Genomic DNA, 112,685 nt, shown 5'->3' with positions numbered 1-112,685 from the left:
GCAAGCCTTGCGTGGCGTGGGTTTGCGGCGGATTTTGCGGGGTGGGGTTTGTAACAAAGGTGAGGGATTGTTGGATTTGCTACATATCGATTGAGGGGATTGAAGAGGGCGACCAGCCGGTCGCCCCTACGTGGAAATGCTTGTAGGGGCGACCGGCTGGTCGCCCATCTTCTCTCCATCCCCTATTCCCATCCACTGGCACGCCTATTGCACCGCAATAAACACAGCAACCGTGGAAACCGTTATGCACAAGCCAAGCACCTCGTTCGCCGAACACTACGCCGACCTCTCCCGCATTGCCGGATTCGAGCATGTGACCCCCGGCTTATCGCTGCAAGCCATCCTCGAAACCGTGGAGCAAGCCCCGGTTGCGATTTCCATTACCGACACCCGCGCCAATATCCTCTACGTGAACAGCGCGTTTGAGGAATTAACCGGCTATTCCCGCGACGAGATTTGCGGGCAAAACGAATCGGTACTGTCCTGTAAAACCACCCCGCTGGAACTTTACCGCACCCTGTGGCGCACCATCCAAAGCGGCAAAGAATGGCGCGGTACGCTGATTAACCGCAACAAAGCGGGCGAACGCTACCTCGCCGAAGTCACCATTGCGCCCGTGCTGGATGCGCAGCGCAATATCACCAATTTCCTCGGAATGCACCGCGACATATCGGTGATCCACAACCTCGAACAACAACTCAAACACCAAAAAATCCTTTCCGACACCATTTTCGACCTTGCCCCCGCCATCGTGGTATTGCTCGACAGCAACCGCAATATTTTGATGGATAACAAAGCCTACAAACGCCTCAAAGTCGAATTCGGGGCAATCGAACCCATCCACCTATTCCTCGACGCGCTTAAAGATCGCCTGCCCTCCCTCGACGGTGAAACCTTCGACAATTTCCACGATGTGCAAGTCCGTTTCGACGCACCCAATGGCAACGAATGCTGGTTCACCCTCTCCGGCATCCACGTCGAAGAACTCGACGATGCTGCCAAAAACTATTTCGCCCTAACCAACAGCGGCGGGCATTACCTGCTGTTGGTTGCCACCGACATCACTACCCGCAAAGCCGAGCTGGAACGCGCCCGCATCCAACACCTCAAAGTGCAAATGGCAGAACAAGAACTCACCAGCAGCATCCGCGAAACCCTTGCAGGCGCGATTTTCCAACTGGAAACTCCGCTCAATGTGATCCAAGCCGCCCTGGTCATGCCGCCCTCTTCCACCGAAGCCTTGTACCCGGTGCTGCAACAAGTACTGGAATCGTCCTACCGCGCCATCAATGCCATGCGCATGGCAATCCCCAGAGCCGAACACGGCACGTATTCCTTGGTAAACATCAATCAGGTACTCAAAGACTTACTGATTATTGCGACTGACCGGATGCTTTCCGAAGGCGTGGTTGTCGATTGGCGACCTGAACCTGTCCTGCCTGCGCTCATGGGCAATGAAGCCTCAGTGCGGCGTATGTTCAATTACCTGCTCGACAATGCCCTGCTCGCACTGCACGAAGCCGGGCGGGTACACCGCGAATTGCGCATTCACACCCGTTTGCACGACGACAGCATTAGCGTAGAAATCACCGACAACGGCATTGGCATTCCCCCCGCGCTACGCCTGAAAGTGTTTGAACCCTTCCACAGCGGCTGGAAACGCGGCAATGGCAATGTCGGCATGGGCTTGTGCATGGCGCAAGAAATCGTCAACAACCACGACGGCAGCATCAGCATCGACCCCGATTACCCCAACGGTTGCCGTATCCGTGTCAACTTGCCCCTAAAAGCCAGCAACGGGGGGATGGAATGAGCCACGACAACGCGCAATTGCAACAAACCCTCAACTTGCTGGAAGACGAACTTGCCTGTATTTACGCCGTCAGCAAAGTGTTAAGCCGCTCCCTCAACCTCAAAGAAACCTTGCGCGAAGTGTTGCGCGTACTGCACGAAGAAGGCCAGCTCGAACACGGCATGGTCAGCCTACTCGACGGCGATAGCGGCGATTTATTGCTGCTGGAATTGCACCGTGCCGACAAACTTACCGTGGAAAACGTGCGCTACCGTGCGGGCGAAGGCATCATGGGGCTGGCGATTGAAATGGATAAGCCACTCATTATCCGTAAGTTAGCCGACGAACCGCGTTTTCTCGACAAACTCGGTGTATACAACCCGGTATTGCCGCTGATTGCTGTGCCGATCCGCGCCCGTGGTGATGAAATCGTCGGCGTATTAGCCGCACAACCGCCAGCCGAACTGCACTTGCTGGGCGAACGTCGCCGTTTCCTCGAAATGATTGGCAACCTGATCGGGCAAAACGTCGTCCTTGCCAACGAAGTCGCCAGCGACAAGCAGGAACTGCAAAAAGAACGCGATTCGCTACGCCGCAAGGTTAAGGGCGAATCCGGTTTCGCCAACCTGATCGGACGTACCCGCGTGATGCAAGTCGTATTCGACCAAGCACGGCAAGTCGCCAAGTGGAACACGACCGTACTCATTCGCGGCGAATCCGGTACGGGTAAAGAGCTGATCGCCAACGCCATCCATTACCATTCACCCCGCGCCAACAACGCTTTCATCAAACTCAACTGCGCCGCCTTGCCGGACAATTTGCTGGAATCGGAACTGTTCGGGCACGAAAAAGGGGCATTTACCGGCGCAGTCAGTCAGCGCAAAGGGCGTTTCGAGCAAGCGGATGGCGGCACGTTGTTTCTGGATGAAATCGGCGAAATCACCCCTGCATTCCAGGCCAAATTGCTGCGGGTATTGCAGGAAGGCGAATTCGAGCGCGTCGGCGGCAGCAAAACCCTGAACGTGGATGTGCGCGTCATCGCCGCCACCAACCGCAATCTGGAACAGGAAGTGCGGGCGGGCGAGTTCCGCGAAGACCTGTATTACCGCCTCAACGTGATGCCGATCATTATGCCGCCGTTACGCGAACGGCTGGAAGACATCCCCGACCTTGCCCGCTTTCTGGTCAATAAAATCAGCAACAAGCAAGCGCGACCGCTGGATATTGGCGACAGTGCCATCCGTGCGCTCATGCACCACGGCTGGCCGGGCAATGTGCGCGAGTTGGAAAACTGCATGGAACGTGCCGCGATTCTCAGCACCGACGGGCATATTGACCAGCAAGTGATCCGCCTGACGGGGCTGGAAAACCAGTTTCCAGCAGATGATAGCGGTGGTGGTAGAGACGCAAAATTTTGCGTCTCTACGGGAAGCGCAGGTAACGGCAAACCGAAGGCGGACTTGAATGACCCGGATCTGGACGAACGTGAGCGCGTGATTGCGGCTCTGGAAGAAGCGGGTTGGGTGCAAGCCAAGGCAGCGCGGTTGCTGAATATGACCCCACGCCAAATCGCCTACCGGATTCAGATACTGAATATTCAGGTGCGGCAAATCTGATACGTAAACCTTAATCCATTGATAACTATCACGAGGAATCACCATGTCAGAAATGACGCTTCAAACCCTGCTCGCCGGGGTCGCCAACAACACCATCGTCCCCTACCTCGGCGCAGGTGCGCTCGCGGGTTCGGTCGATAAACTGAGCGGCGTTGCCATCCCTGCCGACAGCGATAGCCTGATTTTGGCGATGAACGGCGGCAAGCCAATGTCAGCCCGTTTGATGTGGGAATTCCCGCGTGCGGCGATGGATGTGGAGCTGAAACGCGGGCGCAAAGCCGTCCATAATTTCCTCGAAGACACCTACGGCAAGCGCAAGTGGACACGCGCCCCGTTGCACGATTGGCTTGCCAGCATCGAACCGCATTACGTGATCGACAGCAACCGCGATACTCAGTTGCAGGATACTTACGCCGACCAGCCGCACACCCTGATTCGGGGAACGGCGCGGATTTCTGGCACGAATTACCGTTTCGTGCTGAACGAATACGTGGGCAGCGGCGGCTACCGCGAGATTACGCAGGAAGAGGTGAATCTCGCACTGCCAATCCTCTTCAAACCAATGGGTAGCCCGCGACCGGATGCGAATTACATTGCCTCCGACGCAGACTATGTGGACTACATCACCGAGTTGATGGGCGGGTTTGCGATTCCCGATTTCCTCAAGGAATACCGCAAGGGCAAGCAATATTTGTTCATCGGGATGCGCTTACAACGCGATACCGACCGTATGGTGATGTCGGACATTACCTACGCCTCGACTGAACCCAAAGGTTGGGCATTGATTCCGCAACCGACTGACAAGGAAGTGCGTTTCTGTGCGCGGATGGGGATTGAGATTATTGCGGCGGATGTGGCGGACTTGCTGGCAGCGGCGGGTGTCACTGGCTATCATGCCCAGCATGAAAACGCTATGTAACGAACCGCCCCTCCCCATTGATGCCGTCCTCAACGACCTCAAACAAGCCCTGCGTGAACACCATGAAGTCGTGCTGGAAGCCCCGCCGGGCGCGGGCAAAACCACCCGCGTTCCCTTGGCCTTGCTGGATGAGCCGTGGCTTTTGGGCAAAAAAATCCTCATGCTCGAACCGCGCCGCATTGCCGCCAAAAATGCCGCGCACCGCATGGCAAGTTTGCTGAACGAAAGCGCAGGGCAAACCGTCGGCTACCGGATGCGCCTTGACCATAAAATCAGCCGCCAGACCCGCATCGAAGTCATTACCGAAGGCATCCTCACCCGCATGTTGCAGCAAGACCCGTCGCTGGATGGCGTTGGCTTGGTCATTTTCGACGAATTCCACGAACGCAATCTCGATTCCGACCTCGCCCTCAGCTTGTGTTTGAAAGGGCGCGAACTGTTCCGCGACGACAGCAATCCGCTGAAACTGCTTGTCATGTCCGCCACCTTGGATAGCGTTGCGATTGCCAGCCTGCTGGATGATGCGCCCGTGGTACGCAGTGAAGGCCGCACTTACCCAGTAAACATACGCTATGGGCAAGCCGCCAAACCTGGCGAACGCATCGTCGAGCGTATGGTTGCCACCTTGCGCCAAGCCTTGAGCGACAACCCCGACAGCAGCATCCTCGCTTTCCTACCCGGTCAAGGCGAAATTCACCGTACCACTGAAGCACTCGGCGAATGGCTGGTGGAACGCCGCATCCGTGGCGTGCATTTGCGCCCCATGTACGGCAACCTAACGCTGGACGAACAGCAACAAGCCATTGCCCCGTTAACCGCTGCCCACGCAGGCGAACGCAAAGTCGTATTGGCAACCAATATTGCCGAAACCAGCCTGACCATTGAAGGCGTGGATGTAGTGGTCGATTCCGGTCTGGTGCGTGAAGCCCGTTTTGACCCCGGCACGGGCATGACTGGCTTGCATACCACGCGCATTTCCCGTGCTTCCAGCACCCAACGCGCCGGACGTGCAGGCCGACTTGCCCCCGGTCAGTGCTACCGCCTGTGGACAGAAAGCCAGCAAGAACAACTTGCCGCCCACAATACCCCCGAAATCCTGCGTGCTGATCTCGCCCCACTCGCCCTGCAATTACTGCAATGGGGTGTGGATGATCCGACGGAATTGCGTTGGCTGGATGTGCCGCCCTACGGCTTATGGCAACAAGCGTTGGACTTGTTGGAAACGCTCGGCGCGATTCAACGCAAGGGCAAAGCCACGGTGCTGACTGCACACGGGCAAGTGATGTGTCTGCTGCCCGTGCATCCGCGTCTCGCCCACCTGCTGATTTGCGGCGCACAAGCCGGACACCTGAACGCCGCCGCCAACCTTGCCAGCCTGCTGTCTGAGCGTAACCCGTTCAGCCAGGACAATCCCGACATTAGCCAGCCGCTGGAAATACTGGCAGGCACAAGCCGTTGCCCGTCCCCGCAACAGGGCTGGTTACAGCGTACCCGCCAACTGGCAAACCAGTTTGTGGAGCAAATCCGCAGCCAGAAATTGCTGGAAAGTGGCGTGAGTTTTTTGCTGCCCGCGACACAGATTCACGGTTATTTACTGGCTTGTGCCTACCCGGATCGGATTGCCCGAAGGCGGCATTCCGGCGGCTACCAGCTTGCCAACGGACGCAGTGCCGACCTGCCCGACAAACACGCGCTCGGCAATCAGGCATGGCTGGCGATTGCAGAAGTCAGCAGCATGGTGGGCAAAAGCAGCGACACCATCCGCTCCGCTGCCGCGCTGGATGACAAGCTGTTTACGAGTGCATTGGCGGATCAAGTACGCCCGCAAACCGTGGTGGAATGGGACAATAAAGCGGGGCGTTTCATCGCCGAACAACAGCAAAAAATCGGCGCATTGGTGTTACAGCGCAAAGCCCTGCAAGCCGTGCCGGGTGAAGCCAAAAGCACCGCACTGATCGGTTTCATCCGCAAGCAAGGGCTGGATGTATTGCCGTGGCAGGCGGAACAGGAACAATGGTGCGCAAGAATCAATCTTTTGCGTGGTGTCGAACCGGAACGAGCATGGCCTGATGTCAGCCGCGCTAACTTGCTTGCAACACTGGAAGATTGGCTTGCCCCGTATCTGAATGCAGTTAATGTGCTGGGTGATTTCAAAAAGCTAGATTTGACTACCATCCTCAGCAGTCTATTGCCGTGGGACATGCAACAACGCCTCGAACAACTTGCCCCCAAACGTTTGGATGTGCCTTCCGGTCATGACATCGCCATCGACTACAGCCAATCGCCGCCGGTACTCGCGGTGAAATTGCAGGAAATGTTTGGTTGCCAACAAACCCCGACCATTGCCAATGGCAGGGTGGCGTTGCTGGTGCATCTGCTGTCTCCGGCGGGTAGGCCGTTGCAGATTACGCAGGACTTGGCGGGGTTTTGGCGTACTTCCTACCATGAGGTGAAAAAGGATATGAAGGGGCGGTATCCCAAGCATCCGTGGCCGGATGATCCGTTGCAGGCAGTGGCGACGCGCAAGGTTAAGCGGCTGCTGAAGGATTCATGCTAGAATCAGGCAATCACGTTGGTTGAATGGCAGTGGCATCATGATTCATTTTCCCTATGGAAACAGCAATTTCTACGCAATACGCACAGAAGGCAAACTGTACCTTGATCGTACCCAGCATATCCCCCTGCTGGAACAGGCGGGCGAGCAGCTTGTGTTCCTGCGCCCGCGCCGTTTCGGTAAATCCTTGTTGCTGTCTACGCTGGCGAACTATTACGACATCAACCGGGCGGGTGAATTTGAAGCCTTGTTCGGCGATTTGGCGGTTGGGCAAAATCCGACGGGGGAACAGAACCAATACACCGTATTGCGTTGGGATTTTTCCAAAGTGTCGGCGCAAGGTGATACCGCCGCGATTACCCGTCATTTGTTCGACCATATCAACCAAGCCATCAAGTATTTTGTGAATCAGTACCAGCCTTATTTGCAGGTTAGTATTGACATTATTACTGACAACGCCATTGCCTCGTTTGAATCCCTAGTAAATGCGGTAGGCAGCAGCGGGCAGCAACTGTACCTATTGATCGACGAATACGACAATTTCGCCAATGAAGTGCTGATGCAAACCCGCCCCAATCAGCAACGTTATGAAGATTTGGTGCAAAGCGAAGGGATTTTAAAAACCTTATTCAAAGCCATTAAAGCCAATGCTTCAGAAGGTAAGATAGGGCGGGTATTCATCACGGGCGTATCGCCCTTGGTGATGAGCGACATGACCAGTGGCTACAACGTCGCTACCCATATATACCTTGAGCCTAAATTCAATGCGTTGTGTGGTGTGACAACCCCCGAACTGACGCAGTTGGTAACAACTATCAGTGCGGAATGCCAGCACCCCAGTGATAGTGTGCAAACCACGTTGGAAACCATGCGGGTTTTTTACAATGGCTACCGTTTTTGCGGCGATATGCAGCAAGCCTGTGTTTACAATCCGACGTTGACGTTTTATTTCCTGCGCCACTATCAAGAATATTGCAGTGCCCCGCCGCAGATATTGGATGGCAACTTGTCAATGGATGCCAACAAAATCCGTTACATCGCCAACCTGCCCGCTGGCAAGGCGGTGATTGCCAATATTCTGGATGAGCAACAGGCGGTCACGCTGGCACGTCTGGAAAACCAGTTTGGCATTGAAAAGCTGCACGATATTCAAACTGACCCGGATTACATGGTGTCTTTGCTGTATTTCTTTGGGGTATTGACCTTGACGGGGCGCGGCATGATTGGGGAATTGGTGTTGGGTATCCCCAATCTGGTGATCCGGGGTTTGTATGTCGATGAAATCAAGCGCAATGCCTTGCCGGATGCGGGTGATCGGCACAGTTTGCACCGCTTGACCGATAAGTTTTACCAAACTGCCGATTTGCAACCCTTGGTAGAATTCATGGAAAGCAAATATTTCGCGGTATTCAATAACCGTGATTACCGCTGGAGCAATGAGCTGACCGTCAAAACCGCGTTCCTGACCCTGCTGTTCAATGACACCTATTACATTATGGATTCGGAAGCGGCATTGCAGCGGCGTTATTCCGACTTGACCCTGATTGTGCGTCCGAATATGCGCCAATACGCACTGTTGGATATGGTGCTGGAATTCAAATACTTGCCGCTGGCAGCGTTGGGTTTGAGCGGGGAACAGGTTCGCGCCCAGCAGCGCGAGGAATCGGCGGCATTGCCTGCGGTGCAAACTGCCATGCAGGAAGCGCGGCAGCAATTGCAGCATTACCGCGAGGTCTTGGAGGCGAAGTACCGTGAGCCGCAGCGGTTGCGGTGTCTGGCGGTGGTGGCATTGGGGTTTGAACGGTTGGTGTGGGAGGTTTGTTAGGCGCTATACATTGATGGTCAGCTCCTCCGCCCAACACCCCAGCGACAACCCCAACGTCCCGCTCTCATCTTCAAACTGCACCAGATAAAGCGCCACATCCGGGTATTCCTCATAATGCCCAGTATTGATCAGCACGCCGCGAGTACCCGCTTTGACGACCAGCGCACCTTCGGCATAGCCCGGAATTTCGCCGTCACTGAACAAGTCGGCAGCAGCAAACACCATGTCACCGGATTGAATTTGAGCAATATCCATGAAAACCTCCGAATCTGCGGGGGAGAGAAAGAGGGCGACCAGCCGGTCGCCCCTACAATCCGTAACATTTCTATATAGTTAGTTGTTTTAACCATCGTAGGGGCGACCGGCTGGTCGCCCTCTTCGGTTGCCAATCAATAACGTTCAGGCATACGCCGGAGCAAACGCCTTTTCCGGTTCTTCCACTGGCACATTATTGGCAGCATCCCAATACGGCGAAAGCTTGCGCAGTTGCGCAATAATCGGCGGAACAGCAGCGATGACTTTCTCGATTTCGGGCATATTGTTGTAGCGCGACAGTGAGAAGCGGATCGTGCCATGCGCAGCCGTATAAGGAATGCCCATTGCCCGCATCACGTGCGACGGTTCGAGTGAGCCAGACGTACACGCCGAACCGCTGGAAGCCGCGATGCCTTGCTTGTTGAGCATCAGCAAAATCGCTTCACCTTCGATGTATTCAAACGCGATATTGAGCGTATTCGGCAAGCAATTATCCGGGTCGCCGGTCACGAAACAGTTGGGAATAGCAGCCAGCAAGCCTTCCTTGAGGCGGTCACGCATGGCACGCACACAAATGTTTTCATGCTCCATGTGTTCCAGCGCCATTTCCGCTGCTTTGCCGAGAGCGACGATGGAAGCGGCATTTTCCGTACCCGCACGTCGCCCACGTTCCTGATGCCCACCGCGCAGCAACGGACGGAAGCGTGTACCCCGGCGCAAATACAGCACACCAATCCCTTTCGGCGCGTGCAATTTATGCCCCGAAACCGACAGCATGTCGATCTTGGTGTCTTTCAAACTCATCGGAATTTTGCCGACCGCCTGCACCGCATCGGTGTGGAACATGATGCCCGCCGCGTTCGCCATTGCCGCCATTTCCACCACCGGGAAATACGTGCCGCTTTCGTTGTTCGCCCACATCGCCGACACAATCGCCACATTGTCGGTGAGCAGCTTGGCGTAGGCAGCCAGATCCAGCCGACCTTTGCCGTCAACCTTGAGGTAATGCACGGTGTAGCCGTCTTTTTCCAAATTTTCGCACAGGGTCAGGATGGCAGGATGCTCGACCACGGTGGTGATGATTTCCTTGCGTTCCGGCTGCGCTTTGAGGGCAGAGAGGATAGCGGTGGAATCGGATTCGGTGCCGCACGAGGTGAAAATGATCTCAGAATCGTGTTCCGCACCCAGCAGCTTTTGCACTTGCTTACGGGCAGCTTTAATCGCCAGCCCGACCTTGTTGCCGAACTGGTGGATGGAAGACGGGTTGCCGAACTGCTCGGTGAAATACGGCAGCATGGCTTGCACGACTTCCGGCGACACCATCGTAGTCGCATTGTTATCGACTGATGTTACGCAGCCCTAAGCACCTGTAGCTCATCAAAAGCGCCCCGAATTGCCTTGGCGTAGAGTTTTGCCCGTAAAGCAAAGTGGTTAAGATGCTTGCTGATGGTCAAACACTCCATTTTGAAGACAGCGACGATGGAGGCGAATAAGTGATTCGCTTGTGTTTTAGCGGTGTGTGCAGGGGATTTCGCAAATGCCGCATTGGATTTGAGCGATTTATGGAAGACCTCGACTTTCCACCGTTTTTGGTAGGTTGTCGTGATTTCGTCCCACTCTACCGCCAACTGGCTACAAACCAGATACAAAATGCCAGTGCTGCCGTCTTTGTTCGTAAAGATTTGCCGAGCGAGCTTGACGGGGAAGGTTAGCCCCTTCAAGTAGCCCGTGATGGCTTTTTGTTCTGTCCATGCCAATTGGTCGAGCCGTGTGTAACGGTTTTCCTTCCGATCTTTTTCGCTTAATGCGACTAATCGGTTACTTTTCAATGCCATAATGAAGTCCTTTTGCCGTTTCTCCTTGATGTGTTCCATATTCTCGGCGGAGGCGAACCAAATGTCGTTCAACACCCATGAAAATTTCAGTTGGTTTTGAATGCAGGTGTCAATCATGGAGCGCATTTGCTCATTTTTGGTGACATCGCTGCACCGTTTTTCTTGGCGGGTCTTGATGTCGCAGAAACGGAATGGCTTCCGTATCAGTTCAAATGCAACCGGAATGGATGCGCCGTTGCTGTGATACAGGCAGTTTAACAAGTTGATTCCCTTGATATTGCGTCCTTTACAGTGGTCGTAATGCCAACAAATCAGGTCGTTTTCGTCCATGTAGGGCTTTTCTTGCACCGTATCGTCGATGATCAGGATGCCATCGGCTGATTCGACCTCCCTGACGGTCTTTTTTACCTGTTTCCACAGGTCTTTCGAGGTGTATTCATCCCCCGAAAGAAAACGACTGATCGCATCGTGGCTAATTTCGCCGTCCAATAGTTGGGATAAACCCGTTGCTGTGGCGTAGCCAAAAGTCACGGTTAGGTAGTCGGTGTAGAGATCAAGACGTGTTTGGTTCATACCTGAAATATAGTGGATGGAAGCTGCGTCTGCGTAACATCAGTTATCGAGATAAATACCTTCACTCATAACACCACTCCTTAAAACTTGCCCATTTCAGTGGCAGGCAGCACACGGATGAATTCACCCAAATCTTCCATGACGCGCTGTTGCACGCCACCCAAGGTAGCCGCTGCCATCTGGCAACCAGAACACGCCCCGCTGAGGTTAACGAAGGCGATTTTCTTGTCGAAATCGACTTCCACCAGTTCGATGTCGCCCCGGTCGGCTTGCAGTTGCGGGCGGATCGCTTCCAGCGTGTGCTCGATGCGGCGCATCCGTTGCAGGTTGGTGAGAGGTTTTTTAGCCGATTCAGTGGGGGGTGTTGGGGGTAGAGACGCAAGATTTTGCGTCTCTACGGCGGCGGCAAATTCGGGTTCGGCTAAAACCTTGTTGAGGATTTCTTCGATGCCTTCAAAACACGCGGAACAACCGCCACCGGCTTTGGTGTAGAACGTGACTTCTTCCACCGTGCTGAGGTTGTTTGCACGAATGGTTTCTTCGATCAACACCGCATCCACCGCGAAGCATTTGCAGATTAACGCGCCTTCTTCGTGGTCGTCTTTCCACTCTACGCCACGGTAATTAGCAACGGCGGCTTGCAAGGCTTCGCGCCCCATCACCGAGCAGTGCATCTTTTCTGGTGGCAAGCCATCGAGGTAATCGGCGATGTCTTGGTTGGAAATTTTCAGCGCATCATCCACCGTCATGCCCTTGACCATTTCGGTCAGGGCGGAACTGGAAGCGACCGCCGAACCACAGCCAAACGTCTGAAAACCCGCCTCTTCGATAATGTCGGTTTCAGGGTTGACCTTGAGGGTCAGGCGTAGCGCGTCGCCGCAACTGAGTGAACCCACATCGCCAGTGGCATTGGCTTGTGCGACGGCACCAGCGTTACGCGGGTTGAAAAAATGGTCTTGTACCTTTTCTGAATAATCCCACATGGCTTGGGTCTCCTGTTGGCGTGGCATCGTGAATCAGGCAGCGAATGATTTGCCGCAACCGCAGCTATTGGTGGCATTGGGGTTTTCAAACTTGAAGCCGCTGCCGTCGATACCGTCGATGAAATCCACGGTTAAGCCTGCCAGTTTCGGGGCATTTTCGGGGTCAACGAAGACGGTCAGGGCGGGGAATGACACTTCCAGATCGCCGTCGGTTTTGGCTTCCACCAGACTCATGGAATATTGCAAGCCGGAACAGCCACCGCCGGAAACGCCAATGCGCAAGCCAGCGATGGATTTGTCTGCGCCTTCAATGAAACGTCCGAGGGCTTTCTGGGCGTTGTCGGTCAGTATGATCATGCGTTATCTCCCGTTGTAAAGTGCTTTACGGGGATACTGCAAAGCTTGTGCCAAGTGGTTTTATTGTTGATTTTTAATGATTTATTCCTAATGATTGGTTGTAATGTAGGATTCTGTACAGAGGAGGGAGATGGGCATTGTCGTTAAGTGAACATTATCGTTGTGATCGGTGAAGAGGGCGACCAGCCGGTCGCCCCTACGACGGTCACAGGTAGGGGCGACCGGCTGGTCGCCCTCTTTCTCTTTCACCGATGAGCTGACCAGAATGTGGCGGAAACATGGTGGCGATGTAATTGCTGACGGAATCTTCACGCTGTTTCCACACGCTGCTGGGTTTGGTGCTGGCGAAATCGGCAAGGGTGAGTTCGCCGAGAAAGTCGCGGATACGGCGGCTGAGTTCGACCCAACCATGCGCCGCTTCCAGCCCGCGTGTATCCACGGTTGCGAGGGTGCTTTCCAGCGTCTCCTCATCTGTCAGGGCGTGGGTGGCGTGGAGGATGTCGGCAATGCTGATTTGCGTGGCAGGGCGTGCCAGTCGATAGCCGCCGCCTACGCCGCGCAAGCCTTCTACCAGCCCGTGTTTGCGCAGACCGCTGAAAATGTGTTCCAGATACGAAGTAGAAATGCCCAGCGACTCCGACAGTTCGGTGAGGCTGATGGGAGCGGCGTAGCGGTCAGTGGCAGCCAGTGACAGCATCGCGGTAATGGAGTGTTCGTCTTTGCGGGAAAGTCTCATGGGGTGTGTCCTTGTTGTGCCAGTTGGTAAAGGGCGCGGGCTTGTTGGGTGCATTGGGCGCGGATGTTGGGGTCGAGCCGTTCCAGCCAGCGGGTGGGGATATTGTCTACGCCGTACAGTGCGCCTGCCACCATACCGAGGATTGCGCCCGTGGTGTCGGCATCGCCACCCCGGTTGACCACATCGACCAGCGCGGCTTCAAAGTTGTCGGTGGAAAACAGTGACTGAAACACGGCTTGCAGGGTATCGACGATGTAGCCGCTGGGGTTGTCGCGGCGGCGTTGGCGGTATTCAAATACGGGGTAACGTTGCACCAGTTCGTGTAAGGTACTCCCCATTGTCCAGACCAAAATCTCAAGAAATTAAAATAAAAGCTGGTTGATAAAAATCTGTCTTCCCTTGCCCATCCTGCCGCCCTGCAAAATACACAGCAGCCGGTGTGCTGTAATCGAGGGACTGATGCAAGCGTCGGTGGTTGTAGAACTGGAAGTAGTCCCGCAAGCCTGTCCTTGCCTCTTGCACCGTCTGTATATCCTGCAAATAAATATGTTCATATTTGACTGTCCGCCACAGCCGTTCAATAAAAATATTGTCCAGTGCGCGTCCCCGCCCATCCATGCTGACACGGATGCCTTTGTTTAGCAGCGGTGTCGTGAATCGTGGTGTCGTGAACTGTGCGCCTTGATCGGTGTTGAAGATTTCACACGACCCGCTATCCAATAACTCGCCGACCACTTCAATGCAAAAATCAGCTTCCAACGTGGTACTGATCGCCCAACCCAACACATAACGGCTGTACCAGTCGATCACTGCCATCAGGTACACAAAGCCATGCGCCAATCGGATATACGTGATGTCGGTACTCCACACTTGATCGCAGCGGTCAATCACCAAACCCCGCAGCAGGTAAGGGAAAATCTCATGTTCAGGGTTCGGTTTACTGGTGTCAGGTTTTTGGTAAACCGCCTCCAGACCCATGGTGCGCAATAGCCGCCTCACCCGCTTTTCGTTCACTACATGCCCCAAGGTACGCAAATGTGCTTTCATCTTAAGCACCCCGTAGTAGGGCGTTTGGGTGTATTGTTCATCCAATAAGCGCATCAACAACAGGTTTTCCTCACTTTCACCCTGCGGCTGGTAGTACAGGCTGGAGCGGTTGATCCCCAACAATCCACACTGCTGACGCAAGCTAAACGCCGCATTGTCTGGCTCAAGCAAGGCTTTCCTTAGGGTTAATGGATACCCGCCGACTTTTTTTTCAGCCAATCACGTTCGGCAACCACTTGCCCTAGTTGGCGGTATAACTCGTCAATCTCCGCTTGCTGGTTGTGTTGATCGCGGTCTTTTTTACTGGAAAAAGCCAAGGGGATGGCAGCTAGAGCCTGTTTTTTCCACGTGCTGATCTGAGCCGCTTGGATGGCGTAGGCGGTGATCAGTTCGTTGGTGGTTTTCTGTTGCCTGATCGCCTCCAATGCCACTTTCGCCTTGAACTCCGCTGTATGATGTTTGCGCACATTTGCCATATCTTGCCTCCTTTCGCTGCTATCCTCTTATCTTAGTCAGTGGTCTAGAATATGGGGAGTATCATAGTGTGCTAGCAATTCGAGTTCTGTTAGCGGTTCGCCGAGGATGGCGGCTTGTAGCATGTGGATAATGCATTCTGTGCCTGCATCCGATACCGGGTTGTGGTGGGTAGTGTGGGCTTGCAGGCGGGAGGCGGTTTGCACGTCTGTCCATGAAGAATGCAGGGTGACGAGGGCGATGGGCAGGCAGCGCATACACGCGCCATTGCCTGCGTCGTGTTCGCTTTCCGGCATGGTGGTTTGTCCGGTGCGGCGGTATTGCACAATGCCACGGCGCACGGTGTTGCCGATGTCTTTGGGTTTGCTGCGCATCCAGTTGCTGAAGGCTTCGGCGACACTAGCGGGTTCGACTTTGCCCGCAGCAAGGATGGCGTTGCCCAAGGCAAGGCTCATTTCGGTGTCGTCGGTGATCTCGCCGGGTTTGAGTTTCAGCCAGCCACCGCCGATCATTTGCTTGTGCGTACCGTATTCGTGGCGGATTTCTGCGGGGGTCATGAATTCCACGGTTGCGCCCAAGGCATCGCCGATCGCAAGACCAAGGTAGGCAGCAACCGACCGTTGCAGGCTGTGCAACTCGGTTTCGAGGTCGGTGACTAGGCTTCCGGTGCGAAACATGCGGCGTAATCCACACAGACTTCACAGGAAGGGGCGCGGCACACGTAGATGCCTGCGCTGCTGCACAATTGCTTGTAGAGGAATTTTTTCCACTTCATGTCTTGGGTGTTCCGTTCTGCTAATGGACGGAAATTATCGTGCATCAGTGCGGATAAGTCTTTGCGCGACCACAATCCGAGGTCTTGCCAGAGGTGATCATTGCCGGTGCATCCAGCGCAAACAATTTCGGTCATCCAGCCTGCCATCGGTGACGGTTGGCTGAGGTTTTGTTGGAGAAGGGTGCGCAGGTCATCAAGTTCTGGCAGACGTGCAAAATCCAGCGATGCGACGTGAGCAGGTAGCGGTAATTGTGGAAGGGTTGGGAAATGGTACGCCATCATGCTGCGGAAGATGTCTAGTGGCAGACCGAGGTGCAACGGCATTGCCCCTTGTCCGCACAGGGCTGAAGCGTACATGGTTGCCAACAGGTGGTCGTTGGTTTCACCACGGCGGTGCTGCATGAGATAGGCGTAGTGGGTTTGCAAGAGGTTGGGCGGTTTGGGCATGGTGGTCATGGTTGCATCCTATCAATACGGTTTCACTCTAAATATGCAATAAATAAGCCAGCCATCATTTTTTTGTAAACATTTGTAATTATTGTCTATTTCCTTAACCACCCAGTGAACAATGTCGTGAATCCCACAACGTAGGGGCGACCGGTTGGTCGCCCTCTTCTCTGCAATATGGTGATTCAAACCCAAAGAGGGCGACCAGCCGGTCGCCCCTACGTTGGTTTTTTGGAGGGCGAAGAATCATGGTGATTTAAACCCAAAGAGGGCGACCAGCCGGTCGCCCCTACGTTGGTTTTTTGGAGGGCGAAGAATCATGGTGATTTAAACCCAAAGAGGGCGACCAGCCGGTCGCCCCTACGTTGGTTTTTTCGGGAGGTTCGGTAGAATGGGCGAATCTACCATTTATAAAAACAAGCCAATGTTACGTTACGACCCGACTATCCATCATCGACGTTCGATCCGTCTGAAAGGTTATGATTATTCACAACAGGGAGCTTATTTTCTCACGCTCTGCATCCAGCACAGGGAATGCTTATTGGGTGAAATTAGTGATGGAGTCATGCACTTAAACGAGTTTGGAGAAATTGTTCAGACGGAATGGCAAGCGTCTGCTCACATTCGTACAGAAATAGAATTGGGCGAATTTGTGGTAATGCCCAATCACTTCCACGCTATCGTCTTCATCAACGTAGGGGCAACCGGCTGGTCGCCCATCCCCAACACTAATATCCCTGTAAAAGGTCCCAAGTCCGCATCAATTGGCGCATTAATGTCTGGTTTTAAGTCCAGTGTCACCAAGCAGATCAATGTGCTTCGCGCTACTCCTAGAGTACCCGTGTGGCAACGTAATTATTGGGAACACATTATTCGTGACGAACGTTCCATGCAGGAACTCAGCGCGTATATTGAGAATAACCCGGTTCGGTGGGAAGAGGATTCGTTGTTTGTGGTGCGATAGCGGAAATTGAGAGAGGATTGGAAGGGATAGGGCAACGAAGAGGAGGGCGACCAGCCGGTCGCCCCTACGGGGGATAATCGTACAGACCAATGTAGGGGCGACCGGCTGGTCGCCCTCCCCCATCCCAACGTCGGTAATCAATACTCGACCAAAACATCCTCATCACGCGGAATGAACTGGCAAGCCAGCCGCCATTTGCTCGGCAAATCATTAACGATCATGTCTTCCATCTCGCTCTTGGTGATTTTGCCCAGTTCCAGCAAGACAGTCTTTTCCTTCTCTTCCAGGTGATAGCCCATCGGCGCTTTGTCGCCCAGTTGCGTGACCTTAACCACGCAAGTGCCGCATTCGCCATCACCACAGGAAAACTGGATGGGTATCTTGTTGGTTTTGGCAATTTTCAGCACGGTTTCGGTGAAACTGCCTGCCACCGCGTACACGGTTTTGTCCTTGTATTCGGGGCTAGAAAAAGTAATTAATGCCATGTTGTTCTCCTTGAATCAGGCGGGTTTAACTTTGCAATCGCCGAGGATTTGCGCTTGGCAAGCCAGACGGTTGTGACGACCAGCCATGTTTTCGCGCAGGACTTTTTCTTCCAGCACGGAAGGTTCGGTCAGGTTATTCCAGCCTTCGGTGACTTCCATCATGCAAGTGCCGCAATCGCCTTCGCGGCAACCGTAGATAACGCCCGCACCGATCTTTTCAGAGATTTCGATAATGCGGGTTCCGGCGGGGACATTGACCGTTTGGTGAATGTCTTCAAAGGTGATTTTTGCCTTTGCCATGTTAATTTCCTTGAATCGTTAGTTAAAAAATTGTCTGGCGGCGCAGTTGTCAGGTGAGGTCACTGAATTCAATGACCCCGCGCTGCACTTCCTTGCCCACCAGAATGTTGGCTATTTCTCTACCCAACCCTGTGCATTCATCCAATTCTTCTTGTGTTGGAATCAATTTGACGCGCAACCCTTCACGCGGGACGCGCATTTTCAAGCCACGCATCCGGTCTTCGACCATGCGCACGGCTTCGCCGCTCCAGCCGTAAGAGCCGAACGCTGCGCCGATTTTGCCTTTGAGATTCACCACCGCCAGTGAAGAAAGCAGATCCCACACTGGCTTGACGGCATCGCCGTTGATGGTGGGGGAGCCGAACAGCAGTGCATCGGCATCTTCAATCAAGTCAACGAAAGGCGCGACTTCACCGCCTTCGAGGTCGTACAGCGATACGCGCACGCCTTCGACCGTATCCGCACCGCTGTAAATCGCTTCTGCCATGCGTGCCGTATTACCGTAGGAACTCATGTAAAAAATGATCAGTGACTTGTTGGTGTCGCCGATTTCGCGGCTAAGGGTGGAGGTGGAAAGCTCGCGGTAATGCGCCACGTAACGGCGTGGGCGTTCGCGCAAAATGGGGCCATGTGTCGGCGCGACTATTTTCATTTTCAGCGGTTCGATCAGCGCCAGTGCTTCCATGACCCACTGCTTGAACGGGCGCATGATGTGCGCGTAGTAGTAATCGAACGAAAAGCGGAAATCGCCCACCCGGTCGTTAAACAGGCGTACATCGCAGTAATGGCAGCCGAAAATGTCGCCGGAAAACAGCACCTGCTCCTCTTCCAGATAAGTGCATTGCGTATCCGGCCAGTGCAGGAATGGTGTGTGCAGGAAGCGCAAATGCCGGTCGCCGAGGCTTACCCGGTCGTTGGTGGTGACAGTGGTGTATTCAAACGGCTCTTCGCGGTTGGGGCGCAATAACGCCTTGAGCATGGTCGTTGCGCGGGTGGAAATGTACAAGCGGGCTTGCGGGGCGCGGCGCATCAGTTCCGGCAACGCACCGCTGTGGTCGGGTTCGAGGTGGTTGAGCACGATCACTTTGATTTCGTCGTAACGCGCTACTGATTCGAGGCGGTGGAAAAATTCGTCTTCAAAGCCTTCCTTTACCGTGTCGATAATGGCGACACCTTCGCTGCCGCGCACCAGATAGGAGTTGTACGTCGTACCGTTGGCGGTTTTGAGGATGATGTCGAAGGTGCGCAAGGTTGGGTCGAGTGCGCCGATCCAGTGGACACCGGGGGCGAATTCGACCGCTTCCTTCCATGTCGAAACGTTGAGCGGGAGGGTGTCAGCCATGACGGTTGCCTGCAAGACTCATGCTCAACAGCGCGGAATGGCGTTTGAGCAGGCAGTTAGGCAGGTTCGGGTAGGCGCGTTTGAGTGCCGGGTCGATCTGTCCGTGACGGCGGAAGGTCTGCAAGAATTTTAGTAAACGTGATGGCATGGCTGTGTCCTCGTGTTGGGTTTCGACAGAAGAGGGCGACCAGCCGGTCGCCCCTACAGGGGACGTTACGTGTTGGGTTTTGGCAGAAGAGGGCGACCAGCCGGTCGCCCCTACAGGGGACGTTACGTAGGGGCGACCGGCTGGTCGCCCTCTTCGCACCACGCCCCAATCCTGTTACCGCGCCTGTATCTCCGCCCGCACCTGTTCCCACCGTTCCGGCGGAATCCCGGTCAGTGAACCCGGTGGGTTCAGGGCTTCACCCTGACTGTCCACGATGGCTTCCTCAATCGGGCAGATGCTGGCGCATTGCTTGTCGGCGTAGTCGCCGTCGCATTCGGTGCATTTCTTGGCGTCGATCAGGAAATGCGGGATCGCGGCGTAAATGGCTTGGCTGGGGCAGAGCGGTTCGCACGCCCAGCAGTTCACGCAGCCGTCAACGATTTGTAATGCCATGATGCAGCTCCTTACGCGGTGGCGCGTTGCTTGGTTTCCGGTTTCTTGTCGAGCAAGCCTTTTTCGCCCATTTCCTTGTAGACGGCGGCAACCGCGTCTTCGATGGCTTCCATGGCGTGTTCGCCATTGGGGATGATTCCGGCTTCTTCCAGCATTCCCCACGGCTCGTAGCCGATCTTGGAACACAGCACCACTTCGCAGCCTTTCAGCGCGTTGATGGTTTTTTGCAGGACACTTTCGCCGTCGCCGCAGGTTTCATCGCCGCTGCAATACAGGTCGGTTTTGCGGTGGCTGATGAAGCGCACGTCGTGGGCATTGGCTTCGTAAATCAGGAATTCACGCGCATGACCGAAGTGCTGGTTGATGATGCCGCCGCCAGAGGTGGCAATCGCCATCAGGACTGGGCGGGATTCCTTTTTCGGCAGCGTCAGGGAAGACAGCGAAACGAACGCAGTCTGTAGAGACGCAAGATTTTGCGTCTCTACCTTGGCCTTTGCTTTGGCGGCGAGGGTGGCTTCGATGGCGGCGTGGACTTCGGCGCGTTTGACCATCGCAGCGGCGTAGTCGACATCCACGGCTTCGATTTTGTCCATCGTGAATTCATCACCACGGTCTTCGCCCAGCATCCCGACCGCATCGGCGCGGCATTGGCGGCAGTGGCGCATCATGTTCATGTCGCCGGAACAGGCATCTTGCAGTTCCTGCAATTCGTCGTGGGTCGGGCCGCGTTGCCCCATCACGCCGTAGAACGTGCCGTGTTCGGCTTCGGCAATCAGCGGCATGACGTTGTGCAGGAATGCGCCTTTGGCTTTGACCGCTTTGCTGACTTCTTCCAGATGCTTGTCGTTGACACCGGGGATCATGACCGAGTTGACCTTGACCAAAATGCCGCGATCGACCAGCATTTGCAGCCCTTTTTGCTGCTGCTTGATGAGGATTTCCGCACCTTTACGCCCGTAGACGCGGCGGTTTTTCCAGAAAATCCACGGGTAAATTTGTGCGCCGATGTCGGGGTCAACGCAGTTGATGGTCATGGTTACGTGGTCGATATTGTGTTTGCACAGTTCGTCGACCAGTTCCGGCAGTGCCAGACCGTTGGTGGACACGCACAGCTTGATGTCCGGCGCTTTCTCGGTCAGTTGGCGGAAGGTGTCGAAGGTGCGTTCCGGGTTGGCGAGCGGGTCGCCGGGGCCTGCGATGCCCAGCACGGTCATTTGCGGAATGTTCGCCGCGACGGTCATGACTTTTTTCACCGCCTGATCGGGGGTGAGCAGTTCGGAAACTACGCCGGGGCGCGATTCGTTGGAACAGTCGTATTTGCGGTTGCAATAGTGGCACTGGATGTTGCAGGCCGGGGCTACCGCAACGTGCATCCGGGCGTAATGGTGGTGTGCCTCTTCGGAGTAGCACGGGTGGTTATGCACCTTGGCGCGGATGTGTTCCGGCAGGTGGTTCAGTTGGTCGTCGTTGCTCCCGCAACCGCTGGAGGCGCAGCCCCCGGCAGCGGGGGCGGTGGTTTGGCTTTGCCCTAAAACAGTCAGTTCCATGCGTATTCTCCGTGACGAAATGGGTTTCGTGAGGGTGTTTGCATGGGTAGTTCAATTTGCGTGCCAAGTAGCGCTATCAGATAATTTTTCTTTTATTTACAGTTAGTTGGGGTTTCGTTGTTGGGTGTGCGACAAAGGGGTTTGCGGGGGAATGTCGGGAATGTGATGTAGGGAAGATGACAGAACCTTCAAACTCTACTTATGTCCATCTATCAATAAATAATAATGACTACATTTTACAGATTATCTTTTTCATTGAATTAAAAACAGATGAATCCTTAAGACACATCACCTATATCTTGCTCCAATTCTTTGATTATATGACTTATTCGCATGTTGAAAAAATGTTCTATCCTTTCATCTGAGGCAGATGAAAGGCTTTTATATCCAAGATAACGTTCAAGAATATCTCTTTTTTCACTTATAGAAAGTTTATCGAAGTTAACTATATATTTGTGTGATGATGCTTTTAATCTTTTTGTTTCATGATAGGTTTTCACTAGACTTTTTATTTTTAGTTCTCTTTTGCAAAATATTGATGCCATTTTTTTTATAGCAAGATCTATCTTGTATAATGAATATATGTCCTCGATCTGAGAAAAATAAAACATCCATCCTCTTTTTTGATTTTTAAATATACATCCTGTAATTTTTAAGTTCAGCCTCCATTCTAATACATTGGTTGTGTTAATTCGTTCACTCTCATTTTTTGCATTATCAAATCTATATTTATAGGCTGTAAATATGGATGCTATTGAATCTTCAAATTTTTCGCGATTCCTTTCTATTATGGATGATGTTCTATCCTTATATTTGTATCCCAAAAAATGAATTTCATCATTTATATCTCCTAATTGACATTTTGACCCGTCCTCGTTTAATTCGTGAATTTCAAGACATTCCTTGTTAATGCTTTTTTTTAGATCTTCAAATATAGATTTGACATCATTCTCATTGCAAAAAACTAAAATATCATCTACGTATCTAGTATAAAATAAATCATCTCTTTTTTGATATTTCTTGTCGATGTCCGAGATATATATTTCAGCTAATATATTTGATATAGATAGTCCTTGAGGTACTCCAGTATGATTGGGATGTTGAGTTTCCTTCTTTGATTTCGTTACGTTATTATTTGTGATTGCTTTTTTTATTAAATTAATGATTTCTTTTTTTCTTATCTTTCTTTGTAGTTTTTTTATCAAAACTTCATGATTAATAGATGGATAGAAATTTTTAACGTCAATCTTGATATATGCCGTATACCTTTTTTCTTTTATTGCTTTGTTTACATAATCAATTTTTGCTTGAGCAATCTCTATTGAGAGATCATTCCGATAAGTATCCGATAATAAGTTACATAGAGATCTAAGTGTCAATCTGTCTCTGATAGTAGGTATCGATATGATTCGAGGAAATTTATTTTCACCTTTTGAAATTAGTTTCTTTTTATATGGGGTAAAATTATAGCCATCATTACTAACTTTTTTATTTATTAGACATTATTCCAAAATCTCGCACTTGTCCCTAGTCAACAAATCATGTGAAAAATCAACGGGAATGCGCTACAACCTATGATCATCATTTTCACCAAGGGAACGGAACACTCATGACAGAGTACAGCTACCATGCGCTCAAAGGCAAGAGCAAAACCTTCCGCGCCATGACAGGCATAGATCTGGGTGAATTCACCAAACTGTTGCCCCATTTTCAACGGGCATACACGGCGCAGTTGATTGTGGATGGTCATGAGAGTGAAACGAAGCGAGGTCGCCCCGGCAACCTGACAACGATCGAAGATAAGTTGTTCTTTATTCTGTATTATTTGAAGACTTACCCACTGCAAGAAGTGTTGGGCTACTCCTTCAATATGTCCCAAGGGTTAGCCAATCGGTGGATACATCGCCTGTGTCCCGTTTTGCAGTCGAGCTTAAAAAGCATGGGACATTCCCCGGCCAGACTCCCCGAAGAGGTATTGGAACGCCTTTCGCATGAAATGCCACAAGCGCTTGGCTTGGATGCGACAGAACGCCGTATTCAACGTCCGACTGACATTGGGGTTCAGGAGGAATACTACAGCGGCAAAAAAAATTCCATTCGGTGAAGAACAACATAATAGCAGGCTTAGAAGATCGTGAAATCAAATACTTGGGAGAAACACGACGCGGCAAAGACCATGACAAACGTATCGCGGATGAGGAAGGCGTGAAAGTGCCAGAAGGGTATGAGATTTACCGGGATTTGGGCTATCTGGGGCATAATTCGGGTGACGGGGCAGTTGTCCACCAACCCAAGAAAAAGCCACGAGGTAAACCCTTGAGTGATAAGGATAAAGCGCATAATCGTGCCATTTCTAGCATTCGGGTGGTCATTGAACATGTGAACAGCGGTATCAAACGGTGTCGGTGCGTCAAAGATATTTTCCGCAACTACGTGGAAGATTTTGATGATTTAGTGATGGAAATCGCTTGTGGTTTGCACAATTTGCGCACTGCCATGCGAATCAAAAACTACTGAATTCATTTAACCATCAATAAGTTGAGATTTTGGAATAATGTCTATTATATCAATATTTTTTAAATGATCACGTAAAAATACATCTTTATTGATTTTATCAATTCCAATTGCAGAGCTATCTTTAATATGTTCCTCATACGTTTTTATTAACTGAGGCTTTGAAAACCATTTTTTGAAGTATACATATGCACTCATGATATTTGGATATTGTTTTTTATTAACAAGTATATCGCCATAGCAAATGGAAATATGTAAATAAATACTATAGTCGCATAACGTATTACTTTATATGAGTACGCAATTAATATCTCCATCTTGTTCGGTTTTCTAGTGGTTAAATTTTGTCGGTTTAGTACTCGAAAAACAATATCATCAATTGAATGATGGTTTTCTTCTAGTTCTAAAATATTATTGTACTCTTCTCTAATTATCGCAAGCTTATCAAGATCATTATTAGCTTCTGCATCAATTGCTCTTAAATATAATCTCTGCAATGAAATATAGTGATTTTTAAGTGATAAACCACGTCCTTTAAAGTTTTTCCCTCCAATCACAAGAGATATTATTGTTATAATCAAAGACATGACCACTCCAATCATATCTGAATAAGCCCCTATGGCTTGTGTATTTTTGAGTAAAACTATTGATAAAATCAGGCTAATCAAAGAGTAAACTATCAGCATTATTTGTGAGTGATTGTCATTGCTTAGCAGTCGTTCTGATGTTTGAATTCTTGCTTTTCGAGTAAACCAAATATTATCTGAAAGGTTTGACATGATGCGATGCTATAAATAATGTGGGAGTAGGTTGTTTCGAGATTATTTGATACTTCACGAATGAAGTCTAAGGATTTCATTCCTTAAATCATGTTTTCACATGATTAGCTTATTAGATTCACTTCTTTATAAAGGAGCTTATCAAAAAGATACCACTCCCACATCCGAACTCTAGTTATAAAACACTTGAATGTCAATATTTACGCTTGATTTTTCCAGATAAACCAAGGATAACTTATGCCCACATCAAAGATTTAGCATTGCATGGTAAACAGCGTTACATCGCCCTTAATGTAGTTGAGTGGTTTCGGAAGCAGGTGGAAGGCGGTGGCAATTACCAAAGCCTGATCAACGAAGCATTGAAGGCACACATCAAGCAGCAGGGCGAATCACTGGAAACCATCTTGCGCCGTGTCATCCGTGAAGAGATGAAGGCTGAACAGCAGCAGGTGGCTGCCTGATCACTCACGCCACCGCCAGCCCACTATATTTCCGTTCGTTGGGATGCCGGAATCCCAGCACGATATGCGCTTTCGGCACACCCGCTTCCAGCAATTCGGTAGCAACGCCGTCATACTGAATCCAGATTTTGCCGTCGATCAAACGGATATGGGCAAGGAACTTACGCCGCCCGTTTGCCCGTTTTTTCCATCGCTTCCCGCAATACCTGATTCAACCGGGTTTGGTAGCCATTGCCACTCGACTTCAGCCAAGCCAGTACATCCGCATCAATCCGCACGGTAATCTGTTTCTTGATAGGACGAAAAAACTCACCGGGTACAGCATTCTTCCAAGCATCATCACCAGCTTCCGGGATGTCGCTCAGGTCAATGTCTTCATCCGGCTTGTCTGCCAATGCCTTGAGCATCGCAATCTGTTTATCGGAAAGCTGCCTGTTCATAATATTTTCTCTTCAAATCCGCCGACTAATCCAATCGTCTGCCAGCGTTCTTCCCCGTCTACTATCCTGTCCTGTTCACTCAAAAAGTTAGGATCATCAAACACATAACTAGCGGTATCGAAATCAACTCCATGTTTTTGTTGGTTGGTGCGGTTTTTGTTCTCATCCCATTCAAACTTTCTGTACATGCAGGAAACCATTGCTAATTTGTAGTTACATCATACGATATACGGGTGAAAGAGACAATTTGCAGGTGGCTGCCTGATCACTCACGCCACAGCCAGCCCACTATATTTCCGTTCGCTGGGATGCCGAAATCTCAACACGATATGCTCTTTCGGCACACCCGCTTCCAGCAATTCGGTAGCAATGCCTTCTTCCGTGCCGTCATACTGAATCCAGATTTTGCCGTCGATCAAACGGATATGGACAATCGCGCCATGCAGGTAATCATCCCCATCCCAGCCTGATTGCAACAAGGCGTAGTTGGCATGTTCGTCATCAAAGCTGACGGTGGTTTCGATGTCGCCATACACCGGCTTGTATTTCGTGTACTCCAGCAGAATGCGCTTGATCAGCGCGGGGTAGTCTGTGGGTGAGCGGTGCTTGGCACGCAATTTCTCCCGAATCTGGCGTTTCAGCGAATCAGTCAGTACGGGCGCAAGGCTGCCATTTCCAAACAAATCTTGCCCTAAACGGTAGGGCGTGCGGTTATCCACTGCCGTTTCCAGCATGTGCTGATCTTCTGGCGGAGGTTGTACAGGAATCGTCATGGTCGTTACACCGTCATTCACGAGATAACAAAAGCGTAGCAGTAAAATGCTACCGTGAGAATCTGGTTTGTGGAGAGTGGTAGCAACGCCTTCTTCCGTGCCGTCATACTGAATCCAGATTTTGCCGTCAATCAAACGGATAGGGATAACCGCGCCATGAAATAACCTTTGAAGAGGGCGACCGCCGATCGCCCCTACAGGGGACGTTCTTCGTAGGGGCGTATGGCATACTCCCTCTTTATCTGGAATGGCTGCAAATCCCGGTGGCGGAGGTCGCGCAAATCCGCCAACATTCACGCTGATAAGGAAGGTAGCGGATGTATACCATCGGTCAACTGGCGAAACGTTTCGGTCTGTCACGCAGCACCCTGCTGGCTTCCGACACGGACGCACCCGCTGCCGTGTTGGAACGCCACCTTCAGGAACTCAACAGCGACATCAGCCGTCTGCGCCAGCAGCAACAGGTGATCTTCCCTGTCTACTACCCAGCAGGTTGTTGCTGAAACCGCTATAATGAAGCACCTTGTTTCATCCTCCAGCAAAGGAACTCCCCATGACCTCAACAACCTGCTTTGATGTGTTTGAACAGTGCGTACTCGCAGTGCAGGCAGGTGAACTCATTGAATCCGTCAGCGCCAAGGACAAGGAATTCCACTTCCAAAACTGGTTTGAGAAACGTCTCCAGATACTTACGCTGCATTACGAGGGCGCGGGGCGCAACACTTACCCCGACTTTTCTTTGGTTGAGTACGCCGAGGGTTATGAGGTCAAGGGGCTAGCATGGCCGGGGCGCGAGCGTGATTACGATTCCAACAGCCAAGTACCGACTGGCTACCACAACGGACGGCAGATTTTCTACGTGTTCGGGCGTTACCCAGCAGACCTGTCAGGCTATTCAGAGCTGAGTGGGCGGCGGCAATACCCGGTGGTCGATCTGGTGGTTTGCCACGGCGATTTCCTCAACGCCGATCACCACTACGAACACAAGAACAAAAACGTCAAAGGTTTCGGCACTTTCGGCGACATCATGATCCGTGATCGCAAAATGTACGTCGCACCCACACCGTTTGCCCTCACCGAAGGAACGACCGGGTTGATGACCCTGATTGTTCCCGAAGGCTTTAAGGCGGATGCACGCTTTCAGGAAGTCGGTCGCCTGATCCGTGTTGAGGCTGATACATTGGTCGTCGGTTACAGCTTCGATTTGCGCACTAACACCCTCACTGCTGAACGTATTCCCAATCCGAGCGCGGGAACAGAACGCAAATTCATCGCCTACCGCTTGGTAACTCAGGCATCAAAATCTGTCGTAATGGCGGGTACGGACGCATGAACACCACCGCCCACACCATCCCGTTCCTGCCTACCAGCGAAACCACCGCGATTGAAGGCGATTTCCCGATTGTTGAAATCAGCCAGATTGCCGAACAGGAAAGCTGGCGCAAGGAAATCAACCGCCCGATTTACCACATCCATAAATGGTGGGCGACACGTTTGGGTTCAGTGTTCCGGGGCATTACCTTGGCAGCCTTGAGCGAGCCGGGAACGGATGTTTGGCAAAGCTTTTACAAACACCACCAACTCAGCGGCAAAGTGGTGCTTGACCCTTTCATGGGCAGTGGCACGACCTTGGGCGAAGCCACCAAACTGGGGGCAAAAGCCATTGGCTGCGACATCAACCCGGTCAGCACGTTTCAGGTACGGCAGGCATTTACCCGTGTTCCAGAACCGGAATTACGTGCCGCGTTTGCCCGCCTTGAAGCACAAGTTGCCCCTGAAATACGCCGTTATTACCAGACCCGCGACCCCGTGTCCGGTGAACTTATCCCGGTGCTGTATTGCTTTTGGGTCAAGACAGTCACAACCCCGGAAAACGAAACCATTCCGCTGTTTTCCCGCTATGTGTTTTCCCAAAATGCTTATCCGAAGAAAAAGCCGAAAGCCCAACTGGTTTGCCCTGCTTGTTGGGAGGTGATGGAAAACCGTTACGATGCTGTGGATGTCGTTTGTCCGCATTGCGCCCAGTCTTTCAATCCCCAGCAGGGGAAAGCAGCGGGGCAATACGTCACTGCCCAAAACGGCAAACGCTACCGGATTAAAGACCTGTTGCCTGCTGATAAACCACTGGCGCAGCGCATGTATGCGATGATGGCTCTCCGACCCAATGGTGAGAAAATCTATCTCCCCGTTCGCGATGAAGACCGGGCTTTATATACCGATGCTGAAACCCGATTAGTGCAGGAAGATTTACCGCTCCCGACTTTGGCTGTCCGCTCAGGCCATAATACCGATCAGGCGCTGGGATATAACTACCGCCATTGGCGCGATTTCTTTAATGCCCGCCAATTGTTGTGCTTGGGGTTGCTATTGCGCAGCATCCTTGAAATTGAAGATGTAGCGGTTCAGGAGCAAATGCTGTGTTTGTTTTCCGGTACGCTGGAATTCAACAATATGTTTTGCAGCTTCAAGGGCGAAGGCACGGGCGCAGTCCGCCACATGTTTTCACACCACATCCTGAAACCGGAACGTGCGCCGCTCGAAAACTCGGTGTGGGGGACGGATAAAAGTAGCGGCACATTTAGCACGCTGTTTGAATCCCGCTTGCTGCGGGCAAAACGCTATCTGGATGAACCGTTTGAAGTGGATTTTCAGCGGACATTATTCGGTGAACGTTTAGGGGCAATTAAAACAGTAGCCAGTTCAGCGATTGATGTGCAACGGGTGGATTCATGGGCGCAATTCAAAGCAATACCGAATGCCATGATGGTGTTGAATGGTGACAGTGCTACTTTGCCAATTCCCGCTAAATCGGTTGATGCGGTGGTGACTGATCCGCCTTATTTCGATTTCGTCCATTACAGTGAATTGAGTGACTTTTTCTTTGCGTGGTTGTCGCCCGTGCTGAAAGGGCGTTACGCATGGTTTGAACGGGCGGATTCTTCTGCTCCTGGCGAAGTTCAGCATAAAGATTCGCGGGTATTTGCTCGACAGCTTGCAGCGGTGTTTACGGAGTGCCAGCGGGTGTTGAAGGATGATGGGGTACTGGCGTTCAGTTTCCACCATTCGCGGGTCGAAGGTTGGGCAGCTATTTACGAAGCGATTACGTCGGCTGGCTTGGTAGTGGTTGCCGCGCATCCCGTCCATGCAGAATTACGTGCCGCAAGCCCCAAAACAGCGACGAAAGACCCCATTAGTTTGGATGCCATCCTGGTCTGCAAGAAGCGATCTGTAGCTACTGTTTATCTGGATGAGAAGGCTGCCATTGTCAACGCCAAGACATTGGCAAAGCGGCTGGAAAACGCGGGAATGTCGATCTCTAGCGGAGACCGCTTCGTGATTATTGCCTCCCAAATGCTGGTCGTTTTATCATCACAGGCATTGGGATTTGATGCAGTATGCAGTGCCTTGCATCGGGCAGCTCAACAAATTGCAATCGTACCCATACAACAACAGGTGATTGCCTGGTCGGTAGCAACGCCTTCTTCCGTGCCGTCATACTGAATCCAGATTTTGCCGTCGATCAAACGGATATGGACAATCGCGCCATGCAGGTAGTCATCCCCATCCCAGCCTGATTGCAACAAGGCGTAGTTGGCATGTTCGTCATCAAAGCTGACGGTGGTTTCGATGTCGCCATACACCGGCTTGTATTGGGTGTACGGGCGCAAGACTGCCATTTCCAAACAAATCTTGCCCCAAACGCTAGGGCGTGCGGTTATCCACTGCGGTCTGTCTCCAGCTTGGGTAAAATCAACGCACCGCCGCCCGCATCAGCTCATTTTTTCGCGAGCAATCGCCCGATGTCCAATATCCGTGCGGTAATACACCTTATCCCAATCAATCGCTTGCACCAACCGGTAAGCTGCCGCTTGCGCTTCGGTGACATTATTGCCCAAACCCACCGCACACAACACCCGCCCACCGCTGGTCACAACCTTGCCATCTTGAAACGCCGTACCCGCATGAAACACCTTGCCATCGAGGATTGCCGCCACTTCCAAGCCCGCAATCACATCACCTTTGCGATACGCATCCGGGTAGCCACCCGCAGCCAACACCACGCCCAATGACGCACGACTATCCCACTCGGCGGTCACTTTATCCAAACGCGCATCCAAGGCTGCTTCCAGCAAGCCGACGAAATCAGACTGCAAGCGCACCATAATCGGCTGGGTTTCGGGATCACCAAAGCGGCAATTGAACTCCAGCACTTTCGGCACACCTTGCGCATTGATCATCACACCTGCGTACAAAAAGCCGGTATACGGAATGCCATCCGCCGCCATGCCGCGCACGGTGGGGTAAATCACTTCCTGCATAATGCGTTCGTGCATCGCCGGGGTAACCACGGGTGCAGGAGAATACGCCCCCATACCGCCAGTATTCGGGCCTTTATCGCCGTTATCGCGGGCTTTGTGGTCTTGCGAACTTGCCATTGCCAGCACGTGTTCGCCATCCACCATCACGATGAAACTGGCTTCTTCACCCAGCAAAAACTCTTCAATCACCACGCGACTACCCGCCGCACCAAAGGCATTGCCTGCCAGCATATCCTGCACTGCTGCAATCGCCTCGTCCTCGGTTTGCGCCAAAATCACGCCCTTGCCCGCCGCCAACCCGTCGGCTTTCACCACAATCGGTGCACCCATTTTGCGGATGTAGGCAATCGCCGGTTCAACCTCGGTAAAATTCGCGTATTCGGCGGTGGCAATGTGATGCCGCGCCAGAAAATCCTTGGCGAAAGCTTTCGACGATTCCAATTGTGCCGCTTGTTGGGTGGGGCCAAAACAACGCAAACCTGCCGCACGGAATTTATCCACAATGCCTTTGGAAAGCGGCGCTTCGGGGCCAACCACGGTCAACTCAATCGCGTGTTGCTGCGCGTATGCCAGCAACGCATCCACGTCTTCTGCCGCAATCGGCACATTGCGCATATTGGGTTCTAACGCCGTACCCGCGTTACCGGGAGCAACCAGCACCTCGCTTACTCGCCCGGATTGTGCAATCTTCCATGCCAGCGCGTGTTCACGCCCACCGCCGCCTACTACCAGCACTTTCATCGTGTTACTCCCATTGCATCCTGAAAAACGCACCATTAAAGCGGGATTAGGTAGCCGTTTCAAGCGTTCCTGCGTTTAATTGTCAGTAAGTTGAGGCCGGAAACACCGCGCATAAAGGAATAGCCGGGATATGAATCAGTATTGTTATTATGGATGCTTGCTCATCGCCGCCGCATTAATGGGATGCGGGCAAAAAACACACCCTTCAGCGGTCACGTTACCCGCCAGCCGCGTGATCGCTACCCTGTACGCCGTACACACCGACACGGATGCCGTCCCCTGTTATCGCTTACCCGATGCAACCTCGCCCGCTGTCCTCCACCTGCGTGATCACCAACAAGTTGAATTGGTATCGCCACAAGACAGCATGGTGCAACAAGGTGAAAATTACTGGTTGCACGTTTACCCCCGTATCGAGCCGCGCCCCGCTTGTTACCTGAATGTACGCCACCTGATGCCACTGGCTTGAACACTCTGGTATCCTCACGGTTTTCTCCAGCCACAAGCGATCACCATGAGTCATACCGTTCAAGCCAATAGCCGCATTCGCTGGCGTTACCAGTTATTCCTCGCCGAGGGGCATAAGGTGGAAGCCAGCGAAGACCCGGCTGGCGACATTTTGCAACTGGGGAAAGGTGACATTCACCCCAATCTGGAAAGCGCTCTGATTGGCTTGCCCCAAGGCGAACCCATCCGCCTGATTATTATGGCGGATCAAGCCTTCGGCTATCCTGACCCGGACGCCATTCAAACCTTGGCACGCGATGAATTTCCCGCCGATTGGCAGCTAAACGTCGGGCAAATCATCAGCTTTGCGCTACCGTCAGGGCAAGAAATCCCCGGCAAAGTGCGCGACATCCGTGCTGACAGCGTGGTCGTCGATTTCAATCATCCACTGGCTGGGCATAACATCACCTTTGAACTGGAAATCCTCGACATTTTGGAAGCCTAAGCCATGAAACATTCCAACGCTACCTACATCGCCCAAACCCGTTGCTGGTTGGAAAACGTTGTCCTCAAACACAACCTGTGCCCGTTTGCGCACAAGCCATTCAACGGCGGGCAAATCCGCTTTGTCGTCACCGATTCCGCCCGCCCCGAATTTTTGCTGGAAGATTTGCAGCACGAACTCGAACAACTCCGCGCCACCCCCGCGAGCGAAGTCGAAACCACCCTGCTGATTCACCCCGGCACGCTGGAAGATTTCATGGAATACAACGACTTTCTCGATACGGTCGATGCGCTCTTGGAAGACGGCGGCTTTGAAGGCGAATTCCAAGTGGCGAGTTTCCACCCCGACTATCAATTCGAGGGTACACGCCCGAATGACGCGGAAAACTTCACCAACCGTTCGCCCTGGCCAATGCTGCATCTCATCCGCGAAGACAGCTTGGCGCAAGCCGTTGACAGTTATCCTGATGTCGATGCGATTCCTGAGCGCAATATTGAAACCATGAACGCGCTCGGCACCGCACACCACCGTCAAGTACTAGAAACCTGTTTGCAAACGAAAAAAGAGCCTGAATGAAAAGCCACATCCACCGTATCCGCGAAGAATTACCGTTGGTTCTCCTGTTTCTCGCCACCATTTGGGGCGTATTTCTGTTGGATCGCATCCTGCCGCTAGAACGCTTGGGACTGATTCCGCGAGACTTCGGTGGCTTGATTGGCATTGTGACCATGCCATTTCTGCATTCCAACTTTACGCATTTGCTGAATAACACTGTGCCGCTGGCGGTATTGCTGACGTTACTGGCGGGTTCGCGCACCGACTCACGCGCGGCAGTGATACTGGTGGCAGTCGTGGGCGGGGTATTGTTGTGGCTGTTTGGGCGTGGGCATTCGCTGCACATTGGCGCAAGCGGGCTGGTGTTTGGGCTGGCGGTGTTCCTGATTGTATCCGGCGCATTGGAGCGGCGCATTGTGCCACTACTCGTCAGTGCGTTTGTGGCCTTCACTTACGGTACAACCTTGCTCACGGGGATTTCGCCTTGGCAAGCGGGTGTATCGTGGGATGGGCATCTGCTCGGTGGGGTCGCGGGCGGCTTGGTCGCTTGGCTTTTGGTGCGCAAAACCCCAGCCGCCTGATTGCTTATGCTTACACCGGAAAGCCGGAATCACCAATGGTGCGCAAGGCTTTCAGCACATCCAAGCGCGTAACCACCCCGACGACGCGGTTGTCATCCAACACGGGGTAACGGCGGTAATGGTCATCCATGAACATTTTTGCCACATCGAGAATGCTGTCTTCGGCATCCACAGTGCGCACATCCCTCGACATCTTATCCCCCACCGTGCCGCGCCAGCCGGAATGGTAGCCAGAGCGCAACGCCGCATCAATGCAGTCAGTGACCGACAAAATACCGACCAGATTACCCACATTGTCCAACACCGCGCCGCCAAACAGATTGCGCTCCGTAAACACTTTCACCGCTTCGCGAATATCCTGACGCTCGTACAGGGTCGCGAGACGGTTTGACATGTAATGACGCACCGACAATGAAACATCCGCCATAATCCACTCCTCCAGCTTATTCAAGATTTTAAAATATCATGCCGTTTCAGTACGGCTTCGCGTTGTTCTTGTGCCATTTTTTGTTTGCGTTTCTCGCAAGGATTAGAACAAGAACAGTCACTTTTTTCTATACCCGGAATCGCCGCCAAGCCGCCACAACTGCCTTTTAAGCTACGTTGATTCAAAATCCAGCCCAAAGCTAAACCAATAATTGCTAACCCAAAAATAAGAAACGTTAATAGAAAAATTTTCATCAGGATTTACCGTTAATCTTAGTAATTCAGAATATTATCATGCTGCACTGCAAAAACATTTCACGTTTAGGAATTTTACGCTACTATTGCCTTGGGTTAGGCAACTAACCCATTTCCTCCTAGCGGTTCGGGGTGGATGTCCACCCCGCTCTTTACATACCAATCAACAACTTAACCCACATCAATGCTATTCAGCAAATAACATTAACCGCCAAAATCATCCAACAAAATGTTTTCGCGCTCCACGCCAATATCCAATAGCATTCTAACGACAGCCGCATTCATCATCGGTGGCCCACACAAATAATATTCGCACTCTTCTGGTGCAGCATGATCTTTCAAATAATTTTTATAAAGTACATCGTGAATAAATCCGACGTATCCCGTCCAATTATCTTCAGGCTGCGGTTCTGATAAACCCATGTGCCAGGTAAAGTTCGGGTTTTCTGCTGCTAACGTGTCAAATTCATCCACGTAAAACGCTTCCCGCAAACTCCGCGCCCCGTACCAGAATGACATTTTGCGCTTACTTTTCAAGCGGCGTAACTGGTCGTAAATGTGCGAACGCATCGGAGCCATGCCCGCGCCACCGCCGATAAACACCATTTCATTATCCGTCTTACGCGCAAAGAATTCACCGTAAGGCCCTGAAACCGTGACTTTATCACCCGGTTTGAGGTTGAAAATGAACGACGACATTTTGCCCGGTGGCAGATCATTCTTACCCGGTGGCGGGGTCGCAATGCGCACATTGAGCATCACAATATCGTCTTCTTCGGGGTAACTTGCCATGGAATAAGCACGCAATACCGGCTCTTCAACGTGCGATTCAATATCCCACAGCTTGTATTTGTCCCAATCATCGCGGAACTTGGGTGGAATATCAAAGCTGGAATACTTCAAATCGTGCGGCGGGCATTCGATCTGAATATAACCCCCGGCACGGAAGTCGATTTTTTCACCCTTCGGCAACTCCACCACCAATTCTTTGATAAACGTAGCTTTATTCTCGTTGGAACGCACTGTGCATTCCCACTTTTTCACACCGAAAACTTCATCGGGCACTTCGATTTTCATGTCTTGCTTGACGGCAACTTGGCAGGCTAAACGTTCACCTTCGGCTGCTTGACGGCGGTTAATGTGACCTTCCTCAGTCGCCAGTAACGTACCGCCGCCTTCCAGCACTTTTACGCGGCATTGCGCACACGTACCGCCACCGCCACAGGCAGACGACACGAACAAGCCTTTTTCCGCCAATGCGCCCAGCAATTTCGTGCCGGGTTTCACGATCAGTTCTTTTTCGCCATTCACCAGAATGCGAATATCGCCCGTTGCCACCAGTTTGGAACGCGCAAACAAAATGCCGTATACCAAGCCAATAATCATCAGGGTAAACAGGGCTACGCCCAATATAACGGTTGTCATTGCGTGTTACCCCTTATAACTGGATGCCAGAGAAGGACATGAAGCCCAACGACATCAGCCCGACCGTAATAAAAATTATCCCCAGCCCTTGTAAACCGGCGGGGACATCGCTGTATTTCAGGCGTTCGCGTACACCCGCCAGCACCACAATGGCCAGCATCCAGCTAAAACCGCTGCCGAAACCGTAGACCACGCTTTCCGCGAACGTGTAATCGCGTTCTACCATGAATAACGCACCGCCCAGAATCGCGCAGTTGACCGTAATCAGTGGCAGGAATACCCCTAAGGCTTGGTACAGCGCTGGCACGAATTTATCCAGTACCATTTCCAGCACCTGCACAATCGCCGCAATCACCGCAATGTAGCTAATCAAGCCCAAAAAGCGCAGGTCGACCCCCTGCAACAAGGCGCTTTCTTTCAAAAAGACATTGAGGATCAGATTGTTGGCAGGTACGGTAATCGCTTGCACAATCACCACCGCAATCCCCAACCCCACCGCCGTTTCAATCTTTTTGGAAATGGCGATGAAGGTACACATCCCCAAAAAGAAGGTGAGTGCCATGTTCTCAATGAACACGGCTTTGATAAACAGACTTAACATGGCTTCCATATCAGCGATTCCCCAGTCCGTGTTTCTCATGAATCTTGAAGTCGTGAACTTCACACTGTTCTGGGTATCGGGTGCGGATAACCCAAATCAACATACCGATGATAAAGAACGCACTCGGCGGCAACAGCATCAAGCCGTTGGGTTCGTACCACCCACCATTTTTGACCAGCGTGAAAATTTCATACCCCAGCAGTGACCCTGAACCAGACAATTCGCGGATGACTGCCACAATAATCAGTATCAGGCTGTAACCCAAACCATTGCCAATCCCGTCAAGGAAACTCATCCCCGGCGGGTTTTGCATGGCATAGGCTTCTGCCCGCCCCATGACGATGCAGTTGGTAATGATCAAACCGACGAATACCGACAATTGCTTGGCAGTGCTAAACGCATACGCCTTCATCAACTGATCCACCACGATAACCAGTGACGCAATGATGGTCATCTGCACAATAATGCGGATACTGCTGGGAATGTGGTTGCGGATAGCACTGATAGAAGCATTGGAAAACGCCGTTACCGTGGTCAACGCGACCGCCATTAACAACGCCGTTTTCAGTGAGCTAGTGACAGCCAAGGCGGAACAGATGCCGAGGATTTGTAGGGTAATCGGGTTATTGGCGACCAAAGGGGTCGTAATAACCTTGCTGGTTTCAGATTTCATGCGCCACCTCCCTTACGGAATTTTTGCAGGTAGGGGCCAAAACCGTCAGCACCCATCCAGAATTTAACGAGGTTATTGACACCGTTGCTGGTCAACGTTGCACCAGAGAGGGCATCAATTTCGTGCGTGGCTTTTTCGCCTTCCGTCGCTGCCATCTTGGTGACGCGGATAGCCACGTTACCGTTGGCATCAAATACCTGCTTGCCCGGCCACTTGTCCTTCCACTGCGGGTTATCGACTTCGCCACCCAAGCCCGGCGTTTCGGCGTGTTCATAGAAACCCAAACCGACTACGGTATTGGCATCGCCTTGCAACGCAACGAAACCGTACAGGGTTGACCACAAACCGTAGCCGTAGATCGGCAGGATAATTTTCTGCACCTGACCCTGCGTATCTTTCACCAAATAAACGGTGGCATATTTGGCTCGGCGTTTGATGGATGCAATGTCTTGCTCCTTCGTCAGCACTAGGTTTTGTTTGGGGTCGACGGAGGCCGCACGCGCATCAAAGGTGTTGGCATCAATCCCCTCCACGTATGCGCCGGTTTGCAGGTCGACCACTTTGGCTTCCACCTGTTTGAAGGCTTCCTCCACCGACTGCCCCGGTTTGGCTAAACCAGCGATTTGCAGAATGTTCTTTTTCTTGTCCAGCAATTTGTTTTCGTCCTGCACCGGCTTTAAGGCCACGGCAGCAGCAGAAACGGCGACCGAACACACCAGACACAACAGCAACGCTACCCCGTAGGTTTTCACTTTGCTGTCATTGGGTAAGTCTAAAAATTGACGCACGAGTTTCATGATTTCGCTCCCGCATTGGCTGCTTGACGCTTCAGGCGGCGTTTGATATTGGCTTTCATCACCCCGTAATCCATCAGTGGCGCGAACATATTCGCAAACAAAATCGCCAGCATCATGCCTTCGGGGAACGCCGGATTCACCACGCGAATCAGGATGACCATTACCCCAATCAGCACGCCATACCACCAACGTCCGGTGTCGGTATGCGCCGCTGTCACCGGATCAGTCGCCATAAAGATCATCCCGAACGCAAAGCCACCCGTGACCAAATGCCACCACCAAGGCATGGCAAACATTGGGTTGGTATCGCTACCAATGGTATTCAGCAAAATCGTCATCATGACCATGCCGAACATCACGCCCGACACAATGCGCCAACTCGCAATCTTGGTGAACAACAAAAACGCCCCGCCAATCAGGATTGCCAGCGTTGAGGTTTCGCCCAAGGAACCGGGTTCCAGCCCGATAAAGGCATCCCACCAGCTCACTGTTACTGCCTGCATTCCGCCAGCCGCTGCCGCAGACAGCGTGGTTGCACCGGAATAACCGTCAACCGCTACCCACACCGCATCGCCGGACATAAACGCGGGGTACGCAAAGAACAGGAACGCCCGCCCCGCCAGTGCCGGGTTGATAAAGTTTTTACCCGTACCGCCGAACACTTCCTTGCCAATAATGACTCCGAACAAAATGCCCAAGCCCACCATCCACAACGGAATATCCGGTGGCATTACCAGTGAATACAGGATAGAAGTGACAAAGAAACCTTCGTTGACTTCATGCCCACGCACCAGCGCGAACACCACTTCCGCAATCCCGCCCACGATAAACGTGGTCATGTAAACGGGCAGGAAATACAGTAGGCCGTGGAAAAAGTTATCGAAAAAGCTTTTCGGGTCGTAGCCAATCATGTCCATGAGCGTGCCGCGCCAGCCTTCCGCGTGTTCCAGCCCCATGGACTGCATCGCCAGATTCGCCTGATAGCCGGTGTTGAAACACGCCATGAACATCACGGGGAAGGTTGCCAGCCACACATAGCCCATTACCCGTTTCAGATCGAGCGCGTCGCGCACATGCGGTGCGCCGATGGTGCGGTTCGGCGGGCTGTACAGCAGGGTATCGACCATTTCAAACAGGCCGTAATACTTGTGATATTTACCGCCTTTAGTGAATTTCGGCTCAACCTTGTCGAGCAGGCGGCGTAATTTATCCGTCATCGCTTATTCCCCCTTTTCCAGCATTCGCAGGCAGTCGCGTAACGCGGGGCCGTATTCGTATTTGCTGTGACACACGAAAGTACACAGGGCGAGGTCATCTTCATCGAGTTCCAACGCGCCGAGCTGTTGCGCCATTACCGTGTCGCGTACCAGCAAGGAACGCAGCAATTGCGTCGGCAAAATATCCAACGGCATGATTTCCTCGTAATTGCCAATCGGCACCATCGCACGGTGACTGCCGTGTTGCGTGGTCGTCATCGCAAAACTGGCGTGCCGCACATCGGGGCGCAAAAACACATTGAGGATGGAAAACTGCTTGAGCAAGGGGTTCAACCAATGCAGGAACAAGCGCGGCTGCCCTTCGGCAATCACCGCCACTTGCACGGTGTAACGCCCCAGATACGCGCTCCAACCCGCTGCACGGAACCCCGCCAACAATGAACCGGCAATCACGCGGCATTGCTGGCAATCGAGTTGCCCTTCCACAATGTCATCGGTGCTTGCGCCCAAACGGGTACGCAGCAAGCGCGGCTTTAATACCGTTGGGCCTGCCAGTGAAATAATGCGTTCCACGTACAGCGTGCCGGTGGTGAAAAGCTTGCCAATCGCAATCACATCCTGATAGCCGATGTGCCACACGGTTTTGTGTTCGCTGACGGGATCAAGGAAATGGATGTGCGTACCGGGTAAACCCGCCGGGTGCGGCCCCGACCAACCGTTGTAACGGATGTGGTTGGCTTCAACACGCGGTATTGTTGCCCCTTCCGCATGATTAACAAACACTTGCGGCGCGAGTTTGGCAATCACTTGCAAGCCACTGCGAAACGCTTCTGCCTGTTCGTTAATCACGATCAAGGGGTCGGCTGCCATCGCGTAGGTATCAATCGCGGTCACGAAAATAGAGGTGGGAATGCTGTCCGCTTTAGGAACTTTACTGTAAGGCCGGGTACGAAACGCAATCCACTGCCCGGAATCCAGCAATTGCTGGCGGATGGTATCGGCATCCAGTGTCGACAATTGCTCAGGGGAATAGGCGGGGAAACTGACCGCCTCTTCCTGCGCATCCAACTGAATGACGACCGAGTTCAACACCCGTTTTGCGCCACGGTTGATCGCTTTGATGACACCGCCGCCCGGTGAAGTGAAATTAACGCCCGGACTCTTGCGGTCAGTGAACAGAACTTGTCCACGTTTTACCCGATCCCCTTCCTGAACTTGCAAAGCAGGGCGCAAGTCGTGGAAGTCACGCCCCAACACGGCAACCGTCTGGGGGGCAGGGTGTGCATAAACCGCTTGTTCCGGCTTACCCGTAATGGGCAAATCCAGACCTTTTGTGATTTTCATGTGCTGCAACAACGCTCTTGAGGGGAAATGCGCCCGCACCCTAAGCAGACGCTAGAAGTGGTGGATTATCAATAAATGTCGACAATGTTGCAAGCGCACATGGGAAATAATGCGGTTTTTTGGGGTTTTTCGTAAATAGTGTCAGCACTTTAATGGTGCGGGGTTGCACCAGTACGGGTAGGTGTGCGCTGAATAGTGGCGTGAGCACGAATATTATTCCCACTCGTCAAAATACATATTTTATGTATAATACAAATAATAAGTAGTTGAGGTAACACAATGGCAAACCTGCTCACCCCCCGGATTTCCGCCACTGAACTGGCGCGGAATCTCGCTTCCGCCATTGATCAGGTGCGCGTATCCCGCTCCCGCCTGATCATTACACGCGGCAATCAAGACGTTGCCCAGCTTGTCCCCGTGATCAGCAATGGCGCAACTTTGGCAGACTTGGACAGGTTGTTGAAACGCCATAGTCTCAGTCAGGAAGAAAAACGCGCATTCAGCCAAGACCTGCGCACCATCCGTGAGGCGGCAACGTTGCCGACATCAGCATGGGATTGATCATTGATACCAATGTTTTCATTGACGCGGAAAACGGACGGCTGGAACTGGGAGCAATCCCGGTGTTGCAAACCGAGCCAGTGTTCATTGCTGCGATCACGGTATCAGAACTGCTTGCTGGGGTTAAGCTTGCCAAAACCCCGGAGGAATACATGCACCGGCATACTTATGCCGAGAGCATCCTCAATAGCATTCCGGTACTGGATTTTGATACCGAAGTAGCACGCACCTACGCTGAGTTGTATGCGCAAGCCTTGGGGCAACAGCGGCGTAGTAATTTGAATGTGCATGACCTGCAAATTGCGGCGACGGCGTTGGTGCAGGGTTATAGCATCCTGACTACCAATGTTGATGATTTCAAAGGTATTCCCGGCGTGAGGTTGATCAGCCCGTATGCGTTGCAGGGGAATACGATTCACGAAGATCAAGCCAGCTACAGCCCAAGTTCTTAACATGCTTGAAAAGATGTAAATATTCATCAATAATCCTAAAAATCCCTATTTTGATGAGTATAACCATCATGTTAGCAGCCATCGGTGAAACCATCCGCTCCGCCCGCAAAGCACGCGGCTGGAGCCAGCAACAACTTGCCGACCTGTGCCATCTCGACCGCACCACCATCGGCGCACTCGAACGCAACGATTTCAACGACCTTGGCATCCGCAAAGTCGAGCGCGTATTGATGGTACTGGGCAAAACCCTCACCACCAAAGATGTAGGCTTACCCACGCTCGACGATTTAAAGGCACAACAACATGGCTGAAGTCGACGTTTACACCGGACACGGTTCGCAACCGGCACTCACCGGACGCTTGAGTGCCAACCAGCAACACCACGTTTTCAGCTACCGCCACGATGCTCGCGAAGCCTTATCGCTGACCATGCCACTACGTCACGAAAGCTACAGCTACACACAACTGCACCCCATTTTTCAGATGAACCTGCCCGAAGGCACATTGCGCGAAGCCTTGGAGCGCATGACCGCCAAGCAATACGGCAGCGACGACCTGACCCTGCTCACCATTCTCGGCACACACCAAATCGGGCGCATGGCTTACGCACTCGCCGACCAGCCCTTGCACCATCCCACTGACCAGCCCTTAACTCTGCAAGCCTTGCTGAACAACCCCGATGCCAACCTATTCAGTGAATTATTGCAACGTTACGCCCAACAATCCGGTGTTGCTGGGGTACAACCCAAAGTCTTACTCGACCTGCAAGGGCATCTGACTTTGCCGCTGGAACACTACATCGTCAAAAGCTGGGGGGAGGATTACCCGCATCTGGGCTGCAACGAATACCTGTGCATGAGCATTGCCAAAGACGCGGGGTTGACCGTGCCGGTGTGTTACCTCAGCGACAACGCCAAGCTGCTGATCAGTCAGCGTTTCGACATTGACAGCAACGGCGAAGCCTTGGGCTTTGAAGATTTTTGCGTGCTTCAAGCCAAAGGCACAAAGCAAAAATATGACAGTTCACTGGAAAGTTGTGCCAATACCATCCGCCAATTCGTGTCGGCGGAACATCATCGACAGGCATTACATGACCTGTACAAACTCACCTATCTCAATGTCAGGATCAGAAATGGCGATGCGCATCTGAAAAACCTTGGAGTACTTTATTCACGGCTGCAAGACTTTCGTGTGGGTGAAATACCCGCGATGACGCGCACACTCGCGCCGGTATTTGATCTGGTTAGCACCGTTCCGTATTTGCCGCACGACACGATGGCATTGACCCTGACCGGCTCGAAACGCTGGCCTAAACGCAAGGTGTTGCACACGTTTGCCCGCCACCATTGCCTGCTTGATACGCAACAAATTGAGGCGAGTGATGCAGCCGTGGAACAAGCTATTCAGCAAAACCTGCCGCTGTTGGAACGCTTGCAGCAGCAATATGCGGGGTTTGCACCGATTGCAGAACGCTTGTATGCGTTGCTGATTACGCCCCCCACAACACACTAATCGGCACTGCCCACATCCCCGCCCCAAACGGCACAACATGTTCCCCCGTATACACCACCACCCCAACAAACCGCTTACTTTTCGCCATATGGTCACGAAACCAATACAAGTGTTTGAAACTGTCCTTGCTGACGGCTGACCCCGCCTTAACCTCAATACCCAACAAATCGCCGTCTTCGTTTTCGACAATGAAATCGACCTCGCGCTGTTCGCGGTCGCGGTAATGGTAAAGCTGATAGTCTTCTTCTTGCGCATCCCGTTGTGCTGCCAGTTGGGTGAAAACAAACGTTTCAAGCAGCTTGCCGTTTTTCTCACCATCCAACCGCACCTTATCGAAACGCCAGCGTAATACCGCCGCCATCAAGCCCGTATCAGTCATGAACAGTTTGTCTTGTTTGCTAACCCGCTCGTAATCCGTTTTTGTCCACGGGCGCACCCGTTCCACCAAATACAGGGCTTCCAGCGCATTGATGTACGTTTGGATAGTGGCGCGAGCCAGTGCTAACCCCGTGCCAATGCCCGCAATATCCATGAATTTGCTCGACCATGCTGCCAAGACTTCTACCAGCAATACCATACTGTCACGCCGCCGGATATTGATAATGTCCTGCAAATCACGGTCTAGCAAAGCATCAAGGTAATCGTTCAGCCAGCGCCGCGCTTCGCGCTCCTCCGATTGGCGCACCACCTCCGGGTAGCCACCACGCAATGCCAGCAGGATATAGCGATCTTTCAGCGAATATTCCCCAGTTGCCTGCAAGCTGCTATTGGGCAGAAAGGTTTCTGCAAAAGCGTTAGGCAGAAAATGCGCTGGCACACCTTTGATTTCACCCTGCGCCAGCGGACGTAAGCGGATTTTGCGTATCCGCCCCGCCAGTGATTCAGAAACACCGGGTAATGCTTGGATATTGGCAGAGCCAGTCAGCAGGAAGCGCCCCGGCAATTGCTGAACATCCACATCCTGCTTAATGGCTGGCAATAGCACGGGGGCTTTTTGCACCTCGTCAATAATCATCAGATTATCGCCGTGCCGGACAAAACCGTGCGGGTCGCTTAGCGCGGCTGCCAGCAATGTGGTGTCGTCCAGAGTGCGGTAAACCGTTGCATCGGTAGCAATCGCGCGGGCAAGCGTGGTTTTCCCACATTGGCGCGAGCCAGCTAATACCAGCACACGGCGGGATTGCAGCGCTTTACTGATGATGTGTTGTTGCCAGCGGGAATATTGAAACTGGGGCATAGTGAGTATCCTGAGTCTTTTAGCCTTTATACCATAGATCACCCGCGATTTTGACAATAAAAGTTCCGCGATTTGCAAAGTAGTTAATCCGCGATTTTAACATTAGCGCAATCGGCAAATTAAGGATAATTGAAATTCCCATCCCGCTACATCACACTTTGCGTCCATCGCTTTATCAGGAAAAACCTCACCATGCACATTGCTGAAAACGCTTTCATGCCACAGGAAATCCCCGCCATGACCCAACTCCACGAAGAAGAGCGGGTCATGCTCAACAATCTTTACACCTTGCTGGCACAGGCAACGCCGGATATTGCCAGCATCGACGCACACCTCGACGCACTGCTCCAGCACACCACCACGCATTTCGAGCAAGAAAACCGCAATATGTTGATCATCGAATTCCGCCCTTACCCGGTACACAAAGATGAACACGACCTCGCCCTCAGCGCCATGACCAGCGCGTTCGACCACTGGAAAGCCACCCGCGACCTGCCCGCCTTGCGCCATTATCTCGAAACCGAATTACCCGCTTGGTTACAACAACACATTGCGACGATGGACATGATCACCGCGCGTTTCCTGAAAATGCATCAGGACAAAGGCGGCGAGCTTGCATTCGCCTGAGTTGCCCACCGTGCTAAGCCTGCATTGCCATCCCAGCACCCCCTGCCCTGCCGTCGATGCGTTGCAGGTGCAAATAACACCCACCAAAGGCGGCTTGCACCTGCGTTACACCCTCAGCGGCACACTCGCCGCACTCAACATTCCCCGCCCGCAAGCCCCGACCGCCACCGATGGCCTGTGGGAACACACCTGCTTTGAAACATTCATTCGCGTGTTGGGTGAAAACCGTTATCATGAGTTCAACTTTTCGCCTTCGAGCCAATGGGCAGCGTATGCATTCAGGGCTTACCGAGAACGGCTGGCATGGCAAGCGCAACAGCCGCCCGTGATCAGTACCGCAGTACGCGGCAATGAATTCGTGTTGGAAGCCTTGCTTGCCAGCGCTGATTTACCCGACAATTGCACCCAACAGCCTTGGCAATTGGGGATAACAGCGGTGCTGGAAACCACCAGCGGCGAAAAGTCCTACTGGGCATTGCAGCATCCCGCCACACGCCCGGACTTCCACCATAATGACGGATTTGTACATGCAATTTGGTCTTGACCGCTTTCTAAACGATGCCAGCCTTCGCGCCCCCTTGCACGGCAAACGGGTTGCCCTGCTCGCGCACCCGGCCTCCGTCACCGCCGACTTGACCCATTCGCTGGATGCACTCGCCGCGTTGCCGGACATTCACCTCACTGCCGCATTCGGCCCGCAACACGGCATTAAAGGCGACAAACAAGACAATATGATGGAATCGCCAGATGTGATCGACCCGCAACACGGCATTCCGATTTTCAGCCTGTACGGGGAAGTGCGCCGCCCTACTCCCGCGATGCTCGACACCTTCGACGTCTTGCTGGTGGATTTGCAGGACTTGGGTTGCCGCATTTACACCTTCATCACCACCCTGCGCTATGTGTTGGAAGCTGCCGAACAACACGGCAAAAGCGTGTGGGTACTCGATCGCCCCAATCCTGCCGGTCGCCCCGTGGAAGGCTTAACCTTGCGCACGGGCTGGGAAAGCTTCGTCGGCGCGGGCGCAATGCCGATGCGTCACGGCTTAACGATGGGCGAGTTGGGTTTATGGTTTATCCGCGAACTCAAGCTCACGCTCGAATACCGCGTAATCGGCATGGAAGGCTGGCAACCCAAGCAAGCACCCGGCTACGGCTGGCCACTGGGTGAACGAGAATGGATCAACCCCAGCCCCAACGCCCCCAACCTATTCATGGCACGTTGCTACGCCGGAACGGTGATGCTGGAAGGCACCACCCTCTCGGAAGGGCGCGGCACGACCCGCCCGCTGGAATTGTTCGGCGCACCCGACCTTGACGCTCGCGCCATTATTCACACCATGCAAACCCTTGCCCCGCACTGGCTGCACGGCTGTCGCTTGCGTGAATGCTGGTTTGAACCCACCTTCCACAAACACGCGGGCAAACTGTGTGCGGGGGTGCAAATCCACGTCGAAGCGCCGCATTACGACCACGCCGCGTTCCGCCCTTGGCGCGTGCAAGCGTTGGCGTTCAAAGCGATTCGCCAGTTGTACCCTGATTATCCGCTGTGGCGGGATTTCCCCTACGAATACGAATTCGGCAAACTCGCGATTGACGTAATCAACGGCTCCACCTTGCTACGCGAATGGGTGGATGACCCGCAAGCCACCCCGGCAGATTTGGATGCACTCACCCTGCCCGACGAACAAGCATGGGAAGCCGCCCGTGAGCCATTTTTGCTGTACACGGCTTAAACGACTTAATGCGCATCTTTGAGCAGTTGCGCGATATTCCACAAACTCGGCACGTATTCCACGGCCGCTTTCAAGGATCTATCGCTCGGCTGCTTGAGGTGTTGCGCATAAAGCTCATGGTAAAAATTGGCAAAATTCAACGCTATTCCGCGACTTTCCATGTCCGCAATCAGACGTTTGACATTGCCCGAACCCCAGTTATACGCGGTAAACGTCAATAACCACGCATCGCTTTCCGCAAAGCCTGCCACATCCGCAAAATAGAAATGGTAACGGTGCAAATGCACTTGCGCCGCCTGCGTACTCAAGCTGGCATTTGAGCGTAATTTATTGATGCCCGTGGTTTTAATGGCATCACTGACATAATCCAGCGTCTGAATTTCTTTCAACACTTCCGGGGTTAATTGCCAATAGCCGTAATCGGCGGATTTTTTACCTTTTTTGCCATGCCACTGCGACTCCAGATACGCAATCAACAAAATGCTATCCGGCATCCCCTGCAAATCGGCTTTTTTCACAAACGGGTACGAGCGAATAAACGCCTGCAAATAATCATTCTTGCCGTTAGCGTCGCGCCACTGAATTTTATTGCGCACCTGTTCGCTCACTTGCAAGAAGGTGGTTTTGCCCTCGCCATGCAGCGCATTGCTCAGAAAAAACGCAAACAAATCGTAATGTTTATGCGCCAATTGTGCGATGGACGATTCCGCTGGCACTTGGTAAGCCACTTTGTGCCATGCGGGGGTTTCAGCGCGTGCCACCGTGGTGAAACCAGCCATCAAGCATAAGCACACACCCGCAAAAGTTGGTTTTAGCCACAACATAAAATTCCTGTCAGTAACGCGATTGGGGTATTTTAGCCAGCTCCATGCACCGTGCATGGATTATTTTTGGCTTTGGAGTGGATGATGCAAAAAAATACCACGCAATTCGGTTTAACGCTGGCAATTGGCGGCACGGCCTTGTTTGCGCTCAAGTCGATTTTCATCAAATTGGCTTACGCATACGGGGTGGATACCACCACTTTGCTAACCTTGCGCATGTTGATTGCGTTGCCGTTTTACGCCGGAATGCTGCTATGGCTGTTGCGCCAAGCGGATGTGGTCAAACCCGTACCAAGGGAATTGCTCATGCTGACCGGCTTGGGTTTCATGGGCTATTACCTCGCTTCTTGGCTGGACATGGAGGGCTTGCAATACATTTCCGCACAACTCGAACGCTTGACGTTGTATACCTACCCGATCATGACCACCTTGCTAGGCTGGTTGTTTTTGCGGGAAAAAATCACTTGGCAAATTGTGAGTGCATTGGTGTTAACTTACGGTGGCATTTTATTGCTGTACGCGCACGAAGCGGCATGGAACACGAATAATGCCGCACTAGGTGTAACACTGGTGACATTGGCGGCGTTGACGTTTGCGTTTTACGTGGTATTCAGCAAGCACTTGATTGGTAAATTAGGCAGTTTATTGTTCACCAGCATCGCTATGTTGGTGTCCACAGGGTTTATTTTTGTGCAATTTCTGCTGACACATGCGTTAGCCGATTTGGGAAAACTGCCCTTGCCGGTATGGGGTTATGCGGTATTGCTGGCGATATTCAGCACCTTATTGCCGAGTTTCATGGTAAGCGAAGCGATTCACCGGATTGGCGCGGCGAAAACCAGCATTGTGGGCACGGTTGGTCCCGTATTGACGATTTTACTGGCGGTGTGGTTATTGGGTGAACCGTTTGGCTGGTTTCATTTGGCGGGGATGGCGTTGGTGATGGGTGGCGTGAGTTTGCTGCGGAAATAACTTAACCGAAACGAAAAGGGCGACCAGCCGGTCGCCCCTACGAATATTATCCCCGGTAGGGGCGACCGGCTGGTCGCCCTCTTCCCGACATTATTTCATCGTAACCATTTCTTCGGCGCTGACGGGGTGAATCGCAATGGTGTCGTCAAAGTCCTGCTTAGTCGCACCCATGCGGATAGCAACCGCAAAACCTTGCATCATTTCATCCACACCCACGCCAATCGCGTGGCAACCAACGATCTTTTCTTCCGCACCGACCACCACCAGCTTCATTGCGGTCTTAGCTTTGTGCTTGACGAAGGAATAATACATTGGGGTGAATTCGGTGCTGTACACCTTCACCGCATCGCCGTATTTTTCCCGCGCCGCTTCTTCCGACAAACCAATCGTGCCAATCGGCGGATGCGTGAACATCACGGTTGGAATCAGGCTGTAATCGACCTTGCGGTCTTTCATGCCACCGAATAAACGATCACCGAGGCGACGACCGGCGGCAATCGCTACCGGGGTCAGTTGCACACCGCGCTTATTGATAATGTCACCAATCGCGTAAACACCGGGAACGCTGGTTTCCTGATAGTCGTTTACGTCGATGAACCCACCGGGCGCGAGTGGCAAACCAATGTTTTCCAAACCAATATCGTCGGTATTAGTCTTGCGACCAATCGCCCACAACAACTGATCCAGATCACTTAACGTGCTGCCATCGGCATAGTTCACGGTAAGTTTGCCGTCAGCCTGCTTTTCCACGCTGGCAATTTTCGCCGTGTCATTGAACACAATGCCGTCATGTTCCATTTGCGTGCGCAGTGTTTTCTGCATCAAGCTATCGAAACCGATCAACACGGGGAAACCTTGGTGCAGCATGTGCGTTTCTGAACCGAGGGCATTCAACACGCCCGCTAATTCCAACGCAATGTAACCGCCGCCAACCACCGCGACTTTTTCAGGCTGCTCGTCCAGCTCAAAAAAGCCGTCGGAGCTGATGCCGTGTTCTGCACCGGGAATATCCGTTGGCACAATCGGGCGACCACCCGTGGAAATCACGATATGGTCAGCGGTATAGGTTTCGCCGTTCACTTCCAGCGTTTTTGCATCAACAAAACGCGCTTGCCCTTGGATCAGGTCAATGCCCGCTTCGGACAAAAAGCTATCCATGTACCAGTCGGTAATGCCACCGATCATATTGTCGCGCTTGTTCACCAGCTTGCCCCAATCGAGCTTGCCGGGAACGGTAGCGAAACCGTAATCCTGCGCATCGTGCTGGGCATGAACCAAGTTCGCGGCAAACCACATCACTTTTTTGGGGACACAACCCCGATTGACGCACGTACCGCCGAGGTCGTCATTGACTTCCACGACCGCGCACTTCGCGCCGTGTTTCGCAGCCTTTTCGACCACTGACAAACCACCGCTGCCCGCGCCGATGGCGATTAAATCGTAATGTTGGCTCATGCTGTTCTCCGTAATTCTTGCTGTACTTTATACAACCAGCCGTAGAGACGCAAAATTTTGCGTCTCTACCTATCGAGGGGTCTTATCGTGCGCTCAACCACGCTTCGAGTTTGTCCGAACCGCCAATCAACGCGCCGTTGATAAAGACTTGTGGCACCATGTCAACGCCTGTAACTGCACGCAAACTGCGGTTAGTGTAGTCTTGGTTCAATACCAGTTCGTCGAAATCAACGCCAGCGTCATGCAACAGACCCTTAGCTTTGGCGCAGAACGGGCATCCTGGGCGTGTGAATACTACAACGTCAGCCGGGGCAGTCGCTTGTGGTGCAACATAAGCCAGCATGGTATCAGCGTCAGACACTTCAAACGGGTCGCCCGGTTTGTTGGGTTCGATAAACATTTTAGCAACCACGCCGTCTTTTACCAGCATGGAATAACGCCATGAACGCTTGCCGAAACCGATGTCTTGCTTATCAACCAGCAGCCCCATGCCGTCGGTGAATTCGCCGTTGCCGTCTGGGATGAAGGTAATTTTGTCGGCTTTCTGGTCAACTTTCCACTCGTTCATGACAAACGTGTCGTTGACCGACATGCAGATAATTTCATCCACGCCATTTTGCTTGAAGGTATCCGCCAATTGGTTATAACGCGGAACGTGGGTAGAAGAACACGTCGGGGTAAATGCACCCGGCAGTGAGAAAACGATGACAGTCTTGCCCGCAAACAGCGCGTCGCTGGATACATCGACCCACGCATTGTTTTGGCGAGTACGGAATGTGACGCTAGGAATGCGTTGACCTTCTTTATTTTCAAACATGGGAAGCTCCTTTTGAGAAAAAACAATTTAACAATTACTTAACAATCTATAAAACTGATTGGAATGGGCGCAGTATAAGCAGGTGCTGATGGATTTCATAGTGGATTATTTCTAACGTTGCATTCGATTTATTCGATGCAACGCCAGAATCAAAATACGCCTAACCTTCCCGCAACAAAATACCCAAATCCATCAATGCCGCATTCGCCCGTGAAATTTGCGATGCCATCACCAAGGAATGGTTAGCCACAAAACTGTAACCACTGCCATTGAGGATAACCGGACTCCATATCATGGCTTGTGTATCTTCCAGCTTATTAATGATTTGGCGCAAACTCACCAAAGCATTTTTCTGACGCAGAATATCCTCAAAATCAGCTTCAATCGCTTTCAATAAATGTAACAGCGCCCAAGTTTGCCCCCGTGCTTGATAAAACACATCGTCAACCTTTAAACGCGGGGTTTTCACGATCACTTCATTAGGGTCATCGGTTGCCGGTAACACTTCGGGTTGCAACTCAATGCCGGGTACGGGTGTCGCACTGCCGTCACGTTGCATCGCCGCGCCCTCTTCTTTCACTTGGCGAATACCAACGCTGGCACTCAAGGCAATGGATAGCGAACCCATTTGGCGTTGCACCTTATTCAACCAGTTATTCAGGTTATCCGAACGTGCATAAAACTGTGCCTGACCTTGCTGCAAGCGCTGCAAATACGCCTCCAATGCTTCCGCGCCATCATTGAATTGGCTTTCTGTCGGGGGAAATAACCACAGCTTGCCATCAGTATTCAACCGCAATTGCGCCCTCACCAAGTCCGGGTCGGCGGCTGACTGTGATTGCGAACGGCTCAAATCATCCCGCATTGCCAGCGACATATCCCGCAGTTGGGTCAATACACCCAATTCCCAGTTCGGAATATTGTCCATAACAATGCCTGGCGGGGTCACATCATTACTCAAATAACCACCGGGCTTATCCAATAACGTATTGGCAATGTGCACCAAGGTAGCGGTGGTAATAACACCGGGGCGCAACGGCTCATTCGCACTAACACCCACCATCTGCCGCGCATTGGCACGCACGTCAAAGGTATCCGGGTCACGGCTCCACAAAAACATCAAGAGCGCCTGCGTGACCAAGAAAATAATCAGGAAAAATTGCAGCGTCCAACGCAAACCTTTTTCCCGCCAGAAACGCGGGTCAAAATGCCGTAACAGGTAAATCAAAACGGCACGCCCCCAACCTTCCACATTACGTTGCATTGCCTTTTCAAACTCCACGACCACAAAAACCAATGAACCAACGCCGACTATCCAGAACCACGCATACAAATCAATTGCATCCGTGCCAAATACGCCCTGAAAAGCAGGCATATACGTAAACAACCCCTGTAATACCAATACGGAGACAATCGCGGCTAATAACCACGGATTTTCACGCAAGCTTGCCCATTGCCACCCCGGTTCACTCGCATGGCGCACACTCAACAAGTAGAAAATCTGCCCGATTACCAAGGTATTCAGCGCTGCCGTGCGAGCCGCCTCCAAGGTTTCACCGCGCTGCAATTCCCAGTGGAAAATGGCTAATACACTCACCAAGAGCAGCCCCGATACCAACAACAGCCGCCACACCAAGAAGCCACTGATTAACGATCCCACCGGCTGTTCGATGGGTTGCCCGCGAGCAACCGGTAACGCCGCTTTTTCAAACGCCAAGGTGAGTGCCAAAATACCCGCCGTCACCAAATTGACCCACAACACTTGCACCGGCATCAGCGGCAATGCCAAGCCAAACCATGACGCCAAAATAATGGCAGCGGCTTGTGCGCCATTGGTCGGCAACATGAATTGCACCATTTTGTAAAAATTCTGAAAGACCTGACGGCCTTCCTGCACTGCCGTCATCAGCATGGGCAACTGATCACGCATCAACACGATTTCCGCTGACTGCCTAGCGGCTTCCGTGCCATGAATACCGGGAGCCACCCCAACATCCGCCTGTTCCAGTGCGGGCGTATCGTTCACCCCACCGCCAAGCATTACCACGCGCTCACCGTGTGCTTGCAAGGCTTTGACTAAACGTAATTTTTGTTCCGGGCGTAACCGCGCAAACACATCAACGTGCATCACCGTTTCTCGCAAGGCATTCTCATCCAATGCGTCCAAATCAGCGCCGGTTAACACCGTTTCACCGTCACCAATGCCCACTTGTTTGGCTAAGGCGCAAGCAGTCAGCGCGTGATCCCCCGTCAGCATTTTGACGGACAATCCCGCTTCTTGGCAGGCTTGTACCGCTGCCAATGCTGACGCTTGCGGCGGGTCGCCGATGCCCACCACACCCAATAACACCATCCCGTAGCCCACATCCTGATGCGTTAGGGTTTGCAACAGTGCGTCGGGTTGGCGGCTGGCAATCACCAACGGCTTCATGCCCTCTTCCGCAAGCTTTTTCAGTTTGTCTTCCCAGACATCTTGTTGCAATGGCTCAAGACCCGTATCGGTTTGCACATGACTGCAACGCGGCAAAATGGCTTCGGGTGCGCCTTTCAACGCCACATACTGCGCCCCCGTTGCATCTTGACTTAGCGTCGCCGCATAGCGGTAAGTTCGATCAAATGGAATACTTGCCAGGCGGGTAAATTGCTGCCGCAATGCGTCAGGCTCCACCCCACATTTATGCGCCATTACCAGCAATGCCCCATCCAAGGGGTCGCCCAGCACTCGCCAGTGTTTATCCAACTGCTGCAACTGTGCGTCACTGGCTAATACAGCGGCTTGGGCTAAACGTTGCAAATCAGCGCGGTCATCGTGTTCGGGCAGCTCAAAACTTTCGCGCAAAATAGCGCCTTGTGGGGCATACCCCGCTCCCTGCAAGCGCACGCCACCACGCGGGGTAATCACCTTTTGCACGGTTAATTCATGACGGGTCAGGGTATGGCTTTTATCCGTACACACCACGCTCACCGTTCCCAAGGTTTCCACGGCAGCAAGCTGGCGCACCATCACATCCTGTCGCGCCAAACGCCTGACACTGATCGCCAACATAATCGCAAACAACGCCGGTAAACCTTCCGGCACAATCGCGACTGCAAAACTCGCCATCGCTTGCAACAACCCCTGCGGGCTATGTCCGCTCACCCCCGGCGTCAACCAGCCAATCAACAAAATCAAAGCCGCTGCTGCTGCCAATACCAAGGCCACCGCATTCATCAGGCGCTTTAATTCATCACCCAGTGGGGTAGCATACGGCTCGTTACTATCCAGCAAGGCATTCAGCATCCCCAATTCGGTACGTGACCCAGTGGCAACCACCACACCCCGCCCTTGCCCTGCCAATACCAACGTTCCCGCATACGCCATATTGCTGCGGTCTGGCAGGGCAGTATCAGCATCCAAAGGACTAATGCCTTTCAAAACAGGGGCGGAATACCCCATTAAGACCGATTCATCCAACTGCAAACCGTCGCTGTGCAGCAAACGCACATCCGCTGGCACTTGATTCCCGGCTTCCAATAACACCACATCACCCGGCACAAGCTGCTCAGCGGGCAACGCTTGTACTTGCCCATCACGCAATACCGGCGCGGTGGGTGACAATAAGCGCTGCACCGCTTCCAACGTTTTCGCCGTGCGCCGCTCTTGCAGCAAACCCAACACAATATTGAGTACGACCACTCCCAGAATTACCAAAGTATCCAGCCACAACTGCAACATCAGCGTCAGTGTCGCGGCTAAGAGCAAAATGTAAATAAAATGATGGTGAAATTGGTGCAGCAAGCGGTTGAAGAAACCAGCGCGTTGCGGTGTGGCAAATCGATTAAAGCCGTGTTGCCGCAAGCGTAATTTAGCAGATGCGATACTCAAACCTTGTTCTTGGGTATCAAGCTGTTGCAAAGCAACCTGCGGTGCAAGGCTATGCCAAGGGATAGAATCGGTTGTGCTTGGGGTGTCGTTGAACATCAGCGTACTCCTTACAAAATAACCCTACACAAGTCCACCAAATTCCTACCTTTTTACTAGGAATTAAATTTACTATAAAATAAGGCAAAAAGTACTTTCAACAAACCCTTTGTTTGTGGTGTTTGCAACGCAGACTTACCCAAGCAAATCCATCAGCGTTTGCAATAACGCGCTAGGTTCAAACGGTTTCGCCACATGCGCATTCATCCCCACCGCTAAACAACGCTCTTTTTCTTCACGCATTGCATTTGCCGTCAGTGCGACAATGGGCATGGCTGCGTAACGGGTATCAGCGCGAATCAAGCGGGCTGCTTCGTAACCATCCATCACCGGCATTTGAATATCCATTAACACTGCGTCATACGCGGGCGGCAGGGTGGCAAAGATTTTTCTCACACCATCCCGACCGTTATCCGCACATTCCACAATCGCGCCGTATTGCGTGAGGATTTCGGAGGCAATCAATTGGTTAATCGGGTTATCTTCCACCACCAAGATGCGTTGATGGTGCAACGGTGTGCCAAGCATAGGGGATGCGGTACTCACCACATGCGATGGATTAACCGCAGACGAACGCGCATGTGCCAAGGTAAGCGTCATGCTGAACCGCGAACCCTGACCGGGTTCACTGCTCACCGTAATCTCACCGCCCATTAAATCCAACAAGCGTTTCACAATGCTCAAACCCAAACCCGTGCCACCGTAACGGCGCGTCGTGGAATCATCCGCTTGCGAAAACTCCTGAAACAAACCATTCACCGCCACGCTATCCATACCGATGCCGGTATCTTCGATGCAAAAGCACAAGCGACTGCTGTTTGCCCCGCGTTCCAATTCATCAATGTACAACGCCACATGGCCTTGGCTGGTAAATTTCACGCCATTGGTGAGTAAATTGGTGAGTATTTGTTCCAAACGCAAGGCATCGCCTAAGAAAAAGCCCTGCTCCCCTTCCAACTGCGGGCTGCGTAGCTCAAACAATAGCGCCACGCCTTTTTCCAGTGCTTGTTGACGCTGCAAACTTAGCGCATTACTCACCACGTCTTCCAAACGGAAAGGGGTCATTTCCAGCGTTAATTTGCCCGCTTCGATTTTGGAAAAGTCGAGGATGTCGTTGATGATGCGTAACAATGATTGAGCCGCGTGCTGTATTTCAACCACGTAATCGTGCTGCCGCTGGTTCAAATCACTGCCCAATGCCAAATGGCTCATGCCAATAATCGCATTCATGGGGGTGCGGATTTCGTGACTCATATTGGCCAGAAACAAGCTTTTGGCTTTGCTGGCTTCTTCCGCTTTCGCCGCCATCGCGAGGGAATGTTCAATGGCTTGCGCTAACTTGAGGTTGGTTTCCCGCAACGCCACTTCCGAGCGATGCCGTATCACCGCCGCGCCGACCGATGCCGCCATCGAGGTAAGAATGGCCTGATCTTCTACTCCCCACTGGTAATCACTGTAGCAGTTATCAAAACCGATAAAGCCCCAAAAGCGCCCTTCCACGTTCACGGGGACAACCATCAATGACACAATATCTTGCGCTTCTAAAATAGCGCGTTCTGTTTCAGGAAAACTAGCCACTGACCCAGACACCGCTCGCCCTTGAGACAGCGTATCAAACCAACGTGGAAACAAGCCATCAAACGACAAATTTTGCAAATCAGGGTTGTCGATTTGAAGACTCACACCATCACGCACCCATTCGTAACGTTGACTCATGAAACGTTCAGCCGTGAGCGGGTCAACGTGGTATTCAAATAAATACACCCGATCTTGGTTGGTGGCACTCCCCACGGCTGCCAATGCCTGTTGCATGGCTTCATTGATGCAGGGTTCAAATAACAATGCCTGCATTGCAATCGCTACCGCTTCAAATAACGCATCTTTGCGCAACAACAAATCTTCAGCTTGTTTACGCTCAGTAATATCGCGACCGGTTTCAAGAATGTATTCGGGTCGCCCTTGCGAATCCCGAATCAGCCGGTGACTGCTATTACACCAATAATGCGAACCATCTTTGCGAATGACATCAAGATTCACATCAAAGGCAATATCACACTGCGGGTCGGCTAATTTCTCTGGGGTTAAATTGTCTGCCACCAATTGCTTGAGTCGCACCAACGATTCCGGTGTCATCAAGTGCTCAAACGGTAGACAACGAAATTCCGCCGCGCTATACCCGGTGCGCTGATACAGTGAGGGCGTGGCGTACAACACACTCATATCGAGATTGAGCACGCCGATGTAGTCGTGCATGTTCTCGGTAATCAAATTAAACAGGCGGGTTTGTTCACGGGCTTCCGCTTCAGCCTGTTTACGCTTGGTAATGTCGCGCACGTCGACCACCAATTTACAGCCATCTTCATGGCGGTTAAGCGAGGCCATGAACCAGCGTGTTTCCCCTTGAATCACTAACGGGTATTCGTAACGACGGTTCTCGCCAGTACGCCGCACGTATTCAGCGCATTCCAAATAAGGCTCACTGGTATCCGGCGGCAGCACCGCTGTAATGGGTTTGCCGAGAAAGGCTTCGGGCGGTGCGAATAAGAGTTGGGGGGAACGGCACTGAACGTCCAACAAGCAGTCGTCAGCATCTATCAGGAAAATTAAATCACTCATGGACGACATCAAGGTCTGGTAACGTTCCTCGCTGCGCTGGAGTGCTTGGCGCGTTTGTGCCAATAAGACGCGCAATGTGTGCGGATCATCAGGCAAATCGCCCACCGTTAATAACTCGGCGGGGTGAGTATCGGGGTAGCAATTCATGGGGTTCCCTAACGGTGCTTATCATTTTAATGGGTAACAGCACGTAGCATATCGCCCTAAACGCTAGGTTTCCACACCATCCAGAACAAACGCATTAAAGATTTCATCAATCAGATAAATAATGCCTATGCTTACTGCGCGATTGCCGCACCCAATGCCACCCACGGTAGCCAGCGTGCGCCAACAACACCGGCACATCCCCCGCTGGAATACGCGGCAATAACGCCAAAGCAACCATCCCCAAGCCCAGCAAAATCGGCACGACATCCCACCACTTAAACGCCGGTAGCGCAAACAGAAACGGCCACCACAACACCCATTCCACTAAAATAGCCCACCCCAACCATTGTGTCAGACCGGGGGAAGTGCTGGTGTGATGGCTGGATACAGCCTCATGCTGGCGGCGATAACGCCACAAACTCCACACAAAGCGCCCCATCAGCAAAGTGGTTGCCAAGCTGCTCAGCCATAAACCCAGCGCCAAGTGCTGCCAATCGGCTGGCAATGCCGCTTTCACACTGCCTTTTGCCAACGCGCCACTGGTCAATGGCACGCCGATCAACACCAACGCCAAGACCACCAGCACACCCAATAACCACCAAGACAAGGTTTGCTTAAATAAGCCCACCCCAAGGAATAATGCCCCTTTCACCCAAGCATGGTGTGCCACATACAATAACAACGCCATTGCCAACATCGCATCCGCAGGGGCTTGCAATACCAATCCCGTCAATAAAGTCAACACCCCCAACTGACTCATGGTCGAATACGCCAGAATCACTTTCGGCGCGGTTTGCCGCAAGCCAAACACCACCCCGTAAAACGCGCCCACCAATCCCAGCCACACCAACCACTCTGCCACCCACACCGTGCTGGCTGCACCCGCTGGCAGAAACCGCACCAAACCCAGTATCCCCGCTTTCACCATCACGCCGCTCAACAATGCCGACACCGCCGGAGGGGCTGCACCGTGCGCAATCGGCAACCACACATGCAAACCCGGCAATGCCACCTTAATTCCCAAGCCCAGCGTCACCAATATCACCGCAGCGAGGGGTAAATCCTTGCCCACCACCTCACTGAAATACACACTCCCCACCGCCCCCGCCGTGAACACTGCACCGGCAAACAACAACACCTCACCCAACACCGTCCAAATCAGGTAAATGCGCCCAGCACGGCGCGTCGTCACCGACGCCTGTTGCGCAATTAACCCATACGCCGCCAGCCCCATTAAGGCAAAACCCAGAAAAAAGCTCCCCATGTCCTGCGCAATAACCAACAACACATTGCCGCTCAAGGTCAACAGGAAAAACACCCGAAAACGCCACCAACTTGACCCCGCAGGCGTACCACTCACACTGTACAAACCTGCTAACAACCACAATAGTGCTGTCACCAGTAAAAATACCTGCCCTGTAGCATCAAGCCCCCATTGCGCTCCCAATAATACCCAAGGCAACGCCACCGACGTTCCCACTGGCAACACAAACGCTGCGACTAACGCAGGCAATGCAGCCACCGGCAAGAGCCATTGCCCAATACGGTCATTCCCCACCAAGGCAAAGCACAGCGGTAACAAGGGCGCTAACAGCAATAAAAACGGTAACTCCAGCAGCACGGGTTGCAACATTATTTGTACTCCCTAGCGGTGATCAATTGCGCCCACTCCAACGGACTAAACGGCAAAGACGCGAACAAGCCTGCCAATAACGCCAAACTCGCGGTAATCACGGGCGGCCACAACAACATGCCATGCGTTTCCCAACGCTGCGCCTTAATGTGTTCGTCTGGCCAAGGGTCAGCAGGCAAAAACCACGCACGGTACAAAATGGGCAGAAAATACGCCGCGTTCAGCAAGCTACTGGCAATCAACACCGGCATTACCCACAGCAATACCCCTGCTTCCAACGCCCCCAACCCCAAATACCATTTGGAAATAAACCCCGCCATTGGTGGAATCCCAATCATCCCCAACGCCCCCAAGGTAAATGCCAACGTGGTTAGCGGCATTCGTTTGCCCACCCCGTTCATTTGACTGACGCGGTGAATCCCCAAGGTTTCCGCGTAATTACCGGCGGCAAAGAACAAGGTAATTTTCATCAAGCCTTGGTGAACCAAATGCACAATACCGCCCACGGTCGCCAACGGGCCTAGGATTGCCGTCCCCAAAATGATGTAAGACACCTGACTCACCGTCGAATACGCCAAACGTTTTTTCAACTCATCCTGAAACAATGCCAAGGTCGATCCGTACACAATCGTGAACGCCGCCACTATTCCTAATGGCACTAATACGCCCAAGACAGCGGCAAACTCCACCCCATACACATCGTAAACCACGCGCACAATCCCAAATGCCCCTGCTTTCACCACCGCCACCGCGTGCAATAACGCACTGACCGGCGCGGGCGCAACCATTGCTTTGGGCAACCAACCGTGCAACGGCACCAAAGCGGCTTTGACCCCCAGACCCACGATCATCAGCAAGAAAATCCAACGCAAGGCGCTGTGCGTTTCCGCAGGCAAGGTATCCAGAATCCCCCCTTGCACAAACGTCAACGGCCCGGCAATCGACTTCAACCACACCACTGCCACCAGCAACAGCAATCCACCCGTGAAGGTATAAGCCAAATACAAACGCGCAGCTTTGCGGGCTTCATGCGAGCCTTTGTGCGCCACCAAGGGGTAAGTCGCCAAGGTCAAAAACTCGTAAAACATCACAAACGTCACCAGATTGCCCGCCAACGCCAAACCCACGGTTGCCGATACGCACAAGCTGAAAAACCCAAAGAAGCGGCTGCGGTGCGGGGAATGCTCCAGATACCCAATCGCATAAACCGTTGTCACCAACCACAGCAAGGCAGATAAGGTCACAAACAACATCGACAATGCATCGGCGTGCAATAGCAATTCCAGATTGGGCGCAATCACCCAGCGCACTTCGTACACCTGCCCGTGATACACCCCCCACAGCAAGACCCCAACCAATGCCAACTTCACCACTGCCGCCAGCAAATTCAAGGTGGTGCGTAAGCGATGGCTGCCTTCCTGCACAAAGAAAATCACCAAACCGACGCTAAACGAACTCAGCACAATCCACAGCGGTAAATTTTTTCCCAGCGCTTCGGTGAGAACATTCAATAACTCGTTCATAGCCCTGCCCCTGTGCCAGTGTGCGCCAACCATGACCACAGACTCATTGCCCCTAAGCCCAGCCCAAAGGTTGCCAGCAATGCCAATGCCAAGGCAGGCATTTCCTGCGTAGCCGCCACAATCGGGCGCTTAACCGCTGGCAAATGCCCGAAAGCGTGCCCCAACAAACGGAACACATAAGCGGTTGCCAATAACGACCCCGCCACCAAGACCAGCACCCACCACCATTGCCCCGTCTTAAACGCCGCATCCAACAAATACCACTTACCCAGAAACGCCCCACTCGGTGGCAAGCCCACCAAGGCAATGCCCGCCAACGCAATCACAAACGTGGTCAATGGCAAGGCTTGCGTCGTACCACTCAATTCGCGGATACGGTCATGCCCGGCGTATTGCATCAAAATCCCCGCTGCCAAAAACAATGCCGATTTCGCAAACGCATGAGACAGCGCAAACAACACCATTGCCCCAAACAACCAGTGCCGTGCTTCGCCCTCCAACACCATCAACAGCGGGAAAAACATCACCAAATAGCCCAATTGCGCCACACTGGAATACGCCGCCAATAATTTCAAGCGTTCTGCCCGCAACGCTGACCAAGACCCCCACAACACTGCCATTGCACCCAATGCGCCCAAAACATTCGCCAGCAGTGGCGTTGTCAACGGTGCAAACACCTCAAACCACAGCCGTACCACCAAATAAAATGCCGCTTTCACCACCAACGCCGATAATGCCGCACTCACCGGCGCGGGCGCATTAGAATGCGCTGGAGGCAACCAGAAATGCAGCGGGAATAACGCCATTTTCAACGCCAACCCTGCCAACATCAGCAACAGCGCTGCCCAGCCCAAGGGGTTAACTTGCAATGCCTCGGCAATTTGCACAGCGTTCAGTGTGCCGTAAGCGGCATACAGCAAGGTGATAGCCATTAGATACAGCATCGACCCCAATAGCCCCACCACCAGATAGCGCAAGGCTGCCCGCAATGCCGCCCGTTTCGCCCCTAACGCGGTAAGTGCCGACGCTGAAATTCCCAACAATTCCAAAGTGACATACACATTGAACAAATCACCCGCCAAAAACAACGCATTCAACGCCGTGGCTAACAACAACCACAACGGCCAAAACAATTCATGCTGACGCTGCGCCCGAAAATACTGCCGCGCATACACACTGCACCCCAACACCACCAGACTGCTCATCAGCACCATGACAGCCGCCAAACCATCCGCGTACAAGCTGATGCCCAGACCGATTTCCCAGCCACCCAGCGCCAGTTGTTGCACTCCAGCGTGTTGCACCACCCACAACAGCCAGACCGCGCATCCCGCCGTTAATGCGCTGCTGATCCAACCAATCGTCGCCGCGCGTTGCCGCCACACCGTTGCCAGCAATGCGCCCAGCAACGGCAGGCTAATTACCCAAACGACACTCGCAGCTTCATTCATCGGTTGCATCCTCCAAACGGCGGATAATCACCAATGCCAACGCTGTTGCACTGACAGCCACCACAATGCCGGTCAACACCAAGGCATGAGGCACAGGGTCGGGGGGCAGATTTTCACCGCGATACGCCACCGCGATCAGCGTCAGAAACACCCCCGCACCCATCACATTCAAGCTAATAATTTTGCGCACATAATGGGCATGTAACCAAGTTCCCCACAAACCAATGGCGAACAGGAAAATGCCAGCGCACACATACAAAAACTGCGGATTGATTGCACTTAACCCCGCCATCACGCTGCCTCCTTCTGCGGTATCCCGCCCATGAAAGCCAACGTCAGCGTCATCCCAATCGACACCGTAGCCAGCATTTCAATCAATAATATCCACCATTTTGCATAAGCGACCGGGTAATGCAGGAAACCCTGCCCCCACCCCAACAGCCCCAAACCCACCAGCAAAAACACACCCGTTCCTGCCACCAAGCCCAAACGTACCAACCAACGTGTCGTCGGCAACCCCGCATGGGAATACCCCGCCAAGCGCAGCAAAATGCCCGCCCCCGCCAGCAATGCCCCCGCCTGAAATGCTCCACCCGGTGAATGCGCTCCCGCCCACAGCACATAACCCGCCATTAGAATCAATAAGGGCACCAACCACACCGCCAATTGGCTGAATGCGGCTTCCGTCACATACGCCGAACGCACATACCCCAAGGCACGAATCCCCAAAATGGCCGCCAACAACACCGCCAATTCCAACAAGGTATCCCATGCTCGGAAATTCAATAACACCGCTGTTACCGGGTGGCTAACCCCGCTGAATGCCAAGTGCGCATCGACCGCCGCGCCTTTGCGCCAGGTTTGTTCCACCGTGGGCAATACCGAGAACAAGCCCCACGCAATCATCGTTCCCAGTACCATTACCAACACGCCCGCGCCCCATAACACCACAGGGTGTTGTGGAAACTGATCGGTCTGCTGATGCGTATCGCGCCGCAAGGTTGCCATTAACAACGCCCCGCCCAACCCCGCCCCAATCGCGGCTTCCGCCAGTGCAATATCCGGGGCGTGTAACCGCGCCCACACCAACGCCAATACCAAACCAAACACGATAAACAGCATCATGCTACGCCGCCGATCACTGCTCAGTACCGCCGCCATTGCCAATAACAACAACACCGCCACCAGCAACAGATCCAAAATGCCCCATAAGCCATCAAGCAGATTCATCGTGTCCCTCCTGTTGCCGGTGCAGGAATACCGCAATCAAATGCGCATTCACCGCACTCGCCACCAATGCCAGCAACCACACCAAGACGAATTTAATCGCCCACAACACATCGGGTACTTGGAATAGCAAGCCGGTCATCACCAACCCCAAGCCCAAATTATCCGCCTTAGTCAGGGCATGAAGCCGCGCAAACGTATCGGGAAACCGCCACAACCCCAACAAACCGGACACAAAGAAAAACAAACCCAGCACCAGCAATAGCACGGAAAGCGCATCAAGGATCATGATTTGCCTCCCCGCTGCCGGTGGGTAAAGACTGCCGTGACCACAACCGCCAGCATCACCAGAACCAAGGCGGTATCCAAAAACGCCCGTTGCTGCATCACCACTGCCAGCACCAGCAACATCGCGACACCCAACGTTCCCAACAATTGCACCGCCAACAAGCGGTCAGTTAACCGCGTCCGCGCTAACATAATCAGTAAACTGATGAGTAACACCAGGGCTAATACCACCACTAGCGCCAATAGCACCGTATTCATAGCGCCCCCTTGTAACAAGGCAATGCAAACAAATCACAAACCCGCTGTTCCAAACGGGCTAAATCTTCCGCTACCGCGCCACGATCATCGAGCACATGCAAGCGTAACTTGCCATTTTCTGACACGCACACACTCAACGTACCCGGCAATAAACTGATGCAATACATAAAAAACGAGCGGATTGGCCCTTGAGGAAAAATAAGACGGTATTCATAAAAGGCCACCGACAATGACACGCGCGGTTGCCACACCCGCAACGCAATATCCAAGCCACCACGCAAAGATTCGCGCAGGAAAAATACCGCAAAGCGCAATGCACCAAGGAATGAAAACGTTAAGGGATAAGGGGCATGGCGCTGCAACCGATAACTCCACAGCGCCAGCATAATGAACGGCAACCCGACCAGCAAAGAACCGAGATCACCGCTGGTCAATAATAACCAGAGTGCCAGCAACAATATAAATACGATGATAATCAATGGCATAACATGTTACCCTCTGCTGGATTATTTCCTAAAAAAACAATCAAGAATGGGATTAATATAGTAAACGTATTGAATAGCCGCCAATTTACGTAAGATTGCTTAACTGTCTTGACAAACCGCATTGGCTTAGTTAAGGCAACACGATTGCCTTATGCGGATAACACTAATAAGGCAAGTGCAGGTAAATCTCTTCCTCGTCTTCCATCATCTGAATCGCCGCATCCAAGCCCAATTGCTGCGGGTTATCCGCGCTACACGCCTGCAAACGCGCAAACAGCGCCTCTTGTTCCAGCACATAGCGCTCACCGTTTTTCAATTGCACATACGCCGCCCAAGGAATGAATTTGGTTAACACAAACGCCTGTTCCGGCGACGGTGAAATATCCACATGCAAGCCTGCAACGTAGAGCAAATTACGCCCCCGATAAGCGCTATCTTGTGAGATGCTGCGGTAAGCACGGTCGAATTCGGCTTGCGTATTGGCTTGCGCTGCCGTCAGCATTGGCTCAGCGGACGTCACAATCCAGGGCATTGCGCCGATTAGGTTTTGCTCCAATTGGCGTGACCCGTCGGTGTCTTCCCGCAAACTGGTGTGGTAGGTGAAATATTCCGGCAACAAGGCATCACCAAGCGGTTGCCTGCCAGTGCCTTCGTTGAAAAACCAGCGCATGTGCTGAAAAAAAGCGTCGGTCGCCATGAACGTGCGCGACGTGCTTTGCATGGCAATCGGTAACATTTCACCGTCGTGCTGGTGTTCCACCATTTTTTCCAGATGCAATACCAAACTGCGTTCCCGGCTACGCGACAAATATTGGTTGTCCAAGGTCAAGCGGCAATGATCCGCCCGCATATCCACGAAAATGTTTTGGCAAGCAAATTCGTATTCGCGCAAATACCATTCCAACGTGGCGTGGATTTTGCCGCAGTTACTGGAACAGCGATGATTCGCCGTCTGGATGCGCCGATAGGAACCAAAGGTCATGGCTTCGGGGTCATAACCGACGTGGCTGGAATGCACAATCACCAAATCTTTACCGTGATGCGCGTGCGGGCCATGCCGGTCACACGCCATAATTCCGCCCACTTGCCCGTGATTGAATGGAAATATCCCAAAATGTTTTGCCAGCAAAATTACCGGGTAGCCTTGACTCTCATCCGAACAAAACGCCCGTGAGGGCATGATTTTCCCCGGTTCAAACCCCAGTTCGATGCACCAGTTATACAAGCGCGGCACGAAATTACTGTAACGAAACCAGTAATTTTCCATGCGAAAATGCCCCAAACTGGCCTGCACATTGTCACGGACGTTGTACATGTTAGTCGCCCTCACCCAACTCCGCATCCCACCCCTTCGCTTTCGCCTCACGAATCGCACGACTATGCCTGTCGCTGTGCCGCTGCTGCAATTCCGGTGGCAAACGGCTGGGCAAATGCCCGTATTTCATCCACTCCGCGTGGACTTTTTCATACAGGTTTTGCAGCATTCCAGCACTCCAGCCCGCGCATTGTTCGGTGTCGGGCAGTAAGCCAAACACCCATGCATCGCGAATCAGTCGCCCGACCGAACTCATGCCAAATTGTTTATCGTTATCCAAACCTTCGTATTTTCCGCTCATGGTATTCCTCTGTATTCATTCGTGTTACGCCGTCGCCCGTGCATTAATGCTGGCAATGGCGCGTTCTGCTGCTTGCATGGCTTGGGCGGTTTCCGCTTCACTGCCCATCATAATCAGCCGCCCGAATGCGCCGTAAGCTTTCACATCCACCAAGGTGACGTGCGCGGCTTTTTCGGCTTCGTTGGCAGCGTACACAATGTAACCGGCGGGTTCGGTTTCAAAAATAAACATGCTTTTGCCCGGTAACAACATCGAACCGTGCCGCAATTGGCGGTTGATTAGGGTCGCGTGGTCGGGGGTAATGGCACGGATGATTTCTTTCCATGCCACCCGACATGCCATGCGGTTTTCGACATCAGCATGAATCTCACGCAATACCGCTTCGCCCGCCGAAGTCACTTCACTTTGGTTGCGGAAGTGGACTTCCATCGAACCAAACGCGCGTTCCACCACCTGCTGACCGAGGCGCACATTCGTGGCTTTGAGCGCAATGTCACTGAGGCGGTGGACTGCCATGCCCGGTGCCACTTCAATCCACAAACAGGCATCACCGGGAATCGGCAAAAAGCCTTGCGAAGAGGTCGCTAAGTACGAAGCAAGCTGGGGTTGCAACGAATCAATGAAGGAATACACGCGCAAAGTGACATTATTCATCGGCATCAGGCTCAAGTTTTGGGTTCAAAAGCGAGGTTGGCAGGTGCAAGCGCTTAACGTTGATGTCTTCCCACATCCGCGCCCCGTCTTGCAACAGAAAATCGAGAAAGCGTTTGGAAGTATTGGAAAGCTTTTTCCCCTTCAAATGCACCGCGTGCCAACGGCGCATGAGCGGAAAATGTTGCACATCCAAGACGGCGAGCAAACCCGCTTCCAATTCGAGGCGCAAATTGTGAAACGACAATACCGAAATGCCCAAGCCTGCCATGACCGCTTGCTTGATGGCTTCGCTACTGCCAAGTTCCATGTAAATATTGGCTTCCAACCCGTGTTCGGCAAACAGTTTGATGCGGGCAGCGCGAGTGCCGGAACCTTCTTCGCGTGACAAAAAGCGTTCTTGGGCAATGCGTTCCAAGGTAATGTTGCGTTCCCCAACCAAGGGGTGATTAGGCGGGGCAATCACCACAATGGGGTTATCAAGGAAATATTCAGCGGCGAGTTCCAGATTACCGCTGGTGGGAACCGTCCCCATGATCACCAAGTCATCCAGATTATCCTCCAAACGGCGGATCACTTTCGCTTGGTTGGTAATGGTGAGACGTGGCTCCACCCGTGGGTAATCCTTGAGGAAGGTGCCGAGTAAATGCGGCATGAAATACTTCGCGGTGGTAATCGCTGAAATATTCAAAGGGCCTTTCACCCCTTCTTCCATGCCGATCATGTCGTCGTTGAGCACCCGCAAGCGGTCGAGAACATCGCGACACGCCTCAAACAGTTCACGCCCCGCTTCGGTTAGGAATAAACGTTTGCCGATTTGTTCCGTCAACGGGATACCGACACTCTCCTCCAAGCGTTTAATCTGGATAGACACCGCCGGTTGCGTCAGGTGCAATTCTTCCGCCGCACGAGTAAAGGACAAGTGCTTGCCTACGCTGTAAAACAGGCGCAACTGGTGCAGGGTAATGTGGCGCAGGTTCATCATTAAGTCCGCTTTATCAAGAGCATTTACATTTACTTAGGTTAATCTAAGTAATATTAATGATTAACTTTAGTTGATTGTCAAGCTAATTTATAGTGCGCCTCAATTCGAGGAATTTACTATGTCGCAACCACAGCACGATGATCAACACGAGGCAAAACCGATGGAACATACATCCCCACCCAAGCAGTCGATCTTAAGCTGTGACCCCGCTGTATTGGCGATTTTGTTGGTATTTGTATTGTTCTTTTCTGCGCTGTTACCCAGTGCATGGCCATTGATTGTTGGGGCGACCGTGGTGGGTTTAGCCATCCGCTGGGGAGTTCTTTGGTATGATCGACACCGGGAAAAACGCTAACGCCAACACGAGGAAATCGCCTTGCACCATTTTGTAAGCAATAACATTGCAGCGGCCTGCCAAGCAGTGCAACAGGGTAAAGTGATTGCTTACCCAACCGAAGCGGTGTTTGGCTTAGGCTGTGACCCGGCTAATCTTGAGGCGGTGCAGCGCATTCTTACGCTTAAACAACGCCCTGCACACAAAGGGCTGATTCTGATTGCTGCCGACTTGCAACAGCTTGCCCCTTGGTTGTTACCGCTCGAAGCGGCGTTACTGCAACAAATCTTACCCACTTGGCCGGGGGCGGTGACGTGGTTGTTACCCGTGCGCCCTGAGGTTTCCCCGCTCATTCGAGGCGAACACGACACACTGGCGGTGCGGGTCACAGCGCATCCTGTTTGCCGGGAATTGTGCCAATGTCTGGGGCATCCGCTCATTTCCACCAGTGCCAATTTAAATGGGCAAGAACCTGCCCGCAACGTGACAGAAATCCTCCAGCAATTTGACCAGCAATTGGGATTTGTCTTGGATGCGCCCTTGGGCGGGCAATTACAGCCTACCCAAATTCGCGATGGGCGTACCGGGCAGGTGATCCGCCCTGGTTAAGGCCGTAATACCCGCATCATCATGTCATCGACATAATGGTGCGGGTAATCCTTCTGAAACAGAATGTGATGGTCGGAAAAAACCTTGTCCTCAGCCCCATTCATCTCATGTTTACTCGTCGTCGAGAGAATAAAAGAATTCAGTGTAATGTGCTGCTCGACCGTGTGTTGATACTTGGCTTCATACGTCTTAATCGTTTTGGCAAACTGAATTTTCGGATGCTCAAAACCTTGCGTATTGTGATGCAAGCCCTTGGGATCAACGAAGGTAATCCATTGCTGATTATCTTTTTTCACCCACAAAATAAAGTCGGGGTAGAAATTCCCCGCTTCAAAAAATCCCACACCGCTTTTCGATTGGTTACGCAACAAATACAGCTCATACCCTTGCAGCAAAGCGGGCTTGCTGTCTACCCATTGCGTCAGGTCACGCACAAATTGCGCCTCGCCCTGATTCAGATGCACGGGCTTTACCTTGACGGTATGCCCCTTACCGGAAAGCTCAACCAAGGGAAAATACAGGTGAAAATCCGCGCCGATGAAGTGAAAATCACCGTGACCGGTTAAATCACGCACGGCATCCGCGCGTTTAGCATTTTTCAGACGCTTTTCAGCAGCTTTCAAAACAGTAATCAGGTCTATTTCCGTCACTGGTACATCCACCTGATATTCCCTAACGAAATTCGGGTCGGTGGTTGCGACGCTTTGGTATTCCAGATACGGGGCTTCGTACTCCTGTTTTTTCAAGGCGTAGTAGCGTTCGCAATAACGTTTCAGCAAGACGGTGGCGATTTCCTGCCACAGTTGTACCCGTGCGAAATGCCCCGCACCAAACGACCAAAATTCTTCGGGGATGGTGAGTTTGTACCATGACGAATCCGCTAATACCGTGCGTAAGGCTTCGCGGGTGATTTGCAGGTTATGCCAACCCTTTTCGTTTTTGAAACGCAGCAACTCAAACAGCAATTGCTCATCGTCCAGAAACGCGAGTTGATCCCGCCCAAACCGCGCTTCGTACAAGTTAATACTGTGTTGTTTGCCTTGCAGTTGCAGGTTTGCGCCTTGTTTGCTACCCGCTTTGCTTTGTACTCGCGGATACCAGTCAAGCACCACCTTGACATGGTGGGGGCTGTCGATAGGCAGCAACGCCAATACCGGACGCGCCGCTTGCTTGAAACTTGGCATGGATTTACTAGGACGCAATAATTTTAACTGGATACGTTGCAATTCTGTCTGGTCAGGGGTAGGGAATACTTTCAGGGTAATGGTTTCCGGTTTCTCAGGCTCAGTTAAACCCTGATCTTCCAGCAATTGACGAAACTCATCCATGTAACTGGCGCGTACCCCGAAAATATTCAGCGTTTCCAGATACGCCAAATACTCAGGGTGTGCTTGCTCATCGTCACGACGCACGAAACCGGAGCGTTGCAAGCCAAAATCATAGCCCTTCAGCCGCACCCCGCGCCCAAACAATTGGATGATTTCCGAGCCTTTGTTTTTGCCGATATTCAGCAAGCCCATCGTGCTGACACGCCATGAACTCCAGCCCTCGGTGAATTTCTTCGCACCAATCAGCAGCGTAATGCGCGAACGGCTGGTGTTAATGTCGCGGAATAACGAACCCGCAAACACTTTTTCACTCACGGTATACAACGGGCGTTCTTGGTTGCTGCGCTCTGCCTCCAGCAATTTGCACAGCTTACCCGTGTCGCCGATATTGATGACCGCGAAATAATCGCTGGCATCACCCACGCGCAAACCGATTTCGCCATCCGTGCCTTTGAGTTCTTCAATGTGCAGCAAGCCACCGAGTTCAGTATTGAACACCGTGCGGCGCAAATCGTGGTACAGCATTGCCGCGCCTCGCTGGTGGTATTGCGCGACGATGTAGCTAAAACGCTCATGAAACACGCGCTGATCTTGCTTATCAATCAAGCTATCACGCCCGTGCAGGAGTTGTTCCAGATAATGCTCAAACGTGCCGCGCTGTTGTTCACTCAGGAATTGCGCGAGGAAATGCACAATCAGGGAAATGTCGCTTTGCTGCTCATCCAAATCCCTGCCCGTCACCGTGCCGCCGACAAACAGACACAGCGGATTATCCAGCAAATACGGCTTGATCTGGGTAGCTTGATCCTTATAGAGCAAACGTTGCTGGAAAAACGCCAGTAAACACCCCGTCAGATACAGCGCTTGCGAACCTTCCAAGGCTTTGCTTTCCAGATTGAGGATATGAAAATCCTTCCCAAAACCATCGTTGTAGAAATAGCGGTAGGAATAATCCAGCAAAATGCACTTGGCGTAGAGCTGGGTCAGGCGTTGCTGCTGACTCACGCCGTCTTTTTTGGTGGTCGCGGCAGTGGCAATCGCTTGTTCAAACGTGGCGGAATATTCGTAGGAAAAGCCAGCCGCGCAAAGCTGTTCGCGCTTATCCAGCCATTCCTCACCGCTTGCGCCGCGATGCCCCTCATCCACCAACACCAAATTTTTACCCTCGAAATTACCAACCGCTACCGTGGTGTCGCCGTCTTTGTCCTTGAGTTGGTGGATGTGCAGGATTTGCACCCCAAAACCCAACACGCCTTGGGCAGACTGGCGGTTTTTGGTGTAGAAATCGGCATTAATACCCGAATCGCGCAGTTCGCGCTGGTGTTGTTCGGAAAGCCGCGCATTCGGGGTCAGCAATAGCACTTGCTCAATCTCGCGCTGTTTGCGGTGTTGTTGCAGGTAGTGCTGGGTTTGCAGGATATTGACGTGCATCAGCAAAGTTTTACCCGCGCCCGTTGCCATCCAGAATGCCAGTTTATTGAGTTCCTGCGGCTGATAGGGGTCGAGTTTGAGCTTTTTATCCAGCTTTAAGTTGAAGCGGTGTAAGTGAGTATTGAGTTCACCCGCAAAAGCGTCGCGGTCTGCCCAATAGCGGTCTTGGTAAATTTCATTGAACAGCAATGCCATGTACTGGAAATACAACGGGTACAGGATTTGCCCCGCGTGGTTGCGCGTTTCGCTGATGCGTTTCCAGTGACGCACGATATTGAGGTCGTAATCGCGCAATTGCTCATCACGCAGCGGGCGGCTACGTTGCGGAAAAGTTTCCACCAGCCGCACGTAAAAACGGCTATTACCCTCTTCGGTGAACCCGCTGAGTTCCTTATGGTGTAAGGCGGCGGAAAGGTCAGCAAATTGCGTGACACCGAATTGCGTTAGCAGCCAGTCGTTTAAGATCAGTTGGCGGGGGAAATCGCTCATGGGGTTTCTCCTGCAACGGTATCAGACAGGTTTTCCAACGTCTGTAACCAGCAATGAAAACGCGGGCAGGCTTCCCGAATTTGGGGCAAACCAATCCGCTGGCAGATGTCTGGCCCATGCAATTTTTTGTTATAAGCCGAAAAAACTGCCACAATCCGCCGACTAGGGCAGGTATCAAAACCGTCATTAATCCTTTCAGCACCACCACAGGCTTGGGTAAGCCGCTGAAAATGCACCGCGTGATCAGCCACACCCAAGTGTTCAGCCAACAAGCTTGGCGCACTGAATAGCAAAGCCTCGAATTCATACTGCTGCACATAAGGGATGAAACAGCTTTGTTTGCTTGCCGGAACAAGCGCGTGAATGGCTTGTTCCAATTCCTCAATAGAACGATTCTCACGGCGTTTGAATCCATAAAAATCATACAGCGTAGTCACATAATCAAAGCCATACAGTAATCCCGGCAATTCCGCCTTGATTTTATCGAGACTCACATTGCCACGAATATCAACCGCCTGAAGGTATTTTCCCGCCATCATGAAATGCGGGACTAACACTTGCTGGACAAATTCACGTTCGGTTGCTCCTTCCACACTGATTGCAATTCTCAACATACAGGCGTACCCCCGATCAGGTTTTTTTGCCAGATGTCGCCGATAGCGTAGTTTTCCAGCCACGGTTTTAATTGCTGCTCATCCAAACGCACCAAGCGCGAGGCATTATTTTCATATTGCACCACGACAATATCTTGCCAACTCAACTCATTTGCCAATGTGACCGACTGCGTTGAAGCAATAATTTGAGTGCGTTTGGAAACACTTTTCATCATGGCTGCCAGAAGCTGAATCGCATAAGGATGCAAACCTAGTTCCGGTTCATCCAATAAAATTACGTCGGGTAAACGTTCATCCGGTAGATTAAACAGCGTAATTAGGCAGAATAGGCGTAATGAACCATCCGATGTTAAATGCGCACCCATGATTTTTTCGCTGTCTTTGTGTCGCCAGCGCAACATGACTTTGCCATATTCTGGTTCTAATAAAAAACCATCAAAAGCGGGCAATACCCGTTTGATTTGATGTTCTATCAACTGAAAATACGGGAACTCGTTTTCCTTGAGACTCAATAATAAGGCTGCCAAATTACCGCCATCAGCATTCAAATAAACGCTATCAGTGACATCATGGTGTTTCTTGAGATTGGCATAGCGGGATGTATCGTGAAAATGATAAACATGGCAACGTCGTAATAAGTGTAGCAATACTTTCGCCGTCATTTTATCTCGAACAGGCAGTTTATCGTTTTGCGCCGCAAATAATAGTTGTGAATAATCAGCGTGGGCGTGCAAATCGACCCAATCATTGACTGAATTCTGTTTATCCGCTCGTATGTAACGGCAATGCTCAGAAGCGAATGCCATCTGATCTGCTCCCGTTGCCAGCGCAACAGCCTCATATTGATAGCGGTTAAGGCTATCATTAGCCTGCATACTCACTTGCCAACGTAATTTTTCCGTCACGGTACGCCCCATGAAAAGCTGATCATCTGCACCCGCTTCCCGTGCTACCCATTCGCGCAAGCTGCGCCCGTCCATCAGCCAGCGCATTAGCTCAAAAAACTTGATGAAGTTGGACTTGCCCGAGCCGTTTGCACCAATCAGCACCGTCAAGGGTGACAGATCAACCGATACGTCTTTGAGGCTGCGGAAACCGCGAATCTCAACATGATCCAGATAGCCTTTCATAGTTTGTGCACTCATTTGCTGCTCACTTGGTATGCCACGGCAAACCCCGTATAAATATTCATCAATTTTCCAGGCAGTGTTTGGAATATTCGCATCTCACACCGCCCCCGCGAACATCAGCCGCTGGAACTCTTCCTCAATCAAACGCACTTTCCAGTGTTCTGCTTCAGTGCGGATATTGGGTAGGGTATTGTCGCCATTGACGTAAATGACATCGAGTTCGCCTTCACGCGGGTTGATGCGTTGGCGTTCGAGCAGGAAGTGGTCGAGGGCGATATTGTGGCAGGTTTTGCTGATGGGCTGGTTGAAATCGTTGAGGATGCGCCAGATGATGAGCGCGGTTTTGCCGTCGGGGAGTGTGCCGTGGATGCTCAAGAAGGTGTAAGTGGCGGTGATGGCTTGGGCGGAATCGGGGTGTTTTTGGCGTTGCCAGATGCCGTGTTCGTTGGGTGCGCAGGTGAGTTGCAGGGTTTCGGTGCGCTGAGTGTGGACGCTTAAGCCTAGCAGGTAGTTGAAGGTTTCGACCAGATCGACGGTTTGCGGGCGGGTTGCTCCGGCGGAATCGCCTGCGATGTGGAGTTGGTAGTCGAAGGGGTGGGTGAATGCGTCAATGTTGAGCAATGAGCCTTGGGCTTCGATGTCGAGCATGTAGTGCAGCAGGTAGTCTTCTTTGACGGCTGGGTTGGCGGCGAGTAGGGAGTGTTGTTGCCCGCTGCGTTTGAGTTCAAGGTTGTTGAGGGTGTCTTCGTAGCTTTCTAGGCGCATGGTTTTGAAGCAATGGGAAATGCCACCTAAGTTCCCCGCTTCTTTCGCAACCGGCTTGCCGTCTTTCCAGTTTTCCGCGTACACCACTTTCTGAATACGCGGCTTTAGCACCGTATCGAAATACGCGCCTTGCTCCACCAGAATATACTTACGGTTGCCGCCATCCTCGCGGTTCAAATTAATCACCGCATGACCCGTCGTCCCCGACCCCGCAAAATAATCCAACACCAAATCATGATCTAACGTACTAATTTTTAAAATCTTACCTATTAATTTTGTTGGTTTTGGAAATCCAAATTCGGTAAAACCTAAAGCACCTAATTCAACTGTTCCTTGTTCGCTAATAACATCAGTTTCATCCCAAATAGATTTTACTTTTGTTGTGCCTTTTCTAGCTTTTTCGTAAATATTCCATCCACCATCTCTTTTCTGTTTTGCGATTAAAATATTTCCTTTTCCTATAGAGTTTAAAAATTTCTCTTTTCCCCATCTCCAGCAAGAGTCTTCATTATTACTATTTCTAGGGAACGTCTCGTAGATAAAATTTGATGTTTTAATCAATGAAACTTGAGCATAACCATCAATATCTAATACCTTAGTGTTCACATATACTGGATAGAATAAATTTGGTCTATTGAATCTTCCAAACTTCGGATTTCTATTTCTAAGCTCCCAAAGTTCATACGTACCATCAGCATCTTTTAATGCAGAATCAGATATTTCTTTTGGTAGCTCCATAATTTCAGAATTATCGCCAGACACATAAACAAAAATATATTCATGTGTTTTTGCAATGGCTTGATATGTTTGACCGCGTTTATTGGATTGAACTACTATTTGAGATTCAAATTTATCTTTTCCAAAAAAATCATCTAAACTGATTTTCATATTTGCTGATTCATTATCACTAATGCTTGCATAAAACAACGAATCATTTGAAAGTAGACTTTTTAAAATTTGCAAACGACTATTAAAAAGTCCTAACCATGACGAATGTTGGTAGTTGTCGCGGTAAATAAATCCATCATTTCCGGTGTTGTAGGGGGGGTCGATGTAGATGCATTTGACTTGTTCGCGGTAGCGGTCTTGCAGGAGGTTGAGGGCTTGGAAGTTGTCGGCATTGATCAGTAAGCCGTCACATTGCGCGTCAATATCGTCGATGGATGCCAGCAACGCCGCCTTAAAATCCGCCGGATAAAACCGCGTATCCACCATCAAAAACGGCTGCGAACGCAACAACCTCTCATCCACCACCGTATCCACCGCAATAAAATGCCACTTGCACCACTCCGCCGCCTGTGCCGCATTCCCCGCAATCGCCCCATACAACGACTCCGGCACACGATCCAATGTCAGGCAATAATCACACGCCACCACAAATTTTTTCTTCAACCACAGCTTCTTCTGGAAATCCTCCAACTGCGCCAAAAACGCAATCACCTTCCCCGCCACCTTACGAATCGCGGTAATCTTCTGCAAAGTCTGCTGCAAATTCGTTAACGCTTTTTCCGCCTCCCCATCCCGCGCCGGATTATCAATATCATCCAAATACACCACTTCATTCTTAATATAAAAATCCAATTCCTGCCGCAAAAACCTACCCAAATCTTTATGGATGAAATAATCAAAACTGTTTTTCGCGGTATAATCCGTCAGGTGCTTTTCCAACAGCGTGCGTTTCACATTCGCCTTCGTCGGCTGCAACGCATTCAACGCCCCCAACCATTCCGGCGCGACTTTACCCACATCGTGCGCTATCGCCAGCAACGTCAGATTATTAAAAACGCTCTGACTCGGTGTTTTCACCTTGCCATCGGTATCCGTAATTTTTTTCTCAGCCGTGGTGGTGTAATGGAAATGCACCCGCAATTCACCCGCGTGAACCGCCAGCGAATTTTCACCCGCCAACACAAAAAACCGCTTATCGCCCTTGGTATTATCGCGGCTAGTGTCTGCATCCAGCAGTTTAAAATGCACCCCGCGCCCATCCGCCAAGGTAAAGCGATAATCGCGGAAATTCTCGCTGGATTTAATGTAATACTGATCGGCATTCGCCCAATGCAGCTTCACTTCCTCGCCATTGTACGGAATCGCATACTTCGCGGTGCGCGACACACGCCGCAACGAAATAAAATCGCCTTCCTCATAATAGCGGCTGAAAAAGCGGTACAAATGCTCATACACCTCATCTTCCAACCGCTGTGGATTGCCCAACGCCAGCAATTGTTCACGCAAGGCTTGCACCTTCGGTGACTGCTCAGGGTTCATTCCCAAATCCTGCATGGCTTGCTCGGCTTTGCGCAATTCCGCCTGCAACTCCACCTGCTGGCTACCTTGCGCTGAATTCAGCAAACCGCTCACTGTCGCTTTCAACTGGTTGCGCAGGAAATCATCAACCTCATCCTGCCGCTGGCTAATAATGCGGTAAATGCCAAAATCCAGATCGGCTTTATCCAGCTCGAACAACTCGCGCAGTTTATCGACGAGTTTGCCGTAGGTGGAATTGTCGGGGGTCGCCATGCGAGGGAATCCTTGTGCTTAAAATAACGGGAAATCAGAGAGTGCGCGTGCCAGCAATTCGCAACGCGCCCACATCGAAGCTGTAAACGCCATCCAGCATTTCACGCCACTGTTTCGCGGTCTGTTTGGCTTTGTGGATGATCAATGCATCGGCAAAATCCGGCAATTTCCACTTACGCCCATCCGCATCATACGCGGGGTATTCGGCTTGAAAGTCGTTCAACGCTGCCCAAATCGCCTGTGGGTTCTCAAACACAATCGCGGGTTCGCGCACTAAATCTGTTACCAGTGTCACGATGTCTTCACGACTGGCTTGATACTTTTTACCGCTCAGTGTCCAGATGCACTCCACCAATACCACATCTGTTACCAAGACACGCTCGTGCTGCTCAATCAACTCACTGGCTTTGGGGGATTGCACCGCATCATCTTGCAACAAATGGCGTAACAGCACATTCGTATCAACGGCGATCATCGAGCGCATCCTGACGTGAGGCGGCATCGCTAATCGGGTGCAACGGCTTGAGGTGTTTAAGGCTACCGCGACTCGCGCCACGGCATTTCTTGATGACCGCTAATTGACCGTTGTATTCAAAAATCTCCACATAATCACCCGGTAAAATCCCCGTGCGATCACACAATTCTTTCGGTAGAGTCACTTGCCGCTTGGCACTGACTTTGTGCATGGCGTTCTCCGGTTTGGGTTTTACTATAGGGTGAATAGTAAAGATTTTAGACCACTGATTAACGCACTGCAATGTAAATACCGAAGCTGCGCCCCCCTCTGCGAACCATTAACTCCCCTTAATCCTCACCATTAACATTAACCAGAGTTTATGAAAACAATTTTTACAATTAACTTTAGTTGATCATTCGCCTTGCTTATAGTTGCTCCATCTGATGCACCGAGGTCAGAGCAAGATTCCCTAGAGCAACTTCTGCAAGGAGAAGATGATGGCAAAGAAATACGAAGCCGGGGTGAAGGAATACCGGCAAACCTATTGGCAGCCTGACTATATCCCGTTGGATACGGATATTCTGGCGTGCTTCAAGATCACCCCGCAACCGGGTATTGACCGTGAAGAGGCGGCGGCGGCAGTCGCAGCAGAATCTTCCACGGGTACTTGGACGACCGTGTGGACAGACTTGCTGACCGACATGGATTACTACCGTGGTCGTGCGTACATGATCGAAGATGTACCGGGCGACGATGCCTGCTTCTATGCCTTTATCGCTTACCCGATTGACCTGTTTGAAGAAGGTTCTGTCGTTAACGTCTTCACCTCATTGGTGGGTAACGTATTCGGCTTTAAAGCGATCCGCGCGTTGCGTCTTGAAGACGTGCGCTTCCCGATTGCTTACGTCAAAACCTGTAATGGCCCACCACACGGCATTCAGGTTGAACGTGACAAGATGAACAAATACGGTCGCCCCATGCTGGGTTGCACCATCAAGCCTAAGCTGGGTTTGTCGGCGAAGAACTACGGTCGTGCGGTATACGAATGCTTGCGCGGTGGTCTGGACTTCACCAAAGACGACGAAAACATCAACTCACAGCCATTCATGCGCTGGCGTGACCGCTTCCTGTTCGTGCAGGACGCGATTGAAACCGCAGAAGCGCAAACCGGCGAACGCAAAGGTCACTACCTGAACGTGACTGCACCTTCCCCTGAAGAAATGTATGAGCGTGCTGAATTTGCCAAAGAAATCGGCTCACCGATTGTCATGCACGACTTCCTGACTGGCGGTATGACGGCTAACACCGGTCTGGCTCGCTGGTGCCGTAAAAACGGCATGTTGCTGCACATCCACCGGGCGATGCACGCGGTACTCGACCGTAACCCGCACCACGGTATCCACTTCCGCGTCTTGACCAAAGCACTGCGCCTGTCCGGTGGCGACCACCTGCATACCGGTACGGTAGTAGGCAAGCTGGAAGGCGACCGCGCTTCCACACTGGGCTGGATCGACCTGTTACGTGAATCTTACGTTCCAGAAGACCGTTCACGCGGTATTTTCTTCGACCAAGACTGGGGTTCAATGCCTGGCGCATTCGCGGTCGCATCCGGTGGTATCCACGTCTGGCACATGCCTGCACTGGTGAACATTTTCGGTGATGAGTCGGTTCTGCAATTCGGCGGCGGTACATTAGGGCATCCGTGGGGCAATGCAGCAGGTGCGGCGGCTAACCGTGTAGCACTGGAAGCGTGCGTCGAAGCGCGTAACCGTGGTGTTGAACTGGAGCGTAACGGTAAGGAAATCCTCACCAAAGCGGCACAGTCTAGCCCTGAACTCAAGATCGCCATGGAAACATGGAAAGAAATCAAGTTCGAGTTCGACACCGTTGACAAACTTGATGTTCAGAACCGCTAATCACAGGAGTTGCAAACCATGGCTGATTCTCAGGATTACAAACAAACCGTCAAGTACGAAACCTTTTCTTACTTGCCTGCGCTGACGGCAGACCAAACCCGCCAGCAAATTCAATACATCGTGTCACAGGGCTGGAACCCGGCTATCGAACACGTGGAGCCTGCCAGATCCCACAAGTACTACTGGTTCATGTGGAAGCTGCCCATGTTCGGTGAGCAAAGCGTTGACCGCATCCTGTCAGAGATCGAAGCGTGCCATCGGGAATACCCCAACCACCACGTGCGTCTGATCGGTTACGACAACTACACCCAAAGCCAAGGCACATCCTTTGTTGTGTACCGCGCTTAATGACTGACAGGGAGGAGACACCATGCCTGCACAACCTGCAAACAGCGCGGATAAAGCCCGCGAAGCAGCCGCCGCGCGTCGGCGGGCTGCTGCCCAGCGCAGTGCCGGTCAGTCACGCCCGGTAGCTGCTGTTAAGGCAGTATCTGCGGCATCCACCCGACTTGAACCTGTACAAGCTGCCCCAGTGGTGGCTTATGCAGCCCCGTCCACGTCTGTTGTCGTTGCCATCAATGCCAGTGCAAACAAAGCGCGGGAAGCGGCAGAACGCCGCCGTAGCGCCGCCCAACGCAGTGGTTCACAAGCCCGGCAGCGTTCACAACCGGTAGTAGCGCCCGCACCAGCGGTTGCCGCTTACCCCACCAGCACTGCTTTGGAAAACAATCTGGGCAGTCTGTTTGGCAATGAGCCGGTAACAGAAGAAGCGCTGGATGCGCTGTGCGAATTGGTTGATGCTGACCCTAATGCCTTAGGTGTGAGTGGCAACAGTGTCCGCGCGATTTGCCGTAACCGTCGCCAACAACTGGCAGCGCAAGGCAAAGCCGCCGCACCCCGTCGCCCCGGTAGCCGCCCGAACGGGCGCAACCCACGCTTAGGTATCGTTCCGCAAGGACGTGATGCTGCTCGCCAGCACCGTGTACAAGCGGCACGTGGGCAACGTCCCGATGCACCCGCCGCACCACGCCCCACCGGGCGGATGCGCCCACAGCGTGTTCCCCCCAAGGTCGAGGTTGACGAGACCCTGCTGGGAAACGCCGTGACCGGCACTCAGGTTAGCCGTATTACTGCTAATACCGTGACGGGGGGCGAAGCCGGTACTTGCCGTGCGGTAACAGGAACGGAATACCTGGGTACTGACCATTTCGACACCATTTGCGGGACACGTCCCGAACCGAATCCGCCAAAAGTCGGGTTAACGGTAACAGGTGGCGGTCTGGCCGTTTCTGGGACGGAAGTCGGTCGTTCCGGCAAAGTGACCGGTGATGAAGTGGGCAGTTGCCGCGCTGTCACTGGCACGGAGTACCTAGGGCTGGAGCAGTTCTCAGCGTTTTGTGAAAACAAAGGGTTGACGACTCGCGCTCCCAAGGTAGTGGCTGGTACAACGGCACGCAAGCAGTTAACGGTAACAGGTGTGGATGAAGCCCGCCTGCAACCTGTCACCGGCAATGAGCCGGGGGCGGGACGCAGCATTACCGGTTCGCAATATTCGGATGCCGGTGCTTCACGCCTGACCATTAATGGGCCGCAGAAGGTTGCCTTAACGCACACCGTCGCGGGTCGTGAAGTGACAGGGACAGAAGTCGGGCGTTCGACCAAGGTAACAGGTGATGAATACGGCAGTTGCCGCCCGGTAACGGGGACGGAATACGTGTCCAGCGAGCAATTCCAATCCATTTGCAAGACGCAAGCACCCGCACGTTCTGCCAAAGTGGGTGAGGATAACAGCCAGAAAGGACAGCGTATTACCGGCAATCTCGTCAATCGTACTGAAAAAGTCACAGGAAACGAGGCAACAGCAGTGGGTAAAGTAACCGGTTCACAGTATGGCGACAGCCAAGTGGCAAATCGTGCGCCACCGAAAGCGTATCCGATGCAAACCCTTGCGGGGCGCAGTCTGACAGGCAATCGGGTGGATCACAGCCCAAAGCTCACCGGTGATGATCGTGGCGGCTGCTTGCCCGTCACCGGTACGGAATACTACGGCAAGGAACATTTTGCCGGGTATTGTGCAAGCGAACCGCCACCTGTCCCTGCCAAAGTGCACGTAGGCATGACCCAGCAAGGGCAACACGTTTCCGGCATTTCGCTGATGACGTCCAAGCATGTCACGGGAAATGAATACGGCGCACAACAACACGTCAGTGGTACACCGTACCTGAGCGTCGTTGAGCAGGCACCACACCACCATGACCACGGTGACGGTGAACACGGCTTTTGCTGCGATGAGTGCGCAGCCGATCATTTACTGAAAGTGAAAGTGGCGCAGGCACGGCGCATGTTGCCACCGCCGCCGGTGATGTGTCATGGCTGTGCTGACAGTGCCGTAGCAGAAGCGAAACAAGCAGCCCAACAAGCGGCAGCGAGTTTCAGCATTCAATCACCGGCACAAGCCGCACTGGGGCGCGTAACAGGCAATGCCTACGAAGGCGCAGGGCGCATTACCGGCCCTGGCAATCGTGGCAACCAAGTGGTTTCCGGCACACCGGAGTTTCGTTACCAGCAGCCAGCAGCAGCCACTGTTGCCAGCGAACCGGTAGCGACCAGTGCCGAACCAGCCGCCTCGCGTGTGACCGGCGACGGGCGTGACAACCTGCGCATCACGGGTGACGACTGGGGTCGTAGCCAACGCATGACCGGTACGGAAGGGCGGTGGGCGCAAAACCGCAACCCGACCTTACGCGGGATGCAACCAGCGATGGCAATGGTGAATGCACACGCCAACAAGTCACTGGAACGCCCCGAAGCGCCGCCTATCGCTAACGTGACCGGCAGCAGCGGCAACAGTGGCAAAGGTGCGCTGATCACCGTTTCCGGCGGGGCTAGAGGTTAGGAGGGTCATTAAGTGAATAGCCGTCAAGCGCAACAAGCACTGCGTGTGACCCGCCAAACCCAAGGCAAGGGACTCACGCCGCGCAAAGTGACACACCCCGTAACGCCAGTGGCGTTAAGGGTAGAAACGGGGACGCGCTTAACACCCGTCAACACGGCGGCGGTGGGTTCTCGCCGCCACCCGTTGGCTAACCAGCACGCCAATGCACGGCTGGCGCATTGTGAAGAAAGTGTTAAAGGGCGTTTTGAAGCCATCGCCCCCGCCCTGCAAGCCATTGCCGGTTTGCATCTGGGGGCAGGTTTCAGCGCACAAGCACAAGCGATTGCGGAAGCCCAACTCGGCTACCGCTTGCCGGAACGCATCCTCAACGATGCGTGGGTCAGTGGAGTGGACATGAAAGCCCTGTATGCGTATTGCGCGTTTCAGGCTTTGAAGCTGGCAACCGAACAGTTTGCCAACGATTTACGCCAACAGGTGGAAGCGGTGCAGGATACCCGCAACTTCTTCCTCGACTGTGGCTTTCACGCGGTGGACATCAGCCCCTGTGCCGATGGTCGCCTCAAAGGTTTGATGCGCTACATTTTGCGTCTGCCTTTGACTTCGTTTACCCGGCGCAAGGCGTATGCCGGGGCATTATTCGACGTGGAAACGGACGTGCGCCACTGGATGGCAACCGAATTACGCCGTTTCCGCGAAGGTGTGCCAACCACCGTCGATGCAGGGACTCGTTACCTGAAAATCGCGGTGTATCACACCAGTAGCAGTTCCCCCTGCCATGAGGGATGTGCTGCCCACGGGAGTAACGACCATCAAGCGGTGGCAGCGGCACTGGATCGCCTAAACCAGTTCCGCCAGGCTATTGAGAATTCGTTCTGTTGTGGTGCCAGCACAGATATTTTGTTGATTGGGGTCGATACCGACACCGATGCCATCCGGGTGCATATCCCCGATGGCAACGGTGAGCTTTCCCCGCAACGCTTTGTGGATAACAAGGTGCTGTTCCACACCACGCTGGGTTTGTCGGCAGATCAAGCAGGCTTGGCAGTACACGAGGCGGTAGAAGCCGCGATTAACCAGCACGGCTGGGGAACCGGCAAAGGTGCGCCGCACGACGGGATGCGACGGCTGGTGACTAACTTGCTGATTAACAACCTGTCACAGATGGATTACGTGATGGATTTGCACAACGGGCAATACACCGACATCGGACACGCCGAACGCTACATCAGCGTCGGGGATGGCTTCGAGGAAGTGCAAATCCGCAATGTGGCGTATTACGCCCATCTGCACACGCTGGAAGAAGGCGTGGCAGACATGGATGTCGGCATCAAGATTTTCAAAGGCTTGAACGTGAAACACGGTCTGCCGGTGCCGGTCGCGATTCACTACCGTTACGATGCCGGTGTACCGGGGTCACGCGAACGCACAGTGGCGAAAGCCCAGCGGGTTGCCGCTGCTATCCGTAACCGTTACGCGGCATTGGTGGAACAGGGTTTGTTGCTGTGCCATTTGTCAGTGCAGGATACGCCGACAGGTAGCCCGGTCGAAGTCGTGGAGGATGTGGCATGAAGATCATGCGCGTAGAAAAAACGCTGGTATCCACCAACCGCCTTGCCGAACTGGGGCATAAGGGCTTGTTAGTGGTACAGGAAAAAGTCGGCGGAGCGCGGCAAGTGGCAGTGGATGCCATCGGTTGCGTCCCCGGTGACTGGGTGATTTGTGTGGGTTCCTCTGCCGCTCGCGAAGCCGCAGGCAGTAAGGAATACCCTTCCGACCTCACCATCGTCGGCATTATCGACCGCTGGAACGGGGAATAAGGAGCAGCACATGGAAATCATGCGGGTACAGTCTGATTTGGTCGCCACCCAGCGCGTACCTGGCTTGAAAAATATGTCCTTGCGGGTTTTGGTGGACAGCAAGGGTGCTCAGAATGTGGCTTGCGATCCGGTGGGCGCACCGCCCGGAGCGTGGGTTTTCACCATCAGCGGATCAGCGGCGCGTTACGCGCTCAAAGATCCCAAGGTGCTAACGGATTTGACCATCGCCGGAATCATCGACCATTGGGAAGAATGACCGCCGCTGGGTTAATTAATGACTGATTTTTTACGAGAGGATATTCAAATGGCTGAAGTAACTGGTATTGCCTTAGGCATGATTGAAACACGCGGTCTGGTACCGGCTATCGAAGCCGCTGATGCCATGACTAAAGCGGCAGAAGTACGTCTGATTGGTCGCCAATTCGTAGGCGGCGGTTACGTGACCGTGCTGGTACGCGGCGAAACCGGTGCTGTCAATGCGGCGGTGCGGGCAGGTGCTGATGCGTGTGAGCGCGTGGGTGACGGTCTGGTGGCGGCGCACATTATTGCCCGCGTCCACTCTGAAGTCGAAAGCATTCTGCCGAAAGCCGGTCAGCCGGTTGACAATGCAGTAATTGGTTAATGGTTAAGCGTTTATAAGGAGAATACACATGGCACAAGTAACAGGTGTTGCATTAGGCATGATTGAAACACGGGGTCTCGTTCCGGCTATCGAAGCCGCCGATGCCATGACCAAAGCGGCGGAAGTCAAGCTGATCGGGCGTCAATTCGTTGGCGGTGGTTATGTCACCGTCTTGGTTCGCGGCGAAACGGGTGCGGTCAACGCAGCAGTGCGTGCCGGTGCTGACGCTTGTGAGCGCGTGGGTGACGGTTTGGTCGCGGCGCACATTATTGCCCGCGTCCACTCCGAAGTCGAAAGCATTTTGCCGAAGTCGGAGTAATGTATTTTACCCCTCACCCCCTCTCCCTCAAGGGTAGAGGGGCTAAGAAAACAACCTCTCTTGCTCCCCCTCGCCCCTTGAGGGAGAGGGGGCTGGGGGGTGAGGGGTATCTTCAACCAAGGAGCACTATCATGACCGCAACCCAACCCAGCAGCGCATGGAACATCCAGCAACGCCCAGCGGCAATGACCCGCCGTTATGAATTTGCCTCCTACGCTGAAACACGCACGTTTTTGGATCAACTTGCCGCGCTTTCCGAACGCACGGGTTTGCATCCGAACCTAAATTTCGCCCGCAATCACGTGAGCGTGAGTATCAATGCGGAAGGTGACGCATTAACGGATGCGGAGTATGCCTACGCTGCCGAAGCTGATGCTTTCGCCCAACAATAATTTGGTTTAACCACGAGGTTTGGCAGATGTCTACAGCAAAATCCAGCAAACCCAAAGCGGTGAAACCAGCCGCAGCCGCACCAGTGGTGCTTGAAGCACCCGAAGCAGCGGTAGTGCAAGAAGATACCGTTCCAGCCGTTGCTGATGTACCGCAAGCACCCACAGTGCCACCAGCCGCGCCAGCCGCAGCCGACGACCTGAACCAACCAGGTTTCCCGCTGCACCCTGAGCGTGTTTGGCCTGATTAACCTGCGAGAAGACACCATGACTTCCAGAGTAACCACTTCCGCTTCCATGCAGTCACGCGCTCCGCGTGGTGCTGTCACCGGGGCTTATGTTGGCAATACCACCCCGCCACCCGTGGATGTGGATGCCCTGTTCAAACGTTGGGATGCTGCCTTGCATACCCGCAGTGTCGATGCTGTGGTTGCCTGTTACAGCCATGATGCGGTATTGCTGCCTACGGTTGCTGATGAGCCGCACGTTGGGCACAAGTCGATTGCTGACTATTTCAAGCATTTCCTCGCTGGTTCACCACGCGGCACTGTCACCGAACGCCATGTGCAAGTCGGCTGGGATATGGCAGTGGATATGGGTACGTATTCCTTCGTGTTTGCTGACGGACGCAAAGTGACCGCACGTTATACCTTTGTGTATCGTCCGCGTGCCGGAGAGTGGCTCATTACCCATCACCATTCGTCCGTTCTGCCAGAACAATTCTGCAAGGTGTAAGGTAATAAGGAGTACTTTGATGGCGTTACAACTCAGCGATTATCAGGACATCCTCGACGATTTAGGGGACACCGCCAACGAAGTGCTGGAAGCCAACTGGCAAGAAGCCGCACGGGTGTTTTCCCCGCGTGGACTGGATACCTATTTGCGCGGTGCGGCGGGGCTGAAATCGCTGGGGCGCGGCACGGATTTGGTCGAATCCTTCTTGGAAGCTGCCCCGCTGGTTGCCAGAGAAGTGGGGGAACAAGCCGTTTCCGAACTGTTATCCGCAGCCATTCAGATGTTCTCCAAAACCAGTGCCAGTGTCTTGGTGCTGCTGTTTTCCACCGCACCCACAGCGGCGGCGCGGCTGGGCGAATTGGAACTGTTCAAAGGCTACCTGAGCCTGTTAAACCATTTGCTGGCGCAAGCCCCGCGTGCTTTGCGCCCGATGCTGGAAAAGCTCGATGTGTTATTGGCGCACCTGACGCTGGGCGGGTTGCGCCGCTGGGCAATGTGGGGCATTTCCGCTTACCGCAACGATTTTAACGGACAGGCTGAGTATTTCGGGCTGCAAAACGATGCGGCCATGAACGTGCTGAAGAAAGAGCAGCGCGGGGTATTGTTCGTCGATGTGCAACGCCGCCTGATCATGTATTTACGCGCCTTGTGGGGACGTGACTTTTTCCTGCGCCCAACCTCCGGCGACTTTGAAACCCGCGAAGGCTACCGCCCGTATATCGAAGCCAGCTTTATCCACCTGCCGGATGCGTTTGACGATTTCACCCTGCCCAATGGCGAAAAAGCCAAGGGCATGGATGTGTACCGGGCGGCGGCGGCTCATACTGCCGCGCATATCGTGTATTCCCGTTATTATGACGATGCCCAAGGTTTGACCCCGTTGCAACAAGCAATGGTCGGCGTGGTGGAAGACGCACGGGTGGAAACACTGGCGGTGCAGGATTTCCCCGGCTTGCTGACCTTGTGGAAAAACCTGTTACCGGCTGACCCGCAAGACAACAGTGCCGCCAGTGTGTTGGGGCGCATGGCACGTGGCTTGCTGGACAAAGATTACCGCGATGATCACCCCCTGGTGGAGGCCGCCGCTGCTTTGTTTGCGCAACACACCGAGCGTTTAAACGACCAAACCTTGGCGTTGGACATTGGTTTGCAACTGGCGGAACAAGCAAAAGCTTTGGATTTCAAATACAACCCGCGCCAGGATCAGCCCACCAACCCCTACCGCGACGATAACCGCTACCTGTGGCAATCCCCCGACGATGCCGAAAACACCGTGTTATTGCCGGGACAAACCCAGCAAGTGCGCAAATACGTCAGCATGATGGAAATGGTCATGGGGCTGGACGTGGAATACGCAGGCGATGACGCGCAAGAAATTTGGGTGCTGGAAACCGAATTCTTCCATGACGACGGCACGACCCTTAATGAAAAAGAGGGCAAAGAGCCGGTGGCATCGCCCGTGCATTACCCCGAATGGGATTACCAAACCCAACTGGAACGCCCCAACTGGGTAACAGTGTTGGAAAAACGCCCCAAACGCGGTGATACCGACCTCATTGAGCAAGCGGTAGAAAAGCACAAACCGATTATCCAACGCCTGAAACGCTTGATCGAAGCCGCGCAACCGCAAGGCGTGATCCGCCAGCGCAATGTCGAAGACGGCGACACCATTGACCTGAACGCCGCTGTGCAGGCGATGGTGGATATTCGCATGGGCAAGCAACCCAACCCACGTATTAATATCCGCACCCGTTTGCAAATCCGTGATTTATCGGTGCTATTGCTGATTGATTTGTCGGAATCTACCAATGATCAAGCACGGGGTGCTGCCGAAGGCGTGAAAGTGATTGACCTTGCCCGCGAAGCCACCGCTTTACTCGCGGAAGCGTTACACAAAATTGGCGACCCGTTTGCGATTCACGGCTTCGACTCCAACGGGCGGCATGACGTGGAATATTTCCGCTTCAAGGATTTTGATGCGCCCTACAACGACACCGTAAAAGGGCGACTAGCCGCAATGGGTGGCAAGCTTTCCACGCGCATGGGGGCGGCATTGCGCCATGCCGGACAGTTACTATCCCAACGTGCCAGCCAGAAAAAGCTGATCCTGCTGCTCACCGATGGCGAACCGGCGGATAACGACGTGCGTGACCCGCAATATTTACGTCACGACACCCGGCGGGCAGTGGAAGAATTGACACGGCGCGGTATCCGCACCTTCTGCATGACGCTTGACCCACAAGCCGATCAGTACGTGGAACGCATCTTTGGGGCAAAGCACTATCTGGTGCTGGACAATATCACGCGCTTGCCGGAGAAATTGCCTGCGTTGTACCTAGGGATGACAAAATGACACCGTATTCCCAAAACTGGCTATTCTCCTTGATACAGAGCTGGGGAAGCTTTTTTACGCCTTACCGAACTTGGTTGGGTGAGCTGAAAAACCCAGCCACTATTAAAGCGGATCTCGTGGCTGGGTTGACCGTAGCAACGATTGCCATTCCTCAGGCAATGGCGTATGCGCAATTGGCCGGATTGCCTGCCTACATTGGTTTATATGCTTCTTTCTTACCAGTCATGGTGGCGGCACTGTTCGGTTCTTCACGCCAATTAAGTACCGGGCCGGTGGCGTTGGCTTCGCTGATGTCAGCAACCGCAATCCAACCCTATGCAAGCTTGGGCGTTGAAGTGATGATGACTTATGCAGCATTACTGGCACTCATGATCGGTATCTTCCGCTTGTCACTGGGTTTACTGCGTTTGGGGGTTGTGGTTGATTTTCTCTCCAATCCGGTGGTGATCGGTTTTACCAATGCGGCTGCCTTGATTATTGCCACCTCGCAAATCCCGAAATTGTTGGGGCTGGATATTAAAGCGGATCAGTTTACCTATTATTACGAATACTTGTGGAGCGTTACCATAAGTACAGGGGACGCCAACCAAGCTACTTTGATCATGAGTGCTGCTGCACTTTATTGTTTGTTTATCCTGAAACGTTATGCTCCTGTGTTACCGGGCATTTTAATTACTGTCGTATTGACGACACTGATTGCTTGGTTGGTTCAGTATGACGCTATCGGCGGTGCGGTATTGGGGGAAATTCCTAAAGGCTTGCCATCCCTCAGTTTTCCTAGCATTGAATTTAATTTTTCACACCTAAGCTCACTGATGGTGGCGGCAATGGTCATCGGGTTGATGGGGCTGGTTGAAGCCATTTCCATCTCGAAAACCATTGCATCGCAGACGCGCCAGCCTTGGTCAGTGAATCAGGAGCTGGTGGGACAAGGCATGGCAAATATCACCGCAGGGTTATTCCAAGGGTATGTGGTTTCCGGCTCGTTTTCGCGCTCGGCGGTAAACTTTTCATCGGGTGCAGTCACGGGATTTGCCTCCATTGTGACAGGCTGTTTGGTGGCTGTTACGCTCTTGTTCCTGACCGATTTGTTGTACTACCTGCCACAGGCAACTTTGGGAGCCGTGATTATCATGGCAGTGCTGAACCTGCTTGCCATCAATCCGATCAAACGCGCTTGGACGGTAGAACGTCATGATGGGGTTGCCGCAATTGTCACGTTTGTCGCCACGCTGGTGTTTGCTCCACATTTGGAAATCGGCATTCTCACCGGCATTATATTGTCGATTGGTTTGTTCCTATACCGCACCATGCGCCCTAATTTTGTGGAACTGGCACGTGACCCAGAAGATGGCATTTTGCGTGATGCCGAACTGCACGGTTTACCGACCAGCGACACCGTTGCCATTTACGGTTTCGACGGCGATTTGTATTTTGCCAATGCGGGTTATTTGGAAGGCAAATTGCTTAACAGCATGGCTGACAAGGCGAATCTGAAAATAGTGATACTTGATATGGAGGGCGTCGGGCAAATTGATGCAACGGGTGAAAATATGCTGGAGAAAGTGGCTGATCGTTTGTCAACCAAAAACATTTATTTGTACTTTGCGCGTACCAAAGCACAGGTCTACAACGCTTTGGAACGTTCAGGCTTGGTGGCAAGCATAGGCAAACAACATTTCTTTAAAGAGCGTAAGGATGCGTTGCAATACGCACAACAGATGTTTGGCGATGCCATTGACATCACGCCGTTAGTTTTAAAACGTCAAACGTAGCGGTGCTCTCGACACGGCAAGCGCAGCACCACCCGCGTTCCCTGCCCCGGTTGGCTGGCAATCGCGATGCAGCCGCCGTGTTCTTGTATGATTTCCTGCACAATATACAAACCCAACCCCATACCATGACCGGGTTCACGGGTGGTGAAAAACGGCTCGAAAATACGCGGCAGAGTATCAGGCGGGATACCGGGGCCATTATCTTCGATAATGATTTCGATCATTGGTTGGCGCTTGTTGAGATGGCAACCCAACTCGCCAACCACCGTTGCTGTGGATGGTAAGGCTGTGCCGGAAAAACTGCACCCTTTGGCACGGACATGTAAATCAAGGTTTTCGCTACTTTCTGCCGCGTTGCGTAATAGGTTGATGAATACTTGCTGCAAACGCTGTGGATCAGCAAGCAACATCAGATCCAGCGGAATGTGAGTATGCACTGTCGCACCAGTTTTACGCACCTGACCACGGATCAACAGCAAGGTACGTTCCAGCAAATCGGCAAGATTGACCTGTTCCAAGTGCGGTTCCTGCCTGCGCCCAAAATCCAGCAGCGCATCGACAATACGACGGGCACGTTCGGTTTCATTATCAATGGTTTGCGCCCAGTCTTGTAGCGAGGCATGATCAGCGGTATCCAGTTCCTCCAACAACAACTGGCAGGAGGAGGAAATGTTTGATAACGGATTATTGAGTTCGTGAGCAACGCCAGAAACGAGGATACCAATAGCAGCCAACTTTTCAGACTGGATAAGACGACGGCGGCGGGCTTCGAGTTCGTCCAACATCCGGTTGAAGGCTTCACGCAGGGAAATCATTTCGGTATTACTGGAATCAGTTTCCAGCCGGTCAAAACGCCCTTCCGCAATCGGGTTAAGGTCTTGCATGAGCTGTTTCACTGGTTTGATCACCGAACGATCAAGCCGCCAACCCACTAATAACAACAAGATGGCGAAAATTGCGATTCCGATGACTTGTGCTGACTTGGCATTTTCAATAGAAAGCCGCAACAACTCACGTTCGTGCAGAGCAAGGTTTTCAGCCAGTTGGGAAAGATTATGACCTTGGTTGCGGATTTGATTTTCCAGCATAACATCAACGGGCAACTGCTTAAGATAGAGTTTTAACAGTTTCTGGTATTCTTGTAAGCCACTACGCAATTGCCCTAATTGCAGAATACTACCAACTTTTGCCAGTGCTTTAGGGGAAGTATTCAATTCCTTTAAAGCCAATTCTGCAAACTTACCTGCTGCATCACCGGCATTGGCATCTTGATAAAGAAACAGATTTTTTTCCTCTCGGCGCATGTCCTGCACCGTAGTTTCGAGACGGGAGATTGCCATACCGTCTTCGACACGCTGCTGAAGAAACAGTAAGTCGAGGGAAGTAAACGTAGCAACGCCAACTGCCAAAACAGCTAAGGTGGAAAACGCTAAAGTGATTTTTCGGTGAATGCTGATCATAGAAGTATTTCAGTCTGCAACAGGATGTTTCATTATGTAACACACAACTATCCGAATCACAACCCATTATAAAACATAAGGTTATGCAAAATAAGCACATATCACCGTTATTACCCAAACCGAAAGCTTTTAAATAACCGTGAATATATTTGCACTTTATTTATGACACTTTTTCGGCAAACACACTAAACTCAGTGGAAGACTCAAATTGAGCATGTGTAGTCATGAATCATTTTCTTGCGCGGGAAGACTTCCCCCACCTGCTACGTGCATTAACACAAGCGGGGTACGATTGTGTCGGCCCGCAAATCCGCCAAGGCGCAATCGTGTTCGACCACTTACACAGCGTCACGCAACTGCCCCAAGGCTGGCAAGATGAGCAACAACCGGCGCATTACCGCTTAGAGCAAACCGATTCGCCTTATTGGTTCGATTGGAGCAATGGTGCATCCGCCATTAAACCGTATACCTTTGCCCCGCAAGAAAATTTGTGGACAGTGCAACGCGATCAGAGCGGGCGCTTGCGTTTTCAAGCCACCCTGCCCAAGCCGCAAAAAACCGCCATTATCGGGGTGCGTGCCTGTGACCTTGCCGCACTCGCGCTGCAAGATCAGCACTTTTTACACGGCAAGCATGTCGACCCGTATTACCAAGCACGGCGGGAGAGCTTGCTGCTAATCGGGGTAAATTGTACCCACGCCGCTGCCACCTGTTTTTGCGTATCAACCGGCGATGGCCCTGAAATTCGCCAACCTTACGACCTGTTATTAAGCGAAATTGCGGCAGGTTTTCTGCTGAGCAGCGGCTCCACAGCAGGCGCGACCCTTGCCGCCCAATTGCCGCTTACCCCCGCCAGTAATGCGCAACAACACACCGCCCAGCAGCGGATGCACGCCGCAACCCAGCAGCAACGCCATTTGCCCGCTAAACCGCCCTTGTTTGCACACCTCGATCACCCACATTGGCAAACCGTCGGCGCACGCTGTCTGGCTTGCGGCAACTGCACCAGTGTTTGCCCCACCTGTTTCTGCCATCAAGCGGTGGAAATCCCGGATCTGGACGGTGACACCAGCCGTCATGAACGGCGCTGGGATTCGTGTTTTCAACCCGGTCACAGCTACATCCACGGCTGGCAAATTCGCAGCAATGCCACCGACTATTACCGCCAATGGCTGACGCACAAACTCGCAGGCTGGCATGAGCAATTCGGGCGCAGTGGCTGCACGGGTTGCGGGCGCTGCATTAGCTGGTGTCCGGCGGGGATTGATTTGACCGCTGAGGTGGAACAACTGGGATGAAATCCAATGATTACTTACCACACGAAGTGCAAATCGTCGCACGGGTGCAAGAAGCCCCGGATATTTTCACCCTACGGCTGCGCTTCACCGATCTTGCCCACCATGCGCGTTACCATTTTGATGCGGGGCAATTCAATATGCTGTACCTGCATGGGGTCGGCGAAGTCGCGATTTCGATTGCCTCTGACCCGAAAGACACGCATTTGATTGATCACACCGTGCGGGTTGTGGGGCGTGTCACCAAAGCGTTGGCGCAATTGCAAACCGGTGATTACTTAGGGTTGCGCGGCCCTTTCGGGCGGGGTTGGCCGATGGCAGCGGCGCAAGGGCGTGATGTCTTGCTGATTACCGGCGGCTTGGGTTGTGCGCCGGTGGTGTCGGTGGTGCATTACGTATTGCGGCGTCGCGCCCATTACGCCCGTTTAATCATTATGCAAGGGGTGAAACACACCCACGATTTGATTTGGCGCAGGCAATACGACACCTGGGCGGCAGCTCCCAATACCCAAGTATTGCTCACGGCTGACCAAACCGGGCAAGGCTGGCCGTTCAACACTGGGCTAGTCACGCAATTGATTGGGCAAGCGCAATTCGACCCCGCCAATGCGGTTGCCATGTTGTGTGGCCCGGAAGGGATGATGCGAGCCACCGCCCATGCGTTGCAGGAACGCGGTTTGCCCGACCATGACATCTGGTTGAGCATGGAACGCAATATGCACTGCGCCGTCGGGCATTGCGGGCATTGCCAATTCGGTGGCAGCTTTATCTGCAAAGACGGCCCGGTTTACCCGTTACCAGAAATCAGCCACCTGTTAGGGGTGAAGGGGTTTTGAAAAGTACCGGGTTTGGTTGCACCGAAGCACCACGCGGAATGTTGTGGCATCGCTACGCTTTTCATGCCGATGGCACGGTGAAAACCGCACGGATTGTGCCGCCCACCAGCCAGAATCAGGCGCGGATTTGCTGAAATACTTGGCTGATTATGACTACGTGATCCTGATTGATCAGGTTGCGCGGCAAACCTCGTCCTTCAGGGCGGGGAGGATAGCGCGGGAGGCGAAGCCTCCCTGTGTTCGGAGTGATGTTGGGGTGTTTGCTGCTGCTGGATGACGGATAATTTTTCTTGCGTATCATCCGGCTAAAAACGCCTTTAAGACGGTTCACCCAGATAATTGCCCACCCCCCAAGCTATACTACGGGTATGCAACGACTCCAAGCCTTTAAATACGAACTCAAGCCCGACGGCGGACAACGGCACAATCTTCGCCGTTACGCGGGGTCGTGTCGGTTTGTTTACAACAGGGCGTTAGCGTTGCAGCAAGCCAATCATGAGGCGGGTGAAAAATTCATCGGTTACGTGGCAATGGCAAAACACCTGACCGCATGGCGGAATGGCACAGAAACCTCTTGGCTGAAAGATTCCCCCGTCCATCCGCTGCAACACGCTTTAAAGGACTTGGAAAAAGCCTACAAAAATTTCTTTGCCAAGCGTGCCGACCCTTCGGCTGCCCTCAGGGCAGGTTTTCCCCGTTTCAAGCGCAAGGGTAGCGGCGACAGCTTTCGCTACCCAGACCCCAAACAAATCAAGCTCGATCAGCGTAACAACCGTATTTTCCTGCCTAAACTGGGCTGGTTACGCTACCGCAACAGCCGCGAAGTGTTGGGGGAATTGCGCAATGTCACCGTGTCCGGTAAAAACGGCAAGTGGTACATTAGCATTCAAACCCAGCGGGAAATAGAACAGCCCGTATCCACCGCTACCACGGCTATCGGCATTGACTTGGGCATAGCCCGTTTCGCCACCTTCTCAGATGGCAGCTACATTGCCCCGCTCAATAGCTTCAAAACCCAACAAGCCAAGCTCGCCAAATACCAACGGCGCATGGCGCATAAACAGAAATTCAGTAACAACTGGAAAAAAGCGAAAGCCAAGGTTCAAAAAATCCACACAAAAATCGCCGATACCCGCCGCGATTTCCTGCACAAAGCGACGACCACGATCAGCCAAAACCACGCGCTCGTGTTCATCGAAGATTTGCAGGTAGGCAATATGTCCAGATCAGCGGCAGGCACGGCAGAAAACCCCGGCAAAAACGTGGCTGCAAAATCGGGCTTAAACAAAGCCATTGTCGACCAAGGCTGGGGTGAGTTTCGGCGGCAACTCGACTACAAACTGGCATGGAACGGCGGCATGTTGTTTGCTGTTCCCGCCCATTATACCAGCCAAGAATGCCCCGAATGCCATCACGTCTCGGCGGATAACCGCCAAACGCAAGCGAAGTTTGTGTGCGTGAAGTGTCACTATGAAAATCACGCCGATCATGTCGGCGCGATCAATGTTAAAGAGCGGGGACACCGCTTGTTAGCCTGTGGAGATGGAGCATTACGCGCCTCGATGAAGCAGGAACTCGCCGAAGTAAGTCAGCTATCTAGCTGAATGCAGTAGGAATCCCCTTCCTTCAGGGAGGGGAGGATGTCAAGCGGTCATTTCGCCCAAGCATTCACCCGGCCTGATCCTCAAACTCAAACCGGATGAGTTGGCACGACTCGAATCCCCCACCTCGACCCACGGTTTTGGGGTCGCCGAAGCCTTGGCAATGGGTGCTGCCTTGGGCGCATTGCCGAAACGTTTGGAGGTGTGGAGCGTGGTAGTGGTTCAGCCCAGCAACTGCGTGTAACACGCCACCGCCGTAAACTCGGCGGTATCTTTCGGTGGCTGTTGCGAATCCGGTTGGTGGATTGCCAGCAAATACTTCACCCCGTGCGCGTGTGCGGCGCGTAATACGTGCAAATTGTCATCAATGAATAAGGAATGTGCAGGATCAAACACTTCCACCGTACTCAATTTCTGCCAGAAATCGGGATGCTCTTTCGGTAAACCCAAGGAATGCGACGTAATAATTTCATCAAAATAATGCCCTAACGCCACATAGCCAAATTTCATTGCCACGCTTTTCTGGTGCGCATTGGTAAGCAACACCACCCGCTTGCCACGTTCGCGCAGGGATTCGAGAAAGCGTTCGACGTGCGCCCGAATCGCAATTCGATCCGCGATTTCGTGTTTGAGCGCCACCAAGTCTGTGCCCAGATGATTCTGCCAGAAATCAAGGCAATACCAATCTAACGTGCCTTCCATTTCGGTATAACGCTCGTGCAAATAGGCGCGAATTTCATCCGGCGTAGCACCGCGCTGTTCGGCTAAACGCACCGGCAAATGTTCCAGCCAGAAATGGTTGTCGAAATGCAAATCCAACAGCGTGCCATCCATGTCCAAAAACACCGTGTTAATCTCATGCCAGTCTAAATTGATTGCGCTATAATTCATTTTATGGGCTTCCACCTACCACTAAAATGACATCATACCGGAGGGCATTATGAAAAATCTGCATTCATTGGGATTAAGCATTTCCATCGCCTTGTTACTCAGCGCCTGTGGCGGGGGCAGTTCCAGCAATACTGCCGTCAACCCCGGCAATACAACGCCCCCAGCCACCAGCGCCAATAAACCGGCGTTGAAACAAGCGGCTAACAACACCGAACTCGAAACGTTGATCAAACAGCAAATGCTCGAAATCTACGGCACGGTGCGCCCTGAAATATACCCGTGCAAAGGTGACGTGTGCATTATGCCCGTCATGACAACGACAAACGCACCAACTGCCGTTGCCGACACCGCCAAAAGCGTTTCCAGCACCAATACCCAAGAAACCCATGTCGACGAAGCCGACCGCATCAAAACCGACGGCACGTATCTCTACACCACCGCAACCGACCAGCCGAATGTGCGCATTTTCAAAACGAAGGACGCCAGTAACACGCTGGTGAAAGACTTGCCATTGGGCAATGACGGCAATACCCGCTTGAGTGGTCTGTACCTTGATGGCACAAAACTGGCTGCTCTCGCGGAAGAACAGCAAATGTACAATATTTGGGATCGCTGGTTTATTCCCAGCTACTGGCAAAACCAACAAACCCAGCTTTACCTGTTAGACGTTACCACCCCTGAAAGCCCCAGCCAAACCGCCAAACTCACGGTGGATGGGCAAGTCATTAGCAGCCGCCGCATGGGTTCGACGCTGTACGTCGCCACCCGCCACAGCCCCACGCTTCCCAATTTGGTGCAATACCCGACCACCGAAGCGGATGCGGCGGCTAATCGCGCCCTGATCAACAACGCCACGCTTGCTGATTTCCTGCCCGATTACCAATACAACGGCGGCAGCAAAAACGAAATTTTCAACGGCGCAGATTGCTTCATGACGCAATACACCGACAAGAAAAGCTACCAGACCAGTATCGTCAGCTTGCTGGCAATTGACATGAACAGCGCCACACCAACACCACAGGGCAAGTGTTTCGCAGGCGACACTGAAACCTTATACGCCTCCACCGAAGCCATTTATCTGGCAACCACCAGTTACAGTTACCCCGACAACGCACCTGTCACCACGGGAAACGGTAACGATGCAGCGGTTAGTACCAGCATTGCCTATTACCCGCCAACCATTACCACCGACCTGCATAAATTTTCACTGGAGGATGGCATTAACTACCGTGGTTCTGGGCGTGTGGATGGGCATCTCGGCTGGCAACAAGATTTAAAACCGTTCCGCCTGAGCGAACACAACGGCGTGCTGCGCCTGCTGACCTATACCGGCGATGAGTTATCTAGCAGTGCTTCCCCTGCTCGGCTCTACACCATGCAGGAAAATGCCGCGACGCAATCGCTGGATATTCTTGCCAAACTGCCCAACGCCACCCGCCCCGCGCCTTTAGGCAAACCTGGCGAACAAATCTACGCCACCCGTTTTCTGGGCGACACAGCGTATTTGGTCACATTCCGCCGCACAGATCCGCTGTATGTCTTGGATTTAAGCAAACCGGCTGATCCTTATATCATCAGTGAACTGGAAATTGACGGCTTTTCGGATTACCTGCACCCTATCGGTGACAATTACCTGCTCGGCATTGGCAAAGATGGCGGGGTAAAACTGTCGTTGATTGACCTCACCGATCCCAGTCATCCTTACGAAAAGCAGAAAATCATTATCGGCAAAACCGGAACGGATACAGCGGTTTCGCAAACGCACCATGCTTTCACCAGCTTGCAACAAGGCAACAATTTGCAAGTCGCCCTGCCCGTCAGTTTGTATGAGCGCGAAGATTACCGCTGGACACAGGATGAGTTGTACCGCCTCAACATCAACACCCAAACCGGCACAATGCAAGCACTTGCGCCCATCGTTAGCGAAACCGCCTCAATCGCCGACCCGTACAGCTACTCCAGCTACCAATGGCCAAATGACCGTTCGGTGATGATTGGCGAATTCATCCATTACCTGCACGGCGACAAGGTGATAAGTCAGGCGTGGTAGGTTAGAATTGCGGGATGCAAAAACCACCCACGATACACGCCATACACCCCGTCACCAGCAGCCGCTTGTTCCATGTGGAAGAGATCCACTTGGAATTCAGCAACGGGGAACGCCGCACCTACGAACGCCTTGCCAACCTTGGCAATGGCGCGGTGCTCATCGTACCGCTGCTGGATGACGACACCTTGCTGTTGATTCGCGAATACTCTGCCGGAACAGGACGCTACGAACTCGGCTTCCCCAAAGGCAAAGTGGAACGCGGCGAAGATGTCCTCGACGCTGCCAACCGCGAAATCATGGAAGAAGTCGGCTACGGCGCACGCGACTTGCATGTATTGCGGCGCGTCAGCCTCTCCCCCGGTTACATGCAACACAGCACCCACCTGATTCTTGCCCGCGACCTTTATCCGCAGCGCACGGAAGGCGACGAACCTGAGCCGCTGGAAGTCGTGCCGTGGAAATTGTCCGATGCTGCCGACTTGCTGTTACAGGATGATTTCACCGAAGGGCGCAGCTTGCTGGCGCTGTATTTGGCACAGGATTGGCTAGGAAAACACCACTCTTAGTGCAATAATCGGGCGCATACAATCATCACGCGGAAAGGGCTATGACCGTTATTGTTGCAGAATACTTGGGTGTCAGAACCGACACGGGTTCACCCATTACCCCCGTTAACGTTAGCTCCCGTGCAAAAATACCTTGCCCGTTCAGGAATGCCCACTGCGACAAAGCAGCACGCGGTAATAAACCCGTTTGCTCGGTTTGGGATGCCGATACTCGTGAACTCTGGATTGTTTGCTCGCATCGCCTGTGCGCGACTTCCCCCAAAGATCAGCCCTTAAACGAACATCAAAAGACCATCCTGCATTCAGTCGCTCAAACTATTTTCACACCAGACATCACCAGACCAGATGTATTGGTTAAACGCGAAACGGCTATCCCTGTCACCGAAGACAGCAGCTACTCAGCGGATTACGTCATGTGGCGACGCAATCCTAACACCACCACACTTACCGCGCCGGATCGTCCAGTCATTTTGGAAATGCAGGGTGGTGGGGAAACGACCGCAACCGGCGAATTAACACGTCACATTGACCAGTGGGAAAAACTGCCCTCACCGACTATTGAAATACTGACTCAACCCGTCAAAAAAACCGCCCCACTCGTGACCAACGCATGGCGTAGACAGCAAGAGCAGTTCTTAGTCAAAGGCAATGTAGCCATGATGACGGGCGGTAAAATGGTATTCTGCATTGGCTCAATGATTGAGCGTTACCTGATGCCACGCCTACGCGAAACCATACAATTCAGGGATTTGCGCCAAAGCAATTGGACACTCGCATTACTGACCTTCATCGAAGACCCCAGCGAAACCCAACGCCCCGACTGCGCCCCACATTCTTTAGCTTTAAAAATTGACGTGGAACGCTCGCTATTCACCAACTACAGCTCGTTTGTGCAAGCCATCACCAACCAAGGCTCACCCTGTAACAGCCTGTTTGCTGAACCCTACATCACCTTGGAGTGAGGCTTGCCATTCGGCATCCACCGCCAGCAAGCGCCGCCCAATCCATTCCACCACATGCACACACACCGCGTTGCCTACGGCACGGTATCTATTGCTGTCCACCCCGCTGGAAATCCCTGAAGTATCTCGCACTCCGAAGGCATCAAGCGCCTGACAGACAGCATCGGCACTTCCCCGGCTATCGAGGGTGTAGGATTCGCCATCGTTGCGGTAGCCTTTGGCTTGGGGGCCTGCACTGGGTTTTCTGCCAATACCCGCGTGCTGGATAGCGTAGCAATCTGTTTCCTGATCGCCATCTCCAAATTCTCCGGCAATGGCTTCTTTCTGACCGATGCCCGCACGAGGAGCGATTGCAAGTGGCCCTCGTTCAAAAAGTACTTCAGCGGAGCGGAGGTTGCCAAGACTTGCGACAAGGTAGACACGGCGACGGCGTTGGGGTGTTCCAAAATATTTTGCATCGAATACTCGCCACGAAACGCCGTACCCGAGTTCATCCAGCTTTTCGAGGAGAACCCGGAAATCTTTGCCTTCATGGCTGTTAAGCAAACCGGGGACATTTTCGATAATGACCCAACGGGGTTTTCGAGCGGCAATGAGTGCTGCATATTGGAAGAACAATCCACTGCGTTCACCTTCTAATCCTTTACGTTTACCTTGGTTGGCCAGCGATAAATCTTGGCAGGGAAAACCGCCACACCATACGTCGGTATCCGCTGGAATATCATCAGCCGTCATCTGGTTAATATCGCCAAATAGTGGCACATCCGGCCAATGCTTTTTTAACACTTGCTGGCAGAAGGTACTAATTTCACACTGAACAACTACCTGCATTCCCGCACGTTCCATGCCCAGATCAAAACCACCAATGCCAGCGAAAAATGACGCAACTTTTAACATGACAACTTTTGCTTAAGACTATCTGAGCATGATAGCCTCCCAACGCGAAATACATCAACAGAGAAACCACATGGACCTGCCAAACCTCCTCCACGCCACCGTGCGCATTGCCCAAGACGCAGGCGACAAAATCATGGTGGTCTATAATTCGCCAGACTTTGCGGTGGAACACAAAGCCGACGATTCCCCGCTCACAGCGGCGGATATGGCATCACACCACCATATTGTGGATGCGCTTACCGCACTCACCCCGCAATACCCGGTACTTTCCGAAGAATCCGCCAGCCTGCCCTTCAGCGAGCGCAGCCAATGGCAAACCTACTGGCTGGTTGACCCGCTGGATGGAACCCGCGAATTCGTCAAACGCAATGGCGAATTCAGCACCCTGATTGCACTGATACACAACCACGCCCCCATTCTCGGCGTAGTCCACGCTCCCGCGTTAAATGAAACCTGGTTTGCACATCAAGGTGGCGGCGCATTCAAGCAAATGCACGGGGAAACCTTCCCAATCAGCACCCGTGCCACCGGCAAGCCGCTCAAAGTCATGGGCAGCAAATCGCACCGTGACCCGATCATGCCGCAATTTTTAGAACGCATTGGCGCACACGAATACGCAGTGATGGGCAGCATTCTCAAAGCCTGCCGCGTTGCTGAAGGTTCTGCGGATATTTACCCACGCCTCGGCTTAACCTCGGAATGGGACACCGCCGCTGCGCAAATTATTGTGGAAGAAGCCGGTGGGCACTTCACTCGTGCTGATATGCAACCGTTGCGTTACAACACCAAAGAATCCATGCTGAACCCGCATTTCTTCGTGTTCGGCAAGGATTACCACGACTGGTCGCAATATTTAGTGTAGGTTTTGCAGCATTCCTACTTCCAGATCAATCCCCATCTCATGATCGGGGTTGATCGAAATGCTGTAACCGACGCCAACTTTCTCAATAATCCACTTAAATTCTGCCAGCAAACCGCCACCGTAGCCGGGGAAATCGCGTACAAATACCTTGGCACGATCCGGGCTAGTGAACAAAATCAGGACTTTATTGCCCGCGTCATCATCCAGTGTCAGCGGCACGGCCTGATCGCTGGTCGTCGGCTGCAAACCGCCAATTTGGTGCTTTTCGTAAATCGGCATAAAGAGCGTGACTTCCATCAATTGCTGAATGAAAGTATCACCCTCCAATTCGCCCGCTAAGGCTTTTACTAGCAGCTCTTCGGCTTCGTTCATGGTTTGTGGAGTCATCGTGGTATCCTAATAGGGGTAATTCTCTAAAGGGTAATCAATCCCTCCGCTCCGCACAATGACCCGCAAGAAGTATAATGGCAAACGCCAAAATCGTTTATTTATGCATGGAAAATCGCCATTGTGTTGATTTTACACTACAATACGGCGTTATTTATTCGCCTGCTTGAGTCACTGTTATGCCAATCTTGTTTAACACCCTCCGCCGTACCAGCTTTTACTGGCTAACCAGCTTATTTTTGCTGCTCTCACTGCCTGCTTTGGCAGATGAAATCGCCCCCCAAGACACGCTAGAAAATTCCATCGTTAAAATTTACGTCACCAGCAAATCACAAAACAGCTACTCGCCTTGGAATGCCGACAGTTTCGCCTCCAGCGGCTCCGGCTTTATCATTGCGGATAACCGTATTCTCACCAATGCGCACGTAGTGGCTGATCACATTTTCGTTGAAATCCAACGCGACGGCACGCCCAAGCGCTACCAAGCCAAGGTCGAATTCGTCTCGCATGAAATGGACATTGCCGTGCTCAAAGTCAAAGACGAAACCTTCTTTGCCAAGAGCAAACCCCTCGCCCTGGGGGAATTGCCCGACATTCATCAGGAAATCATGGTACACGGCTTCCCGATTGGCGGCGACACACTCAGCACCACACGCGGCATTGTGTCACGCATCGAATACATGCCCTATGTACACAGCGGCTTGTCTTACCAAAGCATCCAAATTGATGCCGCCATCAACCCCGGCAACAGCGGCGGCCCGGCGATTATTAACGGCAAAGTCGCGGGCATGGTCATGCAAAAATCGGGGGAAAGCGCTGAAAACATCGGTTATATCATCCCCACCGTGATGATTAACCGCTTTCTCGCCGACATCGCTGACGGCAAATACGACAGTTTTCCCGCATTTTCCATGGAAACACAAAACCTGCTCAGCCCCAGCCTAAAGCAAAAATACCAATTGAAAGAAGACCAAAGTGGCGTGTTAATCAGCAAAGTGTGTGCCAACACTGCCGCTGAAAAAGTCTTGAAAGAAAACGATGTTATCACCCACATTGACGGCAAAAAGATCGACGATGACGGCACCACCGCACTGACGGCACGCAAAACCATCAACTTCCGGCATTACCTCGATCTGCATCAAGTTGGCGACACACTCAACCTCGACATTGTGCGCGATGGCAAACCGCAACAGATCAAATTACCGTTGGATAAAGCGGTGGAAAACACTTACACCTATGACAAAGAACCGCGCTACGTCATTTACGGCGGGTTTGTATTCGTTGCCACCGAAGCTTACGACGGCTGCCAAACCCGTGAAGACTACGATGAGCGCAAAGACAAAGAGAAAAAAGATGATGTCAGCGTCACCCAAGTATTGGCGGCTTCCGGCAATTTAGGGTTTCATGACCTGCCTTCACTCAGTGTCGAAAAGATCAACGGTGAACGCTTCAACACCTTCGAGGAATTCTACCAACGCTTACGCGCCACCACCGACCCGTTTGTGATTTTGGAAGATTATGCCGGTTACGAAGTGGCGATTGACCGCCAACTCGCAGACAGTGAACACACCGAAATTTTAGAGCAATACAGCATTCACAAAGACCGCTCCAAAGAAGTCAGCGGCTGGGATCAAACGCTGGCGCAACGCAGCCAATAGACGGAGTTCGCAAATGAAAGGTAACAATTTCTGGTTAGGCAACGGTTTACTGGCACTGGCTTTATTGAGCTTGATTTTTATGGGAACACTGTCAGAAATGTTGGGCATCGGTGCGGTCATTTTATGGATGGGGTTGGCTGCTGCTGGCATGTATTTCATTATGAAAGACTGAGTTGGAAGTCTCCTGACATGATGCTGTCAGGAGGGGGCATCTATACTACAAAAACCAATCAACAATGCCTCACCAAAGGAGTAATACCATGAAAGCAAACCCAGTCGGCTGGTTTGAAATTTACGTGCAAGACATGCCACGTGCCACCGCCTTCTACGAGGCCGTGTTTGAGGGCGCATTAGAACCCATGCGCAAACCGGAGACGCCCGATATAGACATGATGCTGTTTCCCATGACCGAGGAATACGGTGCAACTGGCGCACTGGTGAAAATGCCCGACTGCCCATCGGGTGGTATGGGTACGCTGGTGTATTTCAGTTGTGAAGATTGCGCAGTAGAAGCCGCCCGCGCCGCCGCCAACGGTGGCAGCATTTTCAAGGAAAAAATGTCGATCGGCGAACACGGTTTCATTGCACTGGTATTCGATACCGAAGGCAATATGATCGGCCTGCATTCGATGGCGTAAGGCTGACCCCATGCGCCGTGCTGACCGTTTGTTCCAGCTTGTGCAAATCCTGCGTAACAAGCGCTTGGTCACGGCGCGTGAACTTGCCGAGCGATTGGAAGTTTCCGAACGCACCATTTACCGCGATATTCAGGATTTAAGCCTGTCGGGTGTGCCGGTGGAAGGCGAAGCGGGTGTCGGCTACCACTTGCGTTATTCGCTGGATATTCCGCCGCTGATGTTTACCGCCGCTGAAATCGAAGCCCTTGTGGTCGGGGCGCGAATGCTGAAAGCGTGGGGCGGCAGCGAATTGGGCAGCAGTGCGCAATCCGTTCTCGACAAGATTCATGCGGTGATTCCCACCGAATTGCATCGTCATCTGGAAGAAAGCCGCCTGTACGCGATGCGTTTCGGGGTGCGCGAAGATCTCGAAACCACCCTCGACACTTGTCGCCATGCGATTGCACAACGTCGTTACCTGCGACTGGATTACCAACGGGCTGACCACGAATCCAGCCAGCGCGACGTCAAACCGCTGGGGCTGTTTTTCTGGGGAAATGTGTGGACGCTGACTGCGTGGTGTGAATTGCGTAACGATTTCCGCACCTTCCGCCTCGACCGTATCGGCGGGCTGGATACGCTGGAACGTAGTTTTGAGGAATTGCCGGGGCAAACGTTGGGCGATTTCATCAGGCTGATGCGGCAGTCAGAGTGCTATTAACCCAAGTTGCCACCCTCAGCAGAGCAAGCTAATGCTGGACGCCAGCACAAAGAGTGCTACTTTGAGTTCAAATCCCCGAAACGTAACGGCATGGATATGTTTTGGTAACAAGCGTTCAATCAGGCTTCCCGCTGTTTCCACTACTTTGCGCTGGGCTTCCAGCCAATAAGTTTGCCGAGGTGAGTAAGGACGTTTGGAATTGACTTTACGCAGTGGCAACAAGGTAGTGTCCGCCTCTTTCAGCAAATATTCATACCCATAGTCGTTAAACGCCTTGTTCTCGATAACTTTGACTTCTTCAGCCAAGTCCAGGTGGTAAATTTTCAGCGCAGTGGTATCGTTCGCCGAACCTAGTGTCAGAAAAAACTCCACGAGTTTCCCTTTCCCTGTCACAAGGAAATGAAGCCTAACACCATAAAAATACCGTTTCTTGCTGGCTTGCCTATGTGTTTGGAAGGCGAAAAGATGTCGTTTTAAACAGAGCGAATTCGTATCATAAGTGCATAGCCCGTTAATCGAGACGGGATGCGGCTTTCCTCATAAGTTCAGAGGCAAAATGTGGTAAAAAGTATCCCGAAAAACCACTGACGGGAGAGCTTCATGGCTTACACACACCTTACCTCTGAGGAGAGGCATTATATCGAAACACGGCACAAGATGAAGGAATCGACGGCAACAATCGCGTTAACCTTGGTGCGTAGCCAATCGACGATCAGTCGTGAACTGACCCGCAACCGAGGGCAACGCGGCTATCGGCACAAGCAAGCGCACGCCAAAGCGCAACAACGCCATGCGGACAAGCCCAAAGCGGTCAAGTTGACCCCGGAATTGGCAGGCAGCATTGGGTTGCTGCTGGAACAGCAATGGAGTCCTGAGCAGATCAGCGGTCGACTGAAAGCGGAAGGCAAAGCGACTATTTGCCATGAAGCCATCTACCAGCATGTACTCAGGGACAAGCGTGCAGACGGCAAGCTGTACCTAAACCTGCGCCGCCATACGAAGCAATACCGCCAGCGTTACGGCAGTCAAACGGGCAGCGTCAAAGGCATCACCAACCGGGTGGACATTGAGGAACGCCCGGAAGTCGCCAATCAGCGTGAACGGCTCGGTGACTGGGAAGCCGACACCATGATCGGCAAGGGACACCAAGGCGCATTGGTGACACTGGATGAACGCAAATCCAAGCTACGCCTAGCGTTGCCAGTGGCAAACAAGACCGCAGAAGCAGTGAATAGCAGCATTATCACCTTGTTGGACGGCTTCAAGGATTGGGTGCACACGCTCACCTTCAATAACGGCAAAGAGTTTGCCAAACATGAGCAAGTTGCCCAAGCCCTTGGGTGCAAAACGTATTTCGCCAAGCCCTATCATTCGTGGGAGCGTGGGCAAAATGAGAACGCCAATGGGCTGTTACGCCAATACTTTCCCAAGGCAATGGGGCTATTAGACGTGACAACCCGACAGGTAGTCGAGGCTGTACATAAACTCAACAACAGACCAAGGAAGTGCCTGGGGTTCAAGACACCTTACGAGGTGTTCCGAGAACTATCCGGCATAGAGGCTGAAAAGTTGGTGGGTTATGCACTTATTACTTGAATTCACCCACGATAACTTTTGGATAGTTACTTAAATAACCTGAGTTCGGGATAAGCCATCCCTCAATTTAGATCACAACCAGTGCTGATGTTTTTAAATCCAGTGCTGGTTTTTTATCTTGATAGGCATATGCCACCAAGCCAGCAATGATGTTAATCATATAGTTAGTGAGTGAACGGTGGCGTGAATGCTCAATTTGTGAAATATTTTTCAACTGATCATTGATGGTTTCGATGATGCTCCGTTTACGCAACATCAGTGTATCGAACGTGTCACGCGCCACGGGTTTCATGTTTTTCTTCAGCGAGGTAATCCATTCAACCCCTTGCTCTGCCAACGATTCTGTCAATGCCTTGGAAATGTAGCCACGATCACCAAAGACTTTGCCGACCACTTTTTTCAGCAACGTGGGAACGGGCTTACGGTCATCGGTATTACCCGAAGTAATGGCAAACGATAAAATATTGCCGCAGTCATCCACGACCAAATGAAGTTTGAACCCATAAAACCAGCCTGTTGACGATTTACCCCGCCCTGCCTCTTTGCGAAAGGTGTGATGACGTGGAATACGCAAATTTTCACAGACTTTCAAGGGGGTAGAGTCTATGAAGGCAATACCTCGTCCCGTTTCACAGCGGTGCTGCATAAACAGGGTTAGTGGCAAAAGAACACGCGGCATTAACTCAATAAAACGTTGATAACTAGGGAGTTGCGGGAAATAACCCTTAAGAAATACTTTGACATGACGCTCATAATACCACTTGAAAGTACGATACCCCACTTGGTGGTAATGCACCAAAATCGTCATAATTTCACTATCGCCAAGACCACTGTGGCGACGACGATGCCCGCCTTTCGGGGTCAATAACGTTTTGTTCCATTCGGGATGAAAGTCCTGACAAAAATCGTCAATGGCACAGAATAACCGTGTTAGCATCTCAGTAGCAGCCTTTAGTGGGGTCAATGTGGTGTGTGGTTACTCACATTCTCCCATGAAAGGCTGCGCCTTACCTTATCCCGAACTCAGGTTAAATAAGCAACTTGCCTGCTGCCACTTGCTGGTGGAGGAATGCTTGAGTTTCTTGCTCACGCTTGAAAGCCACTGGGTCACGTTTATCTTTCAATGACTTACGCATCCGCTTCCAGAGGTAACTGGCTACTTTCTGGGTCATATCAGCCAGTTTGGTTTGGGCAGTCTTGATTTGGCGTGGTTCTTCGTCCACCAAGGTTTTCAACAACTCTACTTCGGTTTCTGTGTATATCGGGGGGCAACCAGAGCGGGGACGGTCGTAAAGCCCGATTAGACCTTCTTCCCAGCGCGTTATCCACTCACTGATGGCATCACGCCGCACATCCAGTATCGACCACAATTGAATGAGTGTGAAACCGCGTACACTCAACAGGATCGCTTGGGCGCGTTGACGGCAACGGAACGTTGGGTTATTCATATACATCTCCTGCAAGGTGATGCGGATTTCTTCAGGGATAGGTTGAGCAAATTTCATCGACACGGACATTCTTGGGTGACAGGCTACCAGTTTACATCAGCAGAGTCGTATGCGTGAAAACTTCTAGCTAGTTACTTAAAAGCACTGCTCGACCCCTTTGAGATTGCCCGTTATTACACCGATGATTGGGGTGCTTATGAACGCCACTTGAACGTTGACCAGCACGCAGTTGGCAAGCGTAATACCCAGAAAATCGAGCGAAAAAACCTCAATCTGAAGACGTGGGTCAAGCATTTGGCGCGTAAGACCATCTCCTTTTCAAAAGATGAGCTGATCGATACGGTAATTGGATTACTCATCAACAAAGTGGAATTCGGGATTGATATTCATGCCAAAATTCAGGTCTGACCCACTACCCAGTAACTAACCGTTACAGTGCGGAAGTAGTGGAGTTTTTCAAAGCATCCGGTGATGGCTGGCAAACTCGCATGGACGCTGTGCTGCGCGAGTATGTCACGCAGCACAAGGCAGCCTGATAACCTCACATCCGCTCCAACACCCCAATCCCCAGCAAACCCAAGCCAGTTTGCAGGGTTTGCGCCGTCAAATTCGCCAACTGCAAACGGCTGTTACGCACGTCCTCCGCCACACCGTCTTTCAAGATCGGGCAAGCTTCATAGAAGCTCATGAAGTTACCCGCCAACTCATACAAATACGTGCAAAGATGGTTCGGCAAACCCTCTTTCGCCACGCTATCCGTCGCCTCAGTGAATTGCAGCAACTTCATCGCCAAGGTACGTTCAGCGATTTCATGCAGCGAAATGGAGGAGCTAATCGCCTCCGCATCCACACCTGAGCGACGGAAAATGCTCTTAATCCGCGCATACGCATACTGCAAATACGGCGCAGTATTGCCCTCAAAACTCAGCATAGTTTCCCAGTTAAAAATATAATCCGAGTTGCGGTTTTTGGACAGGTCGGCGTATTTGACCGCGCCAATGCCAACAGTACGCGCAATCTCATGGCGTTCCGCCTCACCCAATTCCGGGTTCTTTTCGGTGACGAGGGTGAACGCCCGTTCTTCCGCCTCCACCAACAAATCCACCAACTTGACCGTGCCGCCAGTACGGGTTTTGAACGGTTTGCCATCTTCGCCCTGCATGTTGCCGAACGGCATGTGTTCGAGCGCCACGCCTTCGCGCACAAATCCGGCTTTACGTGCCAACAGGAACACTTGCTGGAAATGCAACGCTTGGCGGGCATCGGTGAAATACAAAGCACGGTCAATGTTCAGCACCCCGCTACGGTAACGCAATGCCGCAAGGTCAGTGGTCGCATACAAATAGCCGCCGCCGGTTTTCTGCACAATGATCGGCGTAATGCTGCCGTCTTTGTTTTTGAATTCATCGAGAAACGCGCATTGTGCGCCCTGATTTTCCACCAGCAAGCCTTGCACCTGCAACTCGCTAACAATATTGGCTAAATCAGCGTTGTAGGCACTTTCCGGCATCACATCCGCACGGCTCAGGGACACGCCCAAACGCTCATAAACCTCTTCGCAATGGTGCAAGGAAATGTCGATGAATTGCTGCCACAAGCCATGGCATTCTGCGTCACCGGCTTGCAGTTTCACCACGTAATCGCGGGCGGTGTTGGCAAAGTCGGTTTCGGCATCGAAACGCTGTTTGGCTTCGCGGTAGAAGGTTTCGAGGTCGGCGAGTTGGGGTTCGACTTCGCTCACCCCACGGGTTTTGTCGGTAAGGCTGACCATGTGCGCGATCAGCATTCCGAACTGTGTTCCCCAATCGCCGACGTGGTTTTGGCGAATAACCTTGTGTCCCTGGAATTCGAGGACGCGGGCAACAGCATCACCGATGATGGTGGAGCGCAAATGCCCGACGTGCATTTCCTTGGCGAGATTCGGCCCCGAATAATCGACCACGATGGTTTGTGAAGAGGGCGAATGCCATTCGCCCCTACCATCCCCCGTAGGGGCGAATGGCATTCGCCCTCCCAATGCTTCTGATAACCACTTATTTTTCAAATAGATATTGATAAAACCGGGGCCTGCGACTTCGAGTTTGTCGGCGAGATCGGACAAATCCAGCGTTTCCAGCAATCGGGTGGCGAGTTCTCGCGGGTTGGTTTTCAACTGCTTGGCGGCTGCCATTACGCCGTTGGCTTGGTAGTCGCCGAATTCGGGGCGGGCGGAAGGTTTCACAATGGCGGTCACGGTGTCAGGTGCGCCGAGTGTGTGCAGCGCGGCGGTAATGCGGTCATCAAGCAGTTGGCGAATATTCATCAGACTCTTTTCGGGTGTGGGCAAAAGGGGGATTTTAGGCGGGTTGCGGGGTAGAATCCACTTTCTGCAAGAGGATTCTCACGATTGAAGGATTAGTAGGATGGGACGGTTGACCTTGGTGGATGGGCGTGTGCTGGATTATGAGGTGCGGCAATCGGCGCGGGCGAAATACATGCGGATGAACCTGTCGGCTGACAAGGGGCTGGTGGTGACACAGCCGATCGGGGTAGGTGAGCAGCAGTTACGTGACTGGATTCATAGCAAACTGGACTGGATTACGGACAACCTACCCAAGGTGGAACGTTATACCGCACCCCTGATGGATGCGCCTGCGCTGCCTGAATACCTTGAGTTTCCGGTCACGGGCGAACGTTTCCGGCTGGTGTATACACCCACCTCGCGCCACAATATTGCGGCGGATATTGGGGATGATGGCACGCTGACCCTTTCCGGCGCGGTTGGCAACCCAGAACATTGCCGTTACGTGCTGCGTGAGTGGACGAAAAACTACGCCCGCTACCATCTGGGGCAGATGCTGCAACAACTGGCGACGCAGACCGGTCTGGGTTACGTCAGTTACAGTGTGAAGGGGCAAGAAACGCGCTGGGGAAGCTGTTCCACCCGTGGCAATATCAACCTCAACTACAAGCTGGTGCTGCTGCCGGTGGAATGGGTGCGTTACACCCTGATTCATGAACTTTGCCATACGGTGGAAATGAACCATTCCACGCGGTTTTGGGCGCTGGTGGCGAAGTTTGCGCCGGACTACAAGGCGATCCATGCGGAGATGAAGGGCGCAATGCAACGCCTGCCGGAGTGGACGAAGAGCGGCTGAGGCTTACAGCGGGCGTTTGTTGCCGTCTGCGTCGATGGCGACGTAGGTGAAATCGGCTTCGGTCACTTGCCAGCGCAGTTCGGTTTCGCTGCCGTGCCATAGTGGTTTGACCCACACTTGCAGGTGCAAGGTGATGGAAGTCTTGCCGATTTTCACCACATCGCCGTAACAGCACACCACGTCACCGACATTCACCGGGCGGATGAATTTCATGCTGTTGACCGCGACGGTCACTATTCTGCCTTTGGCAATTTCTTTGGCAAGGATGCCGCCTGCCATGTCCATTTGCGAGAGAATCCAGCCGCCGAAGATGTCACCGTTGGGGTTGGTGTCCTTGGGCATGGCGAGGGTGCGTAGGATCAGGGTTCCGCGTGGGTGGTGGGTGTTAGCGGTCATGGGCGAGTCCTTACAGGGAGATGGTATATTTTTCGATAGGATTGATCATACCGTTAAAACCCAGTAGCGCCCACCTTCCTCCAGCACCTGATTCAGCAACGTACCATTTTCTCAGCACATAATGCCCTCACGCCACCCATTTAAATAAATCTATTAAGATGACGAGTTTATTTATGGTATTGTCAAGACACGACTAGCAGCCGTCAGGGAAATTATGCCAACTGAAATCCGCTTTGGCGCATTTGTGCGCGAAATTACGCTTCAGCAGCAACAAATATCCTACAACAACCTCACCCCAAAAGTGTGGCACGCCGCTGATGGCAGCGAAATTCCCTACCGCGCCCCCAAAATCCACCTACGCTGGATTGATGCTTATCGCCTGATTCAACCCTACATCAGCAGCCGCCTGATGGAACAAGTGCAAGCCGTGGTTCCACTCGCGCTCTACCTTGTGCTGTTCCAGATTTTTGTGCTGCAACAAGGCGTTGCCGATGCTGGCTTGATTACCGGTGGCTTAGTCGCGGTGGTTCTCGGCTTGATGTTTTTCATGGAAGGTTTAAAAGTCGGCCTGATGCCCTTTGGCGAAGCGCTCGGCAATACGCTTCCTGCCAAAGCCACCTTGCCGGTGGTACTCAGCATTGTCTTTCTGCTGGGTATTGGTGTCACCTTTGCCGAACCCGCCATTGGCGCATTGAAAGCCGCTGGGCAAATTGTACAAGTCGAATCCGCCCCCTACCTCTACGCCATGCTCAACGAATGGGCAGAAGTGCTGGTGTTAGGGGTCGGGATTGGCGTGGGCGCTGCCGCCATCCTCGGCACATTGCGCCTGCTCAATGGCTGGAGCTTAAAACCGCTGATTTACCTGTCACTCATCCCGATTATCGCCCTCACCGTTTTCATGCAATTCGACCCCGAACTCAGTAAAACCTTGGGGCTGGCGTGGGATAGCGGCGCTGTCACCACCGGCCCTGTCACCGTACCGCTGGTACTGGCATTGGGGATCGGCATTGCCGCCGCTGCGGGCAAAGGGCAATCGTCACTGTCCGGCTTTGGCATTGTCACCTTAGCGTCGCTATTCCCGATCCTCAGTGTGCAATTACTCGCACTGTATCTCGCGTTCACCACCACGCCCGCCGAGATCATTGCCACCGCCGCCAACGCCCAGCAAGCACTGGAACCGGCATGGTATAGCCAAACCCCTTGGCTGGAAATCATCGCTGGTTTACGCGCCATTGTGCCGCTGGTGCTGTTTTTGCTGCTGGTCATGTGGCTAATCCTAAAGGAAAAACTCCCCGAACCCGGTCAAATCGCCTACGGCATTGCCCTTGCGGTGATCGGCATGATCATGTTCAACCTTGGTTTAAGCTATGGCTTGGCGAAACTGGGCGGGCAATCCGGCAGCCTGATTCCCGCCGCCTTCACCGCGATTGAAGCGGTGACGCATAGCCCGCTGTACAGCGCCATACTGGGTTTATCGCTGGCATTGTTGTTT

At 52.5% G+C, this 112,685-nt stretch carries 122 protein-coding genes and 3 pseudogenes (2 of these 125 cut by a window edge); 59 read left to right on the top strand and 66 right to left on the bottom strand.

Annotated features, from left to right (window positions below; all coding sequences use genetic code 11):
- The 6 genes from HMY34_RS20390 to HMY34_RS13075 all read left to right on the top strand — a co-directional run.
- Positions 1-54: the final stretch of a hypothetical protein gene (locus HMY34_RS20390; protein ID WP_266096930.1), read on the top strand. Its footprint begins 72 nt before the window's first position; 54 of the gene's 126 nt are visible here — the last part of the coding sequence; its start codon lies beyond the left edge, outside the window; the stop codon is at positions 52-54.
- Positions 55-244: 190 nt separating this feature from the next.
- Positions 245-1,813, top strand: coding sequence for a nitrogen fixation negative regulator NifL (gene nifL, locus HMY34_RS13095; RefSeq protein ID WP_202715916.1), 1,569 nt, complete (start codon positions 245-247; stop codon positions 1,811-1,813).
- On the top strand, positions 1,810-3,408 hold the full coding sequence (gene nifA / locus HMY34_RS13090; protein WP_202715915.1) for a nif-specific transcriptional activator NifA: 1,599 nt from the start codon (positions 1,810-1,812) through the stop codon (positions 3,406-3,408). The genes nifL and nifA overlap by 4 nt, the downstream gene beginning before the upstream one ends.
- 43 nt (positions 3,409-3,451) lie before the next feature.
- Positions 3,452-4,327, top strand: a complete 876-nt coding sequence (locus HMY34_RS13085) for an SIR2 family protein (protein ID WP_202715914.1) — start codon at positions 3,452-3,454, stop codon at positions 4,325-4,327.
- Positions 4,311-6,884 (top strand): ATP-dependent helicase HrpB, encoded by a 2,574-nt coding sequence (gene hrpB / locus HMY34_RS13080; RefSeq protein ID WP_202715913.1) that lies wholly within the window; start codon positions 4,311-4,313, stop codon positions 6,882-6,884. Before HMY34_RS13085 ends, hrpB begins: the two co-directional genes overlap by 17 nt.
- A 37-nt stretch (positions 6,885-6,921) precedes the next feature.
- On the top strand, positions 6,922-8,706 hold the full coding sequence (locus HMY34_RS13075) for an AAA family ATPase (RefSeq protein WP_202715912.1): 1,785 nt from the start codon (positions 6,922-6,924) through the stop codon (positions 8,704-8,706).
- Between the two features lie 3 nt (positions 8,707-8,709).
- On the opposite strand, the gene HMY34_RS13070 is transcribed toward HMY34_RS13075, so the two are convergent.
- The 10 genes and pseudogenes from HMY34_RS13070 to HMY34_RS13025 form a co-directional block, all read right to left on the bottom strand.
- Positions 8,710-8,961, bottom strand: coding sequence for a nitrogen fixation protein NifZ (locus HMY34_RS13070; RefSeq protein WP_202715911.1), 252 nt, complete (start codon positions 8,959-8,961; stop codon positions 8,710-8,712).
- Positions 8,962-9,105: 144 nt separating this feature from the next.
- Positions 9,106-10,293 (bottom strand): annotated as a pseudogene (gene nifS / locus HMY34_RS13065) (cysteine desulfurase NifS); the annotation flags it as partial.
- A 17-nt stretch (positions 10,294-10,310) separates the two neighbouring features.
- Positions 10,311-11,369 (bottom strand): IS701 family transposase, encoded by a 1,059-nt coding sequence (locus HMY34_RS13060; RefSeq protein WP_202715909.1) that lies wholly within the window; start codon positions 11,367-11,369, stop codon positions 10,311-10,313.
- A gap of 80 nt (positions 11,370-11,449) precedes the next feature.
- Positions 11,450-12,352 carry a Fe-S cluster assembly protein NifU gene (gene nifU, locus HMY34_RS13055; protein ID WP_202715908.1) on the bottom strand — a complete coding sequence of 301 codons (903 nt, stop codon included), beginning with the start codon at positions 12,350-12,352 and terminating at the stop codon, positions 11,450-11,452.
- Positions 12,353-12,385: 33 nt separating this feature from the next.
- On the bottom strand, positions 12,386-12,709 hold the full coding sequence (locus HMY34_RS13050) for a HesB/IscA family protein (RefSeq protein ID WP_202715907.1): 324 nt from the start codon (positions 12,707-12,709) through the stop codon (positions 12,386-12,388).
- 205 nt (positions 12,710-12,914) lie between these two features.
- Positions 12,915-13,445: an Rrf2 family transcriptional regulator gene (locus HMY34_RS13045; protein WP_202715906.1), complete on the bottom strand. Its 531-nt coding sequence runs from the start codon at positions 13,443-13,445 to the stop codon at positions 12,915-12,917.
- Complete coding sequence (locus tag HMY34_RS13040; protein ID WP_202715905.1) at positions 13,442-13,783, bottom strand: ADP-ribosylglycohydrolase family protein; 342 nt, start codon at positions 13,781-13,783, stop codon at positions 13,442-13,444. The genes HMY34_RS13045 and HMY34_RS13040 overlap by 4 nt, the downstream gene beginning before the upstream one ends.
- Before the next feature lie 16 nt (positions 13,784-13,799).
- Positions 13,800-14,968 (bottom strand): IS3 family transposase gene (locus HMY34_RS13035; RefSeq protein ID WP_407701832.1). Its coding sequence is split into 2 segments (ribosomal slippage): positions 13,800-14,689 and positions 14,689-14,968, totalling 1,170 coding nucleotides; the frame shifts between segments, so codons are not numbered across the junction.
- A gap of 36 nt (positions 14,969-15,004) precedes the next feature.
- Positions 15,005-15,643: an ADP-ribosylglycohydrolase family protein gene (locus HMY34_RS13030; RefSeq protein WP_202715903.1), complete on the bottom strand. Its 639-nt coding sequence runs from the start codon at positions 15,641-15,643 to the stop codon at positions 15,005-15,007.
- A complete protein-coding gene (locus tag HMY34_RS13025; RefSeq protein ID WP_202715902.1) occupies positions 15,622-16,197 on the bottom strand; it encodes a nitrogen fixation protein NifQ in 576 nt (191 codons plus the stop codon). The genes HMY34_RS13030 and HMY34_RS13025 overlap by 22 nt, the downstream gene beginning before the upstream one ends.
- A gap of 382 nt (positions 16,198-16,579) precedes the next feature.
- Here HMY34_RS13025 and HMY34_RS13020 point away from each other — a divergent pair, with 382 nt between their 5' ends.
- The gene (locus HMY34_RS13020) at positions 16,580-17,152 is read left to right on the top strand and encodes a transposase (protein ID WP_202715901.1); all 573 of its coding nucleotides are present in this window, start codon (positions 16,580-16,582) and stop codon (positions 17,150-17,152) included.
- Positions 17,153-17,289: 137 nt separating this feature from the next.
- Here the strand turns inward: HMY34_RS13020 and HMY34_RS13015 are convergent, their stop codons facing one another.
- From HMY34_RS13015 to HMY34_RS12985, 7 genes are all read right to left on the bottom strand, one after another.
- Entirely contained in the window at positions 17,290-17,637 is a 348-nt protein-coding gene (locus HMY34_RS13015) for a 2Fe-2S iron-sulfur cluster-binding protein (RefSeq protein ID WP_093067966.1), read from the bottom strand.
- A gap of 15 nt (positions 17,638-17,652) precedes the next feature.
- The gene (locus HMY34_RS13010; RefSeq protein ID WP_202715900.1) at positions 17,653-17,937 is read right to left on the bottom strand and encodes a 2Fe-2S iron-sulfur cluster-binding protein; all 285 of its coding nucleotides are present in this window, start codon (positions 17,935-17,937) and stop codon (positions 17,653-17,655) included.
- A 49-nt stretch (positions 17,938-17,986) separates the two neighbouring features.
- Positions 17,987-19,279, bottom strand: a complete 1,293-nt coding sequence (locus tag HMY34_RS13005; protein ID WP_202715899.1) for an FprA family A-type flavoprotein — start codon at positions 19,277-19,279, stop codon at positions 17,987-17,989.
- A complete protein-coding gene (locus HMY34_RS13000) occupies positions 19,272-19,589 on the bottom strand; it encodes a hypothetical protein (RefSeq protein ID WP_202715898.1) in 318 nt (105 codons plus the stop codon). The genes HMY34_RS13005 and HMY34_RS13000 overlap by 8 nt, the downstream gene beginning before the upstream one ends.
- A 12-nt stretch (positions 19,590-19,601) precedes the next feature.
- Positions 19,602-19,880 carry a 4Fe-4S dicluster domain-containing protein gene (locus tag HMY34_RS12995; protein WP_202715897.1) on the bottom strand — a complete coding sequence of 93 codons (279 nt, stop codon included), beginning with the start codon at positions 19,878-19,880 and terminating at the stop codon, positions 19,602-19,604.
- Positions 19,881-19,891: 11 nt separating this feature from the next.
- The gene (gene nifB / locus HMY34_RS12990; protein WP_202715896.1) at positions 19,892-21,427 is read right to left on the bottom strand and encodes a nitrogenase cofactor biosynthesis protein NifB; all 1,536 of its coding nucleotides are present in this window, start codon (positions 21,425-21,427) and stop codon (positions 19,892-19,894) included.
- Between the two features lie 278 nt (positions 21,428-21,705).
- On the bottom strand, positions 21,706-22,866 hold the full coding sequence (locus tag HMY34_RS12985) for a reverse transcriptase domain-containing protein (protein ID WP_228288052.1): 1,161 nt from the start codon (positions 22,864-22,866) through the stop codon (positions 21,706-21,708).
- Positions 22,867-23,036: 170 nt separating this feature from the next.
- Here HMY34_RS12985 and HMY34_RS12980 point away from each other — a divergent pair, with 170 nt between their 5' ends.
- On the top strand, positions 23,037-23,531 hold the full coding sequence (locus tag HMY34_RS12980; protein WP_202715895.1) for a helix-turn-helix domain-containing protein: 495 nt from the start codon (positions 23,037-23,039) through the stop codon (positions 23,529-23,531).
- Positions 23,528-23,944 carry a transposase family protein gene (locus HMY34_RS12975; protein ID WP_202715894.1) on the top strand — a complete coding sequence of 139 codons (417 nt, stop codon included), beginning with the start codon at positions 23,528-23,530 and terminating at the stop codon, positions 23,942-23,944. The genes HMY34_RS12980 and HMY34_RS12975 overlap by 4 nt, the downstream gene beginning before the upstream one ends.
- Before the next feature lie 6 nt (positions 23,945-23,950).
- Here the strand turns inward: HMY34_RS12975 and HMY34_RS12970 are convergent, their stop codons facing one another.
- Together HMY34_RS12970 and HMY34_RS12965 are read right to left on the bottom strand one after the other, a co-directional pair.
- The gene (locus HMY34_RS12970; RefSeq protein ID WP_202715893.1) at positions 23,951-24,139 is read right to left on the bottom strand and encodes a hypothetical protein; all 189 of its coding nucleotides are present in this window, start codon (positions 24,137-24,139) and stop codon (positions 23,951-23,953) included.
- Positions 24,136-24,720, bottom strand: a complete 585-nt coding sequence (locus HMY34_RS12965) for an SLATT domain-containing protein (protein ID WP_202715892.1) — start codon at positions 24,718-24,720, stop codon at positions 24,136-24,138. The genes HMY34_RS12970 and HMY34_RS12965 overlap by 4 nt, the downstream gene beginning before the upstream one ends.
- Before the next feature lie 260 nt (positions 24,721-24,980).
- Here HMY34_RS12965 and HMY34_RS12960 point away from each other — a divergent pair, with 260 nt between their 5' ends.
- Complete coding sequence (locus tag HMY34_RS12960; protein ID WP_202715891.1) at positions 24,981-25,181, top strand: hypothetical protein; 201 nt, start codon at positions 24,981-24,983, stop codon at positions 25,179-25,181.
- Between the two features lie 4 nt (positions 25,182-25,185).
- Here the strand turns inward: HMY34_RS12960 and HMY34_RS12955 are convergent, their stop codons facing one another.
- The 4 genes from HMY34_RS12955 to HMY34_RS20230 all read right to left on the bottom strand — a co-directional run bounded on the left by HMY34_RS12955 (position 25,186) and on the right by HMY34_RS20230 (position 26,691).
- A complete protein-coding gene (locus tag HMY34_RS12955; RefSeq protein WP_228287852.1) occupies positions 25,186-25,323 on the bottom strand; it encodes an element excision factor XisI family protein in 138 nt (45 codons plus the stop codon).
- Positions 25,324-25,342: 19 nt separating this feature from the next.
- Positions 25,343-25,621, bottom strand: coding sequence for a BrnA antitoxin family protein (locus tag HMY34_RS12950; RefSeq protein WP_202715890.1), 279 nt, complete (start codon positions 25,619-25,621; stop codon positions 25,343-25,345).
- Positions 25,618-25,809: a BrnT family toxin gene (locus HMY34_RS12945; RefSeq protein WP_202715889.1), complete on the bottom strand. Its 192-nt coding sequence runs from the start codon at positions 25,807-25,809 to the stop codon at positions 25,618-25,620. The genes HMY34_RS12950 and HMY34_RS12945 overlap by 4 nt, the downstream gene beginning before the upstream one ends.
- Positions 25,810-25,890: 81 nt before the next feature.
- Complete coding sequence (locus tag HMY34_RS20230; protein ID WP_228287851.1) at positions 25,891-26,691, bottom strand: element excision factor XisI family protein; 801 nt, start codon at positions 26,689-26,691, stop codon at positions 25,891-25,893.
- Between the two features lie 20 nt (positions 26,692-26,711).
- Here HMY34_RS20230 and HMY34_RS12930 point away from each other — a divergent pair, with 20 nt between their 5' ends.
- The 3 genes from HMY34_RS12930 to HMY34_RS12920 are packed head-to-tail and all read left to right on the top strand — an operon-like array spanning position 26,712 to position 29,895.
- On the top strand, positions 26,712-26,897 hold the full coding sequence (locus HMY34_RS12930; RefSeq protein ID WP_202715888.1) for a MerR family transcriptional regulator: 186 nt from the start codon (positions 26,712-26,714) through the stop codon (positions 26,895-26,897).
- A 50-nt stretch (positions 26,898-26,947) separates the two neighbouring features.
- Entirely contained in the window at positions 26,948-27,727 is a 780-nt protein-coding gene (locus HMY34_RS12925; protein WP_202715887.1) for a hypothetical protein, read from the top strand.
- Positions 27,724-29,895, top strand: a complete 2,172-nt coding sequence (locus tag HMY34_RS12920; protein WP_202715886.1) for a DNA methyltransferase — start codon at positions 27,724-27,726, stop codon at positions 29,893-29,895. Before HMY34_RS12925 ends, HMY34_RS12920 begins: the two co-directional genes overlap by 4 nt.
- Here the strand turns inward: HMY34_RS12920 and HMY34_RS12915 are convergent.
- Positions 29,814-30,071 (bottom strand): element excision factor XisI family protein, encoded by a 258-nt coding sequence (locus HMY34_RS12915; RefSeq protein WP_202715885.1) that lies wholly within the window; start codon positions 30,069-30,071, stop codon positions 29,814-29,816. The two genes, HMY34_RS12920 and HMY34_RS12915, sit on opposite strands and share 82 nt — an antisense overlap.
- A gap of 93 nt (positions 30,072-30,164) precedes the next feature.
- The gene (gene purD, locus HMY34_RS12910; RefSeq protein WP_202715884.1) at positions 30,165-31,454 is read right to left on the bottom strand and encodes a phosphoribosylamine--glycine ligase; all 1,290 of its coding nucleotides are present in this window, start codon (positions 31,452-31,454) and stop codon (positions 30,165-30,167) included.
- Positions 31,455-31,584: 130 nt separating this feature from the next.
- On the opposite strand from purD, the gene HMY34_RS12905 reads away from it, so the two are divergent.
- Genes HMY34_RS12905 through HMY34_RS12890 form a run of 4 tightly spaced genes read left to right on the top strand, consistent with a single transcriptional unit; the run spans position 31,585 to position 33,542 of the window.
- Entirely contained in the window at positions 31,585-31,923 is a 339-nt protein-coding gene (locus tag HMY34_RS12905) for a hypothetical protein (protein WP_202715883.1), read from the top strand.
- Between the two features lie 45 nt (positions 31,924-31,968).
- Positions 31,969-32,406: an FKBP-type peptidyl-prolyl cis-trans isomerase gene (locus tag HMY34_RS12900; RefSeq protein ID WP_202715882.1), complete on the top strand. Its 438-nt coding sequence runs from the start codon at positions 31,969-31,971 to the stop codon at positions 32,404-32,406.
- Between the two features lie 3 nt (positions 32,407-32,409).
- Complete coding sequence (locus HMY34_RS12895; RefSeq protein ID WP_202715881.1) at positions 32,410-32,982, top strand: DUF1415 domain-containing protein; 573 nt, start codon at positions 32,410-32,412, stop codon at positions 32,980-32,982.
- Complete coding sequence (locus tag HMY34_RS12890) at positions 32,979-33,542, top strand: rhomboid family intramembrane serine protease (protein ID WP_202715880.1); 564 nt, start codon at positions 32,979-32,981, stop codon at positions 33,540-33,542. Before HMY34_RS12895 ends, HMY34_RS12890 begins: the two co-directional genes overlap by 4 nt.
- A 10-nt stretch (positions 33,543-33,552) precedes the next feature.
- Here HMY34_RS12890 and HMY34_RS12885 read toward each other — a convergent pair whose 3' ends face one another.
- The 8 genes from HMY34_RS12885 to HMY34_RS12850 all read right to left on the bottom strand — a co-directional run bounded on the left by HMY34_RS12885 (position 33,553) and on the right by HMY34_RS12850 (position 40,280).
- A complete protein-coding gene (locus tag HMY34_RS12885) occupies positions 33,553-33,969 on the bottom strand; it encodes a CBS domain-containing protein (RefSeq protein WP_202715879.1) in 417 nt (138 codons plus the stop codon).
- Positions 33,970-33,989: 20 nt separating this feature from the next.
- Positions 33,990-34,223 (bottom strand): (Na+)-NQR maturation NqrM, encoded by a 234-nt coding sequence (gene nqrM, locus HMY34_RS12880; RefSeq protein WP_202715878.1) that lies wholly within the window; start codon positions 34,221-34,223, stop codon positions 33,990-33,992.
- Between the two features lie 204 nt (positions 34,224-34,427).
- Positions 34,428-35,648 carry an NADH:ubiquinone reductase (Na(+)-transporting) subunit F gene (nqrF, locus tag HMY34_RS12875; RefSeq protein ID WP_202715877.1) on the bottom strand — a complete coding sequence of 407 codons (1,221 nt, stop codon included), beginning with the start codon at positions 35,646-35,648 and terminating at the stop codon, positions 34,428-34,430.
- Positions 35,649-35,661: 13 nt separating this feature from the next.
- Positions 35,662-36,258, bottom strand: a complete 597-nt coding sequence (gene nqrE, locus HMY34_RS12870; RefSeq protein WP_202715876.1) for an NADH:ubiquinone reductase (Na(+)-transporting) subunit E — start codon at positions 36,256-36,258, stop codon at positions 35,662-35,664.
- A 1-nt stretch (position 36,259) separates the two neighbouring features.
- A complete protein-coding gene (locus HMY34_RS12865) occupies positions 36,260-36,922 on the bottom strand; it encodes an NADH:ubiquinone reductase (Na(+)-transporting) subunit D (protein ID WP_093066338.1) in 663 nt (220 codons plus the stop codon).
- On the bottom strand, positions 36,919-37,719 hold the full coding sequence (locus tag HMY34_RS12860; RefSeq protein ID WP_202715875.1) for a Na(+)-translocating NADH-quinone reductase subunit C: 801 nt from the start codon (positions 37,717-37,719) through the stop codon (positions 36,919-36,921). Before HMY34_RS12860 ends, HMY34_RS12865 begins: the two co-directional genes overlap by 4 nt.
- Positions 37,716-38,936: an NADH:ubiquinone reductase (Na(+)-transporting) subunit B gene (locus HMY34_RS12855; protein WP_202715874.1), complete on the bottom strand. Its 1,221-nt coding sequence runs from the start codon at positions 38,934-38,936 to the stop codon at positions 37,716-37,718. Before HMY34_RS12855 ends, HMY34_RS12860 begins: the two co-directional genes overlap by 4 nt.
- 3 nt (positions 38,937-38,939) lie before the next feature.
- Positions 38,940-40,280 carry a Na(+)-translocating NADH-quinone reductase subunit A gene (locus HMY34_RS12850; RefSeq protein ID WP_093066344.1) on the bottom strand — a complete coding sequence of 447 codons (1,341 nt, stop codon included), beginning with the start codon at positions 40,278-40,280 and terminating at the stop codon, positions 38,940-38,942.
- 279 nt (positions 40,281-40,559) lie between these two features.
- On the opposite strand from HMY34_RS12850, the gene HMY34_RS12845 reads away from it, so the two are divergent.
- The 4 genes from HMY34_RS12845 (at position 40,560) to HMY34_RS12830 (ending at position 42,805) form a co-directional block, all read left to right on the top strand.
- Positions 40,560-40,841 (top strand): type II toxin-antitoxin system Phd/YefM family antitoxin, encoded by a 282-nt coding sequence (locus HMY34_RS12845; RefSeq protein ID WP_093066346.1) that lies wholly within the window; start codon positions 40,560-40,562, stop codon positions 40,839-40,841.
- Positions 40,832-41,293 (top strand): type II toxin-antitoxin system VapC family toxin, encoded by a 462-nt coding sequence (locus HMY34_RS12840; RefSeq protein WP_202715873.1) that lies wholly within the window; start codon positions 40,832-40,834, stop codon positions 41,291-41,293. The genes HMY34_RS12845 and HMY34_RS12840 overlap by 10 nt, the downstream gene beginning before the upstream one ends.
- Before the next feature lie 68 nt (positions 41,294-41,361).
- Complete coding sequence (locus tag HMY34_RS12835) at positions 41,362-41,604, top strand: helix-turn-helix transcriptional regulator (RefSeq protein ID WP_202715872.1); 243 nt, start codon at positions 41,362-41,364, stop codon at positions 41,602-41,604.
- Positions 41,597-42,805: a type II toxin-antitoxin system HipA family toxin gene (locus HMY34_RS12830; protein WP_202715871.1), complete on the top strand. Its 1,209-nt coding sequence runs from the start codon at positions 41,597-41,599 to the stop codon at positions 42,803-42,805. The genes HMY34_RS12835 and HMY34_RS12830 overlap by 8 nt, the downstream gene beginning before the upstream one ends.
- Here HMY34_RS12830 and HMY34_RS12825 read toward each other — a convergent pair.
- Positions 42,783-44,042, bottom strand: a complete 1,260-nt coding sequence (locus HMY34_RS12825) for an ATP-binding protein (RefSeq protein ID WP_202715870.1) — start codon at positions 44,040-44,042, stop codon at positions 42,783-42,785. The genes HMY34_RS12830 and HMY34_RS12825 overlap by 23 nt on opposite strands.
- Positions 44,043-44,234: 192 nt before the next feature.
- On the opposite strand from HMY34_RS12825, the gene HMY34_RS12820 reads away from it, so the two are divergent.
- The 3 genes from HMY34_RS12820 to HMY34_RS12810 are packed head-to-tail and all read left to right on the top strand — an operon-like array spanning position 44,235 to position 46,405.
- A complete protein-coding gene (locus tag HMY34_RS12820; protein ID WP_202715869.1) occupies positions 44,235-44,669 on the top strand; it encodes a bacteriohemerythrin in 435 nt (144 codons plus the stop codon).
- Positions 44,656-45,213, top strand: coding sequence for a DOMON-like domain-containing protein (locus HMY34_RS12815; protein WP_202715868.1), 558 nt, complete (start codon positions 44,656-44,658; stop codon positions 45,211-45,213). The genes HMY34_RS12820 and HMY34_RS12815 overlap by 14 nt, the downstream gene beginning before the upstream one ends.
- On the top strand, positions 45,182-46,405 hold the full coding sequence (locus tag HMY34_RS12810; RefSeq protein ID WP_228287850.1) for an exo-beta-N-acetylmuramidase NamZ family protein: 1,224 nt from the start codon (positions 45,182-45,184) through the stop codon (positions 46,403-46,405). The genes HMY34_RS12815 and HMY34_RS12810 overlap by 32 nt, the downstream gene beginning before the upstream one ends.
- Positions 46,406-46,410: 5 nt before the next feature.
- Here the strand turns inward: HMY34_RS12810 and HMY34_RS12805 are convergent, their stop codons facing one another.
- On the bottom strand, positions 46,411-47,229 hold the full coding sequence (locus HMY34_RS12805; RefSeq protein WP_228287849.1) for a transglycosylase SLT domain-containing protein: 819 nt from the start codon (positions 47,227-47,229) through the stop codon (positions 46,411-46,413).
- 84 nt (positions 47,230-47,313) lie between these two features.
- Here HMY34_RS12805 and HMY34_RS12800 point away from each other — a divergent pair, with 84 nt between their 5' ends.
- On the top strand, positions 47,314-48,201 hold the full coding sequence (locus HMY34_RS12800) for a DMT family transporter (RefSeq protein ID WP_228287848.1): 888 nt from the start codon (positions 47,314-47,316) through the stop codon (positions 48,199-48,201).
- A 90-nt stretch (positions 48,202-48,291) separates the two neighbouring features.
- On the opposite strand, the gene gorA is transcribed toward HMY34_RS12800, so the two are convergent.
- From gorA to HMY34_RS12720, 16 genes are all read right to left on the bottom strand, one after another.
- The gene (gene gorA / locus HMY34_RS12795) at positions 48,292-49,656 is read right to left on the bottom strand and encodes a glutathione-disulfide reductase (protein WP_202715866.1); all 1,365 of its coding nucleotides are present in this window, start codon (positions 49,654-49,656) and stop codon (positions 48,292-48,294) included.
- 82 nt (positions 49,657-49,738) lie between these two features.
- Complete coding sequence (locus tag HMY34_RS12790) at positions 49,739-50,473, bottom strand: glutathione peroxidase (protein ID WP_202715865.1); 735 nt, start codon at positions 50,471-50,473, stop codon at positions 49,739-49,741.
- Positions 50,474-50,633: 160 nt separating this feature from the next.
- Positions 50,634-54,434 (bottom strand): HAD-IC family P-type ATPase, encoded by a 3,801-nt coding sequence (locus HMY34_RS12785; RefSeq protein ID WP_202715864.1) that lies wholly within the window; start codon positions 54,432-54,434, stop codon positions 50,634-50,636.
- 135 nt (positions 54,435-54,569) lie between these two features.
- Positions 54,570-57,197 carry an ATP-binding protein gene (locus tag HMY34_RS12780; protein WP_202715863.1) on the bottom strand — a complete coding sequence of 876 codons (2,628 nt, stop codon included), beginning with the start codon at positions 57,195-57,197 and terminating at the stop codon, positions 54,570-54,572.
- A gap of 106 nt (positions 57,198-57,303) precedes the next feature.
- Positions 57,304-58,830, bottom strand: a complete 1,527-nt coding sequence (locus HMY34_RS12775) for a complex I subunit 5 family protein (protein WP_202715862.1) — start codon at positions 58,828-58,830, stop codon at positions 57,304-57,306.
- The gene (locus HMY34_RS12770; RefSeq protein WP_202715861.1) at positions 58,830-60,353 is read right to left on the bottom strand and encodes a complex I subunit 5 family protein; all 1,524 of its coding nucleotides are present in this window, start codon (positions 60,351-60,353) and stop codon (positions 58,830-58,832) included. Before HMY34_RS12770 ends, HMY34_RS12775 begins: the two co-directional genes overlap by 1 nt.
- Entirely contained in the window at positions 60,350-61,804 is a 1,455-nt protein-coding gene (locus HMY34_RS12765; protein ID WP_202715860.1) for a complex I subunit 5 family protein, read from the bottom strand. Before HMY34_RS12765 ends, HMY34_RS12770 begins: the two co-directional genes overlap by 4 nt.
- The gene (locus HMY34_RS12760; protein WP_202715859.1) at positions 61,797-62,096 is read right to left on the bottom strand and encodes a cation:proton antiporter subunit C; all 300 of its coding nucleotides are present in this window, start codon (positions 62,094-62,096) and stop codon (positions 61,797-61,799) included. The genes HMY34_RS12765 and HMY34_RS12760 overlap by 8 nt, the downstream gene beginning before the upstream one ends.
- Positions 62,096-63,034 (bottom strand): Na(+)/H(+) antiporter subunit B, encoded by a 939-nt coding sequence (locus HMY34_RS12755; protein ID WP_202715858.1) that lies wholly within the window; start codon positions 63,032-63,034, stop codon positions 62,096-62,098. Before HMY34_RS12755 ends, HMY34_RS12760 begins: the two co-directional genes overlap by 1 nt.
- Positions 63,021-63,320 carry a monovalent cation/H(+) antiporter subunit G gene (locus HMY34_RS12750; RefSeq protein WP_228287847.1) on the bottom strand — a complete coding sequence of 100 codons (300 nt, stop codon included), beginning with the start codon at positions 63,318-63,320 and terminating at the stop codon, positions 63,021-63,023. The genes HMY34_RS12755 and HMY34_RS12750 overlap by 14 nt, the downstream gene beginning before the upstream one ends.
- The gene (locus HMY34_RS12745) at positions 63,317-63,577 is read right to left on the bottom strand and encodes an MrpF/PhaF family protein (protein ID WP_202715857.1); all 261 of its coding nucleotides are present in this window, start codon (positions 63,575-63,577) and stop codon (positions 63,317-63,319) included. Before HMY34_RS12745 ends, HMY34_RS12750 begins: the two co-directional genes overlap by 4 nt.
- Entirely contained in the window at positions 63,574-64,062 is a 489-nt protein-coding gene (locus tag HMY34_RS12740) for a Na+/H+ antiporter subunit E (RefSeq protein WP_202715856.1), read from the bottom strand. Before HMY34_RS12740 ends, HMY34_RS12745 begins: the two co-directional genes overlap by 4 nt.
- Positions 64,063-64,225: 163 nt before the next feature.
- On the bottom strand, positions 64,226-65,377 hold the full coding sequence (locus HMY34_RS12735; protein WP_202715855.1) for a hypothetical protein: 1,152 nt from the start codon (positions 65,375-65,377) through the stop codon (positions 64,226-64,228).
- 1 nt (position 65,378) lies between these two features.
- Entirely contained in the window at positions 65,379-65,678 is a 300-nt protein-coding gene (locus tag HMY34_RS12730) for a hypothetical protein (RefSeq protein WP_202715854.1), read from the bottom strand.
- A gap of 24 nt (positions 65,679-65,702) precedes the next feature.
- On the bottom strand, positions 65,703-66,332 hold the full coding sequence (locus tag HMY34_RS12725; RefSeq protein ID WP_202715853.1) for a hypothetical protein: 630 nt from the start codon (positions 66,330-66,332) through the stop codon (positions 65,703-65,705).
- Complete coding sequence (locus HMY34_RS12720; protein WP_228287846.1) at positions 66,325-67,314, bottom strand: LysR family transcriptional regulator; 990 nt, start codon at positions 67,312-67,314, stop codon at positions 66,325-66,327. The genes HMY34_RS12725 and HMY34_RS12720 overlap by 8 nt, the downstream gene beginning before the upstream one ends.
- A gap of 118 nt (positions 67,315-67,432) precedes the next feature.
- On the opposite strand from HMY34_RS12720, the gene HMY34_RS12715 reads away from it, so the two are divergent.
- The gene (locus HMY34_RS12715; protein WP_093066202.1) at positions 67,433-67,669 is read left to right on the top strand and encodes a hypothetical protein; all 237 of its coding nucleotides are present in this window, start codon (positions 67,433-67,435) and stop codon (positions 67,667-67,669) included.
- Between the two features lie 21 nt (positions 67,670-67,690).
- Positions 67,691-68,257, top strand: coding sequence for an L-threonylcarbamoyladenylate synthase type 1 TsaC (gene tsaC / locus HMY34_RS12710; protein WP_202715852.1), 567 nt, complete (start codon positions 67,691-67,693; stop codon positions 68,255-68,257).
- On the opposite strand, the gene HMY34_RS12705 is transcribed toward tsaC, so the two are convergent.
- The 6 genes from HMY34_RS12705 to HMY34_RS12680 all read right to left on the bottom strand — a co-directional run bounded on the left by HMY34_RS12705 (position 68,254) and on the right by HMY34_RS12680 (position 77,220).
- Entirely contained in the window at positions 68,254-71,505 is a 3,252-nt protein-coding gene (locus tag HMY34_RS12705) for a DEAD/DEAH box helicase family protein (RefSeq protein ID WP_202715851.1), read from the bottom strand. The two genes, tsaC and HMY34_RS12705, sit on opposite strands and share 4 nt — an antisense overlap.
- Positions 71,502-72,119 (bottom strand): DUF4276 family protein, encoded by a 618-nt coding sequence (locus HMY34_RS12700; protein WP_202715850.1) that lies wholly within the window; start codon positions 72,117-72,119, stop codon positions 71,502-71,504. Before HMY34_RS12700 ends, HMY34_RS12705 begins: the two co-directional genes overlap by 4 nt.
- Positions 72,113-73,264 (bottom strand): AAA family ATPase, encoded by a 1,152-nt coding sequence (locus tag HMY34_RS12695; RefSeq protein WP_202715849.1) that lies wholly within the window; start codon positions 73,262-73,264, stop codon positions 72,113-72,115. The genes HMY34_RS12700 and HMY34_RS12695 overlap by 7 nt, the downstream gene beginning before the upstream one ends.
- 81 nt (positions 73,265-73,345) lie before the next feature.
- Positions 73,346-76,534, bottom strand: a complete 3,189-nt coding sequence (locus HMY34_RS12690; protein ID WP_202715848.1) for a site-specific DNA-methyltransferase — start codon at positions 76,532-76,534, stop codon at positions 73,346-73,348.
- 34 nt (positions 76,535-76,568) lie between these two features.
- The gene (locus HMY34_RS12685) at positions 76,569-77,009 is read right to left on the bottom strand and encodes a type II toxin-antitoxin system VapC family toxin (protein ID WP_202715847.1); all 441 of its coding nucleotides are present in this window, start codon (positions 77,007-77,009) and stop codon (positions 76,569-76,571) included.
- Complete coding sequence (locus HMY34_RS12680; RefSeq protein WP_202715846.1) at positions 76,996-77,220, bottom strand: AbrB/MazE/SpoVT family DNA-binding domain-containing protein; 225 nt, start codon at positions 77,218-77,220, stop codon at positions 76,996-76,998. Before HMY34_RS12680 ends, HMY34_RS12685 begins: the two co-directional genes overlap by 14 nt.
- A 268-nt stretch (positions 77,221-77,488) precedes the next feature.
- Between HMY34_RS12680 and HMY34_RS12675 the strand changes: the two genes are divergently transcribed.
- The 14 genes and pseudogenes from HMY34_RS12675 (at position 77,489) to HMY34_RS12615 (ending at position 89,813) form a co-directional block, all read left to right on the top strand.
- Positions 77,489-78,907, top strand: coding sequence for a form I ribulose bisphosphate carboxylase large subunit (locus HMY34_RS12675; protein ID WP_202715845.1), 1,419 nt, complete (start codon positions 77,489-77,491; stop codon positions 78,905-78,907).
- 18 nt (positions 78,908-78,925) lie between these two features.
- A complete protein-coding gene (locus tag HMY34_RS12670; protein WP_202715844.1) occupies positions 78,926-79,255 on the top strand; it encodes a ribulose bisphosphate carboxylase small subunit in 330 nt (109 codons plus the stop codon).
- A 22-nt stretch (positions 79,256-79,277) separates the two neighbouring features.
- A pseudogene (locus HMY34_RS20575) lies at positions 79,278-80,408 on the top strand (alpha-carboxysome scaffolding protein CsoS2); the annotation flags it as partial.
- A 129-nt stretch (positions 80,409-80,537) separates the two neighbouring features.
- Positions 80,538-81,803 (top strand): alpha-carboxysome scaffolding protein CsoS2, encoded by a 1,266-nt coding sequence (locus HMY34_RS20570; protein WP_407701856.1) that lies wholly within the window; start codon positions 80,538-80,540, stop codon positions 81,801-81,803.
- 12 nt (positions 81,804-81,815) lie between these two features.
- Entirely contained in the window at positions 81,816-83,372 is a 1,557-nt protein-coding gene (locus HMY34_RS12660; RefSeq protein WP_202715842.1) for a carboxysome shell carbonic anhydrase, read from the top strand.
- Complete coding sequence (csoS4, locus tag HMY34_RS12655) at positions 83,369-83,620, top strand: alpha-carboxysome shell vertex protein CsoS4 (RefSeq protein ID WP_093066212.1); 252 nt, start codon at positions 83,369-83,371, stop codon at positions 83,618-83,620. The genes HMY34_RS12660 and csoS4 overlap by 4 nt, the downstream gene beginning before the upstream one ends.
- 10 nt (positions 83,621-83,630) lie before the next feature.
- Entirely contained in the window at positions 83,631-83,876 is a 246-nt protein-coding gene (locus HMY34_RS12650; protein ID WP_202715841.1) for a carboxysome peptide B, read from the top strand.
- A 48-nt stretch (positions 83,877-83,924) separates the two neighbouring features.
- Complete coding sequence (gene csoS1 / locus HMY34_RS12645; RefSeq protein ID WP_202715840.1) at positions 83,925-84,242, top strand: alpha-carboxysome major shell protein CsoS1; 318 nt, start codon at positions 83,925-83,927, stop codon at positions 84,240-84,242.
- Positions 84,243-84,270: 28 nt separating this feature from the next.
- A complete protein-coding gene (csoS1, locus tag HMY34_RS12640; RefSeq protein ID WP_202715839.1) occupies positions 84,271-84,561 on the top strand; it encodes an alpha-carboxysome major shell protein CsoS1 in 291 nt (96 codons plus the stop codon).
- Between the two features lie 131 nt (positions 84,562-84,692).
- Positions 84,693-84,953, top strand: a complete 261-nt coding sequence (locus HMY34_RS12635; protein WP_202715838.1) for a 4a-hydroxytetrahydrobiopterin dehydratase — start codon at positions 84,693-84,695, stop codon at positions 84,951-84,953.
- Between the two features lie 26 nt (positions 84,954-84,979).
- Positions 84,980-85,201 carry a hypothetical protein gene (locus tag HMY34_RS12630; protein ID WP_202715837.1) on the top strand — a complete coding sequence of 74 codons (222 nt, stop codon included), beginning with the start codon at positions 84,980-84,982 and terminating at the stop codon, positions 85,199-85,201.
- A 16-nt stretch (positions 85,202-85,217) separates the two neighbouring features.
- Positions 85,218-85,685, top strand: coding sequence for an SgcJ/EcaC family oxidoreductase (locus tag HMY34_RS12625; protein WP_093066224.1), 468 nt, complete (start codon positions 85,218-85,220; stop codon positions 85,683-85,685).
- A 19-nt stretch (positions 85,686-85,704) separates the two neighbouring features.
- Positions 85,705-88,038: a nitric oxide reductase activation protein NorD gene (locus HMY34_RS12620; protein WP_202715836.1), complete on the top strand. Its 2,334-nt coding sequence runs from the start codon at positions 85,705-85,707 to the stop codon at positions 88,036-88,038.
- Positions 88,035-89,813: a SulP family inorganic anion transporter gene (locus HMY34_RS12615; protein ID WP_202715835.1), complete on the top strand. Its 1,779-nt coding sequence runs from the start codon at positions 88,035-88,037 to the stop codon at positions 89,811-89,813. Before HMY34_RS12620 ends, HMY34_RS12615 begins: the two co-directional genes overlap by 4 nt.
- Here HMY34_RS12615 and HMY34_RS12610 read toward each other — a convergent pair.
- Positions 89,804-91,273 carry a sensor histidine kinase gene (locus HMY34_RS12610; RefSeq protein WP_202715834.1) on the bottom strand — a complete coding sequence of 490 codons (1,470 nt, stop codon included), beginning with the start codon at positions 91,271-91,273 and terminating at the stop codon, positions 89,804-89,806. The genes HMY34_RS12615 and HMY34_RS12610 overlap by 10 nt on opposite strands.
- A gap of 224 nt (positions 91,274-91,497) precedes the next feature.
- On the opposite strand from HMY34_RS12610, the gene HMY34_RS12605 reads away from it, so the two are divergent.
- The 5 genes from HMY34_RS12605 (at position 91,498) to HMY34_RS12585 (ending at position 95,249) form a co-directional block, all read left to right on the top strand.
- The gene (locus HMY34_RS12605) at positions 91,498-92,571 is read left to right on the top strand and encodes a 4Fe-4S dicluster domain-containing protein (protein ID WP_202715833.1); all 1,074 of its coding nucleotides are present in this window, start codon (positions 91,498-91,500) and stop codon (positions 92,569-92,571) included.
- Positions 92,568-93,404, top strand: coding sequence for an FAD/NAD(P)-binding protein (locus HMY34_RS12600; protein ID WP_202715832.1), 837 nt, complete (start codon positions 92,568-92,570; stop codon positions 93,402-93,404). The genes HMY34_RS12605 and HMY34_RS12600 overlap by 4 nt, the downstream gene beginning before the upstream one ends.
- Positions 93,401-93,538: a hypothetical protein gene (locus HMY34_RS12595; RefSeq protein ID WP_202715831.1), complete on the top strand. Its 138-nt coding sequence runs from the start codon at positions 93,401-93,403 to the stop codon at positions 93,536-93,538. The genes HMY34_RS12600 and HMY34_RS12595 overlap by 4 nt, the downstream gene beginning before the upstream one ends.
- 234 nt (positions 93,539-93,772) lie before the next feature.
- Positions 93,773-95,008: an RNA-guided endonuclease InsQ/TnpB family protein gene (locus HMY34_RS12590; protein WP_202715830.1), complete on the top strand. Its 1,236-nt coding sequence runs from the start codon at positions 93,773-93,775 to the stop codon at positions 95,006-95,008.
- 100 nt (positions 95,009-95,108) lie between these two features.
- Positions 95,109-95,249 carry a hypothetical protein gene (locus tag HMY34_RS12585; RefSeq protein WP_202715829.1) on the top strand — a complete coding sequence of 47 codons (141 nt, stop codon included), beginning with the start codon at positions 95,109-95,111 and terminating at the stop codon, positions 95,247-95,249.
- On the opposite strand, the gene yrfG is transcribed toward HMY34_RS12585, so the two are convergent.
- On the bottom strand, positions 95,228-95,896 hold the full coding sequence (gene yrfG / locus HMY34_RS12580; protein ID WP_202715828.1) for a GMP/IMP nucleotidase: 669 nt from the start codon (positions 95,894-95,896) through the stop codon (positions 95,228-95,230). The genes HMY34_RS12585 and yrfG overlap by 22 nt on opposite strands.
- Positions 95,897-95,945: 49 nt before the next feature.
- Between yrfG and HMY34_RS12575 the strand changes: the two genes are divergently transcribed.
- Genes HMY34_RS12575 through HMY34_RS12565 form a run of 3 tightly spaced genes read left to right on the top strand, consistent with a single transcriptional unit; the run spans position 95,946 to position 99,474 of the window.
- Positions 95,946-97,946: a beta-propeller domain-containing protein gene (locus HMY34_RS12575; protein WP_202715827.1), complete on the top strand. Its 2,001-nt coding sequence runs from the start codon at positions 95,946-95,948 to the stop codon at positions 97,944-97,946.
- 14 nt (positions 97,947-97,960) lie between these two features.
- Positions 97,961-98,512 carry an ADP compounds hydrolase NudE gene (gene nudE / locus HMY34_RS12570; RefSeq protein ID WP_202715826.1) on the top strand — a complete coding sequence of 184 codons (552 nt, stop codon included), beginning with the start codon at positions 97,961-97,963 and terminating at the stop codon, positions 98,510-98,512.
- 41 nt (positions 98,513-98,553) lie between these two features.
- Positions 98,554-99,474, top strand: coding sequence for a hypothetical protein (locus HMY34_RS12565; RefSeq protein WP_202715825.1), 921 nt, complete (start codon positions 98,554-98,556; stop codon positions 99,472-99,474).
- Here HMY34_RS12565 and HMY34_RS12560 read toward each other — a convergent pair.
- The gene (locus tag HMY34_RS12560; protein ID WP_202715824.1) at positions 99,427-100,371 is read right to left on the bottom strand and encodes a DNA cytosine methyltransferase; all 945 of its coding nucleotides are present in this window, start codon (positions 100,369-100,371) and stop codon (positions 99,427-99,429) included. The genes HMY34_RS12565 and HMY34_RS12560 overlap by 48 nt on opposite strands.
- Before the next feature lie 70 nt (positions 100,372-100,441).
- Here HMY34_RS12560 and cysQ point away from each other — a divergent pair, with 70 nt between their 5' ends.
- Positions 100,442-101,233, top strand: coding sequence for a 3'(2'),5'-bisphosphate nucleotidase CysQ (gene cysQ, locus HMY34_RS12555; RefSeq protein WP_202715823.1), 792 nt, complete (start codon positions 100,442-100,444; stop codon positions 101,231-101,233).
- Here the strand turns inward: cysQ and HMY34_RS12550 are convergent.
- On the bottom strand, positions 101,225-101,620 hold the full coding sequence (locus tag HMY34_RS12550; RefSeq protein ID WP_202715822.1) for an SseB family protein: 396 nt from the start codon (positions 101,618-101,620) through the stop codon (positions 101,225-101,227). The genes cysQ and HMY34_RS12550 overlap by 9 nt on opposite strands.
- Positions 101,621-101,799: 179 nt before the next feature.
- Between HMY34_RS12550 and HMY34_RS12545 the strand changes: the two genes are divergently transcribed.
- The 4 genes from HMY34_RS12545 (at position 101,800) to HMY34_RS12530 (ending at position 104,616) form a co-directional block, all read left to right on the top strand.
- On the top strand, positions 101,800-103,278 hold the full coding sequence (locus tag HMY34_RS12545) for a S1C family serine protease (RefSeq protein WP_202715821.1): 1,479 nt from the start codon (positions 101,800-101,802) through the stop codon (positions 103,276-103,278).
- Between the two features lie 13 nt (positions 103,279-103,291).
- Entirely contained in the window at positions 103,292-103,450 is a 159-nt protein-coding gene (locus HMY34_RS12540) for a hypothetical protein (protein ID WP_202715820.1), read from the top strand.
- An 88-nt stretch (positions 103,451-103,538) separates the two neighbouring features.
- Positions 103,539-103,916, top strand: a complete 378-nt coding sequence (locus HMY34_RS12535) for a VOC family protein (RefSeq protein WP_202715819.1) — start codon at positions 103,539-103,541, stop codon at positions 103,914-103,916.
- A gap of 10 nt (positions 103,917-103,926) precedes the next feature.
- Positions 103,927-104,616, top strand: a complete 690-nt coding sequence (locus HMY34_RS12530) for a helix-turn-helix transcriptional regulator (protein WP_202715818.1) — start codon at positions 103,927-103,929, stop codon at positions 104,614-104,616.
- A 15-nt stretch (positions 104,617-104,631) separates the two neighbouring features.
- Here the strand turns inward: HMY34_RS12530 and HMY34_RS12525 are convergent, their stop codons facing one another.
- Complete coding sequence (locus tag HMY34_RS12525) at positions 104,632-104,988, bottom strand: hypothetical protein (RefSeq protein ID WP_228287845.1); 357 nt, start codon at positions 104,986-104,988, stop codon at positions 104,632-104,634.
- 228 nt (positions 104,989-105,216) lie between these two features.
- Between HMY34_RS12525 and HMY34_RS12520 the strand changes: the two genes are divergently transcribed.
- Complete coding sequence (locus HMY34_RS12520) at positions 105,217-106,212, top strand: IS30 family transposase (RefSeq protein ID WP_202715817.1); 996 nt, start codon at positions 105,217-105,219, stop codon at positions 106,210-106,212.
- A gap of 67 nt (positions 106,213-106,279) precedes the next feature.
- Here HMY34_RS12520 and HMY34_RS12515 read toward each other — a convergent pair whose 3' ends face one another.
- A complete protein-coding gene (locus HMY34_RS12515; protein ID WP_202715816.1) occupies positions 106,280-107,149 on the bottom strand; it encodes an IS982 family transposase in 870 nt (289 codons plus the stop codon).
- A gap of 91 nt (positions 107,150-107,240) precedes the next feature.
- Positions 107,241-107,660, bottom strand: a complete 420-nt coding sequence (locus tag HMY34_RS12510) for a helix-turn-helix domain-containing protein (RefSeq protein ID WP_202715815.1) — start codon at positions 107,658-107,660, stop codon at positions 107,241-107,243.
- A gap of 135 nt (positions 107,661-107,795) precedes the next feature.
- Between HMY34_RS12510 and HMY34_RS12505 the strand changes: the two are divergent.
- Positions 107,796-108,068, top strand: a pseudogene (locus HMY34_RS12505) (IS1 family transposase); the annotation flags it as partial.
- Positions 108,065-108,196, top strand: a complete 132-nt coding sequence (locus HMY34_RS20565; protein ID WP_407701855.1) for a BrnA antitoxin family protein — start codon at positions 108,065-108,067, stop codon at positions 108,194-108,196. The pseudogene HMY34_RS12505 and the gene HMY34_RS20565, both read left to right, overlap by 4 nt.
- Before the next feature lie 5 nt (positions 108,197-108,201).
- On the opposite strand, the gene argS is transcribed toward HMY34_RS20565, so the two are convergent.
- On the bottom strand, positions 108,202-109,962 hold the full coding sequence (argS, locus tag HMY34_RS12495; protein WP_202715813.1) for an arginine--tRNA ligase: 1,761 nt from the start codon (positions 109,960-109,962) through the stop codon (positions 108,202-108,204).
- Positions 109,963-110,062: 100 nt separating this feature from the next.
- Between argS and HMY34_RS12490 the strand changes: the two genes are divergently transcribed.
- Complete coding sequence (locus HMY34_RS12490) at positions 110,063-110,797, top strand: M48 family metallopeptidase (RefSeq protein WP_202715812.1); 735 nt, start codon at positions 110,063-110,065, stop codon at positions 110,795-110,797.
- Positions 110,798-110,800: 3 nt separating this feature from the next.
- On the opposite strand, the gene yciA is transcribed toward HMY34_RS12490, so the two are convergent.
- Positions 110,801-111,193: an acyl-CoA thioester hydrolase YciA gene (gene yciA / locus HMY34_RS12485; RefSeq protein ID WP_202715811.1), complete on the bottom strand. Its 393-nt coding sequence runs from the start codon at positions 111,191-111,193 to the stop codon at positions 110,801-110,803.
- Between the two features lie 214 nt (positions 111,194-111,407).
- Between yciA and HMY34_RS12480 the strand changes: the two genes are divergently transcribed.
- A protein-coding gene (locus HMY34_RS12480) for a DUF1538 domain-containing protein (RefSeq protein WP_202715810.1) crosses the window boundary here: on the top strand, positions 111,408-112,685 show its 5' portion. The gene runs 498 nt beyond the window's last position; 1,278 of the gene's 1,776 nt are visible here — the first part of the coding sequence; its start codon is at positions 111,408-111,410; its stop codon lies off the right edge, out of view.

It is taken from the genome of Thiothrix subterranea (genome assembly GCF_016772315.1).
In the GTDB taxonomy this organism is placed as follows: Bacteria; Pseudomonadota; Gammaproteobacteria; order Thiotrichales; family Thiotrichaceae; genus Thiothrix; species Thiothrix subterranea.
The sequence above is the reverse complement of the archived record's forward strand: the minus strand, read 5'-3'. Positions and strand labels throughout refer to the sequence as shown.

Coding starts and splice junctions, on each gene's coding strand:
- cysQ (WP_202715823.1), top strand. CDS start 100,442: ATGGACCTGCCAAACCTCCTCCACGCCACCGTGCGCATTGCCCAAGAC.
- HMY34_RS12850 (WP_093066344.1), bottom strand. CDS start 40,280: ATGAAAATCACAAAAGGTCTGGATTTGCCCATTACGGGTAAGCCGGAA.
- nifA (WP_202715915.1), top strand. CDS start 1,810: ATGAGCCACGACAACGCGCAATTGCAACAAACCCTCAACTTGCTGGAA.
- HMY34_RS12560 (WP_202715824.1), bottom strand. CDS start 100,371: ATGTTAAAAGTTGCGTCATTTTTCGCTGGCATTGGTGGTTTTGATCTG.
- HMY34_RS12900 (WP_202715882.1), top strand. CDS start 31,969: ATGAGTCATACCGTTCAAGCCAATAGCCGCATTCGCTGGCGTTACCAG.
- HMY34_RS12590 (WP_202715830.1), top strand. CDS start 93,773: ATGCAACGACTCCAAGCCTTTAAATACGAACTCAAGCCCGACGGCGGA.
- HMY34_RS12670 (WP_202715844.1), top strand. CDS start 78,926: ATGGCTGATTCTCAGGATTACAAACAAACCGTCAAGTACGAAACCTTT.
- HMY34_RS12890 (WP_202715880.1), top strand. CDS start 32,979: ATGAAAAGCCACATCCACCGTATCCGCGAAGAATTACCGTTGGTTCTC.
- HMY34_RS12755 (WP_202715858.1), bottom strand. CDS start 63,034: ATGAATCTGCTTGATGGCTTATGGGGCATTTTGGATCTGTTGCTGGTG.
- HMY34_RS12730 (WP_202715854.1), bottom strand. CDS start 65,678: ATGAGCGGAAAATACGAAGGTTTGGATAACGATAAACAATTTGGCATG.
- HMY34_RS12995 (WP_202715897.1), bottom strand. CDS start 19,880: ATGGCATTACAAATCGTTGACGGCTGCGTGAACTGCTGGGCGTGCGAA.
- HMY34_RS12830 (WP_202715871.1), top strand. CDS start 41,597: ATGGCTGAAGTCGACGTTTACACCGGACACGGTTCGCAACCGGCACTC.
- HMY34_RS13025 (WP_202715902.1), bottom strand. CDS start 16,197: ATGACCACCATGCCCAAACCGCCCAACCTCTTGCAAACCCACTACGCC.
- HMY34_RS12980 (WP_202715895.1), top strand. CDS start 23,037: ATGACAGAGTACAGCTACCATGCGCTCAAAGGCAAGAGCAAAACCTTC.
- HMY34_RS13050 (WP_202715907.1), bottom strand. CDS start 12,709: ATGATCATACTGACCGACAACGCCCAGAAAGCCCTCGGACGTTTCATT.
- HMY34_RS12550 (WP_202715822.1), bottom strand. CDS start 101,620: ATGACTCCACAAACCATGAACGAAGCCGAAGAGCTGCTAGTAAAAGCC.
- HMY34_RS13020 (WP_202715901.1), top strand. CDS start 16,580: ATGGGCGAATCTACCATTTATAAAAACAAGCCAATGTTACGTTACGAC.
- HMY34_RS12625 (WP_093066224.1), top strand. CDS start 85,218: ATGACTTCCAGAGTAACCACTTCCGCTTCCATGCAGTCACGCGCTCCG.
- nifU (WP_202715908.1), bottom strand. CDS start 12,352: ATGTGGGATTATTCAGAAAAGGTACAAGACCATTTTTTCAACCCGCGT.
- HMY34_RS12545 (WP_202715821.1), top strand. CDS start 101,800: ATGCCAATCTTGTTTAACACCCTCCGCCGTACCAGCTTTTACTGGCTA.
- HMY34_RS12860 (WP_202715875.1), bottom strand. CDS start 37,719: ATGAAACTCGTGCGTCAATTTTTAGACTTACCCAATGACAGCAAAGTG.
- HMY34_RS12650 (WP_202715841.1), top strand. CDS start 83,631: ATGGAAATCATGCGGGTACAGTCTGATTTGGTCGCCACCCAGCGCGTA.
- HMY34_RS12690 (WP_202715848.1), bottom strand. CDS start 76,534: ATGGCGACCCCCGACAATTCCACCTACGGCAAACTCGTCGATAAACTG.
- HMY34_RS12905 (WP_202715883.1), top strand. CDS start 31,585: ATGAATCAGTATTGTTATTATGGATGCTTGCTCATCGCCGCCGCATTA.
- HMY34_RS12720 (WP_228287846.1), bottom strand. CDS start 67,314: ATGATGAACCTGCGCCACATTACCCTGCACCAGTTGCGCCTGTTTTAC.
- HMY34_RS12675 (WP_202715845.1), top strand. CDS start 77,489: ATGGCAAAGAAATACGAAGCCGGGGTGAAGGAATACCGGCAAACCTAT.
- HMY34_RS12520 (WP_202715817.1), top strand. CDS start 105,217: ATGGCTTACACACACCTTACCTCTGAGGAGAGGCATTATATCGAAACA.
- HMY34_RS12915 (WP_202715885.1), bottom strand. CDS start 30,071: ATGGCAGTCTTGCGCCCGTACACCCAATACAAGCCGGTGTATGGCGAC.
- HMY34_RS12705 (WP_202715851.1), bottom strand. CDS start 71,505: ATGAGCGATTTCCCCCGCCAACTGATCTTAAACGACTGGCTGCTAACG.
- HMY34_RS12565 (WP_202715825.1), top strand. CDS start 98,554: ATGACCGTTATTGTTGCAGAATACTTGGGTGTCAGAACCGACACGGGT.
- HMY34_RS12515 (WP_202715816.1), bottom strand. CDS start 107,149: ATGCTAACACGGTTATTCTGTGCCATTGACGATTTTTGTCAGGACTTT.
- HMY34_RS12785 (WP_202715864.1), bottom strand. CDS start 54,434: ATGTTCAACGACACCCCAAGCACAACCGATTCTATCCCTTGGCATAGC.
- HMY34_RS12605 (WP_202715833.1), top strand. CDS start 91,498: ATGAATCATTTTCTTGCGCGGGAAGACTTCCCCCACCTGCTACGTGCA.
- HMY34_RS12835 (WP_202715872.1), top strand. CDS start 41,362: ATGTTAGCAGCCATCGGTGAAACCATCCGCTCCGCCCGCAAAGCACGC.
- HMY34_RS13010 (WP_202715900.1), bottom strand. CDS start 17,937: ATGGCAAAGGCAAAAATCACCTTTGAAGACATTCACCAAACGGTCAAT.
- csoS4 (WP_093066212.1), top strand. CDS start 83,369: ATGAAGATCATGCGCGTAGAAAAAACGCTGGTATCCACCAACCGCCTT.
- HMY34_RS12840 (WP_202715873.1), top strand. CDS start 40,832: ATGGGATTGATCATTGATACCAATGTTTTCATTGACGCGGAAAACGGA.
- HMY34_RS13075 (WP_202715912.1), top strand. CDS start 6,922: ATGATTCATTTTCCCTATGGAAACAGCAATTTCTACGCAATACGCACA.
- HMY34_RS12820 (WP_202715869.1), top strand. CDS start 44,235: ATGCACATTGCTGAAAACGCTTTCATGCCACAGGAAATCCCCGCCATG.
- HMY34_RS13070 (WP_202715911.1), bottom strand. CDS start 8,961: ATGGATATTGCTCAAATTCAATCCGGTGACATGGTGTTTGCTGCTGCC.
- nqrF (WP_202715877.1), bottom strand. CDS start 35,648: ATGACAACCGTTATATTGGGCGTAGCCCTGTTTACCCTGATGATTATT.
- HMY34_RS12930 (WP_202715888.1), top strand. CDS start 26,712: ATGTATACCATCGGTCAACTGGCGAAACGTTTCGGTCTGTCACGCAGC.
- HMY34_RS12740 (WP_202715856.1), bottom strand. CDS start 64,062: ATGCCATTGATTATCATCGTATTTATATTGTTGCTGGCACTCTGGTTA.
- HMY34_RS13005 (WP_202715899.1), bottom strand. CDS start 19,279: ATGGCTGACACCCTCCCGCTCAACGTTTCGACATGGAAGGAAGCGGTC.
- HMY34_RS12630 (WP_202715837.1), top strand. CDS start 84,980: ATGTCTACAGCAAAATCCAGCAAACCCAAAGCGGTGAAACCAGCCGCA.
- HMY34_RS13060 (WP_202715909.1), bottom strand. CDS start 11,369: ATGAACCAAACACGTCTTGATCTCTACACCGACTACCTAACCGTGACT.
- HMY34_RS12620 (WP_202715836.1), top strand. CDS start 85,705: ATGGCGTTACAACTCAGCGATTATCAGGACATCCTCGACGATTTAGGG.
- yrfG (WP_202715828.1), bottom strand. CDS start 95,896: ATGAATTATAGCGCAATCAATTTAGACTGGCATGAGATTAACACGGTG.
- nifL (WP_202715916.1), top strand. CDS start 245: ATGCACAAGCCAAGCACCTCGTTCGCCGAACACTACGCCGACCTCTCC.
- HMY34_RS12750 (WP_228287847.1), bottom strand. CDS start 63,320: ATGATCCTTGATGCGCTTTCCGTGCTATTGCTGGTGCTGGGTTTGTTT.
- HMY34_RS12685 (WP_202715847.1), bottom strand. CDS start 77,009: ATGATCGCCGTTGATACGAATGTGCTGTTACGCCATTTGTTGCAAGAT.
- HMY34_RS12770 (WP_202715861.1), bottom strand. CDS start 60,353: ATGAACGAGTTATTGAATGTTCTCACCGAAGCGCTGGGAAAAAATTTA.
- HMY34_RS12490 (WP_202715812.1), top strand. CDS start 110,063: ATGGGACGGTTGACCTTGGTGGATGGGCGTGTGCTGGATTATGAGGTG.
- HMY34_RS12745 (WP_202715857.1), bottom strand. CDS start 63,577: ATGAATACGGTGCTATTGGCGCTAGTGGTGGTATTAGCCCTGGTGTTA.
- HMY34_RS12715 (WP_093066202.1), top strand. CDS start 67,433: ATGTCGCAACCACAGCACGATGATCAACACGAGGCAAAACCGATGGAA.
- HMY34_RS12780 (WP_202715863.1), bottom strand. CDS start 57,197: ATGAATTGCTACCCCGATACTCACCCCGCCGAGTTATTAACGGTGGGC.
- HMY34_RS12825 (WP_202715870.1), bottom strand. CDS start 44,042: ATGCCCCAGTTTCAATATTCCCGCTGGCAACAACACATCATCAGTAAA.
- yciA (WP_202715811.1), bottom strand. CDS start 111,193: ATGACCGCTAACACCCACCACCCACGCGGAACCCTGATCCTACGCACC.
- HMY34_RS12765 (WP_202715860.1), bottom strand. CDS start 61,804: ATGAATGAAGCTGCGAGTGTCGTTTGGGTAATTAGCCTGCCGTTGCTG.
- gorA (WP_202715866.1), bottom strand. CDS start 49,656: ATGAGCCAACATTACGATTTAATCGCCATCGGCGCGGGCAGCGGTGGT.
- HMY34_RS12510 (WP_202715815.1), bottom strand. CDS start 107,660: ATGAATAACCCAACGTTCCGTTGCCGTCAACGCGCCCAAGCGATCCTG.
- HMY34_RS12805 (WP_228287849.1), bottom strand. CDS start 47,229: ATGTTGTGGCTAAAACCAACTTTTGCGGGTGTGTGCTTATGCTTGATG.
- nudE (WP_202715826.1), top strand. CDS start 97,961: ATGCAAAAACCACCCACGATACACGCCATACACCCCGTCACCAGCAGC.
- HMY34_RS12700 (WP_202715850.1), bottom strand. CDS start 72,119: ATGTTGAGAATTGCAATCAGTGTGGAAGGAGCAACCGAACGTGAATTT.
- HMY34_RS12800 (WP_228287848.1), top strand. CDS start 47,314: ATGCAAAAAAATACCACGCAATTCGGTTTAACGCTGGCAATTGGCGGC.
- HMY34_RS12600 (WP_202715832.1), top strand. CDS start 92,568: ATGAAATCCAATGATTACTTACCACACGAAGTGCAAATCGTCGCACGG.
- HMY34_RS12695 (WP_202715849.1), bottom strand. CDS start 73,264: ATGAGTGCACAAACTATGAAAGGCTATCTGGATCATGTTGAGATTCGC.
- HMY34_RS13045 (WP_202715906.1), bottom strand. CDS start 13,445: ATGAGACTTTCCCGCAAAGACGAACACTCCATTACCGCGATGCTGTCA.
- HMY34_RS12845 (WP_093066346.1), top strand. CDS start 40,560: ATGGCAAACCTGCTCACCCCCCGGATTTCCGCCACTGAACTGGCGCGG.
- HMY34_RS12775 (WP_202715862.1), bottom strand. CDS start 58,830: ATGTTGCAACCCGTGCTGCTGGAGTTACCGTTTTTATTGCTGTTAGCG.
- HMY34_RS13040 (WP_202715905.1), bottom strand. CDS start 13,783: ATGGGGAGTACCTTACACGAACTGGTGCAACGTTACCCCGTATTTGAA.
- HMY34_RS12575 (WP_202715827.1), top strand. CDS start 95,946: ATGAAAAATCTGCATTCATTGGGATTAAGCATTTCCATCGCCTTGTTA.
- nqrM (WP_202715878.1), bottom strand. CDS start 34,223: ATGAAAATTTTTCTATTAACGTTTCTTATTTTTGGGTTAGCAATTATT.
- HMY34_RS12925 (WP_202715887.1), top strand. CDS start 26,948: ATGACCTCAACAACCTGCTTTGATGTGTTTGAACAGTGCGTACTCGCA.
- HMY34_RS12535 (WP_202715819.1), top strand. CDS start 103,539: ATGAAAGCAAACCCAGTCGGCTGGTTTGAAATTTACGTGCAAGACATG.
- HMY34_RS12885 (WP_202715879.1), bottom strand. CDS start 33,969: ATGGCGGATGTTTCATTGTCGGTGCGTCATTACATGTCAAACCGTCTC.
- HMY34_RS13015 (WP_093067966.1), bottom strand. CDS start 17,637: ATGGCATTAATTACTTTTTCTAGCCCCGAATACAAGGACAAAACCGTG.
- csoS1 (WP_202715839.1), top strand. CDS start 84,271: ATGGCACAAGTAACAGGTGTTGCATTAGGCATGATTGAAACACGGGGT.
- HMY34_RS12865 (WP_093066338.1), bottom strand. CDS start 36,922: ATGAAATCTGAAACCAGCAAGGTTATTACGACCCCTTTGGTCGCCAAT.
- HMY34_RS12635 (WP_202715838.1), top strand. CDS start 84,693: ATGACCGCAACCCAACCCAGCAGCGCATGGAACATCCAGCAACGCCCA.
- HMY34_RS12760 (WP_202715859.1), bottom strand. CDS start 62,096: ATGGCGGGGTTAAGTGCAATCAATCCGCAGTTTTTGTATGTGTGCGCT.
- HMY34_RS12855 (WP_202715874.1), bottom strand. CDS start 38,936: ATGACGGATAAATTACGCCGCCTGCTCGACAAGGTTGAGCCGAAATTC.
- HMY34_RS13030 (WP_202715903.1), bottom strand. CDS start 15,643: ATGTTTCGCACCGGAAGCCTAGTCACCGACCTCGAAACCGAGTTGCAC.
- argS (WP_202715813.1), bottom strand. CDS start 109,962: ATGAATATTCGCCAACTGCTTGATGACCGCATTACCGCCGCGCTGCAC.
- HMY34_RS12950 (WP_202715890.1), bottom strand. CDS start 25,621: ATGAACAGGCAGCTTTCCGATAAACAGATTGCGATGCTCAAGGCATTG.
- HMY34_RS12920 (WP_202715886.1), top strand. CDS start 27,724: ATGAACACCACCGCCCACACCATCCCGTTCCTGCCTACCAGCGAAACC.
- purD (WP_202715884.1), bottom strand. CDS start 31,454: ATGAAAGTGCTGGTAGTAGGCGGCGGTGGGCGTGAACACGCGCTGGCA.
- HMY34_RS12810 (WP_228287850.1), top strand. CDS start 45,182: ATGACGGATTTGTACATGCAATTTGGTCTTGACCGCTTTCTAAACGAT.
- HMY34_RS12610 (WP_202715834.1), bottom strand. CDS start 91,273: ATGATCAGCATTCACCGAAAAATCACTTTAGCGTTTTCCACCTTAGCT.
- csoS1 (WP_202715840.1), top strand. CDS start 83,925: ATGGCTGAAGTAACTGGTATTGCCTTAGGCATGATTGAAACACGCGGT.
- HMY34_RS12530 (WP_202715818.1), top strand. CDS start 103,927: ATGCGCCGTGCTGACCGTTTGTTCCAGCTTGTGCAAATCCTGCGTAAC.
- HMY34_RS12735 (WP_202715855.1), bottom strand. CDS start 65,377: ATGTACAACGTCCGTGACAATGTGCAGGCCAGTTTGGGGCATTTTCGC.
- HMY34_RS12680 (WP_202715846.1), bottom strand. CDS start 77,220: ATGCACAAAGTCAGTGCCAAGCGGCAAGTGACTCTACCGAAAGAATTG.
- HMY34_RS12615 (WP_202715835.1), top strand. CDS start 88,035: ATGACACCGTATTCCCAAAACTGGCTATTCTCCTTGATACAGAGCTGG.
- HMY34_RS12790 (WP_202715865.1), bottom strand. CDS start 50,473: ATGTTTGAAAATAAAGAAGGTCAACGCATTCCTAGCGTCACATTCCGT.
- HMY34_RS12540 (WP_202715820.1), top strand. CDS start 103,292: ATGAAAGGTAACAATTTCTGGTTAGGCAACGGTTTACTGGCACTGGCT.
- HMY34_RS12970 (WP_202715893.1), bottom strand. CDS start 24,139: ATGAGTGCATATGTATACTTCAAAAAATGGTTTTCAAAGCCTCAGTTA.
- HMY34_RS12895 (WP_202715881.1), top strand. CDS start 32,410: ATGAAACATTCCAACGCTACCTACATCGCCCAAACCCGTTGCTGGTTG.
- hrpB (WP_202715913.1), top strand. CDS start 4,311: ATGAAAACGCTATGTAACGAACCGCCCCTCCCCATTGATGCCGTCCTC.
- HMY34_RS12965 (WP_202715892.1), bottom strand. CDS start 24,720: ATGTCAAACCTTTCAGATAATATTTGGTTTACTCGAAAAGCAAGAATT.
- HMY34_RS12725 (WP_202715853.1), bottom strand. CDS start 66,332: ATGAATAATGTCACTTTGCGCGTGTATTCCTTCATTGATTCGTTGCAA.
- nifB (WP_202715896.1), bottom strand. CDS start 21,427: ATGGAACTGACTGTTTTAGGGCAAAGCCAAACCACCGCCCCCGCTGCC.
- HMY34_RS12945 (WP_202715889.1), bottom strand. CDS start 25,809: ATGTACAGAAAGTTTGAATGGGATGAGAACAAAAACCGCACCAACCAA.
- nqrE (WP_202715876.1), bottom strand. CDS start 36,258: ATGGAAGCCATGTTAAGTCTGTTTATCAAAGCCGTGTTCATTGAGAAC.
- HMY34_RS13085 (WP_202715914.1), top strand. CDS start 3,452: ATGTCAGAAATGACGCTTCAAACCCTGCTCGCCGGGGTCGCCAACAAC.